Source organism: Streptomyces sp. NPDC001714 (assembly GCF_042892755.1).
Classification (GTDB): domain Bacteria; phylum Actinomycetota; class Actinomycetes; order Streptomycetales; family Streptomycetaceae; genus Streptomyces.
The window spans coordinates 57672-171295 of the sequence record NZ_JBIAUL010000004.1 but is presented as its reverse complement, the minus strand read 5'-3'; the positions used below and the strand labels follow the sequence as shown (position 1 = coordinate 171295).

The following is a 113624-nucleotide window of genomic DNA, read 5'->3' as shown; positions in this document are numbered from 1 at the left end:
CCAAGCTCGCCCCCGCGCTGCTCACCGGCTGCACGGTGGTGCTGAAGCCGTCCCCGGAGTCGCCGCTGGACGCGTACATCCTCGGCGAGATCACCAAGGAGGCCGGGCTGCCGGAGGGCGTGCTGTCGATCCTCCCGGCGGACCGCGAGGTCAGCGAGTACCTGGTCTCCCACCCGGGCGTCGACAAGGTCTCCTTCACCGGCTCGGTGGCGGCCGGCAAGCGCGTGATGGAGGTCGCCTCGAAGAACCTCACCCGGGTGACCCTGGAACTCGGCGGCAAGTCGGCGGCCGTGGTGCTGCCGGACGCGGACGTGGCCACCGCCGTCGCCGGCATCGTTCCGGCCGCCTGGATGAACAACGGCCAGGCGTGCGTCGCCCAGACCCGCATCCTCGTCCCGCGCTCGCGCTACGACGAGTTCGCCGACGCCTTCGCGGCCGCGGCGAGCGCCCTGAAGGTCGGCGACCCGCTGGACCCGGCCACCCAGGTGGGCCCGCTGGTCGCGCGCCGCCAGCAGCAGCGGAACCTGGACTACATCCGCATCGGCCAGGAGGAGGGCGCCAAGATCCTCACCGGCGGCGGCCGGCCGCCGGGCCTGGAGAAGGGCTGGTACGTCGAGCCGACCCTCTTCGGCGACGTCGACAACTCCATGCGGATCGCCCGCGAGGAGATCTTCGGCCCGGTGATCTGCCTGCTCCCCTACGGCGACGAGTCCGAGGCACTGAAGATCGCGAACGACTCGGACTACGGGCTGAGCGGCAGCGTCTGGACGGCGGACGTGGCACACGGCATCGAGGTCGCGCGGCAGGTCCGTACCGGGACCTACTCCGTCAACACCTTCAGCCTGGACATGCTGGGCCCCTTCGGCGGCTACAAGAACTCCGGGCTGGGGCGGGAGTTCGGGCCGGAGGGGTACAGCGAGTTCCTCGAACACAAGATGATCCACCTCCCGGCCGGCTGGGAGGGGTGAGAACGCATGGGGGACCGCTGGCACGTCGAGGTCGACCGTTCGATCTGCATCGGCTCGGCCCAGTGCGTCCACCGCGCCACCGGGGCCTTCCGCCTCGACTCCGCCATGCAGTCCCACCCCGTGGACCCGGAGACGGACGCCAACGGAAGGGTCCTCGACGCGGCGGAGAACTGCCCGGTGGAGGCGATCACGATCACCCTGCTGGACAGCGGGGAGCCGGTGTTCCCGCCGGAGGACTAGGCGTCTGCGGCAATCCGCCGGACAGCCCCTAGCGCCTGCCCAGGGTCGCGAACAGGGCGCGGGCGCGGCTGCCGTCCGGCTGCTCCCAGGCGCCGGTGAGCTGCCCGACCGTGCCGTCGGGCGCCGTCGAACCGGCGGTCAGCACGCGCCGCAGCCGCAGCACCGGGCCGCCGTCCGCTGCGGCGAACTCGGTGCTCTCGTCGGTGTCGACGGGGGCACCGAGGCCGGGCACGGGACCCGCACCGGCGTAGGAGCGCGCGACCTCGCGGTCGGGGGTGTCGGTGATGCTCTGCGCCTGGGCCTCGGCGCGGCCCTCGATCAGGGCGAGCAACTCCGTCGTCAGGACCGGGTCGTGGCAGCCGTCGTAGGCCCAGCGGGTGCCGAGAACCCCGTGCTCCATGGTGCCGACGAGCGCGTGTTCGGCGCCGGGCAGCGGGGCGCCGCGGTAGGTGAGCGGTACGAGATAGGCCCCTGAGCCGTCCGTGACGACCATGAACTCGATCCCGACCTCGCCCGCCGGGTCGTCGAGCCGGAATCCGCCGGCCTTCGCCAGAACCGGTGCGGCGGGGCCGTGGTACCAGGGGCGGGTGGGGAGCCAGCCGGCGAGGAGTTCGACCTTGGTGGGCTTGAGGGTGGTGTGGTGGATGAGTGCCATGGGGGGATTCTGCGTTCGGCCGGGGACGCCCCGCCACGCGGTTTCCGCCTCGGCGGCCGTGGATCAGGAAAAGTCCAAAAAATCCAGCTTTGGGGGTTCACTTCTGCCTCGGGCGTTCTATTCTGGAATCAGCCTACGAGGCGAGTGAGGGAGTCCGAGCGGAGTAGCCGACTCAGGCGTGACGCAGATGCAGAAGCATCCGCTTGTGCCGACGTCGACGGTCGGGCTGAGAGGCCGGAAGGCAGTAGCAAGGCCGGACGGCGACCCCCAACACCTGATCCGGACCATGCCGGCGAAGGGAACCCGTCTCGTAGGTTTTCACATGCCCCGCCTGCCCTGCGGGGCTTCGTGATGCCCTACGGCTCGGTCTCCGGCTCCGTCAGGTCGATCAGACGGCACACCGTCTCGATGTCGATCTTCACCTGGGCGATGGAGGCACGGCCCGAGAGCCAGGTGATCAGCGCCGAGTGCCAGGTGTGCTCGATCACCCGAACGGCGGACAACTGGGCCGGGGTGGGGTCGGTCAGGCCCATCGCGTCCAGGATGATCGCCGTCGTCTGCCGGGAGACCTGGTCCACCTCGGGGGAGACGCTGCGGTCGGCGAAGGTGAGGGCCCGGACCATTGCGTCGGCCAGGTGCGGCTCGCGCTGGAGGGCGCGGAAGGCCCGCATCAGGGTCTCCGCCACCCGCTCGGACGCCGTCTCGCCCGCCGGCGGCTTCTTGCGCAGCGTGCCGTGCATGTGCTCCAGCTGGTCCTGCATGGTCGCGACCAGCAGATGCACCTTGGACGGAAAGTAGCGGTAGAGCGTGCCCAGGGCCACCTGGGAGGACTCGGCCACCTCCCGCATCTGCACCGCGTCGAAACCGCCCCGGCTGGCCAGCTGGGCGCTCGCGTGCAGGATCCGGCGGCGCCGGGCCTCCTGCCGCTCGGTGAGCGGCGGGGTGGCCGATCTGGCGCCGATGTCCACCTTGGCTTCCGCAGGCATGGGTCCCGTCCGTGACAGTCGGTGAGGGCAGTGCTCAGGGCGAGTGATCAGACAGCATGGCAGGGGTTCCCGCCGTGGCGCGAATCACCCGATCCACTGCTCACTCCGCCCCTACCTGCCGGTAGATTCAGAGCCTCTTGAACGATCAAGTCTGAAACTTGTTCTAGATTAGCGTCCCGGCGTAATCTCGCGGGAAAGTGCAGGGAGAAGGGGGCCCAGAGTGACCGCTGAGGCCAGGCGGGCGGGTGCCGACGAGGAACCCGCCGCCGACGGCGAGCGACCGCTCGACATCGCGCTCCTCACCTATAAAGGGAACCCGTTCTGCGGCGGCCAGGGGGTCTATGTACGACACCTGTCGCGCGAGCTGGCCCGGCTCGGGCACCGGGTCGAGGTGATCGGCTCACAGCCGTACCCCGTCCTGGACGAGGGGTACCCGGGCCTGACCCTCACCGAGCTGCCCAGCCTCGACCTGTACCGCTCCCCGGACCCGTTCCGGACGCCCGGGCGGGACGAGTACCGGGACTGGGTCGACGCCCTCGAGGTGGCCACCATGTGGACCGGCGGCTTCCCCGAGCCGCTGACCTTCTCGCTGCGGGCCCGCCGCCATCTGCGCGCCCGCGCCGGGGAGTTCGACGTCGTCCACGACAACCAGACGCTGGGGTACGGCCTGTTGGGGGACATCGGCGCCCCCCTGGTCACCACCATCCACCACCCCATCACCGTCGACCGGCAGTTGGAGCTGGACGCCGCCGAGGGCTGGAAACGGCGGTACTCCGTACGGCGCTGGTACGGCTTCACCCGGATGCAGAAGCGGGTCGCCCGTCGGCTGCCCTCCGTGCTGACCGTCTCCGGCACCTCCCGCCAGGAGATCGTCGACCATCTCGGCGTCCGCGAGGACCGCATCCACGTCGTCCACATCGGCGCCGACACCGACCTCTTCGCGCCGAATCCCGCCGTCCCCCAGGTGCCCGGCCGGATCGTCACCACCTCCAGCGCGGACGTCCCGCTCAAGGGGCTCGTCTTCCTCGTCGAGGCCCTCGCGAAGGTACGGACCGAGCACCCCGCCGCCCACCTCGTCGTGGTCGGCAAACGGCCCACCGAGGGGCCCGTCGCGCAGGCCGTGGAGCGGTACGGCCTCGCCGGCGCCGTCGAGTTCGTGAAGGGTATCTCCGACGCGGAACTCGTCGACCTGGTCCGTTCGGCCGAGGTCGCCTGCGTCCCGTCGCTCTACGAGGGCTTCTCGCTGCCCGCCGCCGAGGCCATGGCGACCGGCACCCCGCTGGTCGCGACGACCGGCGGCGCGATCCCCGAGGTCGCCGGGCGCGACGGGGAGACCTGCCTGGCCGTACCGCCGGGCGACGCGGGCGCGCTGGCGGCCGGGCTGACCCGGCTGCTCGGCGATCCGGAGCTGCGGCTGCGGCTCGGCCGGGCGGGCCGTGAGCGCGTGCTGCGGCACTACACCTGGGCGCGTGCCGCGGAGGGCACGGTGGCCCGCTACCGCGAGGCGATCGCCCGCTCCGCGGCCGGCACGGACGGCGTGACCGGCCCCGGCGCCGCCTCCGGCCCCGCTTCCGGCCGCTCCGCGGCCGGTTCCGTCACCCCCTCCGCGCCCCGCAGTCCCGGCCGCTCCGCGGCCTCAGCTGGTGTTCGTCACGAGAGTGAAAGCAGGGCCACGTGCTGACCGTCGACTTCTCCCGGTTCCCGCTCGCGCCGGGCGACCGCGTCCTGGACCTCGGCTGCGGGGCCGGCCGGCACGCCTTCGAGTGCTACCGGCGCGGCGCCCAGGTCGTGGCCCTGGACCAGAACGGCGAGGAGATCCGCGAGGTCGCCAAGTGGTTCGCGGCGATGAAGGAGGCCGGCGAGGCCCCGGCCGGCGCGACCGCCACCGCGATGGAGGGCGACGCCCTCGCGCTGCCCTTCCCGGACGAGTCCTTCGACGTCGTCATCATCTCCGAGGTGATGGAGCACATCCCCGACGACAAGGGCGTGCTCGCCGAGATGGTGCGGGTGCTGAAGCCCGGCGGCCGGATCGCCGTCACCGTGCCCCGCTACGGCCCCGAGAAGGTCTGCTGGGCGCTCTCCGACGCCTACCACGAGGTCGAGGGCGGGCACATCCGCATCTACAAGGCCGACGAGCTGGTCGGGAAGATCAAGGAAGCCGGTCTGCGGCCGTACGGCAGCCACCACGCGCACGCGCTGCACTCGCCCTACTGGTGGCTGAAGTGCGCGTTCGGCGTCGACAACGACAAGGCGCTGCCGGTGCGGGCGTACCACAAGCTGCTGGTCTGGGACATCATGAAGAAGCCGCTGGCCACGCGCGTCGCCGAGCAGGCGCTGAACCCGGTCATGGGCAAGAGCTTCGTCGTCTACGCCACCAAACCGCATCTGCCCCGCACCGAGGCGGACGCGCAGGCCCCGTCGGACGCCGAGGCGGCCGCCAAGTGACCACTCCCCGGACAGAACACCTCGTCCTGCCCGGGGTCCTCACCGCCGAGCAGGCCGCCGCGACCGTCCGCGGCATCCTCGCCGTGCAGCGGGAGGACGGTGCGATCCCGTGGTTCCGGGGGCACCACCTCGATCCCTGGGACCACACCGAGGCCGCGATGGCGCTGGACGCGGCCGGGGAGCACGCGGCCGCCGAGCGGGCGTACAGCTGGCTCGCCCGGCACCAGAACGAGGACGGCTCCTGGTACGCGGCCTACGCCGACGGCGCGTACGACGACGTCGCCGACCGCGCCCGCGAGTCCAACTTCGTCGCGTACATCGCCGTGGGCGTCTGGCACCACTACCTCTCCACCGGCGACGACACGTTCCTCGACCGGATGTGGCCCGCCGTCTACGCGGCCGTCGAATGGGTGCTGCGGTTGCAGCAGCCTGGCGGCGAGATCGGCTGGCGCCGCGACGACGACGGCACGGCGACCGACGACGCGCTGCTGACCGGGAGTTCGTCGATCCACCACGCGCTGCGCTGCGCGCTCGCCATCGCCGAGCAGCGGGAGGAGCCGCAGCCGGACTGGGAGCTGGCGGTGGGCGCCCTGCGGCACGCGATACGGCGGCACCCGGAGCGGTTCCTGGACAAGGACCGGTACTCGATGGACTGGTACTACCCGGTCCTCGGCGGGGCGTTGACCGGTGCGGAGGCGGGCGCGCGCATCGAGAAGGACTGGGACCGGTTCGTCGTGCCCGGGTTCGGGGTGCGGTGCGTCGTCCCCAACCCGTGGGTGACGGGCGGGGAGTCGGCCGAACTGGCGCTGGCGCTGTGGGCGGTGGGCGAGTCCGACCGGGCGCTGGAGATCCTCCAGTCCATCCGGCATCTGCGGGATGCCGAGTCGGGGCTGTACTGGACCGGGTACGTCTTCGAGGACGACGCGGTGTGGCCGCGGGAGCTGACGACGTGGACGGCGGGGTCGTTGCTGCTCGCCGTCGCCGCGCTCGGGGGGCACGACGCGACGTGTGCCGTTTTCGGGGGCGGGGAGCTTCCTGCTGGGCTCGAGGTGGACTGTTGCGCCTAGGGGGGCGGGGGGTTCTGTGCGGGTGCGTCGTGGTTGCTCGCGCAGTTCCTCCCCCCGCCTTCGGCCGGGGGTACCCCCAGCGCCCCTGACGGGGCGCTTTCACTTGACGTCAGTGACGGTGCATCCGGTTGGCTATCGCGTGGCCCACGAACAGGTAGACCACCGCGGCCAGGCCGTAGCCGGCCACCACCCGGGCCCATGCCTCGTCGAAGGTGAACAGGTCATGTGACCAGCCGGCGAGCCAGCTGGCCGCGTCGTGGACGAACTGGACCAGGCTGTTCGCCCGGTTCGCGTCCAACAGGTACATCAGGATCCACAGGCCCAGGATGAGAGCCACGATGTCGGCGACGATCGCGACGACCCTACCGGCCTGATTGGCACCGCGTTCAGAGGACATACCCTGCGCCTTGCCGCCGAAGGGTCCTTGAAACCTGTACGGCGTTTCCCCCGAGTGGCGAGGTGCCGCCATCTGGGTGAGGCTGCCGGAGGAAGCAACCCGCTCGGGGAGGACACCGAGACATACGGGAGGACCCCGTGCCCGTACCGATACGGCGCCTCGTCGTCACGCTCACCCTCTGCTGCGCCCTGGTCACCGGTGTCACCGCCTGCGCCGGCAGCCCCCGGAGCAAGTCCGTCGACACCGGCATGGCGGCGGCCCCGGTGGCCGACACGCCCAGTCCCAGCACGTCCGCGGAGAAGCAGAAGTTCGCCAAGACCCGGTTCGTCACCAACGCGGGTCTCGCGGCGGGGGCGACCTACCAGTGGATCGTGAAACCGTGGAAGGCCGGCAAGTTCAAGAAGGGCGCCCACGGCCGCACCTTCACCCTGGTCAAGGCCGGCGTCGCCGGTACCTTCGCCTACAACCGGCTCAAGGCCGCCAAGCGGAACGCCGAGGGCGACCCCCTGCTCGCCAAGGCCATCGCACCGCTCTCCGCCGCGATCGACGGACTGAAGGACCTGCCGTCCAAGCTCCGCAAGGGCGACGCGAACGCGGCGAGTTCGTTCAACGACGTCATCAACAGCGTCAAGGACGCGGGCAAGAGCGCGGGCGCCCCGGTCACCAACCAGGTGCCGTCGACGTCGCAACTCGCCCGCTAGCAAGCGCGGTCGCCGTGCTCCGCCGGGCGGCTAGGAGTTGAGCTCCGCCAGCACCCGCAGGGTGTGCGGGTCGGGTGCGAGTGCCAGGAGGTCGGTCACCGGGCCCTTGCGCCACAACTCCAGCCGCTCTGCGATGCGTTCGCGGGGGCCGACCAGCGAGATCTCGTCGGCGAACGCGTCCGGCACCGCCAGCACCGCCTCCTCGCGCCGTCCCGACAGGAACAGCTCCTGGATCCGCCGCGCCTCCGCCTCGTACCCCATGCGGGCCATGAGGTCGGCGTGGAAGTTGCGGGCCGCGTGGCCCATGCCGCCGATGTAGAAGCCGAGCATGGCCTTCACGGGCAGCAGCCCGGCCGCCACGTCGTCGCAGACCTTGACCTGGGCCATGGGGGCGACCAGGAAGCCCGCCGGAAGGTCGGCGACCGCCGGGCCGTACACCTCGGGCCTGCTCGGCGCCCAGTACAGCGGCAGCCAGCCGTCGGCGATCCGGACCGTCTGGGCGACGTTCTTCGGCCCCTCGGCGCCGAGCAGGACCGGCAGGTCGGCGCGGAGGGGATGGGTGATCGGCTTCAGCGGCTTGCCGAGACCGGTCGCGTCCGGCCCCTGGTACGGAAGCGGGTGGAAGCGTCCGCCCAGCGTCACCGGCCCCTCCCGGCGCAGTACCTGGCGTACGACGTCCACGTACTCCCTCGTCGCGGTGAGCGGCGACTTCGGGAACGGGCGGCCGTACCAGCCCTCGACGACCTGCGGCCCGGACAGCCCGAGCCCGAGCAGCATCCGGCCTCCGGACAGGTGGTCCAGGGTCAGCGCGTGCATCGCGGTGGTGACCGGCGACCGGGCCGCCATCTGGGCGACGGCCGTGCCCAGCCTGATCGTCGAGGTCTGCGCGGCGATCCAGGTGAGCGGGGTGAAGGCGTCCGAGCCCCAGGACTCCGCCGTCCACACCGAGTGGTACCCGAGCCGTTCCGCCTCCTGCGCCAGCGGCACATGGTCCGGGGAGGGCCCTCGCCCCCAGTAGCCGAGCGCCAACCCGAGCCGCATGCGAGCCTCCTGGCAGGACGTCAGACAATCGCCGGGCGACTGTACGACAACGGCCCCTCACCCGGAAGGGCAAGGGGCCGTACGCGCGGGGCTGTTCAGCCGCGCTGGATGCCGGAGGTGTCCTGCAGCACGCCGCGGCGGCCGTCCTGGGTCTGGGCCACCAGGGCGGCCCCCCGCTGCTCCACCGCCAAGTACCAGGTGCCGGGCGCCAGTTCGGCGATCGGCGCGGTCGAGCCGTCCTCCGCGAACAGCGGCCGCGCCACCGGAACCGCGAACCAGAACGGCGAGAAGTCGGGGGCCGGCGGCTGCTGCGCGGCGGCCGGGGGCTGCTGCTGGCCGAAGGGCTGGCCGGGCTGCGGCTGGGCGCCGTACGGCTGGCCGGGCTGCGGGGCCGCGGCACCGGGGTAGCCGTAACCTCCGGGCGGCTGGGCGCCGTAGGGCTGCGGGGCCTGCGGCTTGGGGGCCGGGATCAGGGCCGCCTGGAGGGCCGGGACCAGCGGGGTGGCGATCGCGGCCGCGGCCAGGACCAGCGCCGCGATCAGGCCGAGGATCAGACCCGAACCCGCGCCGATGTCGGCGCCGTTGAACTGGTCGGAGAACGCGCCCAGCGGGTCGATGGTCGACCAGAACGCGGTCCACAGCGAGAACACCGTGAGGCCGACGCCGATCTGGCCCAGGTCGAGCCCGACGAACTTGAACGGCTGCGGCAGTGCGCGCGCGAGGACGATCAGGACCGCGCCGGCGATGCCGCCGACGTACATGCTCATCACGAGGCCGAGGTTGTCCCAGGCGTTCGGGCCGGACTTGTCGAACGTGTCGAGGAACGACGCGACGAACAGCAGCACCGCTGCTCCTATCACCGCGCCGTCGCCTCTAGTGAGGGAGCGGATATTCACTTCAGGTCCTTCGTGGGTCGTCTCGTCGGCGGAGGAGGCGTCGCGGGGGTGTGCCCCTCGTCCTAGGAATCGATCGTAGGAATCGTAGGAAGGACACTATCGTCCGAACGATCAGGGTGTCCGCCCGGAGGGGCCCGCCGATGCCTACCCGCGCAGGAAACTCACGATTCCCTCAGACATTCCCTGTGCCGCCTTCTGCCGCCAGGCCCCGCTGGTCAGCAGTGCCGCGTCCTTGCTATCGCGCATGTTGCCGCACTCGATGAACACCTTGGGAACCGTTGACAGATTGAGACCGCCGAGATCCTTGCGTACGTCGAGGCCGGTGCCGTTGCCGACGTAGTTGGACGGCGCGCTGCCCGTGACCTTCGCGAAGTCGCGCTCGATGTGCTCGCCGAGGGTGCGGGAGGAGGCGACGATCGGGCGGGTGTCGGCGGCGCCGGAGTGCACGGAGGCCGGGAGGATGACGTGGAAGCCGCGGTCGCCCTCGGGTGCCCCGTCGGCGTGGATGGAGATGGCCGCGTCGGCGTGCGCGGCGTTGCCGATCTCCGCGCGCTTGGTCACGCACGGCCCCCAGGCCGGCTGGTCCCCGTCGTGGGTCAGCTTCACCGTGGCGCCCTGCTTCTCCAGCAGCGTCCGCAGCCGGTGCGCGACGTCGAGGCTGAAGCGGGCCTCGGTGTACCCGGCGTTGGTGGACGTGCCCGTCGTGTCGCACTCCTTCCAGTTCGTCCCGATGTTCACCTTCTGGTTGATCTCGGACGTGTGCTGGAAGTTCCCCGGGTTGTGCCCCGGGTCGATGACGACGACCTTGCCCTGCAGCGGGCGGGCCGCGCTCGGGCTCGCACTCGGCACCTTGGCGTCGTCGGTCGGTGCCGCGGCCGCCGACTTGGGCGTCGCCGCGTCCGCCTGCCCGGCACCGCTCCCGCCGGGCTTGCCCACCCCCTCGTACACCACCCATCCGAGCAGCGCACCGGGCACCAGCGCGGCAAGACCGACGGCGAGCGGCGCCCGCCGGAACCGGCGCTGCTGCGGGGAATCGAATTCCGGGCCTGTGTACGACACGTCTGCGACTCTAACCGCGTCCTCAGATCCCCGCCCCGGTTCGCCGCAGGACACGCAGCGAGTCGTGGGCCGAGACCTCGGTGAACGCGCCCGACTCCAGGGCGCGGAGGTAGACGCGGTAAGGGGCCTGGCCGGTGAACTCGTCCTTCGGGTCCGGGAAGACGTCGTGGATCAGAAGGAGTCCGCCTTGGGCCAGATGGGGGGCCCAGCCCTCGTAGTCGGCGGTGGCGTGCTCGTCGGTGTGGCCGCCGTCGACGAAGACGAAGCCGAGCGGGGAGTTCCAGAACGCGGCGATCTGCGGGGACCGGCCGACGACGGCGACGACGTGGTCCTCCAGGCCCGCCCGGTGCAGGGTGCGCCGGAAGGTGGGCAGCGTGTCCATCAGCCCGATCTCCGGGTCGACCGTCTCCGGGTCGTGGTAGTCCCAGCCCGGCTGCTGCTCCTCGCTGCCCCGGTGGTGGTCGACGGTGAGCGCGGTGACCCCGGCCGCGCGGGCCGCGTCGGCGAGCAGGATCGTCGAGCGCCCGCAGTACGTCCCGACCTCCAGCAACGGCAGGCCGAGCCGCCCCGCCTCGACGGCGGCCGCGTACAGCGCGAGTCCCTCGCCGACGGGCATGAACCCCTTCGCCGCCTCGAAAGCGGCCAGGATCTCGGGCTTGGGGGCTGCCGCGGTCATGGGCTTCCTCTCACTCGCTCACTCGTACGACTGTCCGGGTGTCCATGCTGCCCCACCCGCTCCGCCGGCCGGGCGACGGGGGTGTGCGGCGGCACCGTCGGCACGCCCCGGGGAGCGGTGCCCGGGGGCGGTCGGAGCGCGCTACGGCCTCCAAACCGGTTGTGAGGCACCGAAGTTGGCCGCGGGAGCTGGCTCTCAAGTGCACTCCAAGACCTACACTGACGCCGCCAACCCACCCCACCTGTGACGGAGCACCGGCATGCGCTATCGCGTCCTCGGCAAGACCGGCATCGAGGTCAGCACCCACTGCCTCGGCACGATGATGTTCGGGGGCATCGGCAATCCGGACCACGAGGACGGCGCCCGCATCATCAACGCGGCGCTCGACGCCGGCATCAACTTCGTGGACACCGCCGACATGTACTCGGCCGGTGAGTGCGAGGAGATCGTCGGCAAGGCGCTCAAGGGCAGGCGCGACGACGTGGTGCTCGCCACGAAGGTGCACTTTCCGCTGGGCGAGGGCCGCAACCGCAGCGGCAACTCGCGCCGCTGGATCCTCAAGGCCGTCGAGGACAGCCTGCGGCGGCTGGACACCGACTGGATCGACCTCTACCAGGTGCACCGCCCCGACCACACCACCGACATCGAGGAGACGCTCTCCGTCCTCAGCGACCTGGTGACGGCGGGGAAGATCCGGGCGTTCGGCTGCTCCACGTTCCCCGCCGAGGACCTCGTCGAGGCGCACCACGTGGCGGAGCGGCGCGGGCTGATGCGGATGCGCACGGAGCAGCCGCCGTACTCGGTGCTGGCCCGCGGCATCGAACGGGCCGTGCTGCCCACCGCGCGGCGCCTGGGCATGGGCGTGCTGACCTGGTCACCGCTCGCCTCCGGCTTCCTCTCCGGCGCCCACCGCGAGGGCGGGCCGGTCGACCTCACCACCGGCCGGGCCAGGCTCTCCCCGCAGCGCTTCGACCCCGCCGCCCCCGGCAACGCCGCGAAGTACGCGGCCGTCGAGCAGCTCGTCGCGCTCACCGAGGAGATGGGCTGCACCCTGCCGGAGCTGGCCGTCGCGTTTCCGCTGGTACACCCGGCCGTGACGTCGGTGATCATCGGCCCGCGCACCATGGACCAGCTCACCGGGCTGCTCAAGGGGGCCGAGCTGCTCCTCGACGACGCGGTGCTCGACCGCATCGACGAGATCGTGGCCCCCGGCACCGACCTCTACCGGGCCGACGGCGTCTGGCAGCCGCCGTCCCTCACCGCCCAGGCAGCCCGCAGGCGCCCGGCGGGGGAGCGGGCAGCCGCGGGCTGACGAGCGCCCCTAAGGGGCGCGGGGAACTGCGCGACCAGCCACGACGGTGTCGCAGTCGGCAGACGGCGTGTCGCGGGGCTTCCCGGAGCGCTCGGGTCCCGTGGCAAGTGGGGGGCGCCGGCTGACCCGGGCGGGGCCCACCGCTAGCCGGACCGTTCCAGCTCGGGGCAGGCCCGGGCGCCCCTAAGGGGCGCGGGGAACTGCGCGACCAGCCACGACGGCGCCGCAGACGGCAGACGGCGCGTCGCGGGGCTTCCCAGAGCGCTCGGGTCCCGTGGCAAGTGGGGGGCGCCGGCTGACCCGGGCGGGGCCCACCGCCAGCCGGACTGTTCCAGCTCGGGGCAGGCCCAGGCGCCCCTAAGGGGCGCGGGGAACTGCGCGACCAGCCACGACGGTGCCGCAGTCGGCAGACGGCGCGTCGCGGGGCTTCCCGGAGCGCTCGGGTCCCGTGGCAAGGGAGGGGCGGCCGCGTCGTACTCGCGGCCGCCCCACGGAGTGTCACGCGCTGACCGTCTCCCCGGGCAGCGCCAGGTCCAGGTCGACCGCCCGGTCGTCGCCGGCGTGGGTCGCCGACGAGGCGAGCGGGCCGTGGCCCGTCGCCTTCGCGGCCAGCACGTACGCCCCCTCGGCCGGCACCGCGAGCGCGTACGTGCCGTCCTCGGCGGACAGCGTCGCCCCCGCCTGCCGCCCTCGGCGGTCGATCAGGGTCACCTTGGCGCGGGCCACCGGCACGCCGCTGGCGTCCAGGACGCGGCCGCGGAAGCCGCGCAGCGCCTCCTCGGCGTCCGCGAGCACCGCGTCCTCCTCGCTGCTCGCGCGCAGCTGCGTGTGCTGGGCGACCTCGGCCGGCCGGCCCCGCTTGGGCAGCAGCAGGGCGAGCACCAGACCCACCGCGACCGCTCCGGTGGCGATCAGGAACGAGACCCGGAAGCCGTGCATGGTCGGGATGGCGACGCCGCCCACGTGGTTCGCCGTGTTGGCCAGCACCATGCCGATGACGGCGCTGGACACGGACGTGCCGATGGACCGCATCAGCGTGTTGAGACCGTTCGCCGCGCCCGTCTCCGACGCCGGGACCGCGCCGACGATCAGCGCCGGGAGGGAGGAGTAGGCGAGGCCGATGCCCGCGCCGAGGACGACCGCGATGACCAGGCTCTGCCAGGCCGCGCTCATCAGGCCGATGCCGCCGCCGTAGCCGATGCCGATGATCACCATGCCGAGGATCAGGGTGGTCTTGGGCCCGTACTTGGCGGAGAGACGGGCGTAGACGGGGGCCGTGAACATCATCGTCAGGCCCAGCGGGGCGACCAGCAGACCGGCGCTGACCATCGACTGGCCGAGGCCGTAGCCGGTGGCCTTCGGGAGCTGGAGCAGCTGGGGCAGGACCAGCGAGACGACGTAGAAGCTGACGCCGACCATGATCGAGGCGAGGTTGGTGAAGAGCACCGCCGGGCGGGCCGTGGTGCGCAGGTCGACCAGCGGGGCCGAGTGGCGCAGCTCGAAGACGCCCCACAGGAGGAGGACGGCCACCGAGGCGGCGAACAGGCCCAGCGTGGTGCCGGACGACCAGCCCCAGTCGCTGCCCTTGGTGATGGGGAGCAGGAGCAGTACCAGACCGGCCGACAGGCCGATCGCGCCCGGCACGTCGAAGGAGCCCTGCGCGCGCATCGGGGATTCCGGTACGACGAGGAGGGTCAGGGCTATGGAGAGCACGCCGAGGCCGGCGGCGCCGTAGAACAGGGCGTGCCAGTCCATGTGCTGCGCGACCAGGGCCGCGGCGGGCAGCGCGAGGCCGCCGCCGACGCCGATCGAGGAGCTCATCAGGGCCATCGCCGAGCCGAGCTTCTCGCGCGGCAGCATGTCGCGCATCAGGCCGATGCCCAGCGGGATCGCGCCCATGGCGAAGCCCTGGAGGGTCCGGCCCGCGATCATCGTGAGCAGGTCGCTGGTGAGCGCGCTGATCAGCGCGCCGACCACCATCACGGCGAGGCTCAGGATCAGCATCCGCCGCTTGCCGTAGAGGTCGCCGAGGCGGCCCATGATCGGGGTGGCCACGGCGCCCGACAGCAGCGTCGAGGTCAGGACCCAGGTGGCGTTGCTGGGTTCGGTGCCCAGCAGCTGCGGGAGGTCCTTGATGACCGGAACGAGCAGGGTCTGCATCACCGCGACCACGATGCCCGCGAAGGCGAGGACCGGGACCACGGCCCCGCTCGCGCCCCGGGTGGGCTGGTCGGTCGTGTGCGTCATGGGGTGGGGCCTCCGGGCCGAGAGAGTGACGGGAAGTACGGCATGCGTGCGGGATAAGTGCTCGGTAAACCTCGTATGCACAGGCAACTATTCCGTTGCTTCGAGCTGCTAACGAATCCTTGACTCCCCCATGGGTTTCTGACTCACCGTCAAGGTCTGGCCAGTTGGTGGAACGTGTTCTACTCTTCCGCGTCATGGCTGCTGCGAAGGCGTACGTCGCCGGGGTCGGGATGACCAAGTTCGAGAAGCCCGAGAGCCGGGACTGGCAGTACTGGGACATGGTCCGGGAGGCCGGTGGCTCCGCGCTCGCCGATGCCGGGATCGCCTACACCGATGTGGAACAGGTTCCCGTCGGCTTCTGCTTCCAGCCCTCGACCGCCGGTCAGCGCGCCGCCTATGAGCTGGGTCTCACCGGTGTCCCCGTCTACAACGTCAACAACAACTGCGCCACCGGCGCGACCGCCCTGATGCTCGCCCGCCAGCTGGTCGAGGGCGGGACGGCCGACTGCGTCCTGGCCCTCGGCTTCGAGAAGATGAAGCGGGGCGCGCTCGGCGGCGGTGCCGACGGCAGCGACTTCGCGACGTCCCCGGTTGCCCGGCACTACGGCGTCATGGCCGCCCGGCACGGCTTCGAGATGACCCCGCCCACCGCGCAGATCTTCGGCGACGCGGCCCGCGAGCACATGGAGCGGTACGGCACGACCGAGGCACAGCTCGCCGCCGTGGCCGCCAAGAACCACCGGCACTCCGCGGACAACCCGTACGCCCAGTTCCAGGACGTGTACGACGTCGCCGGCATCCTCGCCGCCCGTACCGTCCACCGCCCGCTCACCAAACTCCAGTGCTCGCCCACCTCCGACGGCGCGGCGGCGGCCGTGGTCGTCTCCGAACGGTTCGCCGAACGGCGCGGGCTCACCGGTCTCGTCGAGATCGTCGCGCAGGCGATGACGACCGACACCGAGGAGTCCTTCGCGTCGGGTTCGTGCATCGACGTCGTCGGACAGCCCATGTCGAGGGCCGCGGCCCGGCAGGTGTACGACCGCTCCGGCCTCGGCATCGAGGACGTCGACGTGGTGGAACTCCACGACTGCTTCTCGGTCAACGAGCTGCTGACCTACGAGGCGCTCGGCATGTGTGCCGTCGGCGAGTCGGGCAAGCTCGTCGAGTCCGGCGCGACCACGTACGGCGGCCGCTGGGTGGTGAACCCCTCCGGCGGGCTCATCTCCAAGGGGCACCCGCTGGGCGCGACCGGGCTCGCCCAGACCGCCGAACTCGTCTGGCAGTTGCGCGGCACGGCCGGCGACCGGCAGGTGCCCGGGGCCCGGGTCGGGCTCGCGCACAACATCGGGCTGGGCGGAGCGGCGGTGGTGACGCTGTTCCGGCGGGCGGCGTAGGCCGTACGACCGAGGGCCGGGGACCGGGGACCGGGGACCGAGGGCCGGGGACCGAGGGCCGGGTGGACCGGGTGGGCCGAAAAGCCGATGCAAGGACCGTAACCGGCTTGAGAGCATGACACCCATGCTCGAAGCCGCGGACACCTCGCACATATCCCGCCGTATCGCGCCCCCCACCTGGCTGGTGGTGTCGCTGGCGTGTGCCGGGCAGTTCCTGGTCGTGCTCGACGTGTCGGTGGTGAACGTGGCGCTGCCGTCGATGCGGACCGACCTGGGACTGAGCGCATCGGGCCTGCAGTGGGTGGTGAACGCGTACGCCATCGCCTTCGCCGGGTTCATGCTGCTCGGCGGGCGGGCCGGTGACCTGTACGGCCGCAAGCGGATGTTCCTGGTCGGGCTCGGCCTGTTCACGCTGGCCTCGCTCGGCGGCGGGCTCGCCCAGGACGGCTGGCAGCTGCTGCTCGCCCGCGCCGTGCAGGGGCTGGGCGCCGCGGTCCTTGCGCCCTCGACGCTGACCCTGCTCACGGCCGCCGTGCCGGAGGGCCCCGCCCGGGCGCGGGCGATCGCCACCTGGACGGCGGTGGGTGCGGGAGGCGGCGCGGCCGGCGGACTGGTCGGCGGCGTCCTGGTGGACGTGCTGTCCTGGCGCTGGGTGCTGCTCATCAACGTGCCGGTGGGCGCGCTCGTCCTCGCCGGATCCGTGCTGTGGCTGACGGAGAGCCGGGCCGGCGACGGACGACGGCTCGACCTGCCCGGCGCGCTGCTGGTCACAGCGGGCCTCGGGACCCTGGCGTACGGCATCTCGCAGACCGAGGCCGAGGGGTGGACGGCGGCCGCCACCCTGGTCCCGCTCGCCGCCGGGCTCGCGCTGCTCGGGCTGTTCCTGGCCGTCGAGGCACGCACGACGGCCCCGCTGATGCCGCTCGGGCTGCTCGGCCGGCGGCCGGTGGCGTCGGCCAACGCGGCCATGCTGGTGTCCGGTTCGGCGATGTTCTGCATGTGGTACTTCATGACGCTCTACGCCCAGAACGTCCTCGGCTACAGCCCGCTGGAGGCCGGTCTCGCCCTGGTGCCCAGCTCGGTCGCGGTGCTCGTCGGCTCCAAGACGGCGCCGCGGCTGATGCGGCGGGCGGGGGCGCGGACGGTGGCGGTGACCGGCACGCTGGTCGCGGCGACCGGGTTCGCCTGGCAGTCGACGATGGGCCCGCACGGCGCGTACACGACGGCCATCATGTTCCCCGGGATCCTGATGCTGCTCGGCGCGGGCCTGGCCGCGACCCCGCTGGCCGCGCTGGCCACGTCCGGGGCGGCGCCGGCGGAGGCCGGACTGCTCTCCGGGCTGATCAACACCTCGCGCACGATGGGCGGTTCGCTGGGGCTCGCGGTGATGTCGACGGTCGCGGCGGCCAGGACCGGCGGGGCCGACGGGGCGGCCGCGCTGACGGAGGGGTACGCGGCCGTCTTCCGCGCCGGCACCGGGGTGCTGCTGGCCGGGGCGGTGCTGATGCTGCTGTGGCTGCCGCGCCGCAAGGTCTCCGCGAGGTAGGCCGGAGAATTCTGCGACGGCAGGCAACGGTCCGGGCGCCTCGTGGACTCCTTTTTGTATCTAGGAGGTGCCCATGGGGGAGCGGAAGGACGCTCGGAACGAGGAGTTCCAGAGCTTCATGATCGGCCGCTGGCCGCGGCTGATGCGTACGGCATTTCTCCTCACGGGGGAGCAGCACGCCGCCGAGGACCTGGTCCAGTCGACGCTCGAACAGGTCTTCGTGGCGTGGCGGAAGGTCGGCTCGGCCGACGACCCGGAGGCGTACGTACGGCGCGTGATGATCAACGCGCACGCACGCCGGCACAGAAGGAAACTCAAGGAGTTCCTCGCGCCGAAGGACGACTCGGGCCTGGTGCGCGAGGTGCCGGACGCGGGGGACCGGATCGCCCAGGCCGACGACCGCAGTGCCCTGATCGAGGCGCTCGCCCAACTGCCGCCACGGCAGCGGGAGGCGGTGGTGCTGCGCTACTGGGAGGACCTGACGGAGACCCAGGCGGCGGAGGCGATGGGCTGTTCGGTCGGCACGGTGAAGAGCAACGCGGCCAAGGGGATCGCGAAGCTCCGTGCCATACCGGGACTGGCCGACATGGTGACGCAGGGAGGGCGTAACTGATGAGCGCGGACCGGGAGAACCACGACATGACACAGGCGGAGTCGGACATCGCCCTCCTCCTCGCGGACGCCGCGGACGAGGTCGAGATCGGCATAGCCCCCGTACAGGCGGTGATGCGCGGCGGCCGGCGGCGCAGGTCCCGGCGGTGGGCGGTGGCGGCGGCCACGGCGGTGGCGGTGCTGGCGGGGGCGGCGGGCGTGACGGTGGCGGTCGCCGGACTGCCCGGGGAGCAGCGGACGCAGGTGGCGGCACCGCCCGCGTCTCCCGAGGCACGGCATGTGTACGAGCCGCAGGTCACCGAGTTGTCGAGAGGCGTCTACAAGGGCACCGAGTGGCATGTCTCGGTGCAGGTCTGGGGAGCGCCGCGGACCGATGCGGAGGCGGTCCGGCAGTGGCACGCCATGGCCGCGCTCGGCATGAAGCCCGCCGTCGACAAGCCCGCGGAACTGGTCGGCAGGACCTCCCACTTCGCGACCCGGGCCAGCGGCGGTGACCGCCCGCAGCAGCTGATGTACGACTCGGTCGCCGCACCGGACCGGATGAGCGGTACGGACCTCCAGTCCATGGCGACCCGCTTCACGCCCGACGCGGCGAGCTCCGGTCAACTGGTGGTCGGGGAGGTGGCCACGACCGCGCGGGAGGTCACCTGCCAGTGGAAGGACGGCACCTCGACCGTCGCCCGGCTCGCGACCGGTCACACGCCGGGCAGCCCCGCGTCGGCGATCCGGCCTGCCGCCGGCTACCCGTGGGCCAACTGGTTCGTGTGCGTGTCCCCGGAGGGCAAGATCTTCAAGGAGGTGAAGGTGACGAAGTGACCGCGTCGGCCGACCCGCCGGGAGTTCACAGCCACCCCTGCTGCCGGGCCTCCCGTACCGCCTCCGCGCGGTTGCGGGTGCCGGTCTTGCCGATCGCGGCGGAGAGGTAGTTGCGGACCGTCGACTCCGACAGATGCAGCTTCGCCGCGATGTCGGCGACGGTCGCGCCGTCCACCGACGCCTTCAGCACGTCGCACTCGCGGGCGGTGAGCGGGTTCGGCCCGGCGCTGAGCGCGGCGGTGGCGAGCGCCGGATCGACCACGGTCTCCCCGGTGAGCACCCGCCGGATCGCCCGGGCCAGTTCCTCCACCGGCCCGTCCTTGACGAGGAACCCGGCCGCCCCGGCCTCCATCGCCCGGCGCAGATAGCCGGGCCGGCCGAAGGTGGTGAGGATCAGCACCCGGCAGTCCGGCGCCTGCTCGCGCAGCTCCGCCGCCGCGTCCAGGCCGCTCATGCCCGGCAGCTCGATGTCGAGGAGGGCCACGTCGGGCCGGTGGGCGAGCGCGGCGTCCACGATCGCGTCGCCGGTCCCGACCTGGGCGACGACCTCGATGTCCGGCTCCATCCCGAGCAGTAAAGCGAGAGCCCCGCGCATCATCCCCTGGTCCTCGGCGAGGAGCACCCTGATGGACTTGGCGGGCCGGTGGTCCCGGGGCATCTCGTTCGCAGGCTCGTACACAGCCCAAGCGTAGCCTCGCGCCCGGCAATTAAAGAATGGCCATTGTTCCGCGCCGCAGGTCTTGACGTCGGTTGACCGTGCTCAAACAATCGCCTCTGCAATTCCCCGAATGGTCGGCGAATGGTCGGCATTTCGACAGCTGAATAGGTTCGGTATTTCGATCGAACGACGTTCGGTATACCGGACGGCAAGAACCCGCACCGCCCTACGAGGAACCAAGAAGAGGTGCACCGTGTTCTCAGTGCCTGTACGAGCCCTGCGCTCCTGTCCGCCGCGCGTCCGGAGAGCCGTCCTGTCCTTGCTCGCCGCGTTCGCGACCGTCGCCGCGCTCGTCGTCGGAGCCGGGGCCCCCGAGGCGTCCGCCGCGAGTTCGCTGCCCTGTGACGTCTACGCCGCCGCCGGCACCCCGTGCGTCGCCGCGCACAGCATGGTCCGGGCGCTGTACTCGTCGTACAGCGGCTCCCTCTACCAGGTGCGGCGCGCCTCGGACAGCGCCACGGCCGACATCGGCCTGCTGTCCACCGGCGGCTACGCCAACGCGGCCGCGCAGAACTCCTTCTGCGCGGGTACGACCTGCATCATCACCAAGATCTACGACCAGTCCAGCAGGCACAACGACCTCACCGTCGAGGGCGCCGGCGGGGCCGGTGCGGCCGATGTCGGGGCCCCGGCGGACGCGCTGCCGGTGACCGTCGGCGGGCACCAGGTCTACGGCCTGGAGATCTCGGCCGGCATGGGCTACCGGGACAACTCCACCTCGGGAGTCGCCACCAACGGCGCCGCCGAGGGGATGTACATGGTCACCTCCGGCACCCATGTGAACGGCAGTTGCTGCTTCGACTACGGCAACGCCGAGACGAACAACAAGGACACCGGCAACGGCCACATGGACGCCATCAACTTCGGCACCGAGTGCTGGTTCTCGCCCTGCCACGGCTCCGGCCCCTGGGTCCAGGCGGACCTGGAGAACGGGCTGTTCGAGTCCAACCTCGGCTACAGCACCAACTCGTCCAACACGGGCACCGGCGCGATGCCGTTCGTCACCGCGTTGCTGAAGAACAACGGGCAGGACCATTTCGCACTGAAATGGGGAAACGCGCAATCGGGCGGTCTCACCACCACGTATTCCGGCAGTGAGCCCAGTACCAGCAGCGGTTACTCACCGATGCACCAGGAGGGCGCGATCGTCCTCGGCACCGGCGGCGACAACAGCAACGGCTCCATCGGCTCGTTCTTCGAGGGCGTGATGACCTCCGGCATCCCGACCGACGCGGCCGACGACGCCGTCCAGTCCAACATCGTCTCCGTCGGCTACGGCGGCGCCACCGGCGCCACCGGCAGCCTCGGCTCCGCCTCGGAGATCTCCCTCAAGGCCACCACGTCCTGCTGCACCACCGACTACGTCCGCCACCAGAACAACGCCGGCGTGCTGTCCGCCATCACCTCCAGCAGCTCCACCCTCGACAAGAGCGACGCCACCTGGATCGTCCGCCCCGGCCTCGCCGACAGCTCCTGCGTCTCCTTCGAGTCCCGGAACTACCCCGGCGACTACCTGCGCCACTACAACTACAAGATCTACCGGCAGCCCATGGACGGCACCACCACGTATCGACAGGACGCCACCTTCTGCCCGACGACCGGCAAGAGCGGCACGGGCACGTCCTTCGCCTCGTACAACTATCCGACGAAATACCTGCGCCACTACAACTACAACCTCTACATAGCGAGCGACGGCGGCTCCAACGCCTGGGACAGTGCCACGTCCTGGACCGACGACGTGAGCTGGGTCGTCAGCTCGCCCTGGGCGCCGTAGCGGCCGCCGGGGCCAGCAGTTCCAGTGCCTCGGTGGGAAGTTCCGCGGTGACCGTGAAGCCGCCGCGCGGCGCCGGGCCGGCCCTGAGGGAGCCGCCCGCCGCCGCGAGGCGCTCGGTCAGCCCCTTCAGGCCGGTGCCGCCGATGCCCTCCCGGCAGGGCTCGGCGGCCACCGCGCCCGAGCCGTCGTCGGCGACCGTCAGCCGGGCCTGCCCGGCGGCGCTGTCGACGGCGATCTCGCAGCGCGTGGCGTCGCTGTGCCGGACCACGTTGGTGACCGCCTCGCGCACCACCCAGCCGAGCAGCGTCTCGGTCTGCGGGGCGAGCGGCGCCCCCGACTGCCGGACCACCGGCTCGACGCCCGCCGCCGTGAGGGCCGAGCGGGCCCGGACGAGATCGGCGGCCAGGCTGCCCTCCCGGTAGCCGGTGACCGCCTCGCGGATCTCGGTCAGCGCCTGCCGGCCGACCGACTCGATGTCGGAGATCTGCGTCAGGGCCGCGTCCAGGTCCCGGGGCGCGACCCGCCGGGCCGCCTCCGACTTCACGACGATCACCGAGAGGGTGTGCCCGAGCAGGTCGTGCAGATCCCGGGAGAAGCGCAGCCGCTCCTTCTCCACCGCCCGCCGGGCCAGCTCCTCGCGGGCCGCGCGCAACTCCCGCACGGCCTCGGAGAGGGAGAGGATCGCGGCGGTGATCATCGTGGACAGGAAGGTGCCGTAGGCGATGGTGATGGCGTCGGAGCCGTCCCGGTACCAGGAGACCGCGCCCGTGAAGCAGGCCAGCAGGATGCCGGCCCGGCCGAGCCAGGGCCCGCGCAGCACCGCGCCGGTGGCGAGGCCCAGCAACGGGAAGAACATCAGCCAGTTGCCGCCGTAGCCGAGGGCCAGGCCCGTGGTCAGCAGGCCCATCAGCAGCAGGGCGACACGGGTGGAGGTGGCCTCCCGGGCCTCTTTGCGGAAGGAGCGGAAGGTCACGTAGATGTACAGGGAGTTGAAGGCGAGCAGGCCGATCGCGCCGATCCACGGGTTGGCCGTCTTGCCCTGGAGCAGGTTGGAGAGGGAGCCCAGTCCCATCAGCAGCCATGGGAGCAGGGCGAATCCGGAAGGCGGCGGGCCCGCGTGCTCGGGTACCTCCCCGTTCTTCCGTGCCGCCTTCTGCTGCTCCCTGAAGCGGGCCATCTCCTCACGCCACTGGGCACGCGCCGTCCGCCACCCCTCGGCCTGACACTTCACCTGCTGCCACCACGCCATGCCACTCTTCCCCCGATCCGATGTGATCTACAGCGATCTGATCTGATCCGCTCTGTTCCGTCCGGCCGTACTGTCCCGCGGTACGACCCTACGAAAGGCGGCGCCGGTTCGGCAGAGGCGGATGTACGGCCGCGGGCAGGACAAATGTCATGGTCCGGCGGCACCGCATCTGACACGACGTCAGGAGCCTTCACAAGTGCGGAGCGCTGGGCTATACAAGGTGCGCTGGAATGGAACGCGTTCTAGATCTGCACCCGTGGACGACCTCGGTGCGGCCGACGGTGCGGACGGCCGTGCCGAGGTCTTGAGACACCTCAGGAGCCGTATGCCCATCGACGCAGCCAAGGCCCTCGCCGCCGAACCCAGGTCCGGGGAGATCCGCTGGGAGCGCCGGGACGTCCAGCTCTACCACCTCGGCATCGGCGCGGGCCGGCCCGCCACCGACCCCGACGAACTCCGCTACACCCTGGAGACCCGGCTGCACGTGCTGCCCAGCTTCGCCACCGTCGCGGGCGCCGGCTCCCCCGGGGTGATCAGCGGACTGTCCATGCCCGGCATCGACGTCGACCTCGCCAAGGTGCTGCACGGCGGCCAGTCCCTCACCCTGCACCGCCCCATCCCGGCCGCGGGCACCGCCACCGCCACCGGCCGCATCGCCGCGGTGTACGACAAGGGCAAGGCGGCCGTCCTGGTGATGCGCACCGAGGTCGCGGACGCCGACGGCCCGCTGTGGACCAACGACGCGCAGATCTTCGTACGAGGAGAAGGCGGCTGGGGCGGCGACCGTGGCCCCTCGACCCGGCTGGAGCCACCCACCGGCGAGCCGGACCGGACCGTCGAGCGCCCGGTCCGCGAGGACCAGGCCCTGCTCTACCGCCTCTCCGGCGACTACAACCCGCTGCACGCCGACCCCGAGTTCGCCAAGCTCGCCGGCTTCGACCGGCCCATCCTGCACGGGCTGTGCACCTACGGCATGACGCTCAAGGCGGTCGTGGACACGCTGCTCGGCGGGGACGTGAGCCGGGTGCGGTCGTACACGACGCGGTTCGCCGGGGTGGTGTACCCGGGGGAGACCCTGCGCATCCGCATGTGGCGGGGCGACTCGCAGGTCCGGGTCGCCGTCAGCGCCGTAGAGCGGGAGGACGCGCCCGTCCTCGCCGACACGATCGTCGAACACTCTTGATCAGTTGAGCAGCTGAGCAGTTGAGGGGAGCCGCACCATGCGCGCAGCCGTACTGCACGAGATCGGCCAGGAGAAGCTGGACGTCCTCGACGACGTCGAGGCGGTGGGATTCGGGCCCGGCAGGGTGCGGATCCGGGTGCGCGCCACGGGGCTGTGCCACTCGGACCTGTCGGCGATGAGCGGGGTGCTGCCGCAGCCGGGGCCGTTCGTGCCGGGCCACGAGGGCGCGGGCGAGGTCCTGGAGGTGGGGGAGGGCGTCACCCGGGTGAAGCCCGGCGACCGGGTGGTCGTCTGCTGGCTGCCGGCCTGCGGCGCCTGTCCCGCCTGCAGGCGCGGGCAGACCGAGCTGTGCCTGGCCGGGTTCATGAACGCCGGCACCCCCAACTTCCGGCGCCCCGGCGGAGACGTCTTCGGCTTCGCGGGCACCGGCACCTTCACCGAGGAGGTCGTGGTCGACGCCGGGTGCGCGGTGCCGATCCCGGACGACGTGCCCTTCGACATCGCCGCGCTGATCGGCTGCGGGGTCACCACCGGACTCGGCGCCGCCCTCAACACGGCCGACGTGGAGGCCGGTTCGTCGGTCGCCGTCATCGGCTGCGGAGGCGTCGGGATCTCGGCGATCCAGGGGGCGCGGCTCAAGGGCGCGGCCGAGATCGTCGCCGTCGACCCGGTCGAGTCGCGGCGTGAGTCGGCGCTCAGGTTCGGGGCGACGAAGGCGGTCTCGCCGGACGAGCTGCCCGGCGCCAAGCAGGAGGTCACCGCCGGCGAGGGCTTCGACTACGTCTTCGAGGTCGTCGGCAAGTCCGCCACCGCCCGGACCGCGTACGAGAACACCCGCCGCGGCGGCACCCTCGTGGTCGTCGGCGCCGGCGCCATGGACGACTTCCTCCAGCTCAACATGTTCGAGCTGTTCTTCGACGAGAAGCGGATCCTGCCGTCCATGTACGGCGGTGGGGACGTGGTCCGCTCCTACGAGCGGACGATCGCCCTGTGGCGGGCGGGCCGGATCGACCTGGCGGGCCTGATCACCCACCGGGTGCCGCTGGCCGAGATCAACGAGGCCCTGGACCAGATGCGCACGGGCACCGCCCTGCGTACCTGCATAGAGATCTGAGGGGCCGACGCATGCCGGACAGGACGTCGGAGCGGCCACTCGACGGGCTCAGCGCGATCGTCACCGGCGCCGGCCGGGGTCTAGGCCGGGCCGAGGCGCTCGAACTGGCCCGGCTGGGCGCGGCCGTCGTCGTCAACGACTTCGGCCAGCCGGGCCGGGACGGCTCGGGGGCGGCCTCCGCGGCGCCCGCCGAGCAGGTCGCCGAGGAGATCCGCGCGGCGGGCGGCCGGGCGGTCGCCCACACCGGGGACGTCGCGGACTTCTCACAGGCGCGAGACCTTCTCGCGCTGGCGACAGCCCATTACGGAAAGCTGGACATCCTCGTCAACAACGCCGGCATCCTGCGTGACCGCATGGTCTTCTCCATGACCGAGGACGAGTGGGACTCGGTGATCAGGGTCCATCTCAAGGGTCACTTCAACACCACCCACTTCGCGGCGGCGCACTGGCGGGACCGCTCCAAGGCGGCGGGGGGCGAGAAGGTCTACGGCCGGATCGTGAACACCTCCTCCGAGGCCTTCCTCGCCGGCTCCGCGGGCCAGCCCAACTACGCGGCCGCGAAGGGCGGCATCGTCGGCCTGACCACCTCCACGGCCCTCGCCCTCGCCAAGTACGGCGTGACCGCCAACGTGATCTGCCCGCGTGCCCGCACCCGGATGACCGAGGACGTCTTCGCCGGCTTCGAACAGCCCACCGAGGGCCTCGACCCGCTGGCCCCCGAGCATGTCGCCCCGCTCGTCGGCTACCTGGCCTCCCCGGCCGCCGAACGGATCAACGGCCAGCTGCTCGTCGTGCACGGCGGCATGGTCGCGATCGTGGAACGACCGCGCGTGCAGGCCAAGTTCGACAGCAAGCAGGACACCTTCAGCTACGACGAACTCGACGCCGTGCTCACGCCGCACTACGCGGACCGGCCGGCGGGGGAGACGTTCGCGGCGGCGGAGGTACTGGGACTGAAGCGCCAGTAGGACGGCGCAGTAGGACGGCGCAGTAGGACCGCGCAGCAGGACGGCAAACGACAGCGGCCCCGCCCCCGAAAGGGCGGAGCCGCTGTCGTACCTACCGTCAGACCGCCGTCTCGGCCGGCTCCGGCTTACGGTGCCGGCCGCTGGGGGCCGTTTCGCTGTCCTGCCCCGAGACATGACCACGGTGCTTGCCGTGACCGTCCGTTTCCTGAAGGTCGGCGGACAGCGGCTGGGACGTGCTGGCGTCGCTCATCGGAAGAATTCACCCCGTCAACATGATCTTTCTACAGCGCGGCGATTTTATCGGGCCCCCCACGGGGCGAATCCAGGCGGGCACGCCGACCGCAGCTAGTTCGTTACAAGCCGTGCCAGCGGCGCCTGTTGGAGGGGCACCGGCCGGGCCACGACAGGCCCCGGAGGATCCGGTTCCGCCGGCTCCGCGGGCGTACCCGACGCCCCGGCAGCCGTGCCGTCCCGAACCGGATCCCCCGGGCCCGCGTCCCCCGGCCCCCCGTGCTCCCCCGTCTCCCCCCAGGGCACCGCCACCTCCGTCACACCGCACGGGACCTCCCCCGTGGCGTACGGCAGTCGCAGCACCCCGTCCTGCGTCCACACCCCGGCACCCGTCAACCACCCCTCGGGCGCCGGGAGATGGCACATCCTGCGCGCTCTCGGCCGCCAGACCCCCACCCAGCTGCCGAGCGGACCGTCGATCCGCAGCGCCACCCCGCAGCTCTCCGGCACCAGCACCTGCCCCGGCTGGACGGCGAACGGCGTCACGACGCAGTCCGGGCACTCCGGCATCCGCAGGCTCTCCGGGAAGCGCACCGGCAGCGTGCTGCCGAGGACACCCCAGCCCAACCGTTCCTGCCCGGGGCTGGGCGCGTCCGAGCCGACCATGATCAGCCCGCTGTCCGGGTCGGCGATCAGCAGCCGGTCGTCGCTGTCCGCCGCGATCTGCAGCAGCGGTGACACCTCGCCACCGCGCTCCAGATCGACCACGACCGCCTTGGTCCGCCCGCCCAGCTCCCGGTCCAGGGCCAGCATCCGCCCGCTCCGGTCCAGCCAGACCCCTCCCGAACACCGCCCCGGCACCACCGCGAGCCGCTCGGGTCCGAAGGCCCCGCCCGCCACCAGCCAGACGGTGGAGGAGCGCGGCCCCACGGCGAGCGCGTACGCGTGCGCACCGCCCGGCGCGGGCGGCAGCAGTCGCAGCGAGGCGCCCTCGTCCCGGCACTCCACCGCGCCCAGCGGCAGCTCACCGGTGCCAGGACCGGTCGGATAGAGGAGGGCGAAGTGGTGCCGCCCGTCCACCAGGCGCCGGATGAGCACCCGCCCGTCGCCCAGCGGCTGCACCTCCGTCTCCGGCTCCTCCGGCTGGTTGCCGGGGAGCGGTACGGCGTAGGGCTCGGGGCCGTCCAGCGTCCACCGCTCCGGGTACCAGGAACCTTCCTGCTGAGTCAGCCGGGCCGCGTACGCCCCGTCCACCGTGATCGTGCAGCCCGCCTCCGGCGCGCTGTCTTCCGCGTCCGCAGCCGGGGTTTCGATCGCACAGGCCGTCATCGTTCGGTCACCTCCGGCCACGAAGCTAGTTTTCGTACGCACAGGCGGGGCACCGGCCGACGGCGGCTTCACACATACGGGTGCACACTCGGCGATTCGCCTGAGGAAACGGGGACGGGTGTGCTGGGCGTTGCCTCCGGCGGGCGAGCAGGTACAGCCCCGTGGAACAGGCAGGTAGCCTTTTCCCCGTGCCCCGTCTGTCAGAAGTCATCGCCGCGCTGGAGAACCTGTGGCCCGCCGAGCGGGCCGAGTCCTGGGACGCGGTCGGTACGGTCGTGGGCGACCCCGACCAGGAGGTCACACGGGTCCTCTTCGCCGTCGACCCGGTCCAGCAGATCGTCGACGAGGCGGTGAAGCTCGGCGCCGACCTGCTGATCACCCACCACCCGCTCTACCTGCGCGGTACGACGACGGTCGCGGCCTCCCACTTCAAGGGCCGGGCGGTCCACACCCTGATCAAGAACGACATCGCGCTGCACGTCGCGCACACCAACGCCGACACCGCCGACCCGGGCGTCTCCGACGCGCTCGCGGGCGCCCTGGACCTGCGCGTCGTACGCCCCCTGGTCCCGGACCCGACCGACCCGGAGGGCCGCCGGGGCCTCGGCCGCGTCTGCGAGCTGGACCACCCCGTCACCGTCCGGGAGCTGGCGGAACGGGCCGCGGCCCGCCTCCCCGCCACCGCCCAGGGCATCCGCGTCGCCGGCGACCCCGCGGCCCCCGTCCGTACGATCGCCGTCAGCGGCGGCTCCGGCGACAGCCTCTTCGACGTCGTACGCGCCGCCGGAGTCGACGCCTTCCTCACCGCCGACCTGCGCCACCACCCGGCGTCGGAGGCGGTCGCCCACAGCCCCCTCGCGCTGCTCGACGCGGCGCACTGGGCCACCGAATGGCCCTGGTGCGAGCTGGCCGCAACCCAGCTCGACGAGATCTCCGACCGCCACGGCTGGGACCTGCGGGTACACGTCTCCAAGACGGTCACCGACCCCTGGACCAGCCACTCACCGTCCCTTGGAGCCCCCAACTGAACGCCGCGCCCGCCGACCAGATCCGACTCCTCGACGTCCAGGCCCTGGACGTACGCCTCCAGCAGCTGGCGCACAAGCGGAGGTCGCTGCCCGAGCACGCCGAGATCGAGTCGCTGACCAAGGACCTCACCCAGCTGCGCGACCTGCTCGTGGCCGCGCAGACCGAGGAGAGCGACACCGCCCGCGAGCAGACCAAGGCCGAGCAGGACGTGGACCAGGTGCGCCAGCGCGCCGCCCGCGACCAGCAGCGCCTGGACTCCGGCGCGGTCACCTCCCCGAAGGACCTGGAGAACCTCCAGAAGGAGATCGTCTCCCTCGCCAAGCGCCAGGGCGACCTGGAGGACGTCGTCCTGGAGGTGATGGAGCGCCGGGAGTCCGCGCAGGAGCGGGTCGCCGAGCTGACCGAGCGGGTCGGCGCGGTCCAGGGCCGGATCGACGAGGCGACCGGCCGCCGCAACGCCGCGTCCGGCGAGATCGACGCCGAGGCGGCCGCGGTCACCAAGGAGCGCGAGGTCATCGCCGCCTCCGTCCCCGCGGACCTCCTCAAGCTCTACGACAAGCTGCGCGAGCAGCAGGGCGGCATCGGCGCGGCCAAGCTGTACGCCCGCACCTGCCAGGGCTGCCGCCAGGAGCTCGCCATCACCGAGCTGAACGAGATCCGCTCGGCCGCGCCCGACACGGTGGTGCGCTGCGAGAACTGCCGCCGCATCCTGGTGCGTACAGCCGAGTCGGGCCTGTAGGAACACTTAAGGGGCTTACGTGGCAAGGGAGTTCATCGTCGAGGCGGACGGCGGCTCCCGGGGCAACCCGGGGCCGGCCGGCTACGGCGCAGTGGTCGTCGACGCGGCGACCGGCGAGACGCTGACGGAGGCGGCCGAATACCTCGGCGTCGTCACCAACAACGTCGCCGAGTACCGGGGCCTGCTGGCGGGCCTGCGCGCGGCACGGGACCTCGACCCTTCCGCGACCGTCCACGTCCGCATGGACTCCAAGCTGGTCATCGAGCAGATGTCCGGCCGCTGGAAGATCAAGCACCCCGACATGAAGCCGCTGGCGGCGGAGGCGGCCCGGATCTTCCCGCCGGGCCAGGTCACGTACGAGTGGATCCCGCGCGAGCAGAACAAACACGCGGACCGCCTGGCGAACGAGGCGATGGACGCGGGCAAGCGGGGCGAGCAGTGGTCGGCTGCGGCGTCCACGGCGGAGCTCGACGCTCGATCCGCGGCGACTGCAGCGCCCCGTAAGGGGCGCGGGGCCGAGACATTTGCGGCTCCGCCGCGTGGGCGCGACCAGCCCCCACGCACCGGCACTGTGACGACGACCGACAAGACCACCGCCGACACCCACGCCGCGAGCCACGTGGCGACCCCCGGCTGGAGCTCCGCCCCCGATCTCGGCGCCCCGGCCACCTTCGTCCTCCTCCGCCACGGCGAAACCCCCCTCACCCCCCAGAAACGCTTCTCCGGCAGCGGCGGCACCGATCCGGAACTCTCTCCCGTCGGCCTGGAGCAGGCGCAGCGCGTCGCCGAGGCCCTCGCCCGCCGCGGCACGATCGAGACGATCCTCGCCTCCCCCCTCACCCGCACCCGGCAGACCGCGGCGGCCGTCGCCGAGCGTCTCGGCCTCGACGTCACGATCGAGGAAGGGATCAAGGAGACGGACTTCGGCGCCTGGGAGGGCCTCACCTTCGGCGAGGTCCGCGAGCGCTACCCCGACGACCTGACCACCTGGCTCGCCGACCCGTCGGCGCACCCCACCGGCGGCGGCGAGAGCTTCGCCGAGACGGCGGCGCGCATCGCGGCCACCCGCGACAAGCTGATCGCGGCCTACGCGGGCCGCACGGTCCTGCTCGTCACGCACGTCACGCCGATCAAGACGTTCGTGCAACTCGCCCTCGGCGCCCCGCTCCAGTCCCTGTTCCGCATGGAACTGTCGGCGGCCTCGCTGTCGGCCGTGGCGTACTACGCGGACGGCAACGCGAGCGTACGGCTCTTCAACGACACGTCCCACCTGCGTCCCTGAGCCCGGCCGCGGCCCGGGCCAGCTCCCGGACCCGGTCCCAGTCCCCGGCGGCGACCGCGTCCGGCGGGACCATCCAGGTGCCGCCGACGCAGCCGACGTTGGGCAGGGCGAGGTACTCCGGCGCGTTGTCCGGGCCGATCCCGCCGGTGGGGCAGAAGCGGGCCTGCGGCAGCGGACCGGCGAGCGACCTGAGGTACGCCGTGCCGCCCGCGGCCTGCGCCGGGAAGAACTTCATCTCCCGCACCCCGCGTTCGAGCAGCGCCACCACCTCGGAGGCGGTCGACACCCCCGGCAGGTACGGAACCCCGGACGCGGTCATCGCCGCCAGCAGCCCGTCCGTCCACCCGGGACTGACCAGGAACCGCGCCCCGGCCGCGACGCACTCCGTCACCTGCGCGGGCGTGAGGACCGTACCCGCACCGATCACCGCCTCCGGCACCGCGGCGGCGACGGCCCGGATCGCGTCGAGCGCGGCCGGCGTCCGCAGGGTCACCTCGATGACGGGCAGCCCGCCGTCCACCAGCGCCCGCGCCAGCGGCACGGCAGCGGCGGCGTCCTCGATCACGACGACGGGCACGACGGGCGCGAGATCCAGCACGGAGGTGGGCATGGCGAACATCCTGCCGACGCGATGCAGAGCACGCAAAGCGCATTGCGCATGTTGCAACAGGGCTTACGGGCGCCTCAGTGGACCTCTGTCACCAGCACGTCCAGCGCCCACGCCTGCCCCGCCTTCGCGGGCGCCTCCGCCTCCACCTCGTACCCCAGCCCCCGCAACGCCTCCACCAGCTCACCCGGACCGGCCGGCGCGATCCCGGCGGCCAGCAGACTCCGTACCATCCGCCCCTTCGTCGCCTTGTTGAAGTGGCTGACCACCTTCCGCGTCGGCGCGTGCAGCACCCGCACGGTCGCCGTCCGCCCGGCCACCTCGCCCTTCGGTTTCCACGCGGCCGCGTACGCCGCCGACCGCAGGTCCAGCACCAGCCCCGTCCCGGCCGCCTCCGGCAGCACCTCGGCCATCGGCCCCCGCCAGTGCGTGCCCAGCGCGCCGAGCCCCGGCAGCCTCACCCCCATCGAGCAGCGGTACGACGGGATCCGGTCCGTCACCCGGACCGCGCCCCACAGCCCCGAGAAGACCAGCAGCGACCGCGCGGCCCGCCGCTTCGCGGCCGCGTCCAGGGTGGCCAGGCCGAGGGCGTCGTACAGCACCCCGGTGTAGATCTCCCCGGCCGGCCGCGCGCCCGCCGTCCGCAGCGCCGCGTTCTTCGCGACCTCGCCGCGCAGCCCCTCGCTCAGTCCGAGCACCTCGCGCGCCTTCTCCTCGTCGCCGGCGCACAGGTCGACCAGTTCGCCGAGCACCGCCTCGCGCGCGGCCGCGAGCCCCGGCAGGGACAGCGACTCCGGCTTCAGCGGGGCGCCACGGCCCGAGGACGCCTTGCCTTCCGAGGGCGGCAGCAGGACCAGCACGGGGGTACTCCTCTTCACCTACGACGTTCATCATCGACGCTTCGCGCCAGCGTAAAGCGCCGCAGCGGTGCCATGTGACTACGCTCGTCCTATGCCCCGCCGCCACATCCGTGTCAAGGGTGCCCCCGAGGCTCCCCTCCGGGCCGCGCTCGCCGCCCTCCGGGCCGACCTCGGCGTCCCCGAGACCTTCCGGTCCGAGGTCCTCGCAGAGGCCGAGAGCACCGCCAGGTTCCCGGCCGTGCCAGGCCACGACGCGACCGACATCCCCTTCTTCACGGTCGACCCGCCCACCGCGAACGACCTGGACCAGGCGATGCACCTGTCCCGGCACGACGGCGGCTACCGCGTCCGGTACGCCATCGCCGACATCGCCGCCTTCGTCGTACCGGGCGGTGACCTGGACTCCGAGGCGCACCACCGCGTCAACACCCTCTACTTCCCGGACGAGAAGGTCCCCCTGCACCCGGCCGTGCTGAGCGAGGGCGCTGCCAGCCTGCTGCCCGGCCAGACCACCCCGGCCGTGCTCTGGACCATCGACCTGGACGGGGACGGGCGGACCGTGGCCGCCGACGTCCGCCGGGCCCTCGTCCGCAGCCGGGCCAAGCTCGACTACGCGGGCGTGCAGAAGCGGATCGACGAGGGGACCGCCGAGGAACCCGTCGCCCTGCTCAGGGAGATCGGCGAGGCCCGCGAACGCCTGGAGGTGGAGCGCGGCGGCATCTCCCTCAACGTGCCCGAGCAGGAGATCGTCGAGTACGACCACACCTACGAGCTGACCTACCGCGCCCCGCTGCCCGCCGACGCCTGGAACGCCCAGATCTCCCTGCTCACCGGCATGGCCGCCGCCGACCTGATGCTGGCCCACGGCACCGGCGTGCTGCGCACCCTCCCGACCGCCCCCGACGATGGGGGTCCCCCCGGTCGAGCGAAGTCGAGAGTGGGGGAGGTGGCCCGCCTGCGCCGTACCGCGCACGCGCTGCGCATCGAGTGGCCGCACCACGTCTCGTACGCCGCGCTGATCCGCTCCCTGAACCCGCGCCGCCCCCGCCATGCGGCCTTCCTCCAGGAGTGCACCACACTGCTGCGCGGCGCCGGCTACACGGTCTTCCGGGACGGCGTCCTCCCCCCGAACACCACCCACGCCGCCGTCGCCGCCCCCTACTCCCACTGCACCGCGCCCCTGCGCCGCCTCGCCGACCGCTACGCCTCGGAGCTGTGCCTGGCGGCGGCCGCCGGCGAGGAGCCGCCCGACTGGGTGCTGATGGCGCTGGACACGCTCCCCAAGCAGATGGCGGAAGGGGCGCGGCGCGCCGGCACGGTGGAGCGGGAGTGCGTCGACATCGTCGAGGCGGCCCTGCTCAAGGACCGGGTCGGGGAGGTCTTCGACGGGTGCGTGGTGGAGGTCGAGGCGCACCGGCCGACCGTGGGGAAGGTGCTGTTGCAGCAGCCCGCCGTCATAGGCCGGATCGAGGCCGCCGGCCCTCTCCCTCTTGGCGAGCGGCTGCCGGTACGGCTGACCGAGGCCGATCCGGGGACGACGAAGGTACGGTTCGCGCCCGCGTGAGCTGTCGTCCGGCGGCGCGGAGCCGCCGGACGCGAGCGAGGCTCAGGCGGCGACGAACCAGCGGGTCAGGACGGCGTCGAGGCCGGCTCCCTGGTCGTTCGCTCCCCGGTCGTTCGCACTCTGGTCGTTCGCACTCTGGTTGCTCTCGTCCTGGTTGTTCTCGTCCGCGGCCCAGGCCACGAACCCGTCGGGCCGTACGAGGAGACCGGTCAGCTCCGGCCGCCCCGGGCAGGCCACGGTGACGACGTCCACCCGGTCGCCGTACCCCTCCGCGCGGGCGCGCAGCTTCGGGTCGTCGGCGAGGTCCAGGAGCAGGGCGCGGCCGCCGTGCAGGTGGTCGCCGAGCCGGGTGCCGTCGGAGAGCTCCAGGTCCGGGGCGCTCCGCCCGGTCAGCGGGTGGCCGCCGGGCAGGTCGTAGTGCTGCCAGACACCGGAGATCTGCTTGACGAGGTACGTCGTCCCGGTCGCCGTCAGCGCGAGGTCGGTGACCACCCGGCGCAGGGCGCGGGCGTGCCGGTCGGGGCGCATCACGGCGATCTGGGCGCGGGTCCAGTCCAGCACCCAGGCGCCGATCGGGTGCCGTTCGGCGGTGTAGCTGTCGAGGAGGGAGCCGGGGGCGGCCCCGCGCACCACGGCGGCCAGCTTCCAGCCGAGGTTCATGGCGTCGCCCAGCCCGAGGTTGAGCCCCTGTCCGCCGAACGGCGAGTGCACGTGCGCCGCGTCCCCCGCGAGCAGCACCCGGCCCTTGCGGTAGCCGCTCGCCTGCCGGGCGTTGTCGGTGAACCGGGTCGAGGAGTGCACCTGGTGGATGGTCACCTCGTCCACGCCGGACACCCGGCGCAGGGCGGCCTGCAACTCCTCGGCGGTGACGGGCGCGGAGCGGTCGGCGGGCGGCCCGTCGAACTCGACGGTGAGGATCCGGCCGGGGAAGGGTCCGTTGACGTACGTCCCCACGTCGGTGGTGTTCCACCCGACCCCGAGCCGCTCACCGCCGCTCATCTCGACGACCGCCTGGTAACCCGTGATCTCCGGCTCGGTGCCGGGGAAGTCGATCCCGGCGAGCTTGCGGACGGTGCTGCGGCCGCCGTCGCATCCCACCAGCCAGCCGGCGCGAACCGACTCGCCGGTGCCGAGGTGGACGACCACCCCGTCGTCGTCGGCGTCGAAGCCGGTCAGCTCCACGCCCCGGCGGACCTCGACGCCGAGCCGCTCGGCGCGGGCGCCCAGGATCCGCTCCAGCTCCACCTGCGGGACCCCGAGGCCGACGCCGTCGGCGGGGCCGAGGTCGGCGAACGCCGGGTCGGAGTCGTCGAACAGGTCACCGCGCATCATGATCCCGGCGAAGTGCCCCGCGAACTTCGGGGGAGTCCGGGGCGCGTCGGCACCCTGCTGCCGCTTCTGGTCCCCGAGGAAGGCCCGCATCCGCCACCGGTTCCGCTCCCAGGCCGCCGCGAGGTCGGGCAGCAGCCCGCGCCGGTAGAGGCTCACCGCGCCTGCCGTGTTGATCCCGCCCGCCTTGATGGTCTCGTCGACCTCGGCCAGCCGCTCCACGACCAGCACCTTCGCCCCGCCGAGCCGCAGCTCGCCGGCGAGGAAGAGCCCGACGGGCCCGCCACCGGCCACCACCACGTCGTAGCCCGTGCCGTCCGTGCGGTCCCCACCGCCCATACCGTCCATACCGCCCATGCCGTTCTTGTCGCCTGTAGTCGTCATGCTTTCGCTCATGACTTCACTGTAGTCACTAAAACTTTCGAGCCGCTATAGTTTTCCTCGTGATCGATGAAAACAGGCCAGGGGAGTCCCTGCGGGAGCGCAAGAAGCGGGAGACGCGGCAGCGGATCTCGAACGTCGCGACGGTGATGTTCCGGGAGCACGGCTTCGACCGGGTGACGGTCGCGGAGGTCGCGCGGGCGGCCGGGGTGTCGGCGATGACCGTGTTCAACTACTTCCCGCGCAAGGAGGACCTGTTCCTCGACCGCATCCCGGAGGCCGTCGCGGCCTTCGCCGGTGCGGTACGGGACCGCGAGCCCGGCGAGTCCCCGCTCGCGGCGCTGCGCCGCCTGGCCTTCCGGTTCATCGACGCGCGGCACCCGCTGGGCGGTGTGGGCGAGAACTTCGGGGGCTTCTGGCCGGTCGTCGCCGACTCGCCGGCGCTGCGGGCCCGGGCCCGCGAGGCGGTCGAGGAGGTGGAGCGGGCGCTGGCCGGGGCGCTCGCCGAGGCCGGGCTGGCCGACCCGGAACTGGCGGCGGCCGTGATCGTGGCCGCGTACCGCTCGGTGTGCGTCGTCTCCGTGAGCCGTCAGCTCGCGGGCGATCCGTTCGCGGAGATCGTCGAGGATCACCGCGCGCGGATGGGGGCGGCGTTCGACGCGCTGGAGCGGATGCTGTCGCCGTGACCGCCCCGCTTGACGGCTAACGCCGTTAGCCTTACCGTCGTGGCTAACGGCGTTAGCTGAATTGCCCTGGAGGCAGCCATGACCAGCACCACGAACGTCACCCCCCTCGTCCGCACCGCCACCACGGTGGCGCGCCGCACGGCCTGGCTGGCCGGTGCCCTGTTCTGGACGGCGTTCGCGATCCTGGAGGGCGTGAACCACGGCTGGCTCGCCGGCGCGCTGGCCCTGCTCTTCCTCCTCCTCCCGGACCTCACCTTCCTGGTCGCCCTCGACGAGGCGCCCCGGATGGCGAAGGGTCAACTGGCGCCACGCGCGGTGCCGTACTACAACGCGATGCACCGGGCGCTGGTGCCGCTCGGGCTGCTGACGGCGTACGCGGTGCAGCCCCTCTTCTCGTGGCCCCCGGCATTCGCCGCCCTCTGCGGCTGGCTGGCCCACATCTCGTACGATCGCGCCTTCGGGTACGGGCTGCGGACGAAGGAGGGTTTCCAGCGTGGCTGACGCGACCGACGTTCTTAAGGCGACCGGCGCGACCGGCGCGACTGACCGGCTGACGCCGAGGGCGCGGGAGATCGTGGCGGCGGCCCGGGAGCTGCTGGAGGAGTCCGGACCCACCGTCCTCACCATGCGCACCCTCGCCGACCGCCTCGGCATCAAGGCCCCGTCGCTCTACAAGCACTTCCCCGACAAGCACGCCGTCGAGGTCGAACTCACCGCGCAGATGCTGGAGGAGTCGGCGGAGGCGCTGGAGGCGGCCGCGTCCCGGCACCCCGGCTCCCTGGAGGCCCTGGCCGAGGCGTACCGCGCCTACGCCCTGGCCCACCCCCACCTCTACTGCCTGGCCACGGAACGCCCCCTCCCGCGCACCGCGCTGCCCGCAGGCCTGGAGGACCGGGCCGCCCTCCCGCTCCTGCGAGCCTGTGGCGGCGACCGGGACCTGGCCCGCGCCACCTGGGCGTTCGCCCACGGCATGGTCGTCCTGGAGATCCACGGCCGCTTCCCGGCGGACGCCGACCTGGACGCGGCATGGAAACGGGGAGTGCGGGCGTTGCACCCTTAGCGCGAGGGGGTGCGAACGTGGCGGAACAGGCACGGTGGACGAGGGCGAGGCTGGGCCGTTGCGGCCCGGCGCTCGACCTGCTGACGGCGAACTTCGAACGGCACACCTACGCCCCGCACGCGCACGCCGAGTTCACCATCGGGGTGTGCGTCGGCGGCTCCGAGGTCATCGACTACCGGGGCGGCCACATCAGCACCGGCCCCGGTTCGATCGTCGTCCTGGCCCCCGGCGAGATGCACACGGGCGGCCCGGCCACAGCGACCGACGGCTACGCCTACCGCGCCCTGTACGCGGACCCGGCCCTGCTGGCGGACGGGACCCTGGACGCCGTGCCGCACTTCCGGGACCCCGTCCTCGACGACCCCGAGCTGGCCGCGGCCTTCCGCCGCACCCACACCGAACTGGCCGCCTGCCCGGACCCGCTGGAAGCGGAGTCCCGCCTGCCCTGGCTGCTGACGGCCCTGTCCCGCCGCCACTCCACGGCCCGGCCGGCGACCGACCGGGTCCCCGGGGCGCACGGCATCTCCCTGCTGGTCCGGGACCGCCTGGCCGACGAGCTGACCTGTCCGCCGTCGCTCGCCGACCTGGCCGCGGACCTGGGCCTCTCCCGCTACCAGCTGCTCCGGGCGTTCCGTACGACGATGGGCGTGCCGCCGTACGCCTGGCTGGCCCAGTACCGGGTGAACCGTGCCCGCGGCCTGCTGGAGGCGGGTCTGCGCCCGGCGGAGGTGGCGACGCTGGTGGGCTTCGCCGACCAGGCCCACCTGACCCGCTGGTTCCGCCGGGTACTGGGGGTGACCCCGGCGGCGTACCGCAACAGCGTTCAAGACGCGGCACGGTACTGACACCGATGCTTGCCGCATGACTGCACGCGGCTGGTTCCTGTTCTCCCTCATGGGAGTGATCTGGGGCATTCCCTATCTGATGATCAAGGTGGCGGTGGACGAGGTGTCCCCGTCGACGGTGGTGTTCGCGCGTTGCGCGGTGGGCGCCCTGCTCCTTCTCCCCTTGGCGATCCGCCAGGGCGGCCTGTTCCTCACCCTCCGCACCCACTGGCGCCCGATGCTGGCCTTCGCGTGCATAGAGATCATGGCCCCGTGGTTCACCCTGACCGACGCCGAACGCCACCTGTCCAGCTCGACGGCGGGCCTGCTGATCGCGGGCGTACCGATCGTCGGCGTAGTGGCGGCACGCTACTTCGGCGGCGAGCGCGAACACCTGGGCGTACGCCGGATCGCGGGGCTCCTGATCGGCCTCGCCGGCGTGGCGGTCCTCACCATCCCCCACCTCACCGGCGGCGACGCCCGCTCCCTCGGCGAGGTCCTGCTCACCGTCATCGGCTACGCGACGGCGCCCCTGATAGCGGCGCGCCGCCTGAAGGACGTCCCGACGCTGCAGCTGATAGCGCCGTGCCTGACCCTGGCGGCCCTGGTCTACGCCCCGGCGGCGGCAGCGACCTGGCCCACCTCCATGCCCTCCACGAACGCCCTGCTCTCCCTCCTCGCCCTGGGCGTCCTCTGCACGGCGGTGGCCTTCGTGGCGTTCCTGGAGCTCATCAAGGAGATAGGCCCGACCCGCTCCACGGTGATCACGTACGTCAACCCGGCGGTGGCGGTGGCCGCGGGCGCCCTGTTCCTGGGCGAGAGCTTCACCCCGACGATCGCGGTGTCCTTCGCGCTGATCCTCACCGGCTCGGTGCTGGCGACGATGGCCTCGGCACCGAAGGGGTCGGCACGCCCGGTGCTGCGTCGTCCCGGGGGCCGCGCCACTCGACAGCGGCTCCGCCGCGGGCCGGACCCCCGGCCGGAACGAGGCGAGGCCCGCGCCCGGTAACATGGTCGACACGGCAGACGAGCCGGGCGGACGGCCGCGTGGAGTCCCCTTGACGGGGGGCTTCCCGAGGAACGTCCGGGCTCCACAGGGCAGGGTGGTGGCTAACGGCCACCCGAGGCGACTCGCGGGACAGTGCCACAGAAAGCAAACCGCCGGGGGTCTCGACCCTCGGTAAGGGTGAAACGGTGGTGTAAGAGACCACCAGTGCCCAGGGCGACCTGGGCAGCTAGGTAAACCCCACCCGGAGCAAGGTCAAGAGGAGCGCTGTGAAAGGCGCTCTGCGGGGACGTTCGAGGGCTGCCCGCCCGAGCCCCCGGGTAGACCGCACGAGGCCGGTGGCAACACCGGCCCTAGATGGATGGCCGTCACCCCGGCTCCCGCGAGGGACCGGGGCACAGAACCCGGCGTACAGCCCGACTCGTCTGCCGCTACCTGCGGTTTTGCTCTAGGAAGGGCCTCTGATCTGGGACGGAGGCCCTTCCCAAGAGGCATAGGTCTTGCGTTTGGCCGGGTCCATGCCGCGGACTATATCGTTCTCGGCGAGGGCGAAAGGCGTTGCAGATCACCTGGATGCTGCCCACCTCGTGCTCTCGCGGGAACGTCGCCCAAAACGGGGCGACGCATACAACCGCGCGGCGCTGGGGCAAAAGCACGAAGTGCCTGCGCCACAGCAGCGGTTCGAGGCGCCAGAAGCCGAACTGGAACAGTTCGTAGCTGGCGAAGACGAAGGCGGTCCCGGCCCGCAGCGCCGTTCGGGCGGTCACTTACCGCTCGCTTTCAGTGACTGAGGCAGTATGCCTCCAGCTCATTCAACTAAGGTGTGTTCGCAGTGCGTGTAGACCCCTCGAGCAGCGTTGACGGGTTGAGTCGAAGTCGGGACGGAGTAGACGGCAAATATGGCGGACGAGCAACTTGGCCTGGGGTTTTCCGTGCCGGAGGTATCCAGAGGGCAGTCCGAGGGAGCCTCACCGCCGCGTGCGCTCGGCGATGACGAGACGATCGACTACATCACCGGCAAGGACATACTGAAGCTGACCGAGGCCGAGAAGGTCCGTCAGCACATCGCCCGGGTTCTTGTGCACCAGTACGGGATCAACCCGGACGACATGAAGCGGGACTATGTGATCGAGCTCCCGGCGCCCGAGGGAGGCCGCAAGACCCGCAAGAAGGTTAGCGTCGCGATCTTCGCGCCGAATCAGCCGAAGAAGCCCGAGTACCTCCGCCGCATCGTGATCACCAAGCCGCGTCCCCGCACCGGTCGCACGGTCACCAAGATCCGTACGCACGAGCAGGCGACGGCGGACATCGATGAGCTCCAGTCCCTGATGACTGCGGCGGGCCCGGCATGCCATCTCGGGTTGTGGACCGACGACATCGACCTGTACTTCGTCGAGAAGATCCAGCGCGACGACGAGGGCCGCAAGGTCCGGTTCGAGGACCGCTTCCGCCCGCTCCCGAACTGGCCTCGGGGCGACGACTCGGCCTTCGACGCCACCGGTGACGCGTCCTCGCTGAAGGAGATCCGGCGGGCGGACAAGTACATGCTCCGCTTTGCCTTCCGGCGCTGCCACAACTACATCCACGGTAATGAGGGGCTGCCCAAGGACGCGGCGTTCTGGCAGTTCCTCTATGTGCTGTTCGCGAAGATCTATGACGAGCGTCAGGTCCGCGAGCACGGCAAGGACTCGCGCTTCCGGATCGAGGTCGCCGACCTGGAGCGGACCGAGACCACCGCGACCGGCGCCAAGCGCAGGGCGGGCAGCCCCGAGGTGGCGGGCCGGGTCCGGGAGCTCTTCAAGGAGGTCAAGGAGTTCTACAAGGAGCAGAAGCTCTTCGACCACCGGGATGAGCTCACCCTGACCGACCCCGCGCTCACCTTCATCGTCGGCGAGCTGGCCCCTTACGACCTGGGCAGCACCGACATCGACGCCAAGGGCGTCGCCTACCAGGAGCTGGTTGGTGACAACCTGCGCGGTGATCGAGGCCAGTACTTCACGCCCAACGAGGCGGTGAAGCTGATGGTCGACATCCTCGACCCGCAGGAGAACGAGACCGTCTTCGACCCGTGCTGCGGTACGGGAGGCTTCCTGCGCGAGACGCTGAACCACCTGCTGCGCAAATGGCAGGCGGAAGACGACAACGGCACCTTCACCAACGCTCAGGAACTGGCCAAGAAGATGGCCGACCATCGTCGCCGTCTCGCCGCCTACGCGGACAAGCACCTCTTCGGCGCCGACTTCGACCCCTTCCTGCGCCGGGCCACCGTGATGAGCCTCATGACCCTCACCGACACGGCCGGCCACGCCTTCCACATGGACTCCCTCGCCTTCCCGGACAGCCATCTGCAGGGCAACGACGAGGCGATGCGCTTCCCGCAGATAGGTCTGGGGAAGGTGAACGTGCTGATGACGAACCCGCCGTTCGGTTCGGACATCCCGGTTTCGGAGGACATGATCCTCACGAAGTTCCGCGAGAGGGGCGGCGAGCTGAGTGTCGCCTTCAGCTGGACCCGTGACAAGGACACCGGCAAGCTGGTGAAGGCAGGACCGGCGACCGCGGTCTCCCCGGAGCAGCTCTTCGTCCAGCGTGCGATCGAATGGGTCGAGCCCGGCGGGCGCATCGGCATCGTTCTGCCGAACGGCATCCTCTCCAACCCCGGCCCCTCTGACGAGGCGGTCCGGCGCTACATCCTCGACCAGTGCTGGATCCTGGGCAGCGTGGAGCTCCCCGTGGAGACCTTCATCGCCGAGGCGAACGTCAACATCCTCACCACTCTCCTATTCCTGCGCCGCAAGACCGCTCAGGAACGGCAGGAGGAGATCGAGTTCGGTGCCGCGGACTACCCCGTGTTCATGGCCGTCGCCGAAAAGGTCGGCATCGACCGGCGCGGGAACAAGGTCTTCGTCCGCACGCCCGACGGTGAGATCGTGACCGAGGAGAAGACGGAGCACGAGATCCTGCGGATCGGCGGCGCGGAGGTCAAGCGCAAGATCAGCCGCCGCGAACCGAAGGTCGACAACGACCTGCCGAAGATCGCCGAGGCATACCACAAGTTCAAGGAGCGGCACGCCCACGAGTTCCCCTGGAACGCAGGCGCATGATCACCCGCATCGAGGCGTACAACTATCGCTGCTTCGAAGGTCTCGCCGTCGACCTGGCCGGCTTTCATGTGCTGGCCGGGGCCAACGGCTCGGGCAAGAGCACCCTGCTCGACATCCCGGTCCTGCTCGCCGAGCTGCTCGGCGCCGAGCGGATCGAGGACGCCTTTCTGCGGCCGTCCTCCCGCACCGGCCGCCCACCGCGTGCCCAGTCCCTCACCGAGCCCGCCCACCGGGGCCGGGATGGCGGCTTCGGCTTCGCCATCGAGGCACGGCTCCCGGAGGAGATCACGGAACTCCTCGCCGAGGCGACCCGCAACCCGCGCCTCCCGCTGGCGACGCATCTCCGTTACGAGCTTCATCTCGCGCCGGTCGAGGGCGGCCGTGGGCTGGAGATCGGGGGCGAGTACCTGGTGCTGTTCCCCGACGAGTATCCGGTGCGTCCGGTCCCCGGGGAGCGGGCCTTCGAGGACCCGGACGAGGCCGTGGCCACCGGGCGCGGCGGCAGCCGCCGGGTCCGGTGGGCCTGGGAGGAGAACTGGCGCCCGGTGATCGCCCGGAGGGGCGGCCCGGTGGCGCGGTTCACCTCGGAGACCGGGGAACAGCCGCCGCTGACCTGGCAGAGCCCGCACAGCCGGCTCGCGCTGGACACGGTCCCGTTCGACGAGGCGCACTTCCCGGCGGCCCTGTGGTTCCGTTCCCTCCTCCGCGAGGGAACGCTCTTCTACGCCCCCGACTGGGCCGCCCTGCGCCAGGCCGCTCCGCCCGCCGGCCGCACCCCCCGGCTCGACCCCGTCGGCCGCAACACGCCCTGGCTGGCCCTGCGCCTCAAGGCCGAGGACAAGGAGCTGTTCGACGCCTGGGTGGACCTGGTCAAGATCGCCCTGCCACAGGTCCAGGACATCGACGTCGTAGAACGCGAGGACGATCACCACGCGTACTTCCGCGTCACCTACGTCGGCGGCCACCAGGTCACCTCCTCCGGCCTGTCCGACGGCACCCTGCGCGTGTTCGCGCTGGCCCTGATCCCCTACATGCCCGACCCGCCGGCCCTCCTGGTCACCGAGGAGCCGGAGAACGGCATCTATCCGCAGGCCATCGAGATCGTCATGCAGGCGCTCCAGGCGGTACGGGACTGCCAGGTGCTGGTGGCCACCCAGTCGCCGCTGGTCCTGGCCGAGGTGGAGCTGTCGGATGTGCTTGCCACCCGGGTCGACTACGACACCGGGGCGGTGACCGTTGTACGGGGCGACCGGCATCCGCGGCTGGCGGACTGGCGAGGGGATCTGGATCTGGGCACGTTGTTCGCCACGGGGGTGTTCGAGTGACGAAGAGGGCCGGTCGCAAGGACAAGGCGGTCGCCTCGGTTCCCCGGCAGGCGGAGGGGCCCGTCGACGACTCTGGGAAACGCGACGTCATCTTCTATGTTGCCGACCAGGGCATGAAGGCCATGATCAGCGCGTTTCTGGGGCGCAAGGAGATCCATCACAAGCTCGGCTGTGGGCCGTTCGACTTCGACGGCCGCCGCGACATCAAGCTTGCGAGACACAAGGACTCGGAGCTGCCGCTCCGGGCCGGTGAGCTGCTCAGGCCGTGGCGCGGCGAGTACCGGCGCGCGATTGTGGTTCAGGACCACGCCTACGACAACCCGCTTTCGCCGGACGAGATCCGCAAGCGCATCGGGGATCAGCTGGAGGACCTCTGGCCGCAGTACGCGGTCGTGGTTATCGAGCCGGAGCTGGAGAACTGGTTCTGGTCCGACCACACCGAGGTGATCAAGAAGGCGCTGGTGTGGCGTCCGAGGGGCGGTGACGAGCGTACGCCGCGGCAGGTGCTGGAGGAGGCGGGGCTGTGGGCGCCGGGCGAGGCCAAGCCCGATGATCCCAAGGGCGCCGTGGAGTTCCTGCACGGGATGAAGTACATCGGTGACATGAGCAACGGTATCTTCCGGCGCTTCGCGGAACAGGTTCCGTCCGTACGGCGCTGCACGGATGCCTCGTTCCAGCACCTGATGGCGACGCTGGCGGACTGGTTCCCGGCGAGCGGAATGAACACGACGACCTCGATGACGGAGCGCGCGCAGTGAAGATCGCGTCCAAGGACAATCCGGTACGGCTCAGCTGGCTGCGAGAGCAGGGGCTGCGGATGGATGCGGCGCCGTATCTGTCGGGGGCGTTCGAGGCGCGGAAGCTGTTGGAGCGGTTGCCGGTGACGGAGCCGTTGAGGGAGGTCACGCGGGGTGGGAACGGGATCTTTCATGCCGGGCGGCCGTTGCGGCGCTGGGTCACCTCGCCGGAACACGGAGTTCGGTTCTTCTCCAGCACGGACATCATGGAGGCCGACTTCTCGAATCTACCGCTGATCTCCAAGACGTCCGTCGCGCTCAATCCCCGCCTCACGATCCGGGCGGGCTGGACCTTGATCACGCGCTCCGGGAATGTTGGCCGTATCGCATACGCCCGTCCGGACATCGACGGCTACGCGTGCAGTGAGCACGTCATGAGGGTCGTTCCCGCCCCGGGGCGGATTCCCCCGGGGTACCTCAACACGTTCCTGCGCAGCCGCTTCGGCGTCCCCATCGTCACCAGTCAGGCTTACGGCGCGATCATCCAACACATTGAGCCGGATCACATCGCGGGGCTGCCGGTTCCACGGTTCGAATCCGCGGTGGAAGAGGAGATCCACGACTTGGTCGAGGAGGCGGCCACGCTGCGGACGGAGTTCCAGGAGGGCGTGGTCGGGGCGACTGAGGATCTGTTCAAGACGGCGGGGCTTGAGGATCTGATCGACCTGCGGTGGCACGACCAACCTCGGGATGTGGGCTTTGTACAGCGGGGGTTGAGCCATACGACGCTGCGGGCGTTGAACTATCAGCCGAGGGCCCAGCGGATTCTGCAGCGGCTGCGGGACGAGACCGAGTGCTTGACGCTCGGGGAGATCTGCAAAGGGGGCCAGCTCGGATCCGGCGTGCGTTTCAAGCGCGTTGATGCGGAACCCGGCCACGGCGCAGTCTGCCTCATCGGGCAGAGGCAGGGTTTCTGGATTCGGCCTGAAGGGCGTTGGATCAGCCCGACCCAGGCGCCTCCGGGTATCTTCGCCAGAGACGAGACGGTCATGATTCCGTCGCAAGGCACGCTGGGGGAGAACGAGGTCTTCTGCCGCGCGATCTTTGTCACCGGCTCGTGGCTCGACTACGCGTACACGCAGCACTTTCTACGGGTGGTGAGCGGCACCCCGGACATCCCCGGCGCCTACCTCTTCGCCTTCCTTCGCTCCGAGGCCATGTTCCGCGTCCTGCGTTCCATGTCGACCGGTGGAAAGCAGCAGGACATCCATGAGGGTCTGCGTGCCCAAATCCCGGTGCCGGTGCTGACCGCCCCTGACCGGGAACGCATTGCGGAAACGATCCGTGCCGCCTATCGGAAGCGGGATGAGGCTGACAAGAAGGAAGACAGGGCCCTGGAGCTGTTGGAGCAGGCAGTATTGGAGCACAGCGCAGGCTGAGACACGGGCGGTTCTGTTCCGTGTGACGTTACGGAACAGGCGCGGACGCGCCGGCGCCCCGCCCCGCAGGGCCGGGGCGCCAGATGGCAGACCTACCTCTTCACTGAGGAGACGAACGCCTCCCAAGCGTTCGAGGTGAAGAGCAGGCTAGGGGCGTGTGGCGCCTTGCTGTCACGAACGGGAACGAGGCCGACGATGCCGTCGGCGACTTCGACGCACTCGCCACCCGGCTCGCCATCGCTGTAACTGGACTTGCGCCACTGGGCAGTGCTCAGACCTGGGGTGGCTCGCATGGCTCGAACTTCTCCATCGCCGCTTCGATGAACGCTGCGGACTCCTCCGGCGAGAGGGCGCAGGCTTTCATGCGATCGTAGTCGCGCAGGCGGCGTGTGACGGTCTCCCGGTCGTCGAAGACTTCCCCGATGCCACCACCTTCTTGATAGACGGTGGTGGAGTTGTCGGGCAGGGTGAGCAGGATGATGGTCCCGTTCATTCCGGCGTACTCCCCGGCCTTGAAGGGGACGACCTGAATCGTTGTGCGCTCGGTGTCCACCAGAGGCAGGAACGCCGCAAGCTGCTCATACATCACCACCGGTCCGCCTACCGCACGGTGTAGAACCGCCTCATCGAGAATCGCCCAGTAGTCCGGCACGTTGTCACCCCGTAGAACTTCCTGGCGGCTCATGCGGCCCGCCACCAGACTGTCGATCTCTGCCAGTCCAGCGGCCAGGTTGGACCGACTGAACAAGGCACGCGCGTACGCCGGCGTCTGAAGCAGCCCCGGAACCAGAGTCGCGCCGTAGGCCTGAATCCGCCCTGCCTTCGCCTCCAACTCCAAGCAGTGATCGAACCGCTTGGGAGTGTGCTCCCGCTTAACCGCCCCCCACAACCCCTGAAACAACTCCCCGGTCCCGAACGCGGCATCCAGCTTCTGCGAGATCGGCGGCAGCGGAAGCCTCTCCGCCGTCTCCACTCCGTGCAGGTGCGTCTTGCTGTAGTTGACCACCGCCGAAAGGCGGTCCAGGGACATCCCGCTCAGCTGCCGCTGTCGGCGGAGTTCGGCGCCGTACAACTCCCGTGCCGATCGGGCGGGTTCGAGGTCACGTGCGCCAGCCGTCATCCGTGCAGCCTCCTTGTTCCAAGCCTCCGCAGGGGACGGAACACCCCTGTGGAGCGTAGCGACGGACGGCGATGATGTGGGCACGAACGGTGATTCCCGCTGTTCGTGAGCTCTCGTACCCTCACGCCTCGGAGGCCATCGATGAACCATCCCGACAGAACTCCTGTCCCTCCCGCCCCCGTTGTCGGCGACCTCGCCTACGACACCCTCCGTGACCGCTACGGCATCGTCATGGAGCGCGGCCCCGGCCAGGTCCATCTGCGCCCCAGGGGCGGCGGCAGGGAATGGGCCGCCCGGCCCGAGCACGTCGAACTCGCCCGCGCCGGTGAGGCGTTGAGCCCGCTGGTCGCGCGGGCCAACGCACGCAGCCGTGGGGAGGCCCTGTGACCCGGCCGCTGCACGGGGAACGTACGACCGCGAACCCCTGCGACCCGCCCGCCGGTCTTCCCGGCATTCCCGTGGGCGCCCTCGTCCGGGACCGGGCGTGAGGGCACCCTGCGGGACGTCCTCCTCTACCGGCCCGCCGACGAGCTGCCGGAGCCGGAGGGCCGCCCGGCCCGTCGGCTCGCCTTCCTCCGGCCCGTCGGCGGCGGCCGGGAGTGGGCCACCGAGCCGGATCAGGTGGTCGCTGTGGGGCCCGACTGAGAAGTGTCGCCTGCGCACCACCTCGCATCGACTGCGCGCCTCACGGCTGCCGCTCCGCGTCCAGCTCGTCCTCGGCCCTCAGCTCAGCGGCCAGGTCGACCAGGGAACCCTCGCCCGGGATGTGCCAGTACAGGGTCCCCTGGACCTGCTGGTTGTTGCCCATGGCCTCCTTCCGCATCTTGCGGACCAGGGTGCTGGGTGCGTATGCCTCGCCGTCGTGAGCCCAGATCAGTGGCTTGGAGGCGTTGGCGCCCCAGGTCGCGCGGGCGCGGTCGGGGTGTTCGGCGAGCCAGGCCGACAGGCCCTGCCGGTCGGGGCGGGTCACCGGACGGAACTCCAGCGTCGTACCGACCGGGATCCGCTCGGACTTCACGATGAGGCTGACGGCGTTGGTCGAGCGGGCTGGCTTGCCCTGGACCCGCTCCTCCACCCGGTAGTCGGCGTTGTCCGGGGCGGACTCGCCGGAGGCCATGGAATCCAGGATGCGTCGCGAGACCAGGCGGACGCGATCCGGGGTGCGCATGGTCGTGAGGATCTGGCTGTTGCGGCCGTAGGCCCTGTCGATCGTCGTCACCAGCCAGCCCAGCGCCCGCTCGACGAGGTCAGGGACCCGTGCCAGCTCGGCCTCCCAGTCCTTGGCCTCGTCGTCCAGTCCTTCGGTGTCCAGGTTGTGGAAGACGACGTGGCTGATCAGCAGGTCGCCGTTGCTGGCGGTGCTGGCGGCCCGGCCGAACAGGTTCTCGCTCTGTTCTGCGAGCGTCGCCTTTACCGCCCGTACCAGCTGGACGCAGCGCCATACCCGGTGGGCGCTCGGCGCCGTGTTCAGCGCCTTGCCGAAGATCTCCTGGTAGTTGGACCTGTCCCAGAGGAGCGAGGTGTCCCGCTTTGCCTTCGCGGCCAGATCCGGGGATCTGTGGGTCGCGGCCAGCGCGATCGCCGCCTCGGTCATGGTGCAGCCGCTGTCGGGGGCGGGCTCCGACTCGCCCCGCTTGACCACGTACGTGCGGCCGAGGGACAGCGCGAAGTCGTCCCTGAGGCCCGTCTGGATCGGGTCGCGGGACTTCCAGTCCCGTTCCTCGATGGGATTCTGGGTGTTGGTGTTGAGCGTGACCTGGTCGCCGAATCCCTCGGGGCAGTTCTCCAGGGAGATGATCCGCACCAGGACTCGGCCGCGCCGGGCCGAGGCAGGATTTCGCTGCATCGCGCGGTACATGGCGCTGACCGTCTGCGCCCCGTTGACGACGCTCGCCCCCTCCAGGACGAACCCGGCGCCAGCGCCCGGCGAGAACGCGCCCTTGCCTTTCTTGCGGATGCGGTCGCACAGCAGCGTGATGCCGTTGCTGAAGTACCAGAAGTTCTCCGGCTCCTGGAGAAGAGTGGTGCGAATCTTGTCATTGACGTCCGTGTCCAGCGAGTCACGGATATTGCGGGCGAAGAGATGCCGGTCGTGGGTCTCGTACCATTCGGCGACATCGGCCGCCGAGAGCGTGCCGTAGTAGGCGGTGAAGGGGTGTTCCTCCCGGCCCACGCCCTCGACCCAGGCCTCCAGCTCGATCTTCCGGTCGGCGTGCTCGCCGAGGATCTCCTGGTACAGGCCGCGAAGGTCGAGAACTCGCCATTCGACCATTTCCTCGGCCCAGTTGCGCTTCTTGACCTCGGAGTCGAGCAACGTCCGGATGTCGGGGTGGAGCTCGCCGTCGGTCACCAGCGCCAGCAGCAGCGTGATCTTGGGAGAGCCGCTGTCAAGAGCCTTGTCCAGGCCTTCCACATGCTGCTCGATGCGCTTGTTGAACCGGTTGAACTCCAGGTTCAGGAGGTAATCGAGGCCGCGGAAGAGCCGGTCGACCTCGCTCTGCCCGAAGCCGGCAGTGGCGTTGTCGCTCCACTTCGCCTGCACCAGGGTGATGTGCGGGCGGCCGCCCTGTCCCGGCGCCGCCAACTCGACCGCGATCGCGTCGATCCCCCAGTCGTCACGGCCGTCGATGATCGACAGAGCCGCGTCCCGGTCCGCGCATCCGGTCTCACGCTTGATGGCGAGGGCGGCGACTCCCCGGCTGAGGAACTTCTCTTCCTTCTTCTTCTCCGACGCCGACGGCTCGTCCGACATGTCGATCAGAGAATCGAACCGCTCGATGAGCCGCTTGCGCAGATTGCGGATGTGGAACGAATACGACACATGCCCTCCCCGTCACCGGTCTGTCGTCAATCAACCTAACCAAGGCAGAGGAGTCGCAAACCCTGGTATTAAAGTGAACATGGCACATGGCAGTGCGGCACCTCACACCTGTCCGCACTTGACCGGAACGAACGGGGGGCACGGGCACTCATGGCGCGCATCATCAAGGTCGGCGACCCCGTCAACGACGCCGAGCGGATGGTCCTGCGCCACCTCCGTGACAACGCCCCGGACGACTGGACGGTGATCTCCAACTTCGAGATCTACCGCGGCCGTCAGTGCTTCGAGGTCGACCTCGCGATCCTGACCGACCGGGCCTGCTACATCGCCGACACCAAGGGCACGCACGGGCGCATCGAGGTGCGGGGCAAGAAGTGGTACCCGCAGGGGCGGCAGCCGTTCCCGAGCCCGGTCAGGAAGTTCCGCGAGCACGCCAAGACGGTGGGAAGCCTGCTGCGGCAGTCGCATCTGTCCCCGCTGATCGGATCGGTGTGGTGCGAGGAACTAGTGATCCTGCCGTACGACGACGCGCTGTTCGTGGACCACGACGGGAGGGACGAGAAGAACACCGTCCTGCTGCGAGAGCTGGTCTCCTTCCTGTCCGGTCACCAGCCGTCGCGGCTCGGGGCGAACACGCCCCAGATGTCCATCACCGGCCTGCATGAGGACATCGCCCGCGCGCTGAACGCCGTATCGCGAGCGCCGTCGGTGCGCCGGTTCGGGGTCTACGAGGCGATCGAGACGCTCGTAGAAGCGGATCCGCAGCCGGAGGCCGGGGCGGAGGCGGACGCCGAGGATCGGGTGTCCGTCTACCGGGCGGTGCAGCCGGACCAGCCGAACTCGGGGACGTACCTCATCCAGGTGCACACCGTCGACCCGCTGCTCCCCGAGGCGGAGCAGACGCGCGAGCGGGAGCGGATCGGCAATCCCCTCCAGGCGCTGAACAAGCTGCCCCCCAACCCGCACATCGTGCCCTGCGTGCAGGTGCTGCCGCTGGAGGACGAGACCGGGTACTTCGTCGTGCTGAAGGACGTGCAGGCCGAGGCGCTGCGGGTGCGGATGACGGACGGGCCCGCGCAGCTGGGGGCGGACGCCCGTCGCCGCATCCTGTCCGGTGTGCTGTCCGGACTCGCGCTCGCGCACGCCTACCGGGTGGTGCACCGGCACCTCACCCCGGACACGGTCCTGGTCGCCCGCAACGGCACTGCGATGCTCACCGGCTTCGACTATGCCCACACGGGGCAGAAGCGGGCCGGCACCGTCGCCTTGGACGCGTACGAGCATGCAGAGGCCGCGTATCTCGCGCCCGAGTGCGTAGAGGAACCCGGACGGTTCTCGGCCGCTTCCGACATCTTCGCCGCGGGCGTGCTCTTCCATGAGCTGTACACCGGCGAACTGCCCTCGGTGACCGGCGGGGCGCGGCTGGCCGACAGCCTGGAGGCGGCCGAGGTAACCCCGGAGATCGGGGAGTTGATCCGCCGGATGCTCGCCGCCGATCCGGCCCCGCGTCCGACAGCCCGGGAGGCGATCGGCGAGCTGGAGCGGCTGCTGCGGGGCAGCGGTTCCTCAGGTTCGGGTGGCGGCATCGGCTGGACGGCGACCGGGGGCGGATCGCCCGACGACCCTTTCGACTGGTCGAACCCCTACAGCTACCGCAACCTGCCCGACGGATTCCGGCTCACCGAGAAGTTCCACGTACGCAAGAAGCTCGGGCAGGGCAAGTTCGGTGTCGTGTACCAGGTGTTCAACACCCTCGACGACACCGACGAGGTCCTGAAAATTATCACCAGTGATCCGGAGTCAGTCGGCATCCGGCTGAAGGGCGAATACCGGATCCTGCGCCAACTGCCCGCGCACCCGAACCTGGTGCGCGTTATCGACGCCGACTGGCTTCCCAAGGGTCAATTCCCTTACCTGCGCATGGAGTTCGCCGAGGGTCAGGACTTGCAAGCGTCGGCCACACGCGAGCGTCGCCTGGGCGCCGCCGACGTCGTACGGCTTCTGGAGGACTGCCTGGCCGGGCTCGGCCATCTGCACGACAACGGCGTCTACCACTGCGATGTCAAGCCGAGCAACCTGCTGTGGACGGCGGATGGCACAAAGCTGCTGGACTTCAACGCGGCGGTGTCGGCCGACTCGACGCTGACACCCACGCTGGGCTCCCCCCGCTACCAGGCACCGGACACGGGGTTCAAGGGACGCCCCACACAGGCGGAGCTCGCCGACCTCGACCTGTACGCCCTCGGCGTCTCCGCCTACATCGCGCTGACCGGGACGTATCCCTGGCCGGGGCGTGCGCAGCCGCCCAAGGACGAGGAGGCGCTGGACCCGCGCAAGATCAGCGGCCTTGGCGACCTGAGCCGGCCCTTCGCCAACGTACTACTGCGATCGATCGCTCCCCGTCGCGCCGACCGGTACCGGGACGCGGAGGCATTTCTCGCGGCCGTACGGGCCATAGGAGAGGTACGCCGGATCCGGGGCGGTGACGAGGAAGTGCAGCCGGAGCCCGAGCCGGTCTGCACGACGGACGCCGGGCGGGACGGCACGAACGCCTTCGTCGGCCACCTCCAGACCTTGTACAGCCAGAACTCCCGTACCAACGCGGGTACTCGGGGACTGGACCCGGCGCAGTTCCCGCTGTACGTGGCCACCGCTCTGGACACCGTGCTGCGGGACGACGTCCTTACGGGCCGACACCGGCTGGTCGTCATCACCGGAAACGCCGGCGACGGGAAGACGGCCTTTCTGGAACAGTTGGCCGTCGAGGCCCGCAAGCGCGGTGCCGAGCAGGGTGTCAAGCGTGCCAACGGCGACTACTTCGTTTTCTGGGGCCGCGCCTTCCACACCAACCACGACGGCAGCCAGGACGAAGGAGACCAGGACAACGACGCCGTCCTCGACGCCTTCCTCACCCCCTTCCAGGGAGCGGACGCCGACGCCTGGCCGCAGGACCAGACGCGGCTGATCGCCGTCAACGAGGGCCGTCTCATCGACTTCGTCACCGCGCACGCCGAGCGCTACCCGCTGCTCGCGGACACCGTGCGCAAGGGGCTGGCAGGCGGCGGCGCCGAGCACGGGGTCGCCGTCGTCAACCTCAATACGCGGGACGTGGTCGCCGACCCGGCAGGCGCCGGGGACTCTATCCTGCATCGCATGGTCCAGGCGATGACCGACCCCAAATACTGGAGCGGCTGCGCCTCCTGCGAGCTCGCACCCCGCTGCTACGCCCGGCACAACGCCCAGACCTTCGCGCACCCCACTGCCGGGCCCGTGGTCACCGAGCGGCTCGCCGCGCTGTACCGGATGTCTCATCTGCGCGGACGACTCCACATCACACTGCGCGACCTGCGCTCCGCCCTGGCCTACATGCTCACCTCGGGCCGGGACTGCGCCCAGATCCATGAGCTCTACCAGCGCCCGGACAGTGTCCAGGAGCGGCTGGACAGCTTCTACTTCACCAGCTGGGCCGGCCTGCACACCGGTGGCGCACACGAACTGGACCGGCTGCTGGCCCAGTTGCGTGAGCTGGACGTGGCGACCGTGCCCGATCCGCAGCTCGACCGTAAGCTCGACTATGTGGGCCCGGACGGCGGCCACAGCCTGATCTCCGTCGACCAGCGCGGCAGCCACGACGCGGAGCTCCTCGCCGACCGGTTCGCCGCTCTGCCCCGCACCCCCGCGGGCGGCCAGACGGAGGCCACGGCGCATCGTGCCTACCTCGCCGCCGCCCGGCGCCGCTTTTTCTTCGAGAGCCTGGACGGCGAGCGATGGAAGTCTCTGCTCACCTACCGGGCGGGCGGCAGGTTCCTCGACCTGCTCGCCGGGGAGGGGCCAGGGCAGGCGGAACTGGACCGGATCATCGAAGCCGTCAACCGGGGCGAAGGCCTGCCCGGAGCCCTGTACGACGGCGAGCGCGCTCTGGCACTCCAGGTCAGGTCCGTGCCCGGCGGCACCGTCCGCAGCCACCGGTTGTTCCCCGCCGACCGTTTCACCATCGAAACGGGCAGGCCCGCGGCATCCGACTACGTGGAGACCAGCCCCCGCGAGATCATTGTGCGGTACCGGGGACGGACCCCCGACGGATCGGCCGAGCACCGGGCAGAACTCGTGGTCCGCCTCGACCTGTATGAACTCCTCTACCGGCTGCACGCGGGCCATCAGCCAGGAGTGGAGGACCGCCAGGGACAGAACCTGGCTCTGGCGGTGTTCAAGAACGCGCTGTCGGCCACCTCGTACCAGGAGGTGCTGCTCACCGCACCGGGCAGCGTGCCGCACCGCATCACCCGGCTGCTGGACGGAGCGCTGCGGCTCGGGCCCGCCAGCGAGACGAACGGCGCGGCGAAGAAGGGGAAGTGATGGTGCTGCGCAAGCGGGACAGCGAGTTCCGGCATCTGGGCGTGTCCTACCTGGACTTCAAACGGGTTGAGATGGACCGCGTGCTCACCGGATTCCTGATGCGGGTCAGCCACAACGGCCAGACCAGCAAACTCGCGCGGGGCAAGGCGCTGGCCGACGAGTTCGTGGACGAGTTCCTCGATGAGAAACACGCGGAGAAGTTCCAGGGGTTCAGGGAATCCCCAGAGATCGCGCAGCGCTGGATCGAGACCCAGCTCCTGGACATGGTCAACCGCGGCAAGCCCAACCAAGCCGTGGCTGGACTGCGCCCGCTGCACGGACTGACGTACAAGTTCCGTAACTACAACCACTCCCGCGCCTACGGAGCCGACGCCCAGCTCTACGAGATGCTCCGGCACGCGCGTGGCGGCCGCGGCACGCTGGCCCTGGAGCGGATCCGCGCCTTCTTCTTCACCGGCCTCGACCCGGCCCTGGGCACCCAGCTGCCCGGCACCAGCGTCGACGTCGAGACCCAGGCCGTGCTCCACCTCAACAGTCAAGTCAAGCAGGACTCCCCGACGAGCGTCAAGGGCTGGTACTCGGCGCCTCCGCTGTGCGTGGGCCAGTCCGACCTCCTCGCGGACGACGTCCTGCGGCTGCTGTCCATGCAGGACCTGCTGCCCCGGATCGTCATGGTCGAGTACCTGAAGATCCTCTTCGCGTTCCATCTGGCGCTCGGTCAGCTGAAGGCGATGAAACTGCTGCCTGCCAACGTGGCGCGCTCTTCGGCCGAACCCTCGTGCGGACCGGAGAACTGCCCTTCAGGTGCAGGCGGTCCGGGGGACGGCTTGGCGAGCTGCCCGTTCCGAGTGGGACTGCTCGTCGACGCGGCGGGCGTGCCCGGAACGCCTGCCGCCGCTCTCGCCGAGCGCAGCGCCGAGGTCTGGCTACGGCGCATCCCCGGATTCGTGCGTGCGGGATATGTGGTGCGCAAGCTGGGCGAATTCGCCGACCATCTCGCCGACAGCAAAGAGATCACCAAGCCGTCCCGCGGCTTCTTTACCGTGGCCGAGCTGCTGCAGTACGGCTCGGACGCCTACCGGGAGCGGCGCGAACGGTTCTTCGCGTCCCGCATGGACAACCTGCTCGATGAGACGCCGATCGACGAACAACCCGAGGCTGTCCGCCCGTTGCTCGGGGCGGGGATGGGACTCAGCGCCTTCGAGCAGTACATCGAGCTGATCATGGCGTATCGGGGCAAGTACCACTACGACTACATCGTCGAGGCCATCGACTCGCTGCTGCTCAAGAACCGTCCAGGTGCGGTCATCACCCAGCCGCACAGGGGCCGGCGTCGCTTCGTCATGGACAGCGCACTGCTGGAGGTCCTGGTCCAGATCGCGCTGCTGCGGCCCAACCCGCGCGGTACGAGATCGCGTCTCCCGTATCACACCGAGCAATTGAGGCTGGACGAGTTCATGGACATCCTGCGCACCCGCTACGGCCTCCACATCGACCGATTGCCGTCCGACGACGGATTTCCCGCAGCCGGCTTTGAGGAGCAGGCCGCCCTGCGGGCGAACGCCGAGGCGTTCACCACCCGGATGCGGGAGATCGGCTTCTACAGCGATCTGTCCGACGCGTACCTCACTCAGGTGATCACGCCCAGGTTCGCGATCTCCGTGGACGGCACCGTCATGGCGGGTGGGAGGTGAACTCGATGGCACGCGGACTGACCGAGATCACCGAGGCGCAGTGGCGGGACGCCCTGGAGCACGCCCTGCTCCCGCGGCTGGCCGCCATACTGCGTGCCAGGCAGGCCGGGCACTGCATGCGGCTGGGAGATCTGGACACCGACCTCGCCACACGACTGGTGCGCGGGCTGCGCACGCTCGTCCCGGAGGCGCAGGTATTCGTCCTGGGCGCGGGCGACGGACGGATCCCCGCTGACGTCGCGGTCACCAGCACCAAGCTCGTCGAACTACGCAATCCCGACGAGGAGGGCGGGCTGCGGCCGCCGCTGCTCGTCTTCGTACCGCCGGGCGCCCGGGCCAGCGCCGAGGATTCCTTCGGCGTCGCCACGTTCGAGCAGCTCTCCCTCGACGACGTACACGCGAAGCTCAAGGCATCGCTTGTGCGCGAGCTGCCCGACACACTGCGTCCGGCGGTCACCGAGCTGCTGGAACGGCAGGCCGAGGAAGGGGGCGCGGTCGCGGACGACCGGGCGGCGGTGCGGTACCTGCTGACACTCCGGGAGAACGACTACGATCCCGAGGCGGCCGGGGCGGCGGTCCATCTGCTCGGTTTGATCCCCGACTTCGGCCTGTTCCAGGATCCGACGCTGGTCGGCCGCAAGGCGGACCGCAACCGCAGGACCGTGGCCAAACTCACCGAGGCGACGACCACCGACCGCCAACGGGTGCTGAGCCTGGGGCTCCCCCAGAACTCGCCGGCGGCACAGGAGTTCGTCAGCCGACTCGTGCGCTTCGCCGCCCGCACCGGCCTCGACACCCCCTCCCGCTGGTGCCGCGCGATCGCTGTGGACCCGGACAACTGGCCGCTCGCCTTCCACCACTGGCCGCAGGAGAACGCGCCCGGAGACGAACAGGTCGGCATCGAGGTCCACGAACTGACCGTGCTGCCCAAGGCGGGGCAGAACGAGGACGATCTTCGCAACCATCCTGCGCTGGAGCGGCTCTTCGGCGGGCAGTACCTATTGCCTGGCGGACTCACCTCGCTGCCCGTGTCTTTCACCGTCGACCCCGACCCACGCCACATCGCCGGCCTCGCACGCTTCTCGATCCAGATCCTCTCCGAAAGCGAGACCGACGAGGATCGCGGCTCCACCACTGTCAGCCCGACCGGGTTCACCGCCACGCTCTCCGTGGCCAAGTCCGCCAAGACGGTCTACAAGACGTACATCAAACTGAAGAAGAGCCGTAAAGCCGACTGGGAGGAAGGCTGGCACTTCGTCAGGGTCACGCCGCTCGACACCAACGGCGACCCCATGCGGGTTGCCGGTGCCGACGGCACACACCGGCCGCACGAGAGCGACCGCTTCTACGTCGTCCCCGACGCCGAGTTCGACGACCCGCCCGTCCAGCGCTCCCAGCATGCTCCCGGTCTGGCCCAGGCGATCGACCGGTTGCGCTTTGCCGCACGGGCTGAAGGCCGTGATCCATGGCGGGTGTCCTGCCGCACCGTTGGCTGGGGGGCCAAAACGGCCAAGACCTGGCCGCTGCGGGCGGCCTTCGGGCCCGCCGGGCTGGTCACCGTCGACCTGCCCATTCCGCTCGCCGAGGCCGAGGAACAGATGCTGGCCCGGCCGCACGCGCTCGAAGGCCCCCGGCTGAGCGTTGACGCCTCGGGACGGTGGCAGCTCAGTGACGACGAGTCCTTGGCCGTCACTCCTGCCGAGGACAGTGACTTCGACGACTACCTCCGGGCCCGCGCCACACTGTTCGCCGCCGTCCGCGCCGACGCGGACGGCTCCGCGCCGCTCGTTCTGGAAGGCACCGACCCACGCACCATCCGCAAGGAAGCCGAGAGCTGCGCGGAGACGTACCTCAGGGCGGTCACCCGTTGCGTCCGCGCGCTGGAGAACCCCCGGAGCGGCACAGCCGAGCAGGACCGGGCCGAACTTGCGCTGCTGCTGCGCACCGACACCGTGGCGGCGGAACTCGCCGATGTGCAGGGCGGGCGGCGTCAGCTGGTGCTGGTCTCCCCGACCCATCCGCTGCGGGTGCTGTGGTGGTGCGGGCAGGCGGCCCTGGCCGACCACTGGCTTGACCGTACCGAGGGCCAGGACAAGAACCGCGTCCTGGAGACTCTGCACAGCCTGGTCGAGCGGCTCGCCCCGCTGGGATTCCCGCTCGTCGTTCCTCTCACCACTGGCGAACTGACTTTCGCGGCCGGACAGCTCACCGACTACTGGCAGGTCTGCCTGCCCAGCGAGACCGCCGACCCGAGAGGGACAGTCTCGCGGCTCGCATCCGCCCTCGGAGTTAGCGACAGCTCCACCACATCCGGTGTGATCACAGGCGCCGACCTCGCGGACCGGGTCGAGCGCTATGTGCGCCTCCACCCTTATGCGGACAGCCTCGTCATCAACGCCCTCGGTGTCGGCCGGGGCGAGGTGCTGGCCTCGATGCTGATCGAGCTCCAGGGGCGTAAGCACCTGTCCCATCTGCGATACACGGTCCGGCTCTTCACCGACCACCCCCAGGAGCCATGGGTGGGCGAAGCGGTCACCGATCTGTTCTCACCGGGATCGGGACCGAGAGCCGCCGCCGCCGAGCCCTTCGGCACGCCCGGTGACCCGCTGCGGCCGAAGCTCGCCGTCGTGGTGCGTGACGCCGCCGACCTGCGCACCCGTGCGACTGATTTCCCCGCCCATCTCAGCATCCTGTTCGATCCGTTCGGCGGCGAGCAGTTCGACATCGCGCCAGGCGCGCGCACCTCGGGCAGAGCGGCGGCACACGGCCTCGTCCAGGAGCTGACCAGCTACTACGCCGAGGACGAGGAGTCCGTGGCCTGGAGCCGCCAGCCCCGACACGGCGCCACGGACCCAGTGCCCGGAGCCGAGGAAACGGGTGACCTGATGGCGGCGCTGCCGGAAGCCCTGTCGGCCGCCGTGGTCGCCGTGACATCCGGAGAGCTACTCCCCGGGCATCTGCCGCAGATAACGCTGCGACTGTCGGCCCGGGACAAGGCTCTGCTGCATGACGTGCACCAGGCCAGTGACTGGGTCGTGACGGTGGACCGGACCCTCGGCGTGGAGTACTTCGATCACGGCCGAGCCGATCGGCCCGAATACGTCATCGACTACTCGGCGACCGCGCAGACCGGCATGGGCCATCACATCGTGGTCTCGTCGCGATCGGTCGACGAGCTGCGCGCGCTGGTCGGGCCCGTCCTCGACGACAAGCAACTGAGCATCGAACCACGCCATCTGACGACCTTCTTCGACCAGCTCAGGGAGCTCTCCGGCAGCTTCGCCTTCAAGCTTGCCGCGCTCGGCAGCAGCAGCCGAACCGAGGTCCTGGGGCTCGCTCTGACCAGGCTGTACCTGGGGTACCAAGGAGCCCTGCACAACCAGGTCCTCATCCCGCTGGATGCGCACATCGACCTCTACGGCGAGGCGCAGCGCCGCGCCGCCGCCGGCGACAGTGCGGTCAGATTGCACCGGACCGACCTGGCACTGTTCGACCTGGACGCCGAACGCAGAGCCGTGGTGTGCCGGTTGATCGAGGTCAAGTGCTTCACAGGGGCGGGTGGCCTGGGCGCGTACGACACCAAGAAGAAGCAGATCAGCCAGCAGATCGACAACAGCCGGACGGTCCTGGCCGCACAGTTCGACCCCCGAGTCGAGCGGCCCGACCGTCCGCTTCAGAACCTCACCCTCCGCTCGCTCCTCGGCCACTACCTGGCGCGCGCCAACCGTTACGGCCTCTTCGACGAGAAGGGGTACGACGAGGCGCGCTGGCTCCTCGACCACCTCGACCACGGTTACACCCTGGAGTTCGCGGGCACGGGTCTCATCTTCGACCTGGGCGGGGACGGCACGGACGTCGAGACCGACGGCGGCATCACCTTCCACCGTATCGGCCGTCGGCAAGTGACCGAACTGCTGGACGCCGTGGAGACCGAGTATCTCGGCGGGCCGGTCCGCAGTGCACCCCATCTGCTGGTGGAGAAGGAGCTGGCGGGGATCGAACGAGGGGAAGCCACCCAGACCCTGCGCCCGAGGGTCCGCAGCCGTGAACTCCCAGAGGAACCCGGTCCGCTCAGCGCTGCACTGGACGACGAGGTCGTGTCGGAAGTGGTTGATGGTGCGGCGGCGTCCACGGAGGCGGAGACGCCGGAAACCGCTGGGCAGCGCGACTCCGAGCCCGCGGACGGCGGAACCCAGGTTGTGGAATCGTCGAACGTCGAGGACGTGTTGCCAGATCAGGAACCGGACGTGTCCGCATCAACGACGTCCTCCCAGACTCCAACCATGCCGGTCCAGGCAGGTCCGGGAGAGTCCGCGTACTCGGCTGGTCCGGGGAACAACTTGCCCGTCCCGGACGTCTTCCTCGGGGTTTCGAAGCCGAGCAAGCAATACGGCCTGCTCGGTACTAGCGCCGGCCGGAAGGTCGCCCTGGACCTCAACGAGACGCACACCATCAGTCTGTTCGGCGTGCAAGGCGGAGGGAAGAGCTACACCCTCGGGTCGATCCTGGAGATGGCGAGCCTGCTGGCCTCGGGTGTCAACGAACTCCCGCATCCCCTGGCCAGCATCGTCTTCCACTACAGCGACACGCAGGACTACGCCCCCGAGTTCACCAGCATGACCCAGCCCAACAGCGACCCGGATCAGCTGGCAGCACTCCGGGAGCGTTACGGAGCCGAGCCCGCGGCGCTATGCGACGTCTTGCTGCTCGCCCCCGCCGACATGGTGGAGGAGCGCAAAGAGGAGTATCCGGATCTGGATGTACGACCCCTGAAGTTCTCGTCCTCCGAGCTAAAGGCCGCTCACTGGCGGTTCCTGATGGGTGCTGTCGGCAACCAGGCTCTTTACATCCGCCAGCTCGGCAGAATCATGAAGGGCAACCGCAACAACCTGACGCTGGACGCGATCCGGCTCGGAGTGGAGCAGTCCTCCCTCTCGGACACACTCAAGCAACTGGCCTACGACCGCCTGGAATTGGCCGCCGAGTACATCGACGACGACGCCCGGCTGCAGGATCTCGTACGGCCCGGCCGACTGATCATCGTCGATCTGCGCGACGGCTACATCGGAGAGGACGAGGCGCTGGGACTGTTCGTCGTCCTCATGCAGCTGTTCGCCGATGCCCGCCATGAGGGGCAGGTGTTCAACAAGTTGGTTGTATTCGATGAGGCGCACAAGTACATTCGCAGCCCCGATCTCGTGGACGGCCTGGTTTCCAGCGTCCGTGAAATGCGGCATAAGGGGATGTCCATTCTCGTGGCCAGCCAGGATCCGCCGTCCGTGCCGATCTCGCTGATCGAACTTTCCAACCACATGGTGCTGCACAAGTTCACCTCGCCTGCGTGGCTGAAGCATTTGCAGAAGGCTAATGCTGCGCTATCCGCCCTGACTGCGGAGAAGATGGCCGCGCTGAATCCCGGTGAGGCGTTCGTGTGGTCGGGTAAGGCCACAGATGAAGCCTTCACTCGCGGCGCTGTGAAGATCAAGTGCCGTCCACGTGTGACGAGTCATGGAGGGGCAACCAAAACAGCCATTGGATGACAGCGGTCCGGGTGCATCGAAATTTTGGCTGACCTTCACTGCCCGAGAGGAGCACACATGCTTAGCTCGTATGAGTTGTTGGATTTCGGTGACAGTACTTACATGTCGGCAGAGGGTGCGGGTGGGCTGCTGGGCGACCGATCGGCGGTCGGATGCCTTTGGGTGATTGCGTATCATGCAGCATGAATGCTCACGGTTCCTGGAATGTGTAAGCCTTGGGCTTGAACTCGGAAGGTAGGTCTAAGGAAGGTCTAGGTTATGCACGACTGGCCGGGTTTTTATTCTCGAGCATTATCCGGGTTGACAGGAGACTCTGGCCGTCGTCCTGCCGAGGTGAACTGACCGACTTCGGAGAGTCGTGAATGTCCGTTCTCTGTGCAAGTCCACGGCTTCGAACTCGGTAGATTAAACCGCCTGCCTCGAACTATCGCGACAGGGTGGCCGTAACAAATCACCGATTTTCAGGCTTCTGGTCCTGCTTCCAGCAGCGATCCGTGTGGCAGACGGGAAGATGGAACGCCCGCTGCTTCGGCAGCCTCTGGCCCGGAGACACAGCATGCGTAACCAATCCAAGCTGGGGTTAAGGCTGCTTCCTGAATGTTCAGAACGCCGCCAAGTGCGTGGGCATCTCGGTGCGAGGTACCAGTCGGAGCCCTCTCGGCCGTGGCCGACCCACAGGCGGCGCAGCCAGCCACGTGGCTTAAGAACGGTCTCGTAGACGGCCCAGAGCGTCGTCCGGGTCCCGGCCTCCTCGGCGGTCTGCCGCCCACTGGCGTGGTGCAGGGGGCTGCCCGTGATCTCGGCGAAGTTTAGATGCGCCCGGAGCACCCGCAGAGCGGGTAGCCCCTGTTTTCCCCATGCCAGGACGTTATTTCGATCCGGTCGCGCAGTGCGGTGAGGATCTTGTGCGCCTCGTCCCGGCCCCAGTGCCCTAGGGCTGTCGACCGTGGTCGAGGCGCTGGCCCAAGCCTGGCGGATGTACTCCAGGCCGTGAGCCTACCCGGAGCGCGCAGCGCGATGTGCAGTGCCGACCGTTTGCCCTCGTGTTGGGGTGTAGCAGCAGCCGGCTCAGCTCATCGGCCGTTCCGCCGGCACGGGCAACGTGGCAGGCGATGACCGCCGTGATCCGGTGCCTGTGCTCGGCCGACTTCTGACGGTCATCGCGCAGGACCACCGTCCGGCTGTCGGAGCCGAGCCTGCTGATGCGCCCGTCCCGGAACCTGCACGGTGACCGTTCCGTCTCCGGTGCGCCCCTGACCGCCCGGCCGGCCAACGACCCGTTTGCCGACCGCGTGCGGCGAGTCGGGATGGGATCGTGATCCGCCCGCTGTCAACTGCGGGTGCCGCACGAGTCAGCCGTCGATGGGCTCGCGGACTACGCGACCACCGCCGGGTTCGCCTGCGGTATGCGAAGGCAGCAGCGAGCAGACGTCCCGTCCGACCCCTTCCAGACTGCTCTAGGCGGAGAGCCCCACTCGTCTGCTGTCGGTGGTCTCCGGCCAGCGAATGTGCTGGTCGGGGCTGCTTCTCTGTCGGCCGAGGGGCTCGGCCAGCAAGCCCCGTTCCGTGCATTGCTGGAGGAGCTGGCGATCCTCCGGCTCAAGACGTCCTTGGGCTCTCCAGCGGGCGTCTGCCCCGCTCGTCCGCCAACACACTCGCGTTCCGTCTCGACCCGCACGCACATGTTGAGGCATCGGTCACAGCGGGGCCGTGTCCGGCGTGTCAGTGGGAAAACGAGTTCTCACCGGAAAGGAGGCTGATGTGGCACGCGATCGGATCGCCCTGGCTGAGGTGCTGGCAGCGGCGGAGGATGCCGCGCCGGTGCGCTCTCTCGATGTCGTGGCCCACAATCTGCGCGAGCGGTTCGGTGCCCGATACGTGTCGTTCCTGTTCCTCGATGTCGTCGGCCGACGTCTGTTGCGGGTGAACGAGGAGGCCGCGACGCCCCAGGAGCGTCGCGCTGAAGAGGTCCCCTTCGACGACAGCGTCTACGACGAGGTCCTGCGCGTGCAGCAGACGGTGCGGGCGCCGGAGGGCGAGCGTGGGCACAGGGTGCTCACCCCCGTCACCAACCGCGGTGACGCCATCGGCGTCCTGGAGCTGTTCCTCTCCGAGGCCACTCGGGAAGTACTGGAGCAGGTCGAAGAGGCCGCGCACGCGCTGGCGTACATCATCGTCACCGACCGCCGCTTCACCGACCTCTACCACTGGGGCAACCGCACGACCTCGGTCAGTCTGGCCGCGGAGATCCAGCGCCAGCTGCTGCCCTCCGCCCCGTCCTGCGAGGCCCCGGAGTTCGCGCTCGCCGGTGCGCTGGTCCCGGCCGCCGACATCGCTGGTGACACGTACGACTACACCCTCGACCACGACACCCTGCACCTGTCCGTCACCGACGCCATGGGCCACGACGTGAGCGCCGCGCTCATGGCCACTCTCCTGGTCAACGCCTCCCGCGGCGCCCGCCGTGCCGGGTGCGACCTCGCCGAACAGGCCCGCCGGACCCACGAGGCCCTCCTCGCCCACGGCCGACAGACCTTCGCCACCGGCCAGTTGCTGCGCATCGCCCTGGACGGCACCAGCTCCCAACTCGTCAACGCCGGCCATCCCTGGCCCCTGCGGCTGCGCGACGGCACGGTCGACGAACTGCGTCTGGCAGTGAACCTGCCGTTCGGCGTCGCCACGCACAAGGGACCGTACCGGGTGCAGGATTTCGACCTGCGCCCCGGTGACCGCCTCGTGCTGCACACCGACGGCATGCAGGAACGCCAGGCGAAGAAGGTCGACCTCCCCGGCCTCATCCGTGACACCGCCGCCGAGCACCCGCGCGAGGTCGTGCGGACTCTGGCCACCGCGGTCACCGACGCCTGGGACGGCCATCCACAGGACGACGCCACCGTCCTGTGCCTGGACTGGCACGGCCCCCAGGTCCGAAGACCGCCGGGAGAACGCCGCCGCCGACGCCCCGACTGAGGGCCGGCGGGCGGACCGGACTACACCTGCTTGGCGCCGCCGTCGATGAAGATCTCGGCTCCGGTGATGAAACTGGACTGGTCGGTGGCGAGGAAGAGCGCGAGGTTGGCGACTTCCTCCGGCCGGCCCATGCGGCCGAGGGGGACGATGCCGGCGAGGGTCTCCCGCAGCTGCGCGGCCCCTGCCTCGTCCGCGGCGAGACCGTTGAGGCCGGGGGTGGTGATGGGGCCGGGGGAGATGGTGTTGACGCGGATACCGCGTCCGCTGAGTTCGTTGGCCCAGGTGCGGGAGAAGGCGCGGATGGCGGCCTTGGAGGCGCCGTAGACACCGAAGGCCGGATCGCCGGAGACACCCGCGATGGAGCCTGTGAGGATCACGGAGGCGCCGTCGACCAGATGGGGAAGCGCCTTCTGGACGGTGAAGACGGTGCCCTTCACATTGCTGTCGAAGGTGGTGTCGTAGTGCTCCTCGGTCGTCTGGTCGAGGGGGGCGAACTCGCCGCCGCCGGCGTTGGCGAACAGGACGTCGATGCGGTGTCCGGCGTCGGCGACGGTGGCGTAGAGCCGGTCGAGGTCGGCCAGGTTCGCGCTGTCGGCCTGTACCGGGGTGACGTTGCCGCCGATCTGCTCGGCGGCCTTGTCGAGGGTCTCCTTGCGGCGTCCCGTGATGTAGACGTGGGCGCCTTCCTGTGCGAAGCGCTGGGCCGTGGCCAGCCCGATGCCGCTGGTGCCGCCGGTGATGACGACCGTCTTGCCGTCCAGCTGTCCCATGATGTCTCTCCTGTATCCGTGGCGAAAGAAGATGATGCGTCAACCATCTAGATGATACGTCACCTATTTTGTTTTCGCTGGCTCAGTGGTCCATCGCGGCATGCGTGTGTGTGCTTCGCCGAAGTGTCCGGCTGTCGCATCGCGCCGTGCGAAGATGCCGCCCGGTTCATCCGCGTCCGCGCGGGACGCTGCTTCCCCTGGCGGCACCCGCCGTGGCGCTGGTCGTCAGCGCCAGCCGAGTTCCGGCGCGACGTGCGTCAGGATGCTGTCGACGACATGCGCGTTGTAGTCGACACCGAGCTGGTTGGGCACCGTGAGCAGCAGGGTGTCGGCGGCGGCGACGGCCTCGTCCTCGGCGAGCTGCTTGACGAGCACGTCGGGCTCTGCGGCGTAGGACCGGCCGAAGATGCTGCGTGTGCTGGGATCGATGTAGCCGATCTGGTCCGTCGAGTTGCGGTCCCGGCCGAAGTACGCGCGGTCCCGCTCGTCGACGAGCGGGAAGATGCTGCGGCTGACCGACACTCGGGGGGCGCGGGTGTGCCCCGCGGCGCGCCATGCCTCGTGGTACGCCTCGATCTGCTTGCGCTGCTGGACGTGGAGCGGCTCGCCGCTCTCGTCGTCCTTGAGGGTCGAGCTCTGCAGGTTCATCCCGAGCCCGGCGGCCCAGGCCGCGGTGGCGTTCGAGCCGGAACCCCACCAGATGCGGTCCCGCAGCCCCTCGGAGTGCGGTTCGATGCGCAGCAGGCCCGGCGGATTGGCGAACATCGGCCTGGGGTCGGGCTGTGCGAACCCCTCTCCCCTGAGCACCTCGAGCAGTTCCTCGGTGTGTGCGCGAGCGAGGTCGGCGTCGGTTCCGCCCTCCGGCGGCCGGTACCCGAAGTGCCGCCAGCCGTCGACGACCTGCTCCGGTGAGCCCCGGCTGAGGCCGAGCTGGAGCCGGCCGCCCGAGATCAGGTCGGCCGCGCCCGCGTCCTCCGCCATATACAGGGGGTTCTCGTAGCGCATGTCGATCACGCCGGTGCCGATCTCGATCCGGCTGGTGCGCGCGCCGATCGCCGCGAGCAGCGGGAACGGTGAGGCGTGCTGCCGGGCGAAGTGGTGAACCCGGAAATAGGCGCCGTCCGCCCCCAGCTCCTCGGCGGCGACCGCCAGGTCGATCGCCTGCAGCAGGGAGTCCGCCGCGGAGCGCGTCTGCGAGTGCGGCGACGGCGTCCAGTGCCCGAAGGACAGGAACCCGATCTTTTTCATACCGCTTTCAACAATCGGTGACCGTGTTCATTCCGCTGACCTGGTGGCCCGGCCGGGCGCGGGCGCAGAAGTCCCGGCGACTGCTTGCGTGAACCGACTCCGGTCTCCGCGGAGACCCGGGATCTTCCGCGGAAACCCCGGGATCTTCGCGAAGACCCCGGGATTCTCCGCGAGGACCCGGGACGGACGACTCGACACACCGTGCGGTTCGCGAGGCCGGGTTGGCGGCCGGTGCCCTGGTTCGTGAGGCCTTCCGCCCATACCGGTTGTGCACGCCGAATGAGGCCTCTGGGAACGGTGGGCGCCGCCTGTGGGGATCCCCGATTACTTGGATCGACTGGATTACTTGGTGTCGATCTTCTCGATGACCGTGTCGGTGATCTCCGCGAGGAGGGTGATCTGGCCGGGCGAGAGGTGGTCGAGGAAGAGGCGCCGGACGTCCTTGACATGCTGTGGCGCGGCGGCCTCCAGGGCGGCACGGCCGGCCGGGGTGACCATCATGTACGCCCCACGTCCGTCGTCGATGCACTCCTCCCGGGCGACCAGCCCGCGCTTCGCCATGCGTGCGAGTTGGTGCGACACCCGGCTCTTCTCCCACCCGAGCACCTTCGCGAGTTCCAGCACGCGCAGTCGGTCGCCGGGTGCGCGGCTCAGCTCGGCGAGCACGGGATAGTCGGTCGCGGACAGCCCGAACTCGCTCTGCAGCGTCCGTCCGGCCTGATTGACCAGCAGGTCGTGCATGCGCAGCATGCCGCGCCAGGCTCGTTCCTCGACGGGACTCAGCCAGCGGGGTGCTTCCTCCTCCATGGCCCCACCCTATGAGAAGGTTGACCCTTCCACCATCCTGCCCGCGAGGCCTCGGACGACTGTTCGTTCTCGAGCGACCATGCCGTCAAGGCTTTCGTCCCCGTGGCCGCTCCGCTGACCACCAGCCGCCGCCTGGGGGCGCTGGTCCTGCTCGCGGTGCCCCCGCCCGTGCGAAGGCGCGGCCGGTCATCTCGTCGGCTCACGGCGGCGGGCCGGGTCGGCGGCCGACGGCGCGCCGATGTCGGGGAGTGTGCGTCTGTGTCTGTCGGCCCGGGGCGCCCGGTCAGGTCCGCTTGCGCGGGTGCAGCACAGCCAGATATGTGATACATCAACTATATGCATCGCGTGGATGAAGCGCGAACTTGGCAAGGAAGGGGGCGAGTCGTCATGTCGAACGCCGTTGTCATGACTGGGTACGGTCCGCCGGACGTCCTGAAGTGGGCGGAGGTTCCCATGCCGGAGCCCGGTGACGGGGAGATCCGGATCAGGGTCCGTGCTGCGGGGGTGGGCCCGACCGACCTGGACATCCGGGCCGGTCGCCTCAGGTTCCCCCTGCCTCCGGACCCCGTGCTGGGCTACGAGGTGGCCGGCGTCGTAGATGCCGTCGGTCCCGGCGTCGCGGGCACGCGCGTCGGCGACGAGGTGGCCGCCCTCCTCTTCGGCCGCGGCGGCTACGCCGAGTACGCGGTGGCCTCGATCTGGACGCACAAGCCGGAGTCGGTGTCATGGGTGGACGCCGCCGCGCTTCCGAGTTCGGTGGAGGCCGCGGACGGTGTTCTCCGGCAGCTGCGGGTCGAGAGCGGAGAGACGCTTCTGCTTCTCGGCGGGGGCGGTTCGGTGGGCGTGATCGCGACACAGCTGGCGGTCGCCCGGGGCGTGAAGGTCATCAGTGCCGTGGGCGCGCGGGACGAGGACCTGGCCAGGGAGCTGGGAGCATCGCCGGTCCGGTACGGCTCCGGTCTCGTGGCCGCCGTCCGGGCCCTCGGGTCCGTGGACGCCGTCTTCGACGCGGCCGGCAAGGGAGCGCTCGCCGACGCCGTGGAACTCGCCGGAGGGCCGCAGCGTGTCATCACCCTGTCCGACCATGCGGCGCCCGAGTTCGGAGTCGTGCTCTCGGCGCCCACGGCGGACCGCGCTCCCGGCGCTCTGGACGAGGGCATGGCCATGCTGGCCGAGGGGCGGCTGCGCATGAAGGGCCGCAGGCCCATGCCGTTGCAGGAGGCCGCCGAGGCGCATCGCCTGCTGGAGAGCGGGGACGTGCGGGATCGCATCGTTCTCACCGCCGACTCGTGATCCGGCCACCAGCTCTCGGCTCGGGGCTTCCGGTACGGCCGTGAAGGAGGCCCCCCGGGGGGGTTCGTAGGCGGAGCCTCCCGGGTTGGGCCGGAAGCCGGTCCCGGCCGTACCGCCCCGCCCTGGCGACTGCGAAGGCCTGCGGCGGGCCGGTGCCGCCGCAGTCCTTCGCAGTCGGACGGCGTCAGACCGATCCGAGCAGGCCGTCGAGGATGCCCTTCTCGGCAAGGTGGAAGACGAGACCGCCGACGGGAGCGAGAACGGGGCACAGCCAGTAGCGGTACACCCCGGCGCGCGCCAGGTAGGCGGTCAGAAGGGCGGTGAGCAGCGCGCCGACGGTCAGGAAGACGGTCGCGTCTCCCCAGTAATGGAGCACCAGCCCGAACCAGAGCCCCTCGCCCAGCACCACCATCGTGATGACCGCCCCGGCCACCGCCCGCAGGTCCCCCTGCCCTCGCCGTACTGTCCAGCCGGCCCATCCCAGCAGGGGCCCTCCGGCAAGTCCCGCCACCGACCACACGGCGGCGGTCCCGAGCCCTCCGCTCCCGAAGGTGCCGCCGAGCGTGGACGCCGTGTAGTAGCCGCCGCAGGTGGCGAGCATCATCAGCGCCCCGCCCCAGACGGCGAGTTGCCGACTCCGGATCAGGGCGCCGGCCGCGGCGGTCCAGATGATCCAGGTGGACGTCGAGTTGGTCGCCCGGTCCAGCAGGGGCGTCATCCCGTGCAGGCCGTACGTCGCCCAGCCGAGCAGCAGTCCGAAGGCGGTGGTCGCCGTGAGAACGATGACGGGGGCGTCGCGCCGGAGGGCGGTTGTGGAAGCCATGCCCCAGCACTATACATGCGAAGTATACACTCAGTGTTTAGTTCGGTGTTTTAGTAGCCAAGGAGGGCTCGGCTCGTCTGTCACGTACCACCTGTCTCTCCCCCTGGACGGCAGGGCCGTGACCGTGGACCGTTCCGCTGTACCTGAACCGGTGGGGGAGAGCGCCGGCCGGACCGGACGGGCTCGCGAGGCGATGTCGGCCGCCCGGCCGGCGTGGGCGGCCCGGCTCAGCTCCTCACCTCACCGTCGGACTCGCCGACACCGTGCTGTTCGCCGGCGGAGTGAGGACGACCTGCGGCTGGCCCGCGACCGCGGGCGGCGGGGTCAGGGACTGGGCCGGGAGGTTGGGTGAGGTGGTCTCCTGGGCGAGGGCCTGGCTGAAGTCGACCAGGCCGGTCTTCTCCACGACCGTGATGTGGTCCAGGACGGTGTCGTTCGCCTGGTCGGCCAGGGCTCGGACCAGCGAGTTCCTCGTGGTGCTGCGGACGCTCGCGATCGTGGTGAGGAGTTGTCCGTTCGTCGCGCGCAGGGTGGTGGCCAGGTCCGTGTCGAACTGCTTGCCGTTCTCGCCGTTCAGCCGGGACTCGAAGCCCTGCTGTTGTGGTGACGGCTGGTTGGGCAGCGTGATGCCCAGCTGATCCGCGACATTGCGGCAGGCGGCGTCCAGGGAGGCGTCCCCGGCGACCAGTCGCCTCCCGGCGTTCCTGACCGCCTTCGTCGTCCCCTTCTTCGACGCCTTCTGGCCGACGGGGTACTCCCACAGTCCGGCCGAGCGCACCTTGACCACGAAATCCCGGTCGGCTTCCGTCAGCGGTCCGGTCGCCGGGGTGGCGACGACCCGTTCGGGTGCGCTGCTGATCTTCTGGACTCCGAGCATGGCGGGGTAGAGGAGGGAGCCGAGGGTGAAGCTGAGCGCACCACCCACGAAGAGAGTTCCCGCCGCCTTCCGTGAAACGAGCACCGTGTCTCCTGATCCGGTTCTTCGGATCCCGCACGCACAGACATACGGATGAGAGGGTTCCGTAGAACCTTTTGGGCTCGTCATGGGTTCGTAAAGCCGGGCTGGTGGGTTCCCCCGCAGCGTGGGGCCGCAACTCGGGTTGAGGTGTGCATTTGACGCGCATGTCCGCCCGGTGGCGCGAAGAAGGGCCGTTCGGCCCTATCGGAGCCGGGTGCCTCACGGCCGACCATGGGGCGGCGACCGGGAAGGGCCAGGTCCACTCCCGCACTTCTGGTCCTTCCCGGCTCGCCGACGACACCGACTGACGGGGAGGACGCCGTTCGGGCCACGAGACACAGCAGTCGAGGACAGCGCTGCTGCGCTGCCGCGTCCCATTGCCGTGACAGACGGGCAACTGGATGTGCGGCGCGGGCGCGCCCCGGTCTGCCCGGACGGAGTGGGCGGACGGGGCGGGTCGCCCGCAACGACTACGCCGTCGCCCTGTCAGGTCCGTAGGCGCGTTTGCGGGCCGTGCGGTAGACGGCCTGGCTGGATTTGGCGCGGGTGAGTGCGGCCAGGTCCTCGAAGAAGTTGAGGTAGGCGTACGGGTCGCCGCGCACTTGACGCTCCGCCAGGGCGTACGGGCGTACCACCTCCCAGGTGCGCAGGAGTCGGTAGTGGGTGGCCAGGAAGACCAGGTCCTCGTCGACGACGCGGAACGCCACCAGGTAAGCGAGCATCTGGTAGAAGGCGCACACCTGGTAGACGTCGTCGCGGATGGGCTGTTCGAGGCCGCTGATGCCCAGGTCGGCCCCCTCTCCCGACGCGAGGTCCGCCCATAATCGCTCTTCGCGGTGTACGAACTCGGCCGACCGCCACTCCCTGAAGAGGTCTAGTACGAGCGGCAGTTGGTTGGAGTTGTTCATCAGGCGGATCTGGCGCAGGGTGAGCAGGAGGGTCACCCCGATCGCGGTCATCGAGAGGAGCAGTGTCACCACGTTGACGAGCAGCGTCTCGCTGTCCATCCGTCAAGACTGGCATCGGGGTACGCGGGTGACAACGGTGGGGACGACAAAGCCGAACCGGGATGTGGGGGGGCGAACATGGCGACGGCTCTGGTGGTGCAGAACGCCGAGTACGGAGGGCCCGGGCGGTGGGGCCGGTGGCTGGCCGAGGGCAGGGTGGGCGTGGAGGTGGTGCGGGGGTATGCGGGGGAGGTGCTGCCGGGGCGGCTGGAGCATCAGGGGCTGGTGGTGCTGGGCGGGGCGATGCTTCCGGACGACGACGAGCGGGCGCCGTGGCTACCGGGTGCGCGGGCGTTGATGAGGCAGGCGCTGGACGGGGGCGTGCCCGTGTTCGGGATCTGCCTCGGGGGCCAGATGCTCGCGCAGGTGGCGGGCGGAGAGGTGGCGGGCGGGTACGGCGAGCCGGAGTTCGGGAGCACCGTGCTGACCTTGCGGGCGGAGGCTGCCGAAGACCCGCTGTTCCGGGGGCTGCCAGAGCGTCCTACGGCGATCGAGAACCACGTGGACGCCATCGTGCGGCTGCCCCCGGGGGCGCACTGGCTGGCCAGCAGCGAGCTGTGCCCCTATCAGGCGTTCCGGGTCGGTGACGCGGCCTGGGGCGTGCAGTTCCATCCGGAGACCGGACCGGAGCGCATCGCGCAGTGGCCTGAGGGCCGGGCCGAGCGATATGGAGTGGACCGGGAGGAACTGCGCCGGGTGGCGGTGCGGGACGACGCGGCCGCGGCCCCGGTGTGGCGCGAGGTGGCGCTGCGGTTCGCCGCGCGTGTCAGGGGCGATGGTGCCGCGTAGCAGCCTCACATCTGCGGGTCCACCGAGCGCAGCATTCCCAACCAGCCCTGACTCTGGCGGAGTTGTTCGTCCGTGATGGGGTCCGGGCTGAAGTGCATCAGGCTGTTGCGGAAGTTGCGGCATTCCTCCAGTGCCGCGAGGAGGTATTCCTGGTCGATGCCCCGGCCGAGCGCCGCCCAGTTCTCCGGGACCCGGAGCAGACCCTCCTCCGCAGCCTCCGCCTGCCCATGAGGAGTTCACCCGGCGCTTGCGTGAGGCCGACCGACCAGGCACCCGCCAACGGGAGAGCCCTGCCGTCCGTAAGGAACCGGCAGGGCTCTCGCGTTTGTACGAGCGTCAGAAACCCCGCTGGACGAAGCCCACCCATGCCTCACGCGACACCGTGAGGACGGGCCCGGTGACGGCTTTGGAGTCCCGGACGTGCACAACTGCCGTAGCAGCCGCGACCTCTACGCACTGACCGCCCTCGGCTCCGCTGTGGCTGCTCTTGAACCAGGCGAGGCCGGATGCCACGGTCGAGGACTCAGCGTTGTTCATAGCGATCCCAGCAACCCTTCGATCAGCTCCAATGACTCTCGTGAGGCGAGAGCCTGTGATCGGATGATCCCATAGCGTGCGGCAGCGAGAGTCGTCTGCGCGGGGTCGGTCTGAAGGGCGCTGGTTCCCTGCGCTTCCGCGTACACGAACTTCTTCCCGTCCTGCCGCGAGACGACTGTAAACGGCCCGTCCACGCCCGCGTGTTGCTCGCAGTCAAGCGGCATCACCTGGATCTGGACGTTGCGCTTCTGACCGATCAGGAGGAGCTGCTCCAACTGTCCGCGCAGCACATGCCTTCCGCCGAGACGTCGCCGCAGCACCGACTCGTCCAACACGAAACCCAACAGGGGTAGGGGCCGCCGGTCGAAGATGTCCTGTCGGGCCAGGCGAGCCGCCACCCGCTGCTCGATGGTTTCCCCGTCCAGGGGCGGGCGCCGCATTTCAAGAAGCGCCCTCATGTATTCCTCGGTCTGGAGCAGGCCGTTGACGACGAGCGTGTCATACATGAGCAGCTCAACGGCCTCCTTCTCCAGCGCCGCCATCCCCTGGAAGAACACCGGATACTGCGCCCGCTCCAACTGCTCCTTCCACAGACACAGCAACCCGTCCGCACCCAGCACCTCATCGGCCCGGTCCACCGCCCGAGGCGACGGAATCCTGCGCCCCTGCTCGAACGAGGCGACCGTCGCGGCCGAGTACCCGATCCGCCTGCCGAACTCCGCGCGGTCCAGCCCCGCCCGGGTCCGCAGCGTCTTCATCGTCTGCCCGAACGCAACCACCACGCGCGCCGCCTCGTCCTCGGGCCGCCGTCCCGCCCCGTCGTCCGCGTCCCAGCCGTCCCCGAGGCCCACCGCAGTCTCGCCCTCCGCCACCCCGACCGCCGTACCCTCCGACACCGACCACCGCCCTCCCCGGCCCAACGCCCCCGCAGGGATCGCCGTCACGCCGCGCGCCTCGTACCCGTATTGGCACCGCGCGTACAGTCGCCCGCGCCGGTGCGTGACTCATTCGTAACGCTACGCGACCGCTGACACCGTTATCCGTCCAACGGCGAGGTCCGTCAGGTCAGCCTGCCGTACCTCGGTGGTGTGCCGGTCGACAGGACGTGCCGTATCTCCGTCGCGACCCGTCGGCGCAGGCTGAGGTCGGAGTCCTGGGAGAGGAACCCGCGATGACAGGTGGAGACGACCCGCTCGTGCAGTGCCAGCCGCTGGTTCGTCGGGTCGTCGGCCGGGTCTTCCGGGGCGTACACGTCGGTCGCGTAGCCGCCCAGCAGGCCGCTCCCCAGGGCGTCGAGCACCGCCGCCGGATCGACGAGCCGCCCCCGGGCCGTGTTCACCAGCAGGGCTCCGGGGCGTGCGTGGCGGAGCAGATGACGGTCGATCAGTCCCTCGGTGGTGTCGTCGAGGGAGGCGTGGACCGTCACCGTGTCCGACTGGCCGAGGAGTTCCTGGAGGGTGTCGGTCGGACGCACGCCGTGTGCCGTGATCGCGTCGGGGTGAACCGCGGGGTCGTAGGCGAGCACGGTGCCGTAGAACAGGCTCGCCTTCCTGGCGACAGCACTGCCTATGCGGCCGAACCCGATGATCCCCAGCGTCGACCCGCCGAGTCTCCTGGGGGCGCGGTCGGCGCGGGTGTCCCACTGTCCGCGGCGGATGATCCTGTCCTGGGTGCAGATCCCGCGTTCCAGGGCGAGCATCAGCGCCAACGCGTGGTCGGCGGTCTCCTGGATGCAGTAGTCCGGCACGTGGAACGAGGGGATGCGCAGTTCGCGCAGTGCCGCGAGGTCGATGTTGTCGGTGCCGACGCCCTGCCGGGCGACGACCTTGCAGCGTCCGGCGTCCGCGAGGGCGGCGATCAGGTCCCCGGTGAGCCGGGCGCGGTGGACGACCACGGCATCCGCCGTACGGAGCCAGTCGCGGAACCGGGGTCCGGAGGTCTCGAAGCCCTCCTCGCCGTCCTCGCGCGGCAGCCCCAACCGGATCTCCGCGGCGGCTCCGAACACGTCCCGTTCCACGGCGTCCCGCGCATCGTCGCCGCGGTCGGCTCCTGCTCCGGAGTCCGCCGCCGTTTCGCCGAGCGCCCAGGACGGGTCGGTGTAGGCGACAATCACCTTGGTCACGTCTCTCCTCGGTGGTCAGGCCGGCCAGATGACGACGCCGGCGTCGGTGACGGTGCACAGGCCGCCGTCCGCACGCCGCCACCAGCGGTTCCCGGCGGCGTCCCGGAAGGCGATGTCCACGTACGGCCGGGCGCCGATGGGCGTCGTGGAGGCGAGGTTCGTGTCCGTCTCCTCGCCGGGGCGCATGAGGAAGACCGATCTGACGCAGGTGCTGCCGTCGACGGACGGGCTCTGCCCGAGCTGTTCCCCGCTGACCCGTACGACCACGTCGAATATCGGCTCGTCTCCGGCGTTCCGGCAGATGACGTGGATGTCCCGGCCCGACCAGTCCTCCGGCCAGGCGCACACGCCGGAGACCCGGTCGCGGGCGGTGTGCTGCGACTGCTCGCGTCGCTCGGCCTCCAGTGCGCGCACTCTGGCCCGGTCGCGCCGCAGTGTCTCGAAAGCCGCGGTGAGCACGGCCACGTTGCCTATCGCGCCGACCCAGTCGGGCACAGATCCCCAGTCCGTCACCCAGTGCACCCCCGTGCCCTCTCGTCGGTGGCTACTCGAATCTTCGCCGGGCCCGCTGGCCCGCGCCCGGCTGGTCGTCCAGTGGGTCCGCCTTCGCCCAGATCTCGTTGTAGAGGATCATGAAGGGGATGATGAGGGACCACTCCGTGCCGTTCTCCACGATGAGCTGGGGGCTCTGCCAGCCCTGGGCGTTCTGGCCGTTGCCCAGAATGACCTCGTGGCCGTAGTGGGACAGGATGAGCTGCCGTCTGTCGATGATGACCACCCGGAACAGCGAACGGTCGTTCATGAGGCGGACGCTGAGGGTCCGGGCGAAGGCACGCTGCAGCTCTGCCAGGGAGTCCAGAGCACGCTCGTCGGTGTTCCGGGAGATCAGGAACCTGACCTCGCCCTCCCGCCGTGACAGCCGTTCCAGCTCCGTGGCGAACCAGGTCTCCGAACGCCACTTCCCTGCACCGTAGCCCATGAAGTGCAGGGACGTCTGTGCCTGGCGCATGCACGTCTCCGGCCGGACCAGCTCCTCGGTCAGGGTCTCCGTTCCGCCGACGACCCCGAACATGCTGAGCACCCGTGCGAGTCGTGCGAGCTCCTGTACGCCGTCGAGGGGGCTCCGTTCCTGGGTCATGTCTCGGCGCTGGACCGTGAGCCGCCGCCGAGGACGGTCTTCTCCAGATGGTCGAGGTCGGCCGCCCCGAACCCGTCGGTGTTGTCGAGCACAAGGTCCGCGCAGTCCCGTACCCGCTGGGGCGAGGACGCCAGACGGGCCGCCAACTCGACCGGGTCGCACAGGAGTTCCGGCGATCGTGCCAGCAGCCTCGCCCGCCTGACCTCCGGATCGCACACCACGAGGACCTTGCAGAGCCGGTCCAGCGGTTCGGTGCCGGGCCGGATGCTCGACGCGTTCTCGATCAACGCGTCGTTGCCGCCGAACACCCCGATCCCGTGTGGGGGCACGCGAGGGAAGGCGTAGTGCTCGGCTCTCTCCGGGCCGAGCACCTTCTGCCAGCGCAGCAGCAGCTTTCCCTCGGAATCCAGGCGGTCGAGTTCGGCCGCGGTCACCGACCTGTTCTCCCAGGGGGCGTCGTCCTTTCGAGCGGGACGAGTGGTCAGCCGGCCGGGAAAGACGACATCAGGCCTGTTTCCCAGACGACTTCGCAGGATCCCGAGAAGTGTCGATTTCCCGGCTCCTGAGGCACCCAGTACGACGGCGCCCGCGCGCCCCGGGAATTCCACCGTGGATCACTCTTCCGGGAGGCTCAGGTAGCGGAGCAACTGAAGGGCGCTGCGGTCCTCGGAGATGCGTCCGTCGAGAGCGGCCCGGGTCACTTCCTCCTTGGAGTACCAGGACGTCGAGATGTCCTCGCCCGCTTCCAGGCTCTGCCCCGCACTGAGCACGTCCCACCGCGTGGCCACGAAGTAGTGCAGGTCCCACTTGACGGTGGCCCCGCACACGGACGTGGCCAGGTGGCGGAGATCGAGCGGTTTCAGGCCGACCTCCTCCTCGGACTCGCGGACGGCCGCCTTCTCCGCCGCCAGCCGCTCGTCGGCCGCCGTCCGCAGGAACCGCTCGTACTCCGGGAGCGTGTCGAACACCTTGCCGCCCGGCAGGCGCAGGTCGTAGGCGTCCAGTTCGTGCCGGTACTCGGTGGTCAGCAGGATCCTGTCCCCGGCGTCGAAGACGATCCGCGTGCCAGGGCCCCTGCGGGCCAGTTCGAAGACCTTCCGCCGCCCCTCGACGGAGACGTCCTGCTCCACGATCTCGATCAGCCTGCCGCGGTAGGTGATGCGCTCGTCATCCACCTGGATCGCGTTCACGTGCCCGTTCTCTCCTGTCTCTGGTCAGTATCCCTGCCCGGCCCAGATGCGATCGGTCGTCGCGGCTTCCCTGGGCCGGGAGTGTCTCTTCATCGCGGCCGCCAGTCTGCCGTCGTGCTCGGCGAGCAGTGCGACGGCCTCGCGGTGGGCGGGGGTGTCGTACGACGACGACGCGTCGACGCTCTCCAGGGCCGCGAGTACGGCCTTGTCGTCGATCTCCCCGGCGGCCGCCTCGGCGAGCCGTCCGATCATCGCGGCGGTGAGAGCCTCAGCGGAAATGCGGGCGTCCCACTCGCCGCCGGCGAACACCTCGTCACGAAGCGCCTCGATGGCCCGTCGGTCGTACAGATACCAGCGGAACTCCGTGCTCCCGAGTTCCTCCCAGAGCCGCCACGCGCCCGACGGGTAGACGTTGAAAGGGGCGAAGGCCTGCACGGGATTGTTGAACTGGTCGTTGTAGATGTGGGACACGAAGGCAAGGTATTGCGCCGGCAGCGGCGGAGTGGCTTCGCCGGTGCCGGCGAAGGGTGAGGCGTCGACGTACGACCTGATGCGCTCCCGCTCTTCGAGCAGTCGTGTCTCCACATATCCGGCCGGTTCTTTCTCCTCGCTTCCGGCGGACCAGTAGACCCGGCTGGCCGCCGCCGCGACCGGCGCGGCCTTCGCGATGCTGTGCGCGTAAAGCCGGTGGTAATAGGCGGGGCGCCGGTCCATCTGAGGGAAAAGGGAGCAGTCCACGGCCCGGTAGTCATGGCCCGAGACACGTAACAGATTTGCCGCGAAATGAATGTGCGTCATGCTGTCCATGCGGCCTCCAGCTTTTTTCCGCGGGGATTCTTCCTGGACAACGCGCGACGGCGGGGAGCCGAGCGTAGCGCAGCCGCAGTGAAGGGGCACAGAGGTCGTACCCGTACCGGCGTCGTGCGTACAACGGCGTTCGTCGGTGCGTCACCACTGGTCACGCTACGCCACCGTCGGGACCCTTATCGGCATGACGAGCAACCCCCACAGCTCCACTACCCCCGCCCAACTCGACGCCCTCACCGTGCACTTGTCCACCGCACCCGACGGCTCCGCCGACCATGCGTTCGAGATGCGGTTCACCTCCCCCCCGCGCGGAGCGCGCCTCGCCCGCCGCCTCACCGCCGTCCGGCTCGACGCCTGGGGCATCCCGTACGACACCACACCCCACGACGACATCGTGCTGATCATCGCGGAGCTGACCGCCAACGCCGTACGGCACGGGCATGTCCCCGGCCGTGACTTCCACCTTCGGGTGCACGCGCCGGCCGACGCCGGCCTCGTACGGGTCGAGGTCAGCGACACCCGCGCGGAACGCGTCCCGCGCAGCCTGGGCACGGCCGGTGCCGAGGAGGCCGGCCGCGGCCTGCTTCTTGTGGCGCACCTCGCCGCCCACTGGGCCTGGCACCCGCGCCTCGACGGCCCGGGCAAAACAATCTGGGCGGAGTACACACTTCCGGCGCCCGAGGTGGCTGGACGGTGAGGGGCGCGGACGGATACGTACCCGCGCCACAACGCGTGCGGGGGCTGGAGGAGGAGACGGCCATGTCCCACGCCAACATCCGCATCTCCGCCGAAGCCCGTGACCGGCTCGCCCGGACAGCGTCCTCCGAAGGCATGTCCCTGCGGGGCTGTCTGCCCCAACTCGCCGAGACGCTGATCACTCCGGAGGAGCGCGCGGAGCGGGCCGAGCAGGCTCGGGCTGCGCGCTTGTTTCGTCCGACCGTATGCGGCCCGGCACGGCGGAGCACCTGTCGAAATGCACACCGCCGCTCGGATTGAACTCCGCGACGGTTCTTGATCGTTGCGGTACGCACTCGGAAGGGGGCTGAACAGATCCTCCTCGGTGGCGTCGTAGAACTGGCTCTGTGGCATACGTCAAAACGTGCTTGATCGCCCTGCTGGACACAGCCGAGGTCAGCCGCGGGAACAGGGCGTTGTGACGCTCTCTGCGGGCCAGTCCAGCACGGTGAGCTCGGGCCATTGTTCCTGCCACCGCGCTGTCTTGGTCTCATAGACCGAGCGAGGGGCGAGTACGGGGTTCGGCCGGACGACGAGGTTGAACACGTCCGAAAGGCCGTGCGGCGCGTACACGCGCCACCGGCCGTCGGTCTCCAGCCGGACTCCCAGACAGCACGTCGTGGCGGCGAAGCTGTCGATCGCCGCCTCGGTGGAGTCGTACGGCGGACACGCCACTCCGAACTTGTCCTCGTACCAGAGGTGAACCCGTGCCTCGTTCCGGATCTCGACCTCTGCCGGAAGGTCGGCGAACACCTCCCGGCCGGTCCTGATCACGGCGTCCTCCGCTTCCCAGGACAGCCGGCCGGCGTCGAAGTAGAAGACGTCGTAGTCCTTGATGCCGTGGGTCGGCGGTCTGTCCGTGACCACGTTCCACACGGTCTGGAACAGGCATCCCGCCGTCACGTACCACCCAGGCAGATCCAACCTCGCGGTCCGCGCCAGCACCTCCGTCAACACGTCGTTCCGCGACAGCACCGCACGCAGGGAATCCAGTTGCTCGTCGAGAGGGAGTCGGCTGATCACCGTCCCTGCGTACCACACGGTTCACCCGGGAAGGTACGCGCGTGTCAAGTGGGAGCGGCGATTCTCGCCGGCCGAAGCACCGGAACCGGCGGATGTCCCGGTAGCGGTCGCGGAGCACGCCACGCCCGGGACAACTGATGCTGGACGGGTCCCTGTGACGCAATGGACTGCTCGACCACGCACAACCTTCCGGAACGCCGCCGGTCTAAACAGGCACACACCTACGCGAACTACCGGGGGGTAGTCATGCGACGACTGGGTACTGCACTGGCCGCGATGTTGCTGGCGGGCGGCGGCCTGCTGGCCGGCACTGTTCCGGCGGTGGCCGCGACGACGGCCGTGGACTGTGCCGTGACGTGGGGAAGCCTGGACAAGACCGGTGACTCTGCTGCCGGCAGGCGGCTGACCGACGTACGGACCGGACAGCACGAGTGCTTCGACCGGCTGGTCTTCGATGCCGCGGGCACGTCGGCCGCCCCGATCGGCTACTCCGTCCGCTACGTCGACGTACTGCACCAGGACCCGAGCGACGTCGTGGTTCCGATCAAGGGCGGAGCCATTCTGGAGATCTCGCTGTTCTCCCCGCGCTACGACCCGGCGACCGGCCAGCCCTACCCGTCGCTGCCGTCCGTCGACGTCACCGGGTACCGGACCTTCCGCGAGTTCAAGGTCACGGGCGGCTCCGAGGGCTACACCCAGGCGGGCCTGGGCGTCCGCGCCCGGCTGCCGTTCCGGGTCTTCCAGACGGCCAACCATCTCGTGGTGGACGTGGCCCACACCTGGTGACCCCGTACGGCGGCCGGGGTGTGTTTCCACCGAGGCCGACAGGGATTCGCTGGAGAGCCGGTAGTGCATCCCGCCGGCTCCGCGCGGTTCGTGGTTGACGCCAACACGGCTGCAGAGAAGCGGCGACGGGTACGACGACGGGATTCCCCGGCCGGCGGCTCGGGGCAGTTCTTGGCGGTCAGCAGCGGGCGGCTGGGGACGGCGGGAGGCCGGGCCGAACACAACGGCGGCTTGGCCGGCGTAAGGAGTTCGGCCCAGGTCCTCACCCCGCTGACAGACTCGGGCGGAAGGCTGAAGGGCCAGGTCCGTTCACGCACTGGTCCATTCACGCACTTCTGTTCCTTCCGCCACGGTCGACGGGTTCCAGTGACGCCTGCCTGCGCTGGGTGGTCCGCCAGGTCGTGTGCGGTTGCTGGTCGCCGACGGCGCGCAGGAGTCGGAAGCCTTCCTTGAAGCGCGTCGGACCCGGCGGAAGGGCATCCGCTCGCTCGCTTCGGTGTCGAGAGCCGCGGCCAGAAGCTGCCGAGGACCGGACGCCGCTGTCGCAACCGCTTGGAAGGAAGACCTGAACTGGTAAGCGAGAGAAGGGAGTTCGATCGTAGGATGTGCCGCGAATGACGCCCGCCCAGGCCGAAGGACGTACACGACTCATGACCGACCCCGTGCCGACGCCCGAGCCGGCGGAGCGGCAGCAGAAGATCGACACGTCGGTGCCGCACTCCGCCCGTATCTGGAACTACTGGCTCGGCGGCAAGGACAACTACCCCGTCGACGAGGCGGCCGGTGACGCGTACACCGAGGTGTTTCCCGGGATCGTCACCATCGCCCGCTCCAGCCGCGCCTTTCTGCGCCGGAACATCGCGTATCTCGTCTCCGAGGCGGGTATCCGGCAGTTCCTGGACGTCGGTACCGGGCTTCCTACCGCGCAGAACACCCACGAGGTCGCCCAGGGGCTCGCCCCCGACGCGCGGATCGTCTACGTCGACAACGATCCGATGGTGCTCGCCCACGCCCGTGCGCTGCTCACCTCCACCGAGGAGGGCGCGACCGCGTACATCGACGCCGACGTGACGGATCCGGAGCGCATTCTCGAGGTCGCCGCGAAGACGCTGGACCTCGGTCGTCCCACCGCGCTCATCCTCAGCAACATCCTGGGGCACGTCGCCGACTACGAGCAGGCCCGTTCCATCGTCACGCGGCTGATGGACGCCCTGCCCTCGGGCAGTTACCTCTCCGTCAACGACGGGTCGCGCGGCATCGACCCCGTCTTCGAACAGGCCCAGGACGCCTACAACAACAGCGGCGCCGTTCCGTACAACCTGCGCAGCATCGATGAGATCACCGCGTTCTTCGACGGTCTGGAGCTTGTCGAACCCGGTGTCGTCTCGGTGACCGAGTGGCGGCCGGAGTCCGGGTCGGGTGTTCCGCAGGTCGTTGCCGAGCACGGTGGGCTTGCGCGGAAGCCGTGACGGCGGGAAGGGCGGGCGGAGCCCCTCCTGGTCCATCCCGTCGGCCACGGAACTCGGGGCAGCTGCCCAACCTGATCGGCTCCGGGCCCCTCATCGACAACCGCCCTGTCGTGCGCCTCTCCTGGATCGCCTCTCCTAGATCGCCTCGCCTCCCCGGATCGCCCTGCCTAGCATGAAAAGGACGCCGCTGACCCCGGCGGTGTGTGTTCCGCGCCGGCGAAGGGTGAGAGCCGTGAGTACCTCCCACGACGAGCAGAAGCGGTCGGGGTCGGCAGAGCCGGGGGGCGGGGAGCGGGTGGGGCCCAGGCCTGACGGGGAGCCGTTCTTCCATCCGTACCACCATCCCGCCGCGGGCTGGGGCGCCGCCAAGAGCGTGAGCAAGTTCCTGGTGCGGGAGCGGGCGCTCCTGGACGGGCCGCGGGCGATCATGAAGATGAACCATGAGGGGGAGGGGTTCGACTGTCCCGGATGTGCGTGGCCCGACGACACGAAGGGGCTGCGGCTCGATCTCTGTGAGAACGGGGTCAAGCACGTCACCTGGGAGATGACCCGGAAGCGGGTCGGGCGGGAGTTCTTCGCCGCGCACTCCGTCGGGGAGCTGTCCGAGTGGAGTGACTTCGCCCTGGAGGATCAGGGGCGGCTGACCGAGCCCATGGTGTACGACGGCGACTCGGACCATTACGTGCCGATCAGCTGGCGGGACGCGTTCGACCTGGTCGGGGGCGTGCTGCGGGGGCTCGACCATCCGAATCAGGCGTCCTTCTACACCTCCGGGCGGCTCGGCAACGAGGCCACCTTCCTGTATCAGCTCATGGCCCGCGAGCTCGGGACGAACAACCTTCCGGACTGTTCCAACATGTGCCACGAGGCCAGCGGGCGGGCCCTCACCGCCTCGCTCGGGACCGGGAAGGGGACCGTCGACCTGCAGGACTGGGATGCCACCGACGCCCTCTTCATCATCGGCGTGAACGCCGCGTCCAACGCACCCCGGATGCTCACCGCCCTCGCCGCCGCCTACCGACGCGGTGCCCAGATCGTGCACGTCAACCCGCTGATCGAGGCGGCCTCGCGGCGGACGATCATCCCGCACGACTTCCTGGACATGGCGGCCTGCCACTCCACCCGCACCGGAACCCTCGACCTCCAGGTGCGCGTCGGGGGTGACATGGCGCTGCTGCGCGGCATCTCCAAGGCCGTCCTCGACCAGGCCACGGCCGATCCCAAGGCGCTCGACCAGGAGTTCATCGACCGGTACACGAGCGGGTTCGAGGACTACCGGAAGGTGTGCGAGGCCACGTCCTGGGAGGAGATCGAGCGGCAGTCCGGCGTCAGCCGTGCCGACATCCTCCGCGCGGCCCGGGTCTACCGGGACGCCGACCGCAGCATCATCAGCTGGTGCCTCGGTGTCAGTCAGCACGAGCACGGGGTCGACACCGTACGGGAGATCGTCAACGTGCTGCTGCTGCGCGGCAACCTCGGGCGGGAGGGCGCCGGCCCCTCGCCCGTGCGGGGGCACAGCAACGTGCAGGGCAACCGCACGTGCGGGATCGATCACCGGCCGACCGGCCAGTTCCTGGACCGGCTCGCCGCGGTGTGCGAGATCGATCCGCCCCGGGAGCACGGGCTCGACACCGTCGGCACCATCCAGGCGATGCTCCGCGGCGACGTCAAGGTGTTCGTCGGCATGGGCGGCAACTTCGCCCTCGCGGCGCCCGACACCCGGGCCACCTACGAGGCCCTGCGCACCTGCGAACTCACCGTCCAGGTGAGCACCAAGCTCAACCGCAGCCATCTCGTCCACGGCCGGCAGGCGCTGATCCTGCCCTGCCTCGGCCGTACCGAGAAGGACCATCAGCGGTGCGGCGTCCAGGGCACCTCGGTCGAGGACTCGATGAGCATGGTGCATCTGTCGGTCGGGATGAAGAAGCCCGCCTCTCGGCAGTTGTTGTCCGAGCCCGCCGTCATCGCCGGGATCGCCCGCGCGGCGCTTCCCGACAGCACCACGCCCTGGGCCTGGTACGTCGAGGACTACGACCGTATCCGCGACACCATGGCCCAAGTCCTGGACGGATTCGAGGACTTCAACCGGCGGGTGCGGCTGCCGCTGGGCTTCCGGATCCGGCAGCCCGCGCGGGAACTGGTCTTCCGCACGGCCTCCGGGCTCGCCGAGTTCTCCTCGGCGCCGCTGCCCGACGTCGTCCCCGCGCCCGGGACCCTGGCGCTCGGCACCATGCGCTCGCACGACCAGTGGAACACCACCATCTACTCCGACAACGACCGCTACCGGGGGATCAAGAACCTCCGCACCCTCGTCTTCATGAACCCCGCCGACATGCGCGAACGCGGCCTCGGGGAGTTCGATCCGGTCGACATCACCAGCACCGCCAAGGACGGCAGCACCCGCACCCTGAACGGCTACCTGGCCATCCCCTACGACCTGCCCCGCGGCTGTGCGGCCGGGTACATGCCCGAGATGAACGCGCTGATCGCCCTGTGCGACTACAGCGAGCAGAGCGACCAGCCGCTGATGAAGCACATCCGGGCGACGATCGGACCGGCCGCCGCCCTCACTTGAAGGGCCTGAGGGATGTGCCGCCCGCGCCGTCCCGTTCCCGGCCGGGGGCCGGTGCCGCCGGCCGACCGGCCGACGCGGTGCGTCGCCCCTCGCGCAGCCGCCCAGCGGGCCCACTCCTGGTCCAGGGCGCGCCGGCGGACGCCGTACTCCAGGACGAGCCGGCCGCACTCGGCCATCGCGTCGCGGTCCCAGGCCTCCGTATCGCGCAGCGCCACCAGGTTGTCGTACTCCTCGGCCGCGGTGTCCGCGTACCGCAGGAGCCGCTCCGCCGCGTCCTCGGGGGGCAGGGGGACCCGCCGGGAGGCGGCCGACACCACGCCGGCCTCCTGAGGGTTCAGGCGCTCCGCTCCGGCGCCGGACCGGTGAGCGCGTCCCGCAGGCCCGCACCGGCGGCGACTGCCGAACGCCCGGGCGCCACGGTTCTCGAGGCGCCCGGCCGTCATGCCGTCCACGTGTCACGGCCCGAGGTGGTCGTCGATGTCATCGAACGGGCCACCGCCACCGGTTGAGACACCCGGCGGCCCGAGTCATGCATGTGGGACGCCTTGTGTGCGTACGCTGTTCACCGCGCGGAACACATCGGCATCCCCGCGCGCAGCACATCGACGAGAGGTCCGACCGTATGTCCGAGTCACCCGGCACCGAGCTGGCGTCCGCGTACAGCGCGCGGATCGCGCAGGACCTCGAAGCCAACACCCAGGAACAGGACCGCCTCGCCACCGAGATCGCCGCCCTGGAAGAGCAGTTGCGCGCGGTGCGGGAGAACAGGGTGGTGCTGGAACGGCTGCAGCAGGCGCTCACCCCGCAGGCCGCCGCCACGGCCTCCGTACCCGTCTCCGCATCCGGAACAGCGGACGCCGACACGGACGCCGTCGTGCCGCACCAGCGGACCGAGGCCGCGCCGAACCGCCGTGCCGTCGCGAAGCCGAGCCCCGCGGAGACGAAGCCGAGCCTTGTCGAGGCCGTCCACGCCTATCTCGCCCAGCAGGGGGAGCCGCGGTCCGCGACCGACGTCGCCGAGGCGATCAGGGCCGCCCAGCCCGGCCGCACCATCAAGACGACGGTGATCCGTACGACGCTGGAGAACCTGGTCGCCAGGAACCGGGCCCGGCGCACCAAGCAGGGCAGGGCGGTCTTCTACACCCTGTCGACGCCTGAGGGGCCCGAGGCACCGGAGGACGGAGCCGAGTCCTAGGGCATCCGGTCCCGGCCCGCCCCCGGTCGGCCCGGGACATATGTCTCGGACGGGCGGGCCGGGACATGTTCGTCCGCTCGGGAGTCCGGCCTCGGCGCCCTGCGGCGCACACGGCACGGGATCTCCGCCGCCCGCGGAGGTGCCGGGCCGCCGCGTCCTACGCACCATCAAGGGCATCATCCACGAGGCCGTGAAGAGACTGGGGATCAGGAACAGGACCCAGGCCGTGGCGTACGCGATCCGGACCGGCATCTTCTGAACGGGCCCGCGCCCGCACGGCCTTGACGCCGTGTGTCCTACGGCGCGGCCGGCCCCAGCGACCGTTCCGTCACCCCGGCCAGATGCCGCCCGAACACCCCCTCGGCGTCCGGCGTCAGTGTCCGCAGCGCCACCAGTGCCGTGATCACCACGTCGCACAGCTCGCCCTGCACGTCCTCCCAGGTGTGGGTGACGCCCTTGCGGGGGTTCTGGCCGGTCGCTCCGATCACCGCCTGGGCGACCTCGCCGACCTCCTCCGTGAGCTTGAGCATGCGCAGCACGAGTCCGGTCTCGCCGTCGTGCTTCCGGCCGGCGTCCAGCCAGGTCCACAGGTCCTCGATGGAGGTCCACAGGCCGGTGGGACCGCAGGGCGGTGTCCGCTGTTCCGTCATGGCCCGTAGCCTGCCCCGCCGCACCCCGCCGCTACCCCTCACTCCTCTTCACTCCTCTTCACTCCTCCTCACTCCTCTTCGCGCCTCTTCGCTCCTCCTCACGCCTCTTCACTCGTCCTCACCCTTCCTCACTCCTCGAACAGGGCCTCCTGCTCGCCTTCCTTCGTCCGCCGCACCCGCCGGTTCCGGGCGCCGATCACCACCGCCGTCACCGCCGCCGTCACGCCCAGCGCCGCCGGGACCATCCAGCCCCGGTCGAAGACGTGCCCGCACGCGTGGTCCAGGGAGAGCCGGCCGGGGCCCGCGACGGCCAGGCCCGCGGCGGCCAGGCCCAGGGTCGCCGCGTACTCGTAGCCGCCCTCCGCGGCGAAGAAGCCGTTCGGCTGGTGCAGGGCGGTCGCGCCCGCCATCGCCCCGGCCGCCGCGGCCCCCGCCGCCGGGGTCGCGAGCCCCAGCGCCAGCAGCGTTCCGCCGCCCGCCTCCGCGAGCCCCGCCGCCAGCGCGCTCTGCCGCCCCGGCGCGTATCCGGCCGACTCCATGAACTGGCCCGTGCCCTCGATGCCGCCTCCGCCGAACCAGCCGAACAGCTTCTGCGTGCCGTGCGCGGCCAGCACCCCGCCGGTGCCCAGCCGGAGCAGCAGCAGGCCCACGTCACGTCGGTCGTAGCAGGTCACGGGAGCTCCCATCGGCGGCATTCGGATCGCGGGTTTCCACCGTCCCACCCGTCGCACCCCGTCGGCCCGTCCTCGCGGCCGTTCGGGTGGCGGGCGGGTGGCGGGCCGCCGGGACCGGTGTGACGCTGACTGGCATGACGATCAAGACAGCCAAGCTCAGCGACCCGGCCGTGCGGGCCTTCGTCACCGCCGTGAACGCCAGCGACCGCGAGAGCCTCGTGGAACTCCTCACCCCGGACGCGACCATGGCGGACGACGGCTCCGACCGGAACCTCGACGACTGGATCGACCGGGAGATCTTCTCCTCCAACGGCCACATCGACGTCGACAACGAGTCCAACGGCGGCCGCTCCCTGCTCGCCCACTACCGCAACGACAGCTGGGGCGAGATGGTCACCCGCTGGGACTTCACGATCGAGGACGACGGCCGCATCTCCCGCTTCGAGACCGGGCAGGCGTGAAAACCGGCCTGGGAATTCCCTTGTTTTCGCGTGCGCTCCAACTCCTACCGTCTCGGGCATGGAAACCGACAGCACCACCAGGACCCTGGGACGTTCCGGCATCCGCGTCAGCGCGCTCGGCTTCGGCTGCTGGGCCATCGGCGGTGAGTGGCAGGACACCACCGGGCAGCCGCTCGGCTGGGGCAAGGTCGACGACGAGGAGTCCGTACGGGCGATCCACCGCGCGCTCGACCTCGGCGTCACCTTCTTCGACACCGCCGACACCTACGGCACCGGCCACAGCGAGCGGATCCTCGGCCGGGCTCTCGGCAAACGACGCGACGAGGCGGTCGTCGCCACCAAGTGGGGCAACGTCTTCGACGAGGAGACCCGCACCCTCACCGGCCACGACGACTCCCCGGCCCACGTCCGCCGGGCCCTGACCGGCTCGCTGCGCCGCCTCGGCACCGACCACGTCGACCTCTACCAGCTCCACCTGTCCGACGCCGACCCGGCCCGTGCCGCCGAACTCCGGGACGTCTGCGAGGAGTTGGTGGGCGAGGGGTTGATCCGGGCCTACGGCTGGAGCACCGACGACCCCGACCGCGCGGCCGTCTTCGCCCAGGGGCCGCACTGCACGGCCGTCCAGCACACCCTGAACGTGCTCCAGGACGCTCCGCAACTCCTCGACACAGCAGAGAAGTTCGACCTCGCGGCCATCAACCGCGGTCCGCTCGCGATGGGGTTGCTCGCGGGCCGGCGAGCCGGGGCCGAGGCCGGCGACATCCGCAGCAGGCCGCCGGCCTGGCTGCCCGGGTTCGGGGACGGGACCGGGGCCGACCCGGAGTGGGTCGAGCGGATCGAGGCCCTGCGGGAGATCCTCACCAGCGACGGACGGACCCTCGCGCAGGGCGCCCTCGCCTGGATCTGGGCTCGCAGCCCGCGCACGGTCCCGATCCCCGGCTTCCGCTCCGTCACCCAGGCCGAGCAGAACGCGGGGGCGATCGCGAAGGGGCCGCTCACCGCCGGGCAGATGGCCGAGATCGACCGTCTCCTCGGGCGGTGAGCGGCCCCGCGCCGCTCACTGGCCGCGGTCAGTAACCCTGGCCGCCGCCGTACTGCTGCTGGACGTACGGCTGCTGGCCGTAGCCCTGGGCTCCGGGGCGCCGTACGCCGCCGCCTGCTGTCCGTCGTGTCCGGCCGCCGCCTGCTGCGCGTACCGCTGCCCGCCGCCCTGCTCGGTGAGGGTGATCTGGCCGGCCTTGATGGTGGCCAGGCGTGGGGCGCGGCGGGCGATGGAGGAGTCGTGGGTGACCATGATGAAGGTCAGCCCGTACTCGTGCCACAGGCCCTCGAGCAGGGCCATGATGTCGTCCCGGGTGCCCTCGTCGAGGTTGCCGGTCGGCTCGTCGGCGAGGAGCACCTTCGGCTTCTTCACCAGCGCGCGGGCGATCGCGACGCGCTGCTGCTGGCCGCCGGAGAGTTCGGAGGGGGCGTGCCCGAGGCGCTCGCCGAGGCCCACCGAGCGCAGGGCCTCCGCCGCGCGCTCCCGGCGCTCGGCCGGCTTGATGCCGAGCGGGACGAGGGCCGTCTCGACGTTCTCCTGCGCGGTGAGCGTCGGGATCAGGTTGAACGCCTGGAAGATGATGCCGATCTTCTCGGCGCGCAGCCGGGTCAGCTTGGTCTCGCTGACCCGGGCGAGGTCGACGTCGTCCAGCAGGACGCTGCCCTCGGTCGGGCGGTCCAGGCCGCCGATCATCTGGAGCAGGGTCGACTTGCCGCCGCCGGTCGGGCCCTGGATGACGAGCTGGTCGCCGTCCTCGATGGTCAGGTCGATGCCGCGCAGCGCCTCGACCGTCTCCTTGCCCCGCGTGTAGCGCTTGGTGACTCCGCTGAGTCTGTACATGGGTTCTCCACTGGGTGCTTGCCGTAAGGGGGTGGGGCGCCGCGTCCCGGGGGGAGTGGAAGCGGCGCCCCGGCTCAGGGGGGCGGGGGGTTACGAGACGCTGCGCAGGGCGTCGGCCGGGCGCATCCGGGAGGCGCGCCAGCCGCCCATCGCGCCGGCGATCAGACCGCCGGTGACCGCGAGACCGACCGCGAGGGCGATGGTGGTGAGGGAGACCGGTGCCGACAGTGCGATCTCCAGGGTGTTCTGGGAGGCCTGCTGGCCGGGACCGCCGCCGCCCGGGCCGGCGCCCGCGCCGCCGGTGCTGCCCAGCTGGGCGGTGAGCTTCGGGCTGATCGCGGTGACCGCGTAGGCCGCGCCGACGCCGAGGGCGATGCCGAGGGCGCCACCGATCAGGCCGTTCACGATGGACTCGCCGACGACCTGGCGGGTGACGTTGCGGGACGGCCAGCCGAGCGCCTTCAGCGTGCCGAACTCACGGACGCGGCGGGAGACGGCGGAGGAGGTCAGCAGGGCCGCCACCAGGAAGGCCGCCGCGAGGACGGCGATGGACAGCCACTTGCCGACGCTGGTCGCCAGGCTGGAGGCGGTGGAGAGGGAACCGGAGACGGTGGACGCCAGGTCGGCGGAGGTGGTGACCGTCGTACCGGAGATGTTGGCAGTGATCTCCTTCTTCACGGTGGAGATCTGCTTGGAGTCGGTCGCCTTGACGTAGATCGTGGTGACCTGGTTCTTGGCGTCGCCGAGGGTCTGCGCGGCCTTCAGCGGGACGAACACGTCGGTGTCGGACTCGCTGCTGTCCGGGGTCGCGATCCCGATGACGGTGAACTTGGTGCCGGAGATCTTGAAGGTCGAGCCGACCTTGTACTTCTTCTCCTTGGCGTAGGACTTGCTGACCACCGCGACCTTGGCGCTGGTCTGCGCCGAGGTGAACGTCTTGCCCGAAGTGACCTTCATGGTGGACAGCGGGCCGAGACCCTGGTGGGCCACGTCGACGCCGACCACGGAGTAGCTGTTGACGTTGAAGTTGGCGCCGCCGCCCTGGACCTGCGGCGCACCGCCCGAGCTGCTGCTGCCGCTGCCGCCCGGCTGGCCCTGGCCGCTGCTGCTGCCGCTGCTGCTGGTGGAGGACTTCGCCTTGCCCTGGGTGAAGGAGCCGTCGACCTTGGTGACGTTGAGGGAGAGCGCTCCGACCGCGCTCTCCACGCCCTTCTGGCCGGCGACCTCGGTGACCAGGGACGACTTCAGGGCCTGACCGCCCTGAGTCTGCACCCGGTCGGAACTCTGCGTGGAGCTGCTGCTGGACTTGGCGTCGAACTTGAAGTTCGGGCCGCCGGAGCTGCCCGAGGTCGGTGCCGTACGGGCCTTGGTGACCGTCATGTCGGTCCCGAGGCCGTACAGCGACTTGAGGACCTTGTCCTGCGCCTGGGTCATGCCGGCCGACACCGAGTTGACCGTGATGACCAGCGCGATACCGAGCGCCAGACCCAGAGCGATGACCAGGGCCGCCTTCTTTCTGCGGCCCAGCTCGCGCTTGAGATAGATGCCAAACATCCCGTTCCTCGAAGGTTCTTGGCGCCCGCTGTGGACGCGAGCTCAAGCTAGGGAGAAACCTTTGAGCAGCCCTGGGTAAAAGATGTGTCAGAGCTGAGAAACCGGGATGTCTTAGCAAACTTTCATAAGACAGTACATTCATACGCCGGGGAAGGGGTCCTCCCAGTAAGCCCCTGTTGGATGCGGTGTACGGTCCCGGGATGCGCGATTCCTCTCGGCTGACCCGGCGTGCCGTCCTAGGACTGACGGCGGCGGCCCTTCCCGTGGCGGCGGCGACCCCTGCCTCCGCCGCCACCGTCATAGGCGGCGAGCGGCTGGCCCGTGGCGGCATACAGGTGCAGGGTGCCACCGGCCTGCCGAAGAAGATCACCGCCCGCGCCTGGCTGCTCGCCGACTGCGACAGCGGTGAGGTGCTCGCCTCGTACAACGCGCACCGGCGGCTGGCGCCCGCCTCCACCCTGAAGATGCTGTTCGCGGACACCGTGCTGAAGAAGTTCGGGCGGACCGAGCGGTACAAGGTCAAGGACTCCGACATCTCCGACGTCCCGGCCGGCTCCAGCCTGGTCGGCATCAAGCCCGGCCTCACCTACACCGTCGAGCAGCTGTGGCAGGGCGTCTTCCTGCGCTCCGGCAACGACGCCGTGCACGTCCTCTCCCACATGAACGGCGGGATCGCGAGGACCGTCGCCGAGATGCAGGCCAAGGCGGCCGACCTGCAGGCCCTCGACACCCACGTGGTCAGCCCCGACGGCTTCGACCACCCGGGCCAGCTGTCGTCGGCGTACGACCTGACCCTCTTCGCCCGGCACGGGCTGAAGGACGACGACTTCCGCGGCTACTGCGGCACGCGGACCGCGAACTTCCCGGCGGGCGGCAAGAAGACCTTCCAGATCCAGAACACCGACCGCCTGCTCACCGGCGCCTGGGGCCTCGACGTCTACAAGGGCCTGTTCGGCGTCAAGAACGGCTACACCAGTCACGCCGGCAACACCTTCACCGGCGGTGCCACCCGGGGCGGCCGCACCCTGCTGGTCACCGTGATGCACCCGGACCCCGCCACCAACGCCGTGTACGAGCAGACCGCCGCGCTGCTCGACTGGGGCTTCGGGAAGGGGAGCTCGGCGCAGCCGGTGGGCGCGCTGGTCGATCCGCTGAGCGAGGGCGGGGCGAGCGCGAGTCCGTCGCCGTCGAAGGGCAAGGGGGCCGCGGGGGCGGCCGGGACGGGGGCGGCCGGTTCGGGGGCGTCGGGGCCGTCGCCCTGGCGGGTCGCGGAGGGCGGCGCGGTGACGCTCGGGCTGCTGGGCGCGGGGGCGTGGGCGCTGCGCCGGCGCCGGCGGGCGGCCGGTGCCGCGGCCGGCCCCGACTCGGGTGACACGCCGGCCGACACGACGGCGGGCTGACGTCACGCGGCAGCCGCTCCACCCACCGGTGCGTACCCGCGGTCCCTCGCGGGTCCACCCCCACCCCGGTTCGGTGGAACGGCTGCCGCCTCCCCCCTCGGTGTGGCCGACGGTCTGCGGAATGCCAGAGCCTCAACTGTGAAGTTCTGGTGGAGGAGAGTCGAGCATAGGCCCGTCACCGGGCGCAATACTGCGGACGTCGGGATTCCGCTTGTGCAGGTTGTGGATTGTCCGACTGAACGGCGGTTCAGCCCCGGCCCACGTACGGCATCGCCGTCGCCAGCACCGTCGCGAACTGCACGTTCGCCGCCGGCGGCAGCTCGGCCATGTGCCGCACCGTCCGCGCCACGTCGGCCACGTCCATCACGGGTTCCGGGGCGACCTCCCCGTTCGCCTGCAGGGCGCCGGTCTGCATCCGGGCCGTCATGTCCGTCGCCGCGTTGCCGATGTCGATCTGCCCGACCGCGATGCCGTACGGCCGTCCGTCGAGGGACAGGGACTTGGTCAGTCCCGTCAGCGCGTGCTTGGTCGCGGTGTAGGCGACGGAGTGCGGGCGCGGCGCGTGCGCCGAGATCGACCCGTTGTTGATGATCCGGCCGCCCTGCGGCTCCTGCTCCTTCATCTGCCGGAACGCCGCCTGCGCGCACAGGAACGACCCGTTGAGGTTGGTGTCCACCACGTGCCGCCACGCCTCGTAGGGCAGGTCCTCCACGGCCACCCCGCCGGGGCCGAACGTCCCCGCGTTGTTGAACAGCAGGTCCACCCGCCCGAACCGGTCCACGGCCGCCGCGAACAGCGCCGTCACGTCGTCGGGCTGTGAGACGTCGGCCCGTACGGCGACGGAGGCGCCCTCGGGCACCAGCGCCGCCGTCTCCTCCAGCCGCGCGAGGCGCCGGCCGGCCAGCGCCACCGACCAGCCGGCCCGCAGCAGTTCCGTGGCCACGGCGCGGCCGATGCCGGAACCGGCTCCGGTGACCACCGCGATCTTCGATTGCCTGTCATCCATGGGGTCGCAGCGTAGGCGCTCCGCTGGGGTGGGCCGGGTTGGCTGGGGCGTCGGTTGTCTGCGGCGCCGTCGTGGCTGGTCGCGCAGTTCCTCCCCCAGCCTCCGGCCGGGGGTACCCCCAGCGCCCCTACAGGGGCGCTTGGCTTCGGGGCGTATCTACTTCGGGGTGCCTTTAGAGTTCGTCCGGGTAGCGGACCCCGATCAGCTCTCGCAGGCCGTCCAGGGTGCGCATTACCGCGAGGGTGCCGTCGTGGGGGACGAGCGGGGACTCCCGGTCGCCGGCGCGGAGCGCGCGCATGGCCTCCCCGGCCTCGTGGCGGAAGGTGTTGCGCGGTCCGTCCTGCGGGGTCAGGGCGAACTCCTGCGGGGCGCGGCCGTCGCGGTGCAGCACGAAGCGGTCGGGGTTGAAGAAGCCGTCCGGGATGTCGATCCGGCCCTGCGAGCCGGTGACCGAAGCCGTGGTGCCGGTGCCGCCGACGATGGAGCAGTGCACCGAGGCGAGAGCGCCGCTCTCCCAGGAGAGCAGTGCACCCGTCTGGAGATCGACGCCCTCGTCCGAGAGCACCGCTCGCGCCGACATCCCGTCCGGCTCACCCAGCAGCAGGTGCGCGAACGACACCGGGTACACCCCCAGGTCGAGCAGCGCGCCCCCGCCGAGCAGCGGGTTCCGCAGCCGGTGCGCAGGCGGGAACGGCCCCTCCAGGCCGAAGTCCGCCTGCACGGTCCGCACCTCCCCGATCGCCCCGTCCGCGACCAGCGCCGTCAGCCGCCGGATCAGCGGATGGCAGTACATCCACATCGCCTCCATCAGGAAGCGGTCGTGCTCCCTGGCCAGCGCGACCAGTTCCCCGGCCTCGCGGGCGGTGAGCGTGAAAGGCTTCTCGCACAGCACGTTCCGCCCCGCCGCCAGGCACAGCCCGGCGGCCGCCCGGTGCGCCGAGTGCGGAGTGGCGACGTACACGATGTCGACGTCCTCGTCCCGGGCCAGCGACTCCCAGTCCCCGTACGCCCGCCCGATCCCGAACCGCTCCGCGAACCCCTCCGCCGCCTCCGGGGACCGCGAGGCCACCGCCACGATCTCCGCGTCGGGCAGATCGACCAGGTCCGCCGCGAACGCGGCCGCGATCCCGCCCGTCGCCAGGATCCCCCACCGCACGCTCTGCTCACCCATCCCGGCCGCCCCACCCTCGCTCATGTGTTTCCCAGCAGTCTGTACGAGCTGAGAGCATATGTGGGGGCCATCGGTGTCCATCAACAGCCGACCGGACCGCGAGACCTACGAAGACGGGGGACACATGCCCGAGCAGCCGGCGGCGCCGACACCGGACGCCCAGGATGCCGCCGTACCCGCGCCGCACGGCCCCGCCGGCCGCTCCGGCCCCGCCACCCCCGCCGCCCGCCGCACCGGTTTCCTCCTCGTCCTGGTCCTCGGCGGCCTCACCGCGACGCCCCCGCTGGCGATGGACATGTACCTCCCGTCCCTGCCGGAGGTCACCCGCTCCCTCGGCGCCCCCGCCGCGACCGTCCAGCTCACCCTCACCGCCTGCCTCGCCGGCATGGCCCTCGGCCAGCTGGTCGTCGGCCCGATGAGCGACCGCTGGGGGCGCCGCCGCCCGCTGCTCACCGGCCTCGCCGTCTACATCGTCGCCACCGCCCTGTGCGCCGTCGCGCCGGACGTCGAGACCCTGGTCGCCTTCCGTCTCGCCCAGGGCCTCGCGGGCGCGGCCGGCATCGTCATCGCGCGGGCCGTCGTACGCGATCTCTACGACGGGGTCGCCATGGCCCGCTTCTTCTCCACCCTGATGCTGGTCTCCGGGGTCGCCCCGGTCGTCGCCCCGCTGATCGGCGGGCAGATCCTGCGGGTGACGGACTGGCGGGGCGTCTTCGTGGTCCTCACGGTCGTCGGGGCGCTGCTCGCCGCGCTGGTGTGGGTGCGGCTCCCGGAGACCCTGCCGCCGGCCGCCCGGCACGCCGGGGGAGCGGTGGCCGCCGTCCGCGCCATGCGCACCCTCCTCGCCGACCTGCCCTTCACCGGCTACATGCTCGCGGGCGGCTTCGCCTTCGCGGCCCTCTTCGCCTACATATCCGCGTCCCCGTTCGTGATCCAGGAGATCTACGGCGCGTCCCCGCAGACCTTCTCCCTCCTCTTCGGCCTCAACTCGGTCGGGCTGGTGATCGCCGGGCAGGTCAACGGCAAGGTGCTGGTCGGCCGGGTCAGCCTGGACAAGGTGCTGGGCGCGGGCCTGGCCGTGACCGTGCTCGCCGCGACCGCCCTGCTCCTCATGTCGGCCGGGGCCCTCGGCCCGGTCGGCCTCGCCCCGGTCGCCGCCGCCCTCTTCGTCCTGATGTCCGCGATGGGCTTCACCCTCCCCAACGCCCAGTCGCTGGCCCTGCTGCGCACCCGGCACGCCGCCGGATCCGCGTCGGCGCTGCTCGGGACCTCCTCGTTCCTCGTCGGCGCGGTCGCCTCGCCGCTGGTCGGGATCGCCGGGGACAGAACCGCCGTGCCCATGGCGATCGTCCAACTGGCGGGGGCACTGGTGGCACTGGCCTGCTTCGTGGGAATGTGCCGTCCCTGGGCAGCACGTGGGAACACCCGTGCGAGGACGGAGGGAGCAGGGAGCTGAGCGTACCGAGACTGCGCGTCGAGACACCGGAACGGGCCGGTCTCGACCCCGCGGAACTCAGGCACCTCGTCCGCGAAGTGCACGACCTCACCACCGGTGAACGGCCCTGGGCGGCCGGGGCCGTCGTGGTCGCCGGACGCGGACCCGTGGTCGCCGTACAGGAGGCGTCCGGCTGGGCCGTGCGCTGGTCCGCGTACGACCCCGCGACCGACGCCGGTGTCGAACTCCCGCTCGCCGCCCGCGTCCCGACCGCGGTCGACACCCCCTTCGACCTGGCGTCCCTCACCAAGCTGTTCACCGCGGTCGCCGCCGCGCAGCAGCTGGAGCGCGGCACCCTCGGCATCGACGCCCGCGTCGGCGCCTACCTCCCCGACTTCCACGGGGCCGCCGCGCACGGCATCACCGTCCGCCAGCTCCTCACCCACACCTCCGGCCTGCGCCCCGAGCTCCCGCTGTACGACTGTCCCGACGACGCGGCCCGCCTGGACCTGCTCCGCGCGGAGGCCCCGAGCAGCGCACCCGGCGCCTACCGCTACTCGGACCTCAACCTGCTCCTCCTCCAGCACGTCCTGGAGCGGATCACCGGCCGCCCCCTCGACGTCCTGGTCCGCGACGGCATCACCCGCCCGCTCGGCATGACCGCCACCGACTTCGGCCCCTGCCCGGGGGCGGCGGCCACCGAGGACCAGCGCCGGCCGTGGGCCAAGGTGGACCGGGGGATGCTGCGGGGCGTCGTGCACGACGAGAACGCCTGGGCGCTGGGCGGCGTGGCCGGGCACGCCGGCCTCTTCTCCACCGGCCGGGACCTGGCGATCTTCTGCCGGGCCCTGCTCGCGGGCGGCGCCTACGGTCCGGCGCGGATCCTCGGCCCCGACTTCGTGGACCTGCTGCTGGCCCCGCCCGGCCTGGGCTTCCTGCTGGACCAGCCCTGGTTCATGGGCGAGCTGGCCGGACAGGGCGCCGCGGGCCACACCGGGTTCACGGGGACGAGCCTGGTGCTGGACCGGGCGACGGACACGTTCCTCGTCCTGCTGGCCAACACCGTGCATCCCCGCCGCCGCCCCGGCGACAGCGCACCCCGGGCCGCCGCGGCGACACGGCTCGCCAGGGCTGTCCATACAATCGCCGGGTGAGTCACCCCACCCCACCCCCACCGGCCGACCGGCTCCGCGCCACGCTCTCCGACCTGCTCGACGGCCTGCCCCCGAAGCAGGCCGCCACAGCCGTCGAACGGCTGATCGCCAGCTACCGCGGGGCCACCCCGACCGACGCACCGATCCTGCGGGACCGGGCGGACGTGGTGGCCTACGCGGCGTACCGGATGCCGGCGACCTTCGAGGCGGTGCGGTCCGCGCTGGCGGCGTTCGCCGGCGCGCTGCCGGAGGGGTGGACGCCGGGCAGCCATGTGGACGTCGGCGGCGGGACGGGCGCGGCGACCTGGGCGGTGACCGACACCTGGGAGGGCACGCGGCCGGTCACGGTCCTCGACTGGGCCGAGCCGGCGCTGGCCCTCGGCCGGGAGATCGCCGCGGCGAACCCGGCGCTGCGGGACGCGAAGTGGCAGCGCTCCCGGATCGGATCGGCGCTCACCATCGAGAGCACTGATCTCGTCACGGTGTCCTACGTCCTCAACGAACTCGACGAGGCCGACCGCGCGACCCTCGTCGACGCCGCCGCGGCCGCCGCGCAGGCGGTCGTCGTCGTCGAGGCCGGCACCCCCGCCGGCTACGCCCGGGTCATCGAGGCCCGTGACCGCCTGATCGCCGCCGGCTTCCACGTCGCCGCCCCCTGCCCGCACAGCGCCGCCTGCCCGATCGTCCCCGGCACGGACTGGTGCCACTTCTCCGCCCGGGTCAGCCGCTCCTCCCTGCACCGCCAGGTCAAGGGCGGGTCACTGCCCTACGAGGACGAGAAGTTCAGCTACGTGGCCGCCACCCGCTTCCCGCCCGCCCCGGCACCGGCCCGGGTGGTCCGCCGTCCCCAGCTCCGCAAGGGCCAGGTCCTGCTCGACCTGTGCGAGACCGACGAGCAGCTGCGCCGGACGACGGTCACCAAACGCCACGGCGACCTGTACAAGGCGGCCCGGGACGCGGACTGGGGCGACGCGTGGCCGCCGCGGTGACACCGCCCGTACCCCCCGCTTCGCACCCAGACGGGTCCATAAGGCATCCTGGCCGGACCACAGCGAGGCGAGGCGATAGATGAGCGCGACGTTCGGCGGCCCGAGCGGTCGGCAGGGCAGACTCTCCCAGTGGCTCCGCGGACGCCGCCCGAAGCAGGCGGCCACCGCCGGCGACCCGGGCCGTACCGCCCTGCTGCTCGCCGCCGCCGAAGCGGGCCTCCCGCTGGCCCCCGCCGCGCATCCCGCCCCCGGCTACGGCTGCTCCTGCGACCGCGTCGGCTGTCCCACCCCCGCCCGGCACCCGGTGTCGTTCGCGTGGCAGACGCAGTCCACCACCGACCGCGCCCAGATCGAGCGCTGGGCCAGGCACCAGCCGCAGGCCAACTTCATCACCGCGACCGGCATGACCCACGACGTCCTGGACGTGCCCCTGGAGGCCGGCCGGCAGGCGCTGGAGAGGCTGCTCGCGAACGGCGTCGAGGTCGGCCCGGTCGCCGAGAGCGACGACGGCCGCATGCTCTTCTTCACCCTCACCCGCGGCACCCCCGAGGACGAGGACGAGTGGTGGCCCTGCGAGCTGGACTGCCACCCCGAGACCATGGACGAGCACCCGGGCCTGCGCTGGCACTGCCGGGGCTCCTACGTCCTCGTCCCGCCCGCCCGGCTGCCCGGCGACGACGACCGGCGGGTGCACTGGGTCCGCGGCCCCGAGCACGCGCTCCCCGACCCGCTGAGCCTGCTGGAGATCCTCACCGACGCGGGCGCCCGCCATGCCGGCGAGCAGCCCGGCCAGGCCGGCGCCGCCTGGCCGCTGCGGCGGTAGAAAACGTCAGGACCCTTCCGCGGAGGTCAGGCCCTGGACGCGTCCCAGGATCGAGACCTTCCCGGTGCCCGCCGGGTCCAGGGCGACCTGGTTGGAGACGAACTGCATCGTCAGCGACTGCTTGATCTCGCCCTTGGTGAGGGCCTTGACGCTCAGGTTCGGGGTCGGCACGGAGGTGCCCGCGGCGGCCGTCTCCTTGGCGTAGTAGCGGGTGGTGAAGAACACCGCCGCCCCGCCGTCGGTGGTGCGCAGGGCGAGCGGCGCGTAGTCGCCGTCGGTGAGCGGCTCGTCGATGTACTGGGTGGCCAGACCCGGCTTGGTGGACTTCTTGCGGTCCGTGCGCCAGCCGCTGGTGTGCACGCCGTCCGCGAAGACGGTGCCGCCGCTCTTCAGGTAGGTGGCGTAGTCCTGGCTCAGGTCGCCCGGGGAGACGGCGAGTCGGGCGCTGTTCGCCGGTACGGCCTCGGCCCAGCCGTCCTTGTCGGTGGTGAACTTCGGTACGTCGTCCGGCGCGACCAGCGTCAGGTACGCCACCTGGAACGGCTGGGAGAGGCTGTTGCGGGTGAAGACCAGCAGCCAGCGGTCGTCGCCGCCCTTGTTGCCGTGCGCGTCGGCGACGAACCAGCGCGGCCAGCCGGCCTTCTTCGGGATGGTGTAGGTGACGTCGTCGAACTTCAGCGCCGAGTGGGCGGAGTTGCCGCCCGGGCTGTTGACGTGCCCGGCCTTCAGGCGCGCGGAGTCGATGTCGGCGAGGGCGCCGGTCGTGTAGTCCGCGTCCAGGGAGCCGTCGTAGGCCTCGTCGGCCTTGTTGTAGGCGTCCGTGAACTGCCGGAGCGCCTTGGCGGCCTCGGCGCGGGTGGTGGTGGGGAGCACCTCGCGCTCCCCGTGCACCACCACGCAACCGCTGGCCGTCAGCGACAGGGCGGTCAGCGAGACCGCCATGAGCGCGTTGCGATCACGCCTGCGGAGCCTGCGGAGCCGTCGAGGGCCGCGATCCCTGGTCGTCAGGTGCGTCATCAGGTGCCTTCACCTTCCCCTTCCCGGAGCCGAACCCTACCGGGGCGAAGAAGAGTGCGAGTGCCGGGACCAGGTACAGCAGCCACACCGTGATCTGGAGCACGGTCGGGTCCGGCTGGAAGTTGAACACGCCCTTCAGCAGCGTCCCGTACCAGCTGTCCGGCGGGACGGTGTCGCTGATGTCGAAGGCCTTGCTGGTCAGGCCCGGGACCCAGTCGGCCTCCTGGAGGTCGTGGAAGCCGTACGCCAGCACGCCCGCCGCGACCACGACCAGCATGCCGCCGGTCCAGGTGAAGAACCTGGCGAGGTTGATCCGCAGCGCGCCCCGGTAGAACAGCCAGCCGAGGAAGACGGCGGTGGCGAGGCCGAGCGCCACGCCGACCAGCGGGCGCGGGGTGCCGTCGCTCGCCGCGTGCACGGACGCCCACACGAACAGCGCGGTCTCCAGGCCCTCCCGGCCGACGGCGAGGAAGGCGGTGGCGACCAGCGCACCCGTACCCATCGCGAGGGCCGCGTCCAGCTTGCCGTGCAGTTCCGCCTTGAGGTGCCGGGCGGTGCGCCGCATCCAGAACACCATCCAGGTCACCAGACCCACCGCGACGATGGACAGGGACCCGCCGAGCGCCTCCTGCGCCTGGAACGTCAGCTCCTGGGAACCGAATTCGAGCGCGCACCCGAAGCCCATGGCGATCAGCACCGCCACCGCGATGCCGATCCAGATCGGCTTCAGGGCGTCCGTGCGCCCGGTCTTGACCAGGTAGGCGATGAGGATGCAGACGACGAGCGAGGCCTCGAGGCCTTCCCGCAGACCGATCAGGTAGTTGGAGAACACGGATCACGCCCCCTCGGCGGATTCGGAGAACAGCGTCCGGCCCCACCAGTCGTCCTTGTCCCGGACGCCGGGCGGGACCGCGAAGACCGCCGAACCCACGTGCTGGATGTACTCGTTGAGCGCGTCGGACGCCGACAGCTTGCGCTGGAGCGGGATGAAGCCCTTGCTGACGTCACGCATGTAGGCCAGGAAGAACAGCCCGGCGTCGAGCCGCCCGAGCCCGTCCGTCCCGTCGGTGAAGGAGTAGCCCCGGCGCAGGATGGTGATCCCGCCGTTGGAGTCCGGGTGCGCGAGCCGCACATGGGCGTCGGGCTTCATGGCCTTCAGGAACGGCTCGTCGTGCTCCTTCGCCTTGCCGACCGGGGCGCCCTCGCCCTTGTCCCGCCCGAAGACGTCCTCCTGCTCCTGGAGCGAGGTCCGGTCCCAGGTCTCGATGTTCATGCGGATCCGCCGGGCGACGAGATACGACCCCCCGCTCATCCAGGCGGTTCCGTCCCCCTCTCCCGCCCACACGAACTTCTTCAGCCGGTCGGTCTCGGTCCCCGCGATGTTGCGGGTGCCGTCCTTGAACCCCATGAGGTTGCGGGGCGTCTGCGCGTCGGGGGTCGTCGACGAGGTCTTTCCGAAGCCCAGTTGGGACCACCGGACGGCGACCTTGCCGAAGCCGATCCTGGCGAGGTTGCGGATGGCGTGCACGGCGACCTGCGGATCGTCGGCGCACGCCTGGATGCACAGATCACCGCCGGTACGGGACGGGTCCAGGTTGTCCCCGGGGAACTTGGGAAGGTCGACGAGCGCGGCCGGCCGCTGCCCCCGCAGACCGAACTTCTCGAAGAAGGACGGCCCGAAGCCGATCGTCAGCGTCAGCCGGGACGGACTGAGCCCGAGGGCCTCACCGGTGTCGTCCGGCGGCGCCTCGGCGAGCCCGCCGTACGCGCCCTCGCCGACGGCCCTGCCCGCGGTCATCCGCCGGGCCGCGGCCGTCCAGTCCTTCAGCAGCTGCACGAACTCGGCCCGGTCGTCGGTCTTCACGTCGAACGCGGCGAAGTGCAGCCGGTCCTGGACGGGCGTGGCGATCCCGGCCTGGTGGGCGCCGTGGAACGCCACCGCGCCCCCGGCCGCGGCGGCCGTCGGGTCGACGTCGTCGCCGGCCTCGGCCATCGCCACCGCGCCCCCGGCCACGGCGGCCCCGAGCGCGAGCCCGGCCCCGCCCCACCCGATCAGCGCCCGACGCGACGGATTGACTTTCTCACCCATGTCCCGCCCCTTACTTGACCACGGTCGCGGCGAGCTTGGACAGCGGCTCCGCGAGGGCGTTGACCGCGTCGGACAGCTGCTTGCGCTGGTCCTTGGTGACCTTGTCGTACGACACGAAGTCGTACGACGTCCTGTCCGACGCGTCCGTCCGGAACTTGTCCAGCAGCGTGTTCAGCGCGGCGAACTGCTTGTCCAGCTCGCCGGCGAGCGCCGGGTCGTTCTTCGCGGCGACCGGCTTCAGCAGCTCGTACGCCTTCTGCGCCCCCTCGACGTTGGCCTTGAAGTCGACCAGGTCGGTGTGGGAGTAACGGTCCTCCTCGCCGGTGACCTTGCCGGTGGCGACCTCGTCGAGGAGTTCCTTGGCGCCGTTGGCCATGGAGGTCGGGGTGATCTCGGCCTTGCCGACCCGCTTCTGCCAGTCGGTCAGGTCGGCGACGAGCTGGTCGGCGAGGGCCGCCTCGGTGGCACCGATCTTCCGGTCCGCCCAGAGGGCCTTCTCCAGCCGGTGCCAGCCGGTCCACTTCTGCCCCTCCTCCAGACCGTCGGCACGGGTGTCGGTCTTCGGGTCGATGTCACCGAAGGACTCGGCGATCGGCTCGGTGCGCTCCCAGCCGAGCCGCGAGGGCGCGTAGGCCTTCTTGGCGGCCTCCAGGTCACCGGCCTTGACGGCGTCGGCGAAGGTCCGCGCGAGCGGGACGGTGGCGTCGGCCTGCTCCTGGGCGTACTCGCGGTAGTCGGCGACGGCCTTGTCGAGCGTCGGGTTGCGCTTGGCGACGGCACCGGAGCCGGTGACGGTCAGCTTCTGCCGGACGCCGTGCCCCTTCATCCCGGGCCGGCAGGCTATCTCGTACGACCCCGCCTTCACCTCGGCGGTGAGCGTGTACCTGGTCCCCGGACCGATGTTCTCCTTCTCGGAGACGATCCGGTCGTCGGGGAAGAGGATCTCGACCTCGGTGGCCTTGGACCCCGTGTTCTCGATGGCGAGCGTGACGTGCCCCGCAGGAACCGACTTCGTCGACGTCTCGCACTTGGAGTCGGCGGCGGTGACCTGGATCGCGTCGTCGCCCTTGGCGTCGCTCTTCGCCGTGCAGGCCGAGAGGGCGGTCAAGGCGGCCACGGTGGCGGCGGCGGTGACGGTGAGTCGGACGGCACGCATGCAGGCTCCAAGCGAGGATGGTGTGGTGAGGCTGCCCTAACTTACCTGAGGCTTACCTCACTCATACCTACCCGGGTCGCGATTCGCCAGACACAGAAAGATCACAGGCACGGCTTGATCTCGATGTCCTAAAATCGACACCAAGAGAGAGTAAAGGATTGGTCAAATAGTGCGGTTCGGGTGGCGCCTCCGCCGGGCGCGACCCGTCCGCCGCCGCGAATGCTTCAATGCCGGAGTGACTGATTACGACGTGCTGCGTGTCTTCTGCGCGGCGAACGGCGGATACGGCAACGAACTCGGGGTCGTCCGGGACGGCTCCGTGCTCCCCGACCGGGAGGACCGGCAGGCGCTGGCGGCGAAGCTCGGGTTCAGCGAGACCGTGTTCGTGGACGACCCCGAGCGCGGGGTCGTCGACATCTACACCCCCACCCTGCGCCTGCCGTTCGCCGGCCACCCCTGCGTCGGCACCGCCTGGCTGCTGGACGTGCCCGAACTGGTCACCCCGGCCGGCGTGGTCGGCGCCCGGCTGGACGGGGAGTTCAGCTGGATCGAGGCGCTCCCGGAGTGGGCCCCGCCGCGCACCCTGCGCCAGTACGCCACGGCCGCCGAGGTCGACGCGCTCCCGGTGCCGCCGCCGGGGGAGTGGCTGTACGCCTGGGCCTGGGAGGACGAGTCGGCGGGACGGGTCCGCGCCCGCGCCTTCCCCGGCCGGAACGACGGCATCGACGAGGACGAGGCGACCGGGGCGGCCGCGCTGCTGCTCACCGCGCAGCTGGGCCGGGCCCTGAACATCACCCAGGGCAAGGGATCGCAGATCCTCACCGCACCCCAGCCCTACGGCTGGGTGGAGATCGGCGGGCGGGTCTTCCTGGAGGGCCCGGAGAAACAGCCGGGGATCAGCCGGTGACCGACTTGTCCTCGCGCCCGCGCCGCACGTAGTACCAGGTCATGTTGGACGACAGACCCGTCAGCAGCACCCAGACCACGCCGATCAGCCAGCTGCCCTGGACGAAGGAGACGACGGCGGCGACGACGGCGAGGACGCAGACGATCAGGGCGTAGAGGGCGAGGCGGGGCATGAGGTCGCTTTCCTGACGAGTGCGGAACGAGTACGGGGGACACTGCTGGCGCCCACCAGTGTCCCCCATCCGCTCAGACGTCCGTGACGCGGAGCCCGGCGTGTGCCTTGTAGCGGCGGTTGACCGAGATCAGGTTCGCGACCAGGGACTCCACCTGGTGGGCGTTGCGCAGCCGCCCCGCGAAGACGCCGCGCATCCCGGGGATCCGGCCGGCCAGCGCCTGCACGACCTCGACATCGGCCCGTACCTCGCCGAGCACCATCACGTCGGTGTCGATCTCCTCGATCTCCGGGTCCTGGAGCAGCACCGCGGAGAGGTGGTGGAAGGCGGCCGTGACCCGCGACTCCGGCAGCAGCGCCGCGGCCTGCTCCGCCGCGCTGCCCTCCTCCGGCTTGAGCGCGTAGGCGCCCTTCTTGTCGAAGCCGAGCGGGTTGACACAGTCCACGACCAGCTTGCCGGCCAGTTCCTCGCGCAGTGACTCCAGCGTCTTGCCGTGCCCGTCCCACGGTACGGCGACGATCACGAGGTCGCTGCGGCGCGCGCACTCGGCGTTGTCGGCGCCCTCGACACCGTGCCCGAGCTCGTCGGCGGCGGCCTGCGCGCGCTCGGCGGCCCGCGAGCCGATGATCACCTTCTGGCCGGCCCGCGCCAGCCGGTAGGCGAGGCCCTTGCCCTGCGGGCCGGTGCCGCCGAGCACACCCACGACCAGACCGGAGACGTCGGGCAGGTCCCAGGGATCCTTGGCGGGGGCCTTCTCGGCCGCCGCCTGCTGTGCACTGTCGGTAGAGGTCATGGGCCGACTCTACGTCCGGGCCGGCGGCCGTACCCGGTCAGGCTCGGTCAGGTGAGCCGGTTCACGGGCACCCGGCGGAAGGTGATCGTCGAGTACGCGCTGAAGTCTCCCGTCTCGTACAGCAGACCGACCGTGGCCGCGTCGATCCGGGTCAGGTCGGAGTAGGCGGCGGGCAGCCCGTCGACCGTGTACGCGGCCCGCCAGGTGGTGCCGCCGTCCGCGGAGGCACGGATCGTCATCAGGGCGCGCGTCGCCGGATCGCCCGGACCGGAGTACAACAGCAGGTCCGGATCGCGGAGTTGGAGCACGCTCGCCTGACAGACGGGCGCGATGAGCCCGGCCTGCGGCCGGAAGGGTTTCACCAGGGTGCGCCCGCCGTCCGCCGAGTGGGCGTCGGCCCTGTTCCCCGGCGCCGGGGAATCGTTGCGCGTGTTGAAGTAGACCCGCCCGTCGGGCAGTTCGGCGGCGGTGGTCTCGTTGACGTTGATGTACCCGTTGGTGTTCTCGTCGAGATAGCCGAGGTACCAGGTCTCCCCGTGGTCGTCGCTGAGCAGGCAGTGCCCGCTGTTGTACTTGCCCTCGGTGCCGTTGTCCGTCCCGGTGGGCGGCAGGGTGTGGTTGGCGGCCACGACGACCCGTCCCGAACGCAACTGGACGGCGTGCCCGGGCGTGGTGGCGTACCACCGCCACCCGGCCTTCTTCACGGACTTGGTGATCTCCTTCGGCGCGGACCAGGTCACCCCGTCGTCGTCGCTGTGCTGCACCCACACCCGCCGCCCGTCGGCGTCCGGCACCTGCCCGCGCAGGATGGCGTCCTCGGTGGCGGAGGCGGCACTGCGGACGTGCACGAGCAGGACCCGCCCGCTGTCGAGGACGACCGGGGCGGGGTTCCCGGCGAGATCGGTGCCGTTGTCGGCGGCGACCTGGAGGGCTCCCCAGGTACGCCCGCCGTCCGTGGACCTCTTCACCACGATGTCGATGTGCCCGTGGTCGGCCGCGGAGCCGACTCTCCCCTCGCAGAACGCGAGCACGGTGCCCGCCCGGGAGACCACCACCGCCGGGATCCGGAAACTCGCGTAGCCCTCTTTGCCCGCGCGAAAGGGAATGCTTGCTTCAGCGTCGCTCATGGGCCGCCTCCTCCCCGGTTCGGGCGAATGGGGGGTGAACTCCGCGTCACGAGTGTCCGATTGCGGCACCATGCGGAGGCATGGACGCCGTACGGGTCGCGTTGTTGCGTGAAGTGCTCGCCGGGACCGAGTGGTTGACCGCGACGCGGAGATTCGCGGGCGCCCTGCGGGGTTCGGTGGTGACCCACGGCGGCGGACTGCTCCTCCTCGGCACGCCGGAGTACGAGCCGTGGCATCTCGCCGCCCATCTGGTGGACGAGGCGGCGTGGTCCGGTACGCCGGAACTGGCGCCGACGCTCGTACGGCACGACGCCCGCCCCACCGACCCGGCGCACCTCGCGGTCGGCCCCGGCCGCATCGAGGCCGCCCGCCGGGGCGAGACACTGCTCGTGGTGGCGCCGGGTGCCGCCGAACCCCTGCTGGAGCGGGTCCACACGGCCCGCCGCGCCGGCGTGACGGTCCTGACCCTCTCCACCGCCACCGACGACGCGCTCACCGCCATGGCCCACGAGACCCTCACCGTCCCCGAGGCCGCGGAACTGGACCTGGACACGGTCCAGCACCTGGTCAGCGCGGCAGCCGGCGAGAACGGCCCCTCCCCGCGAAGGCGCCGCCGCTTCAGGGACCGTCTGACCCGCCTGGCGGAGACGGTGACGGCTCCGCCCCCGACCCCGTGGTGAGACCTCGGCTGCGGGCGCTTGGTGGTTGCTCGCGCAGTTCCCGCCCCTTCCGGGCGCGTTGGTGCAGCGCCCCTTCAGGGGCGCGCGGAACTGCGCGACCAGCCCCCACCGGGCCGCACCCGGGCGAAAAGCATTTGCTGCCGCCGAGCGCGGCGTTCAGCATGGGCCACCGTGAGCCTCCTCCCCGACCTGGCCCCCTGGAAGGCCTCCGTGGACTTCCGGCGGCTGTGGGTCTCCGGTCTGATCAGCAACTTCGGGAGTTTCCTGACGTTCGTCGCGCTCCCGGTGCAGATCAAGGACCTCACCGGTTCCGCAGCCGCCGTAGGCGCCGTCGGGGCTGTCGAACTGCTCCCGCTCATCGTCTTCGGCCTCTACGGCGGCGCCCTCGCCGACGCCCTCGACAAGCGCGCGCTGATCGTCCGGACCGAGGCCGGTCAGGGCCTGCTCAGCGCGGGCCTGCTGGTCAACGCCCTGCTGCCGCACCCGGCCGTGTGGCCGCTGTACGCCGTCGCCGCGCTCTCCTCCGCGCTGGTCTCGGTGCAGCGCCCCGCCCTCGACTCCCTGTGGCCGAGGATCGTCGCCCACGACGACCTCCCGGCCGCGGCAGCCCTCAGCTCCTTCCGCTGGACGGTCGGCGGCGTCGCGGGCCCCGCCGTCGCCGGCCTGGTCGTGGCGTACGCGGGCCTCGGCTGGGCGTACGGCGCCGACCTGGCCACCTTCGCCGTCTCGGTCGTGCTCATTCTCCCCATCGCCCCGTCGCCCGCCTCCCACGAGGCCGCCGGGCCCTCCCTCCGCTCCATCGCCGAGGGCGCCCGCTACGCCTGGAGCCGCAAGGAGCTCCTCGGCACCTACGCCGTCGACCTCGCGGCGATGTTCCTGGCGATGCCGCTCGCCGTACTGCCGTTCCTCGCCGACGAGTTGGACGCGGACTGGTCGCTCGGACTGATGTACGCGAGCATTCCGGCGGGTTCGCTCCTCGTGAGCCTGATCAGCGGCTGGACCAAACGCGTGCATCGGCACGGGCGGATGGTCGTGCTGTCCGCCGCGCTGTGGGGCCTCGCGATCGCCGCCGCCGGCGCCGTGGCCAACGTCTGGCTGGTCCTGCTGCTCCTCGCCGTCGCCGGCGGCTGCGACATGGTCAGCGGGATCTTCCGGGCCGCGATGTGGAACCAGACGATCCCCGACGAGCTGCGCGGCCGCCTCGCCGGGATCGAACTGCTGTCGTACTCCGTGGGCCCCACCCTCGGCCAGGTCCGCTCCGGCGGCATGGCCGGATGGCTCGGGGTGCGGGCGTCCGTAGGCGCGGGCGGCCTGCTCTGCACCGGCGCGGTCGGCCTGCTGGCCCTGTGCCTGCCCGCCCTCATGTCGTACGACGAACGGACCGACGAACACGCCGCACGACTGCGCGCCCAGCGCACCGCCGAAGCCGCGACCGAGGCCGCGGCCGGCCCCACCCGCCCCTCCTGATCAGCCCTCTTCCGAGGAGTCCCCGGCCGGCGCGTCGTGCCACCGCGGATCGTTCTCCCACTGGAGGTTGCGCTCCCGCGCGATCTCCATCGCGTGCTCGGCCTCCGCACGGCTGGCGTAAGGCCCGAACCGGTCCTTGGCGGGGCACTCGGGGCCTTCCTCGACCTTCTGATGCTGCAGGCAGTAGTACCACTCGCCCGCCTTCGCAACGGTCCGCTTCTTGAACAGGGCCATGACCGGCTCCTTTCGCCATCCACATGTTCCCCCATGCCCGCTGGTTAGACTCGCTGGCATGTCTGGCCAGTCGCTGCTCGTACCAGGGGAGCTCTCTCCCACCCGTTCGGTACCCGGAAACATCCGCCGCCCCGAGTACGTCGGCAAACCCGCGCCGACCCCGTACACCGGGCCCGAGGTGCAGACTCCGGAGACCATCGAGGCGATGCGGATCGCCGGCCGTATCGCCGCGCAGGCGATGGAGGAGGCCGCGAAGATCATCGCGCCGGGTGTGACGACGGACGAACTCGACAAGGTGGCGCACACGTACATGTGCGACCACGGGGCCTACCCGTCCACGCTCGGCTACCGCGGCTTCCCCAAGTCCCTGTGCACCAGCGTCAACGAGGTCATCTGCCACGGCATCCCGGACTCGACGGTGCTCCAGGACGGTGACATCGTCAACCTGGACGTGACCGCGTACATCGGCGGGGTGCACGGCGACAACAACGCCACCTACCTGGTCGGGGACGTCGACGAGGAGAGCCGGCTCCTTGTGGAGCGGACCCGGGAGTCCCTGAACCGGGCGATCAAGGCGGTCCGGCCGGGCCGGCAGATCAACATCATCGGCCGCGTCATCGAGTCGTACGCCAAGCGCTTCGGCTACGGCGTGGTCCGTGACTTCACCGGTCACGGCATCAGCTCGTCGTTCCACTCCGGGCTGATCATCCCGCACTACGACAGCCCGCACGCGACGACCGTGATGCACCCCGGGATGACCTTCACGATCGAGCCGATGCTGACGCTCGGGACCTACGAGTACGACATGTGGGACGACGGCTGGACCGTCGTCACCAAGGACCGCAGGCGGACCGCCCAGTTCGAGCACACGCTGGTGGTCACGGACACCGGCGCGGAGATCCTCACCCTGCCGTAGCCCCGCCCGCCGCCCGGCCCGCCCTCCTCTCGGAGGGCGGGCCTTTTTCCGGTACGCTTTTACCGACAGGGTGTCGGTAACTTTGCCGACGAAGCGTCGGCAAGGGCATTGACTTAGGTAAGGCTTACCTTAGAGGATGTTGCTCATGGAGTCCTTCTCGACACTCATCCGCACCGCGTCCCACGAGCAGCACGTGGAGGCGGAGACCTCGACGTTCATGAGCGACCTGCTGGGCGGGCGGCTCGGTGTGGAGGCGTACGCCCGCTACACCGAGCAGCTGTGGTTCGTGTACGACGCGCTGGAGAGCGCGGCCGGGCGGCTGGCGTCGGACCCGGTGGCCGGGCCGTTCGTGCGGCCCGAGCTGTTCCGGCTGGCCGCGCTGGAGCGGGACCTGGCGCACCTGCGCGGCGCCGGGTGGCGGACGGGGTGCGCGGCCCTGCCGGCGACCGAGGAGTACGCGGCACGGGTGCGGGAGTGCGCGGAGCGCTGGCCCGCCGGCTACGTCGCCCATCACTACACCCGCTACCTCGGCGACCTCTCCGGCGGCCAGATCATCCGCGACAAGGCGGAGCGGACCTGGGGTTTCGAGCGCAAGGGCGACGGCGTCCGGTTCTACGTCTTCGAGGGCATCGCCAACCCGGCCGCCTTCAAGCGGGGTTACCGCGAGCTGCTGGACGGGGTGGACGCCGACGACCTGGAGAAGCAGCGCGTCGTCGCCGAGTGCAAGCGGGCGTTCGCCCTCAACACGGCGGTGTTCCGGGAACTGGGCGAGGAGTTCCCGCTGTCCGCCTGATCCCCGTCGCTACTGGCTGATCGAGCAGAACTCGTCCGACCCCTGCCAGAAGCGGTAGAGCTGCTGCCCGCAGTACTGGTCGAGGTCCCCGACGCCCAGGTGGCGCAGCAGCGCGTCGATCACGTCGAAGAACGCGCTGTTGATCGACGGCACCCACAGCAGCGCGAACACGAAGAGCAGGCCGAACGGGGCGAACGGCTCCACCTGGCGCTTGATGCTGTACGACAGCCAGGGCTCGATCACGCCGTAGCCGTCCAGGCCCGGCACCGGCAGGAAGTTCAGGATCGCGGCCGTCACCTGGAGCAGGGCGAGGAAGGCGAGCGCGAAACGGAAGTCGCGCGGGACGCCGTCCAGGGCGTCCAGCCAGAAGGGGGCGGTGCAGACCGCGGCGAACAGGACGTTCGTCAGCGGACCGGCGGCGGAGATGAGGCTGTGCCGCCAGCGGCCCCGGATCCGGCTGCGCTCGATGAAGACCGCGCCGCCGGGCAGACCGATCCCGCCCATGATCACGAACAGCACCGGGAGCACGATGCTCAGCAGCGCGTGCGTGTACTTCAGGGGGTTCAGCGTCAGGTAGCCCTTGGCGCCCACCGTGATGTCGCCGCCGTGCAGGGCGGTGCGCGCGTGCGCGTACTCGTGCAGGCAGAGCGAGACGATCCAGGCCGCCGTCACGAACAGGAACACCGCGACCCCGGGCTGCTCGGCGAACCCGGACCAGGTGGCCCACCCGGTGACCGCGGTGACGGCGAGAATCCCGACGAACACGGGACTGATCCGCCGGTCACTGGGGCGGGTGGTGGTGGCGGTCATGGCGCGGGACTCCCGGGGCGCGTCGGTGGAGGTGGCGTGCGGGGTAGACCGTACAGGTGACAGGTGAAGAACGTCCTGCGGGCGGCCGTAGGTTCCTGTTAGTCGTTACGCTGATAGCGAGTCGAACGAGGAGGTGCTCATGACGATCGCAGAGGGATGGGTCGAACTGGTCCAGGACCGGATCGACGTTCCGCGCAGCGCGCGCCTCCGGCTGACGGAGAACGGGCTCACTGTGGTACCAGTCACCTTTGCGCACAGGGCGACGCAGCGGCGCATCGAGAACCAGATCGACCAGCGGTTGCCGGGCTGGGTCGCGACGAGTGAATTCTCTGTCGTTCCACCCCGGGAGGGCTACAAGCCCGAACCGGATGCCACGGCGATCCCGCTCGAGCTGGTCCAGAGGGACAAGAGCGACATCAACGAGGAACTGTTGCCCTTCGTGGTCGAGGTCGTCTCACCGGAGAGCAAGAACCGCGACTACAACACGAAGCCGAGCCACTATGCCCTGCGCGGTATCCCGGTCTATCTGATCGTCGATGTGCTCTCCGCCAGGTGGACGCTGCTGACCCGTCCCGAAGACGGCGAGTACCAGCACGAGGAGTCCGGCGTGTTCGGCGACCAGATCTCCATTCCCGTCGCCGACCAGACCCTCACTCTGGACTCCTCCGAGTTCGTCCGCATCTGAAACCCGCAGGCGGCGTCCCGGCGTCCCCAGGGACAATGGACCCCGTGCGCTACGCGATCCTCGGCACCACCCAGGTACTCCGCCCCGACGGCACAGCCGTCCCCGTGGGCGGTTCTCGGCTGCGTGCCCTGCTGACCGTGCTCGCGCTGCGGGCCGGGCGCGGGGTGCCCGCCGGGCTGCTCGTCGACGAGGTGTGGGGCGACGAACCGCCCGCCGACGCCACCGGCGCCCTCCAGGCCCTGGTCGGCCGGCTGCGCAGGGCGCTCGGCGCGGACGCGATCGACTCCACCGACGGCGGCTACCGGCTCGCCGCCGCCCCCGACGACGTCGACCTGCACCGCTTCGAGCGGCTCACCGGCGAGGGCCTGCGCGCCCTCGCCGACGGCGACCCCGCCAAGGCGGCCACCGTCCTCGACGACGCCCTCGCCCTGTGGCACGGCCCGCCCCTGGCCGACCTGCCCGACCGCACCGCCGAGGCGGCCCGCGTCGACGTCCGCCGCCTGGACGCCCTGCGCGCCCGGCACACCGCCGCCCTCGCCCTCGGCCAGGCCGAGCAGTCCCTGCCCGAGCTGACCGCCCTGTGCGACGCCCACCCCCTCGACGAGCCCCTCCAGGCCCTGCGCCTGCGCGCCCTGCACAGCACCGGCCGCACCGCGGAGGCGCTGGCCGCCTACGACGACGTACGGCACCTCCTCGCCGACCGCCTCGGCTCCGACCCCGGGCCCGAACTGCGCGCGCTGCACGCCGAGCTCCTCGACCCGGCGGCCACGGCGGACGAACCGTCCCGGCCCGGCAACCTGCGCGCCCGGCTCACCTCCTTCGTCGGGCGCGAGGCCGACATCGAGGCCATCCGGGGCGACCTGGCCGCCGCCCGGCTGGTCACCCTGCTCGGGCCCGGCGGGGCCGGCAAGACCCGGCTGTCGCAGGAGGCCGCCGAGACCGTCGGGTACGCCGCCCGGGACGGCGTCTGGCTGGCCGAGCTGGCCCCCGTCGACGACCCGGCCGACGTCCCCGAGGCCGTGCTCAGCGCGCTCGGCGCCCGCCAGGCCGTGCTGTACGGCGGCGGCGCCGAGACCATGCGGGCCGCCGCCGACCGGCACCACGACCCGGTCGAGCGGCTCGTCGAGCACTGCGCCCGGCGCCGGATGGTGCTCGTCCTCGACAACTGCGAGCACGTCGTCGACGCGGCGGCCGACCTGGCGGCCCGGCTCCTGGAGCGCTGCCCGGACCTGACGATCCTGGCCACCAGCCGCGAACCCCTCGGCGTACCGGGGGAGTTGCTGCGCCCGGTGGAGCCGCTGCCCGAGCCGGTGGCCCTGCGGCTGCTCGCCGACCGGGGCGCCGCCGCAAGACCGGGCTTCACGATCGGCGCCGACGACGAGACCGCGGCCGCGTGCGCAGAGATCTGCCGCCGCCTGGACGGACTGCCCCTCGCCATCGAACTGGCCGCCGCCCGGCTGCGGATGCTCACCCCGCGCCAGATAGCCGACCGGCTCGACGACCGCTTCCGCCTCCTCACCTCCGGCAGCCGCACGGTGCTGCCCCGCCAGCAGACCCTGCGCGCGGTCGTCGACTGGTCCTGGGACCTGCTCGACGCCGGCGAACGCGACGTCCTCGGCCGCCTCTCCCTCTTCGCGGGCGGCTGCGACCTGGCCGCCGCCGAGGCCGTCTGCGGCCCCGCCGCCTTCGACGCGCTCGGCTCCCTGGTCGACAAGTCCCTGGTGGTGGCGGCCCCTTCGGGCGATGCCGAGGACGGCGGGATGCGCTACCGGCTCCTGGAGACCGTCGCCGAGTACGCCGGCGAGCGCCTCGACGAGAGCGGCGGGCGCGCCGCCGCCGAGCGCGCCCATCTGACGTACTACCGCGAACTCGCCCGCACCACCGAACCGTTGCTGCGCGGCCCCGGCCAGCGGGCCGCCATCGCCCGGCTCCAGCTGGAGTACGAGAACCTGCGCACCGCGCTGCGGCACGCCATCGCCGAACGGGACGAGCACGAGGCCCTGTGCCTGCTGCACTCCCTGTTCTGGTACTGGCAGATGCACGACCAGCGCATCGAGACCCGCACCTGGTGCGCCGACGTCATCGCCCTCGGCCCCGACCCGTTCGCCCAGCCGCTGCGCCGGGCCGAGGCGGTCTGGGAGCGCTGCACCGAGACCCCGCCGCCGTACACCGGAGAACTCCTCACCGAGGCCCGGCGCGGTGTGCAC

General features: G+C 70.8%; 102 protein-coding genes, 1 other RNA gene, 1 pseudogene and 1 riboswitch (2 of these 105 cut by a window edge). Of the genes and pseudogenes, 55 read left to right on the top strand and 49 right to left on the bottom strand.

Translation table 11 applies throughout. The features are described from left to right. Positions 1-968: the 3' portion of an aldehyde dehydrogenase gene (locus ACFY0P_RS12410; protein WP_388910502.1), read on the top strand. It extends 490 nt beyond the left edge of the window; 968 of the gene's 1458 nt are visible here — the last part of the coding sequence; the start codon falls outside the window, past its left edge; it ends in the stop codon at positions 966-968. Positions 969-974: 6 nt separating this feature from the next. Beyond that, on the top strand, positions 975-1208 hold the full coding sequence (locus ACFY0P_RS12405) for a ferredoxin (RefSeq protein WP_046728337.1): 234 nt from the start codon (positions 975-977) through the stop codon (positions 1206-1208). A gap of 28 nt (positions 1209-1236) precedes the next feature. Here the strand turns inward: ACFY0P_RS12405 and ACFY0P_RS12400 are convergent, their stop codons facing one another. Both ACFY0P_RS12400 and ACFY0P_RS12395 read right to left on the bottom strand, forming a co-directional pair. After that, the gene (locus tag ACFY0P_RS12400; RefSeq protein WP_388910499.1) at positions 1237-1863 is read right to left on the bottom strand and encodes a 1,4-alpha-glucan branching protein; all 627 of its coding nucleotides are present in this window, start codon (positions 1861-1863) and stop codon (positions 1237-1239) included. A 136-nt stretch (positions 1864-1999) separates the two neighbouring features. Beyond that, a riboswitch (TPP riboswitch) is annotated at positions 2000-2181 on the top strand. Between the two features lie 38 nt (positions 2182-2219). Continuing rightward, entirely contained in the window at positions 2220-2849 is a 630-nt protein-coding gene (locus ACFY0P_RS12395) for a TetR family transcriptional regulator (RefSeq protein ID WP_388910496.1), read from the bottom strand. A gap of 220 nt (positions 2850-3069) precedes the next feature. On the opposite strand from ACFY0P_RS12395, the gene ACFY0P_RS12390 reads away from it, so the two are divergent. The 3 genes from ACFY0P_RS12390 to ACFY0P_RS12380 are packed head-to-tail and all read left to right on the top strand — an operon-like array spanning position 3070 to position 6361. Continuing rightward, positions 3070-4530 carry a glycosyltransferase family 4 protein gene (locus tag ACFY0P_RS12390; protein ID WP_388910493.1) on the top strand — a complete coding sequence of 487 codons (1461 nt, stop codon included), beginning with the start codon at positions 3070-3072 and terminating at the stop codon, positions 4528-4530. Beyond that, positions 4524-5294 carry a class I SAM-dependent methyltransferase gene (locus tag ACFY0P_RS12385; protein WP_388910490.1) on the top strand — a complete coding sequence of 257 codons (771 nt, stop codon included), beginning with the start codon at positions 4524-4526 and terminating at the stop codon, positions 5292-5294. The genes ACFY0P_RS12390 and ACFY0P_RS12385 overlap by 7 nt, the downstream gene beginning before the upstream one ends. Further along, positions 5291-6361: a prenyltransferase gene (locus ACFY0P_RS12380; protein WP_388910487.1), complete on the top strand. Its 1071-nt coding sequence runs from the start codon at positions 5291-5293 to the stop codon at positions 6359-6361. Before ACFY0P_RS12385 ends, ACFY0P_RS12380 begins: the two co-directional genes overlap by 4 nt. A 109-nt stretch (positions 6362-6470) precedes the next feature. Here the strand turns inward: ACFY0P_RS12380 and ACFY0P_RS12375 are convergent, their stop codons facing one another. After that, complete coding sequence (locus ACFY0P_RS12375) at positions 6471-6758, bottom strand: hypothetical protein (protein WP_388910485.1); 288 nt, start codon at positions 6756-6758, stop codon at positions 6471-6473. 137 nt (positions 6759-6895) lie between these two features. On the opposite strand from ACFY0P_RS12375, the gene ACFY0P_RS12370 reads away from it, so the two are divergent. After that, positions 6896-7459 carry a hypothetical protein gene (locus tag ACFY0P_RS12370; RefSeq protein ID WP_388910482.1) on the top strand — a complete coding sequence of 188 codons (564 nt, stop codon included), beginning with the start codon at positions 6896-6898 and terminating at the stop codon, positions 7457-7459. Positions 7460-7489: 30 nt separating this feature from the next. On the opposite strand, the gene ACFY0P_RS12365 is transcribed toward ACFY0P_RS12370, so the two are convergent. From ACFY0P_RS12365 to ACFY0P_RS12350, 4 genes are all read right to left on the bottom strand, one after another. Next, positions 7490-8500, bottom strand: a complete 1011-nt coding sequence (locus ACFY0P_RS12365) for an LLM class F420-dependent oxidoreductase (RefSeq protein ID WP_388910479.1) — start codon at positions 8498-8500, stop codon at positions 7490-7492. Positions 8501-8595: 95 nt separating this feature from the next. Continuing rightward, positions 8596-9396 carry a hypothetical protein gene (locus ACFY0P_RS12360; RefSeq protein ID WP_388910476.1) on the bottom strand — a complete coding sequence of 267 codons (801 nt, stop codon included), beginning with the start codon at positions 9394-9396 and terminating at the stop codon, positions 8596-8598. 144 nt (positions 9397-9540) lie between these two features. Next, on the bottom strand, positions 9541-10455 hold the full coding sequence (locus ACFY0P_RS12355) for an N-acetylmuramoyl-L-alanine amidase (protein WP_388910473.1): 915 nt from the start codon (positions 10453-10455) through the stop codon (positions 9541-9543). Between the two features lie 22 nt (positions 10456-10477). Next, positions 10478-11131: a class I SAM-dependent methyltransferase gene (locus tag ACFY0P_RS12350; RefSeq protein ID WP_388910470.1), complete on the bottom strand. Its 654-nt coding sequence runs from the start codon at positions 11129-11131 to the stop codon at positions 10478-10480. A gap of 259 nt (positions 11132-11390) precedes the next feature. Between ACFY0P_RS12350 and ACFY0P_RS12345 the strand changes: the two genes are divergently transcribed. Further along, the gene (locus tag ACFY0P_RS12345; RefSeq protein ID WP_388910467.1) at positions 11391-12443 is read left to right on the top strand and encodes an aldo/keto reductase; all 1053 of its coding nucleotides are present in this window, start codon (positions 11391-11393) and stop codon (positions 12441-12443) included. A gap of 498 nt (positions 12444-12941) precedes the next feature. Here ACFY0P_RS12345 and ACFY0P_RS12340 read toward each other — a convergent pair whose 3' ends face one another. After that, positions 12942-14690, bottom strand: a complete 1749-nt coding sequence (locus ACFY0P_RS12340; RefSeq protein ID WP_388910464.1) for an MFS transporter — start codon at positions 14688-14690, stop codon at positions 12942-12944. A 194-nt stretch (positions 14691-14884) separates the two neighbouring features. On the opposite strand from ACFY0P_RS12340, the gene ACFY0P_RS12335 reads away from it, so the two are divergent. From ACFY0P_RS12335 to ACFY0P_RS12320, 4 genes are all read left to right on the top strand, one after another. Further along, entirely contained in the window at positions 14885-16084 is a 1200-nt protein-coding gene (locus ACFY0P_RS12335) for a lipid-transfer protein (RefSeq protein WP_388910461.1), read from the top strand. 115 nt (positions 16085-16199) lie between these two features. Further along, positions 16200-17630: an MFS transporter gene (locus tag ACFY0P_RS12330; protein WP_388910458.1), complete on the top strand. Its 1431-nt coding sequence runs from the start codon at positions 16200-16202 to the stop codon at positions 17628-17630. A gap of 73 nt (positions 17631-17703) precedes the next feature. After that, positions 17704-18243 carry a SigE family RNA polymerase sigma factor gene (locus ACFY0P_RS12325; protein WP_388910455.1) on the top strand — a complete coding sequence of 180 codons (540 nt, stop codon included), beginning with the start codon at positions 17704-17706 and terminating at the stop codon, positions 18241-18243. Next, the gene (locus ACFY0P_RS12320) at positions 18243-19058 is read left to right on the top strand and encodes a hypothetical protein (RefSeq protein WP_388910452.1); all 816 of its coding nucleotides are present in this window, start codon (positions 18243-18245) and stop codon (positions 19056-19058) included. Before ACFY0P_RS12325 ends, ACFY0P_RS12320 begins: the two co-directional genes overlap by 1 nt. A gap of 25 nt (positions 19059-19083) precedes the next feature. Here the strand turns inward: ACFY0P_RS12320 and ACFY0P_RS12315 are convergent, their stop codons facing one another. Next, the gene (locus tag ACFY0P_RS12315) at positions 19084-19716 is read right to left on the bottom strand and encodes a response regulator (RefSeq protein WP_388911451.1); all 633 of its coding nucleotides are present in this window, start codon (positions 19714-19716) and stop codon (positions 19084-19086) included. 262 nt (positions 19717-19978) lie between these two features. Between ACFY0P_RS12315 and ACFY0P_RS12310 the strand changes: the two genes are divergently transcribed. Then, complete coding sequence (locus tag ACFY0P_RS12310) at positions 19979-21550, top strand: alpha-L-arabinofuranosidase B (RefSeq protein WP_388910449.1); 1572 nt, start codon at positions 19979-19981, stop codon at positions 21548-21550. On the opposite strand, the gene ACFY0P_RS12305 is transcribed toward ACFY0P_RS12310, so the two are convergent. Further along, a complete protein-coding gene (locus ACFY0P_RS12305; protein WP_388910446.1) occupies positions 21528-22799 on the bottom strand; it encodes a sensor histidine kinase in 1272 nt (423 codons plus the stop codon). The genes ACFY0P_RS12310 and ACFY0P_RS12305 overlap by 23 nt on opposite strands. 325 nt (positions 22800-23124) lie before the next feature. Here ACFY0P_RS12305 and ACFY0P_RS12300 point away from each other — a divergent pair, with 325 nt between their 5' ends. From ACFY0P_RS12300 to ACFY0P_RS12290, 3 genes are read left to right on the top strand one after another with little or no spacing between them, the layout of a single operon-like run. Next, a complete protein-coding gene (locus tag ACFY0P_RS12300) occupies positions 23125-23982 on the top strand; it encodes a MaoC/PaaZ C-terminal domain-containing protein (RefSeq protein WP_388910443.1) in 858 nt (285 codons plus the stop codon). 37 nt (positions 23983-24019) lie between these two features. Further along, on the top strand, positions 24020-25096 hold the full coding sequence (locus tag ACFY0P_RS12295; protein ID WP_388910440.1) for a Zn-dependent alcohol dehydrogenase: 1077 nt from the start codon (positions 24020-24022) through the stop codon (positions 25094-25096). 11 nt (positions 25097-25107) lie between these two features. Continuing rightward, positions 25108-26064 (top strand): 3-oxoacyl-ACP reductase, encoded by a 957-nt coding sequence (locus ACFY0P_RS12290; RefSeq protein WP_388910437.1) that lies wholly within the window; start codon positions 25108-25110, stop codon positions 26062-26064. 97 nt (positions 26065-26161) lie between these two features. On the opposite strand, the gene ACFY0P_RS12285 is transcribed toward ACFY0P_RS12290, so the two are convergent. Next, on the bottom strand, positions 26162-26314 hold the full coding sequence (locus tag ACFY0P_RS12285; protein WP_388910434.1) for a hypothetical protein: 153 nt from the start codon (positions 26312-26314) through the stop codon (positions 26162-26164). 95 nt (positions 26315-26409) lie between these two features. Then, positions 26410-27624 (bottom strand): hypothetical protein, encoded by a 1215-nt coding sequence (locus ACFY0P_RS12280; protein WP_388910431.1) that lies wholly within the window; start codon positions 27622-27624, stop codon positions 26410-26412. 188 nt (positions 27625-27812) lie between these two features. Between ACFY0P_RS12280 and ACFY0P_RS12275 the strand changes: the two genes are divergently transcribed. Genes ACFY0P_RS12275 through ACFY0P_RS12265 form a run of 3 tightly spaced genes read left to right on the top strand, consistent with a single transcriptional unit; the run spans position 27813 to position 30674 of the window. Beyond that, the gene (locus tag ACFY0P_RS12275; protein WP_388910428.1) at positions 27813-28652 is read left to right on the top strand and encodes a Nif3-like dinuclear metal center hexameric protein; all 840 of its coding nucleotides are present in this window, start codon (positions 27813-27815) and stop codon (positions 28650-28652) included. After that, on the top strand, positions 28649-29392 hold the full coding sequence (locus tag ACFY0P_RS12270; RefSeq protein WP_388911448.1) for a zinc ribbon domain-containing protein: 744 nt from the start codon (positions 28649-28651) through the stop codon (positions 29390-29392). Before ACFY0P_RS12275 ends, ACFY0P_RS12270 begins: the two co-directional genes overlap by 4 nt. 19 nt (positions 29393-29411) lie before the next feature. Further along, complete coding sequence (locus tag ACFY0P_RS12265) at positions 29412-30674, top strand: bifunctional RNase H/acid phosphatase (protein WP_388910425.1); 1263 nt, start codon at positions 29412-29414, stop codon at positions 30672-30674. Here the strand turns inward: ACFY0P_RS12265 and eda are convergent. Then, positions 30646-31293 (bottom strand): bifunctional 4-hydroxy-2-oxoglutarate aldolase/2-dehydro-3-deoxy-phosphogluconate aldolase, encoded by a 648-nt coding sequence (eda, locus tag ACFY0P_RS12260; RefSeq protein ID WP_388910422.1) that lies wholly within the window; start codon positions 31291-31293, stop codon positions 30646-30648. The genes ACFY0P_RS12265 and eda overlap by 29 nt on opposite strands. Before the next feature lie 65 nt (positions 31294-31358). Then, positions 31359-32141 (bottom strand): peroxide stress protein YaaA, encoded by a 783-nt coding sequence (gene yaaA / locus ACFY0P_RS12255; RefSeq protein WP_388910419.1) that lies wholly within the window; start codon positions 32139-32141, stop codon positions 31359-31361. 91 nt (positions 32142-32232) lie between these two features. Between yaaA and ACFY0P_RS12250 the strand changes: the two genes are divergently transcribed. Next, positions 32233-33705 (top strand): RNB domain-containing ribonuclease, encoded by a 1473-nt coding sequence (locus ACFY0P_RS12250; protein ID WP_388910416.1) that lies wholly within the window; start codon positions 32233-32235, stop codon positions 33703-33705. Between the two features lie 42 nt (positions 33706-33747). Here the strand turns inward: ACFY0P_RS12250 and ACFY0P_RS12245 are convergent, their stop codons facing one another. Beyond that, the gene (locus tag ACFY0P_RS12245) at positions 33748-35373 is read right to left on the bottom strand and encodes an FAD-dependent monooxygenase (protein WP_388911445.1); all 1626 of its coding nucleotides are present in this window, start codon (positions 35371-35373) and stop codon (positions 33748-33750) included. 104 nt (positions 35374-35477) lie between these two features. Here ACFY0P_RS12245 and ACFY0P_RS12240 point away from each other — a divergent pair, with 104 nt between their 5' ends. From ACFY0P_RS12240 to ACFY0P_RS12195, 10 genes are all read left to right on the top strand, one after another. Then, positions 35478-36101, top strand: a complete 624-nt coding sequence (locus ACFY0P_RS12240; protein ID WP_388910413.1) for a TetR/AcrR family transcriptional regulator — start codon at positions 35478-35480, stop codon at positions 36099-36101. 78 nt (positions 36102-36179) lie between these two features. Then, positions 36180-36602 (top strand): DUF4260 family protein, encoded by a 423-nt coding sequence (locus ACFY0P_RS12235; RefSeq protein WP_388910410.1) that lies wholly within the window; start codon positions 36180-36182, stop codon positions 36600-36602. 49 nt (positions 36603-36651) lie between these two features. Next, positions 36652-37161 carry a TetR/AcrR family transcriptional regulator gene (locus ACFY0P_RS12230; protein WP_388911442.1) on the top strand — a complete coding sequence of 170 codons (510 nt, stop codon included), beginning with the start codon at positions 36652-36654 and terminating at the stop codon, positions 37159-37161. Beyond that, positions 37128-38006 (top strand): AraC family transcriptional regulator, encoded by an 879-nt coding sequence (locus tag ACFY0P_RS12225; protein ID WP_388910408.1) that lies wholly within the window; start codon positions 37128-37130, stop codon positions 38004-38006. The genes ACFY0P_RS12230 and ACFY0P_RS12225 overlap by 34 nt, the downstream gene beginning before the upstream one ends. Positions 38007-38022: 16 nt before the next feature. Further along, positions 38023-38994: a DMT family transporter gene (locus ACFY0P_RS12220; protein ID WP_388910406.1), complete on the top strand. Its 972-nt coding sequence runs from the start codon at positions 38023-38025 to the stop codon at positions 38992-38994. Between the two features lie 18 nt (positions 38995-39012). After that, positions 39013-39419: RNase P RNA component class A (gene rnpB / locus ACFY0P_RS12215), an RNA gene on the top strand. Positions 39420-39923: 504 nt separating this feature from the next. Continuing rightward, positions 39924-42095, top strand: coding sequence for a class I SAM-dependent DNA methyltransferase (locus ACFY0P_RS12210; protein WP_388910403.1), 2172 nt, complete (start codon positions 39924-39926; stop codon positions 42093-42095). Further along, positions 42092-43420 carry an AAA family ATPase gene (locus ACFY0P_RS12205; protein ID WP_388910400.1) on the top strand — a complete coding sequence of 443 codons (1329 nt, stop codon included), beginning with the start codon at positions 42092-42094 and terminating at the stop codon, positions 43418-43420. Before ACFY0P_RS12210 ends, ACFY0P_RS12205 begins: the two co-directional genes overlap by 4 nt. After that, entirely contained in the window at positions 43417-44178 is a 762-nt protein-coding gene (locus ACFY0P_RS12200; protein WP_388910397.1) for a hypothetical protein, read from the top strand. Before ACFY0P_RS12205 ends, ACFY0P_RS12200 begins: the two co-directional genes overlap by 4 nt. Beyond that, positions 44175-45596, top strand: coding sequence for a restriction endonuclease subunit S (locus ACFY0P_RS12195; RefSeq protein ID WP_388910394.1), 1422 nt, complete (start codon positions 44175-44177; stop codon positions 45594-45596). The genes ACFY0P_RS12200 and ACFY0P_RS12195 overlap by 4 nt, the downstream gene beginning before the upstream one ends. Positions 45597-45688: 92 nt before the next feature. On the opposite strand, the gene ACFY0P_RS12190 is transcribed toward ACFY0P_RS12195, so the two are convergent. After that, positions 45689-45889, bottom strand: a complete 201-nt coding sequence (locus ACFY0P_RS12190; protein WP_388910391.1) for a DUF397 domain-containing protein — start codon at positions 45887-45889, stop codon at positions 45689-45691. Then, on the bottom strand, positions 45868-46716 hold the full coding sequence (locus ACFY0P_RS12185; RefSeq protein ID WP_388910388.1) for a helix-turn-helix transcriptional regulator: 849 nt from the start codon (positions 46714-46716) through the stop codon (positions 45868-45870). The genes ACFY0P_RS12190 and ACFY0P_RS12185 overlap by 22 nt, the downstream gene beginning before the upstream one ends. A 141-nt stretch (positions 46717-46857) precedes the next feature. Between ACFY0P_RS12185 and ACFY0P_RS12180 the strand changes: the two genes are divergently transcribed. After that, the gene (locus ACFY0P_RS12180; RefSeq protein ID WP_388910385.1) at positions 46858-47103 is read left to right on the top strand and encodes a hypothetical protein; all 246 of its coding nucleotides are present in this window, start codon (positions 46858-46860) and stop codon (positions 47101-47103) included. A gap of 298 nt (positions 47104-47401) precedes the next feature. Here the strand turns inward: ACFY0P_RS12180 and ACFY0P_RS12175 are convergent, their stop codons facing one another. Continuing rightward, a complete protein-coding gene (locus tag ACFY0P_RS12175; RefSeq protein ID WP_388910382.1) occupies positions 47402-49537 on the bottom strand; it encodes an AIPR family protein in 2136 nt (711 codons plus the stop codon). 150 nt (positions 49538-49687) lie between these two features. Between ACFY0P_RS12175 and ACFY0P_RS12170 the strand changes: the two genes are divergently transcribed. The 4 genes from ACFY0P_RS12170 to ACFY0P_RS12155 all read left to right on the top strand — a co-directional run bounded on the left by ACFY0P_RS12170 (position 49688) and on the right by ACFY0P_RS12155 (position 64097). After that, positions 49688-53893, top strand: coding sequence for a protein kinase (locus ACFY0P_RS12170; RefSeq protein ID WP_388910379.1), 4206 nt, complete (start codon positions 49688-49690; stop codon positions 53891-53893). Beyond that, positions 53893-55587, top strand: coding sequence for a hypothetical protein (locus ACFY0P_RS12165; RefSeq protein ID WP_388910375.1), 1695 nt, complete (start codon positions 53893-53895; stop codon positions 55585-55587). The genes ACFY0P_RS12170 and ACFY0P_RS12165 overlap by 1 nt, the downstream gene beginning before the upstream one ends. Before the next feature lie 158 nt (positions 55588-55745). Continuing rightward, entirely contained in the window at positions 55746-61127 is a 5382-nt protein-coding gene (locus tag ACFY0P_RS12160) for a hypothetical protein (RefSeq protein ID WP_388910372.1), read from the top strand. Positions 61128-62888: 1761 nt separating this feature from the next. Further along, positions 62889-64097, top strand: a complete 1209-nt coding sequence (locus tag ACFY0P_RS12155) for a PP2C family protein-serine/threonine phosphatase (RefSeq protein ID WP_388910369.1) — start codon at positions 62889-62891, stop codon at positions 64095-64097. A 20-nt stretch (positions 64098-64117) separates the two neighbouring features. Here the strand turns inward: ACFY0P_RS12155 and ACFY0P_RS12150 are convergent, their stop codons facing one another. The 3 genes from ACFY0P_RS12150 to ACFY0P_RS12140 all read right to left on the bottom strand — a co-directional run bounded on the left by ACFY0P_RS12150 (position 64118) and on the right by ACFY0P_RS12140 (position 66856). After that, positions 64118-64867 carry a glucose 1-dehydrogenase gene (locus ACFY0P_RS12150; protein WP_388910366.1) on the bottom strand — a complete coding sequence of 250 codons (750 nt, stop codon included), beginning with the start codon at positions 64865-64867 and terminating at the stop codon, positions 64118-64120. Positions 64868-65092: 225 nt separating this feature from the next. After that, positions 65093-66115, bottom strand: coding sequence for an LLM class flavin-dependent oxidoreductase (locus tag ACFY0P_RS12145; RefSeq protein ID WP_388910363.1), 1023 nt, complete (start codon positions 66113-66115; stop codon positions 65093-65095). A 342-nt stretch (positions 66116-66457) separates the two neighbouring features. Beyond that, positions 66458-66856, bottom strand: a complete 399-nt coding sequence (locus ACFY0P_RS12140; protein WP_388911439.1) for a MarR family winged helix-turn-helix transcriptional regulator — start codon at positions 66854-66856, stop codon at positions 66458-66460. A 519-nt stretch (positions 66857-67375) separates the two neighbouring features. Between ACFY0P_RS12140 and ACFY0P_RS12135 the strand changes: the two genes are divergently transcribed. Next, positions 67376-68215 carry an NADP-dependent oxidoreductase gene (locus ACFY0P_RS12135; RefSeq protein ID WP_388910360.1) on the top strand — a complete coding sequence of 280 codons (840 nt, stop codon included), beginning with the start codon at positions 67376-67378 and terminating at the stop codon, positions 68213-68215. Between the two features lie 184 nt (positions 68216-68399). Here ACFY0P_RS12135 and ACFY0P_RS12130 read toward each other — a convergent pair whose 3' ends face one another. The 3 genes from ACFY0P_RS12130 to ACFY0P_RS12120 all read right to left on the bottom strand — a co-directional run bounded on the left by ACFY0P_RS12130 (position 68400) and on the right by ACFY0P_RS12120 (position 71003). Further along, positions 68400-69038 carry a DUF6518 family protein gene (locus ACFY0P_RS12130; protein WP_388910357.1) on the bottom strand — a complete coding sequence of 213 codons (639 nt, stop codon included), beginning with the start codon at positions 69036-69038 and terminating at the stop codon, positions 68400-68402. A 235-nt stretch (positions 69039-69273) separates the two neighbouring features. Further along, positions 69274-69963 carry a DUF4142 domain-containing protein gene (locus ACFY0P_RS12125; protein ID WP_388911436.1) on the bottom strand — a complete coding sequence of 230 codons (690 nt, stop codon included), beginning with the start codon at positions 69961-69963 and terminating at the stop codon, positions 69274-69276. A 503-nt stretch (positions 69964-70466) separates the two neighbouring features. After that, positions 70467-71003, bottom strand: coding sequence for a hypothetical protein (locus ACFY0P_RS12120; RefSeq protein ID WP_388910354.1), 537 nt, complete (start codon positions 71001-71003; stop codon positions 70467-70469). A gap of 78 nt (positions 71004-71081) precedes the next feature. On the opposite strand from ACFY0P_RS12120, the gene ACFY0P_RS12115 reads away from it, so the two are divergent. Next, positions 71082-71792, top strand: a complete 711-nt coding sequence (locus ACFY0P_RS12115; RefSeq protein ID WP_388910351.1) for a type 1 glutamine amidotransferase — start codon at positions 71082-71084, stop codon at positions 71790-71792. Between the two features lie 336 nt (positions 71793-72128). On the opposite strand, the gene ACFY0P_RS12110 is transcribed toward ACFY0P_RS12115, so the two are convergent. From ACFY0P_RS12110 to ACFY0P_RS12075, 8 genes are all read right to left on the bottom strand, one after another. Next, positions 72129-72329 (bottom strand): DUF397 domain-containing protein, encoded by a 201-nt coding sequence (locus ACFY0P_RS12110; RefSeq protein WP_388910349.1) that lies wholly within the window; start codon positions 72327-72329, stop codon positions 72129-72131. Beyond that, entirely contained in the window at positions 72326-73225 is a 900-nt protein-coding gene (locus ACFY0P_RS12105; protein WP_388910346.1) for a helix-turn-helix domain-containing protein, read from the bottom strand. Before ACFY0P_RS12105 ends, ACFY0P_RS12110 begins: the two co-directional genes overlap by 4 nt. A gap of 164 nt (positions 73226-73389) precedes the next feature. After that, complete coding sequence (locus tag ACFY0P_RS12100; protein ID WP_388910343.1) at positions 73390-74451, bottom strand: C-terminal binding protein; 1062 nt, start codon at positions 74449-74451, stop codon at positions 73390-73392. A gap of 15 nt (positions 74452-74466) precedes the next feature. Next, a complete protein-coding gene (locus tag ACFY0P_RS12095) occupies positions 74467-74964 on the bottom strand; it encodes a hypothetical protein (protein WP_388910341.1) in 498 nt (165 codons plus the stop codon). A gap of 31 nt (positions 74965-74995) precedes the next feature. Beyond that, positions 74996-75589 (bottom strand): hypothetical protein, encoded by a 594-nt coding sequence (locus tag ACFY0P_RS12090; RefSeq protein WP_388910338.1) that lies wholly within the window; start codon positions 75587-75589, stop codon positions 74996-74998. After that, the gene (locus ACFY0P_RS12085; protein ID WP_388910336.1) at positions 75586-76023 is read right to left on the bottom strand and encodes a hypothetical protein; all 438 of its coding nucleotides are present in this window, start codon (positions 76021-76023) and stop codon (positions 75586-75588) included. The genes ACFY0P_RS12090 and ACFY0P_RS12085 overlap by 4 nt, the downstream gene beginning before the upstream one ends. Before the next feature lie 180 nt (positions 76024-76203). Beyond that, positions 76204-76779 (bottom strand): NUDIX hydrolase, encoded by a 576-nt coding sequence (locus tag ACFY0P_RS12080; RefSeq protein ID WP_388910333.1) that lies wholly within the window; start codon positions 76777-76779, stop codon positions 76204-76206. A gap of 24 nt (positions 76780-76803) precedes the next feature. Further along, complete coding sequence (locus ACFY0P_RS12075) at positions 76804-77493, bottom strand: hypothetical protein (RefSeq protein ID WP_388910330.1); 690 nt, start codon at positions 77491-77493, stop codon at positions 76804-76806. Positions 77494-77770: 277 nt separating this feature from the next. Here ACFY0P_RS12075 and ACFY0P_RS12070 point away from each other — a divergent pair, with 277 nt between their 5' ends. After that, complete coding sequence (locus ACFY0P_RS12070; RefSeq protein ID WP_388910328.1) at positions 77771-78283, top strand: ATP-binding protein; 513 nt, start codon at positions 77771-77773, stop codon at positions 78281-78283. A gap of 434 nt (positions 78284-78717) precedes the next feature. Here ACFY0P_RS12070 and ACFY0P_RS12065 read toward each other — a convergent pair whose 3' ends face one another. After that, entirely contained in the window at positions 78718-79344 is a 627-nt protein-coding gene (locus ACFY0P_RS12065; RefSeq protein ID WP_388910326.1) for a nucleotidyltransferase family protein, read from the bottom strand. A gap of 246 nt (positions 79345-79590) precedes the next feature. Here ACFY0P_RS12065 and ACFY0P_RS12060 point away from each other — a divergent pair, with 246 nt between their 5' ends. The 3 genes from ACFY0P_RS12060 to ACFY0P_RS12050 all read left to right on the top strand — a co-directional run bounded on the left by ACFY0P_RS12060 (position 79591) and on the right by ACFY0P_RS12050 (position 84174). Then, complete coding sequence (locus tag ACFY0P_RS12060) at positions 79591-80130, top strand: hypothetical protein (RefSeq protein WP_388910324.1); 540 nt, start codon at positions 79591-79593, stop codon at positions 80128-80130. A 650-nt stretch (positions 80131-80780) separates the two neighbouring features. Continuing rightward, positions 80781-81599, top strand: coding sequence for an SAM-dependent methyltransferase (locus ACFY0P_RS12055; protein WP_388910322.1), 819 nt, complete (start codon positions 80781-80783; stop codon positions 81597-81599). 232 nt (positions 81600-81831) lie between these two features. After that, positions 81832-84174 (top strand): FdhF/YdeP family oxidoreductase, encoded by a 2343-nt coding sequence (locus ACFY0P_RS12050; protein ID WP_388910320.1) that lies wholly within the window; start codon positions 81832-81834, stop codon positions 84172-84174. On the opposite strand, the gene ACFY0P_RS12045 is transcribed toward ACFY0P_RS12050, so the two are convergent. Then, positions 84099-84491, bottom strand: a complete 393-nt coding sequence (locus ACFY0P_RS12045) for a hypothetical protein (protein ID WP_388910318.1) — start codon at positions 84489-84491, stop codon at positions 84099-84101. The genes ACFY0P_RS12050 and ACFY0P_RS12045 overlap by 76 nt on opposite strands. Positions 84492-84796: 305 nt before the next feature. On the opposite strand from ACFY0P_RS12045, the gene ACFY0P_RS12040 reads away from it, so the two are divergent. Continuing rightward, entirely contained in the window at positions 84797-85369 is a 573-nt protein-coding gene (locus tag ACFY0P_RS12040) for a hypothetical protein (RefSeq protein WP_388910316.1), read from the top strand. Positions 85370-85665: 296 nt separating this feature from the next. Here ACFY0P_RS12040 and ACFY0P_RS12035 read toward each other — a convergent pair whose 3' ends face one another. Both ACFY0P_RS12035 and ACFY0P_RS12030 read right to left on the bottom strand, forming a co-directional pair. Then, complete coding sequence (locus ACFY0P_RS12035; RefSeq protein ID WP_388910313.1) at positions 85666-86019, bottom strand: MazG-like family protein; 354 nt, start codon at positions 86017-86019, stop codon at positions 85666-85668. A 128-nt stretch (positions 86020-86147) separates the two neighbouring features. After that, positions 86148-86693 (bottom strand): DoxX family membrane protein, encoded by a 546-nt coding sequence (locus ACFY0P_RS12030; protein WP_388911433.1) that lies wholly within the window; start codon positions 86691-86693, stop codon positions 86148-86150. Between the two features lie 134 nt (positions 86694-86827). Between ACFY0P_RS12030 and ACFY0P_RS12025 the strand changes: the two genes are divergently transcribed. Together ACFY0P_RS12025 and ACFY0P_RS12020 are read left to right on the top strand one after the other, a co-directional pair. After that, a complete protein-coding gene (locus ACFY0P_RS12025; RefSeq protein ID WP_388910310.1) occupies positions 86828-87154 on the top strand; it encodes a nuclear transport factor 2 family protein in 327 nt (108 codons plus the stop codon). Between the two features lie 58 nt (positions 87155-87212). Beyond that, positions 87213-88199 (top strand): aldo/keto reductase, encoded by a 987-nt coding sequence (locus tag ACFY0P_RS12020; protein WP_388910307.1) that lies wholly within the window; start codon positions 87213-87215, stop codon positions 88197-88199. A 153-nt stretch (positions 88200-88352) separates the two neighbouring features. Here ACFY0P_RS12020 and ACFY0P_RS12015 read toward each other — a convergent pair. Then, a pseudogene (locus ACFY0P_RS12015) lies at positions 88353-89039 on the bottom strand (ABC transporter ATP-binding protein); the annotation flags it as partial. 90 nt (positions 89040-89129) lie between these two features. After that, complete coding sequence (locus ACFY0P_RS12010; protein WP_388910304.1) at positions 89130-90593, bottom strand: ABC transporter permease; 1464 nt, start codon at positions 90591-90593, stop codon at positions 89130-89132. A gap of 200 nt (positions 90594-90793) precedes the next feature. Between ACFY0P_RS12010 and ACFY0P_RS12005 the strand changes: the two genes are divergently transcribed. Then, entirely contained in the window at positions 90794-91993 is a 1200-nt protein-coding gene (locus ACFY0P_RS12005) for a D-alanyl-D-alanine carboxypeptidase family protein (protein WP_388910301.1), read from the top strand. Between the two features lie 247 nt (positions 91994-92240). Here ACFY0P_RS12005 and ACFY0P_RS12000 read toward each other — a convergent pair whose 3' ends face one another. Further along, positions 92241-92999 carry an SDR family oxidoreductase gene (locus tag ACFY0P_RS12000; RefSeq protein WP_388910298.1) on the bottom strand — a complete coding sequence of 253 codons (759 nt, stop codon included), beginning with the start codon at positions 92997-92999 and terminating at the stop codon, positions 92241-92243. A 172-nt stretch (positions 93000-93171) separates the two neighbouring features. Next, positions 93172-94170 (bottom strand): Gfo/Idh/MocA family protein, encoded by a 999-nt coding sequence (locus ACFY0P_RS11995; RefSeq protein ID WP_388910295.1) that lies wholly within the window; start codon positions 94168-94170, stop codon positions 93172-93174. 124 nt (positions 94171-94294) lie between these two features. Between ACFY0P_RS11995 and ACFY0P_RS11990 the strand changes: the two genes are divergently transcribed. From ACFY0P_RS11990 to ACFY0P_RS11975, 4 genes are all read left to right on the top strand, one after another. Next, positions 94295-95626 carry a multidrug effflux MFS transporter gene (locus ACFY0P_RS11990; RefSeq protein WP_388910292.1) on the top strand — a complete coding sequence of 444 codons (1332 nt, stop codon included), beginning with the start codon at positions 94295-94297 and terminating at the stop codon, positions 95624-95626. Continuing rightward, on the top strand, positions 95566-96759 hold the full coding sequence (locus ACFY0P_RS11985; RefSeq protein WP_388910289.1) for a serine hydrolase domain-containing protein: 1194 nt from the start codon (positions 95566-95568) through the stop codon (positions 96757-96759). The genes ACFY0P_RS11990 and ACFY0P_RS11985 overlap by 61 nt, the downstream gene beginning before the upstream one ends. Then, a complete protein-coding gene (locus tag ACFY0P_RS11980; RefSeq protein WP_388910286.1) occupies positions 96756-97748 on the top strand; it encodes a small ribosomal subunit Rsm22 family protein in 993 nt (330 codons plus the stop codon). Before ACFY0P_RS11985 ends, ACFY0P_RS11980 begins: the two co-directional genes overlap by 4 nt. Positions 97749-97827: 79 nt before the next feature. Then, positions 97828-98571 (top strand): bifunctional DNA primase/polymerase, encoded by a 744-nt coding sequence (locus ACFY0P_RS11975; RefSeq protein ID WP_388910283.1) that lies wholly within the window; start codon positions 97828-97830, stop codon positions 98569-98571. Between the two features lie 6 nt (positions 98572-98577). On the opposite strand, the gene ACFY0P_RS11970 is transcribed toward ACFY0P_RS11975, so the two are convergent. The 4 genes from ACFY0P_RS11970 to efeO are packed head-to-tail and all read right to left on the bottom strand — an operon-like array spanning position 98578 to position 102833. Beyond that, on the bottom strand, positions 98578-99513 hold the full coding sequence (locus ACFY0P_RS11970; protein WP_388910280.1) for a hypothetical protein: 936 nt from the start codon (positions 99511-99513) through the stop codon (positions 98578-98580). A gap of 13 nt (positions 99514-99526) precedes the next feature. Then, on the bottom strand, positions 99527-100420 hold the full coding sequence (gene efeU, locus ACFY0P_RS11965; protein ID WP_388910277.1) for an iron uptake transporter permease EfeU: 894 nt from the start codon (positions 100418-100420) through the stop codon (positions 99527-99529). 3 nt (positions 100421-100423) lie between these two features. Further along, positions 100424-101677, bottom strand: coding sequence for an iron uptake transporter deferrochelatase/peroxidase subunit (efeB, locus tag ACFY0P_RS11960; RefSeq protein ID WP_388910274.1), 1254 nt, complete (start codon positions 101675-101677; stop codon positions 100424-100426). Between the two features lie 10 nt (positions 101678-101687). Continuing rightward, complete coding sequence (gene efeO, locus ACFY0P_RS11955) at positions 101688-102833, bottom strand: iron uptake system protein EfeO (protein WP_388910272.1); 1146 nt, start codon at positions 102831-102833, stop codon at positions 101688-101690. Positions 102834-103068: 235 nt separating this feature from the next. Here efeO and ACFY0P_RS11950 point away from each other — a divergent pair, with 235 nt between their 5' ends. Further along, on the top strand, positions 103069-103740 hold the full coding sequence (locus ACFY0P_RS11950) for a PhzF family phenazine biosynthesis protein (RefSeq protein WP_388910269.1): 672 nt from the start codon (positions 103069-103071) through the stop codon (positions 103738-103740). Here ACFY0P_RS11950 and ACFY0P_RS11945 read toward each other — a convergent pair. Genes ACFY0P_RS11945 through ACFY0P_RS11935 form a run of 3 tightly spaced genes read right to left on the bottom strand, consistent with a single transcriptional unit; the run spans position 103730 to position 105832 of the window. Then, entirely contained in the window at positions 103730-103981 is a 252-nt protein-coding gene (locus ACFY0P_RS11945) for a hypothetical protein (protein ID WP_388910266.1), read from the bottom strand. The two genes, ACFY0P_RS11950 and ACFY0P_RS11945, sit on opposite strands and share 11 nt — an antisense overlap. A 4-nt stretch (positions 103982-103985) precedes the next feature. Beyond that, positions 103986-104705, bottom strand: a complete 720-nt coding sequence (npdG, locus tag ACFY0P_RS11940; protein WP_388910263.1) for an NADPH-dependent F420 reductase — start codon at positions 104703-104705, stop codon at positions 103986-103988. A gap of 47 nt (positions 104706-104752) precedes the next feature. Continuing rightward, the gene (locus ACFY0P_RS11935) at positions 104753-105832 is read right to left on the bottom strand and encodes an exo-alpha-sialidase (protein ID WP_388910260.1); all 1080 of its coding nucleotides are present in this window, start codon (positions 105830-105832) and stop codon (positions 104753-104755) included. 80 nt (positions 105833-105912) lie between these two features. Here ACFY0P_RS11935 and ACFY0P_RS11930 point away from each other — a divergent pair, with 80 nt between their 5' ends. Both ACFY0P_RS11930 and ACFY0P_RS11925 read left to right on the top strand, forming a co-directional pair. Next, on the top strand, positions 105913-106512 hold the full coding sequence (locus tag ACFY0P_RS11930; protein ID WP_388910257.1) for a hypothetical protein: 600 nt from the start codon (positions 105913-105915) through the stop codon (positions 106510-106512). Between the two features lie 132 nt (positions 106513-106644). Next, positions 106645-107979, top strand: a complete 1335-nt coding sequence (locus tag ACFY0P_RS11925; RefSeq protein WP_388911430.1) for an MFS transporter — start codon at positions 106645-106647, stop codon at positions 107977-107979. Here the strand turns inward: ACFY0P_RS11925 and ACFY0P_RS11920 are convergent, their stop codons facing one another. Next, positions 107980-108213, bottom strand: coding sequence for a hypothetical protein (locus ACFY0P_RS11920; protein WP_388910254.1), 234 nt, complete (start codon positions 108211-108213; stop codon positions 107980-107982). A gap of 58 nt (positions 108214-108271) precedes the next feature. On the opposite strand from ACFY0P_RS11920, the gene map reads away from it, so the two are divergent. Further along, positions 108272-109129: a type I methionyl aminopeptidase gene (map, locus tag ACFY0P_RS11915; protein WP_388910251.1), complete on the top strand. Its 858-nt coding sequence runs from the start codon at positions 108272-108274 to the stop codon at positions 109127-109129. A gap of 145 nt (positions 109130-109274) precedes the next feature. Then, positions 109275-109922 (top strand): heme oxygenase (biliverdin-producing), encoded by a 648-nt coding sequence (locus ACFY0P_RS11910; RefSeq protein WP_388910248.1) that lies wholly within the window; start codon positions 109275-109277, stop codon positions 109920-109922. Positions 109923-109931: 9 nt separating this feature from the next. Here ACFY0P_RS11910 and ACFY0P_RS11905 read toward each other — a convergent pair whose 3' ends face one another. Continuing rightward, positions 109932-110732 carry a site-2 protease family protein gene (locus ACFY0P_RS11905; protein WP_388910245.1) on the bottom strand — a complete coding sequence of 267 codons (801 nt, stop codon included), beginning with the start codon at positions 110730-110732 and terminating at the stop codon, positions 109932-109934. A 139-nt stretch (positions 110733-110871) separates the two neighbouring features. Here ACFY0P_RS11905 and ACFY0P_RS11900 point away from each other — a divergent pair, with 139 nt between their 5' ends. Both ACFY0P_RS11900 and ACFY0P_RS11895 read left to right on the top strand, forming a co-directional pair. Further along, positions 110872-111417, top strand: coding sequence for a Uma2 family endonuclease (locus ACFY0P_RS11900; protein ID WP_388910242.1), 546 nt, complete (start codon positions 110872-110874; stop codon positions 111415-111417). A gap of 35 nt (positions 111418-111452) precedes the next feature. After that, on the top strand, positions 111453-113624 hold the 5' portion of the coding sequence (locus tag ACFY0P_RS11895) for a BTAD domain-containing putative transcriptional regulator (protein ID WP_388910239.1). Its footprint extends 1104 nt past the window's final position; only the first 2172 of its 3276 coding nucleotides appear in the window; its start codon is at positions 111453-111455; its stop codon lies off the right edge, out of view.

Bases quoted from the DNA above. Each gene is read 5' to 3' on its own strand.
- ACFY0P_RS12405 (WP_046728337.1), top strand. From the start codon at position 975: ATGGGGGACCGCTGGCACGTCGAGGTCGACCGTTCGATCTGCATCGGC.
- ACFY0P_RS12400 (WP_388910499.1), bottom strand. From the start codon at position 1,863: ATGGCACTCATCCACCACACCACCCTCAAGCCCACCAAGGTCGAACTC.
- ACFY0P_RS12395 (WP_388910496.1), bottom strand. From the start codon at position 2,849: ATGCCTGCGGAAGCCAAGGTGGACATCGGCGCCAGATCGGCCACCCCG.
- ACFY0P_RS12375 (WP_388910485.1), bottom strand. From the start codon at position 6,758: ATGTCCTCTGAACGCGGTGCCAATCAGGCCGGTAGGGTCGTCGCGATC.
- ACFY0P_RS12365 (WP_388910479.1), bottom strand. From the start codon at position 8,500: ATGCGGCTCGGGTTGGCGCTCGGCTACTGGGGGCGAGGGCCCTCCCCG.
- ACFY0P_RS12350 (WP_388910470.1), bottom strand. From the start codon at position 11,131: ATGACCGCGGCAGCCCCCAAGCCCGAGATCCTGGCCGCTTTCGAGGCG.
- ACFY0P_RS12345 (WP_388910467.1), top strand. From the start codon at position 11,391: ATGCGCTATCGCGTCCTCGGCAAGACCGGCATCGAGGTCAGCACCCAC.
- ACFY0P_RS12340 (WP_388910464.1), bottom strand. From the start codon at position 14,690: ATGACGCACACGACCGACCAGCCCACCCGGGGCGCGAGCGGGGCCGTG.
- ACFY0P_RS12335 (WP_388910461.1), top strand. From the start codon at position 14,885: ATGGCTGCTGCGAAGGCGTACGTCGCCGGGGTCGGGATGACCAAGTTC.
- ACFY0P_RS12330 (WP_388910458.1), top strand. From the start codon at position 16,200: ATGACACCCATGCTCGAAGCCGCGGACACCTCGCACATATCCCGCCGT.
- ACFY0P_RS12325 (WP_388910455.1), top strand. From the start codon at position 17,704: ATGGGGGAGCGGAAGGACGCTCGGAACGAGGAGTTCCAGAGCTTCATG.
- ACFY0P_RS12320 (WP_388910452.1), top strand. From the start codon at position 18,243: ATGAGCGCGGACCGGGAGAACCACGACATGACACAGGCGGAGTCGGAC.
- ACFY0P_RS12315 (WP_388911451.1), bottom strand. From the start codon at position 19,716: ATGCCCCGGGACCACCGGCCCGCCAAGTCCATCAGGGTGCTCCTCGCC.
- ACFY0P_RS12305 (WP_388910446.1), bottom strand. From the start codon at position 22,799: ATGGCGTGGTGGCAGCAGGTGAAGTGTCAGGCCGAGGGGTGGCGGACG.
- ACFY0P_RS12300 (WP_388910443.1), top strand. From the start codon at position 23,125: ATGCCCATCGACGCAGCCAAGGCCCTCGCCGCCGAACCCAGGTCCGGG.
- ACFY0P_RS12295 (WP_388910440.1), top strand. From the start codon at position 24,020: ATGCGCGCAGCCGTACTGCACGAGATCGGCCAGGAGAAGCTGGACGTC.
- ACFY0P_RS12290 (WP_388910437.1), top strand. From the start codon at position 25,108: ATGCCGGACAGGACGTCGGAGCGGCCACTCGACGGGCTCAGCGCGATC.
- ACFY0P_RS12285 (WP_388910434.1), bottom strand. From the start codon at position 26,314: ATGAGCGACGCCAGCACGTCCCAGCCGCTGTCCGCCGACCTTCAGGAA.
- ACFY0P_RS12280 (WP_388910431.1), bottom strand. From the start codon at position 27,624: ATGACGGCCTGTGCGATCGAAACCCCGGCTGCGGACGCGGAAGACAGC.
- eda (WP_388910422.1), bottom strand. From the start codon at position 31,293: ATGTTCGCCATGCCCACCTCCGTGCTGGATCTCGCGCCCGTCGTGCCC.
- ACFY0P_RS12250 (WP_388910416.1), top strand. From the start codon at position 32,233: ATGCCCCGCCGCCACATCCGTGTCAAGGGTGCCCCCGAGGCTCCCCTC.
- ACFY0P_RS12245 (WP_388911445.1), bottom strand. From the start codon at position 35,373: ATGGGCGGTGGGGACCGCACGGACGGCACGGGCTACGACGTGGTGGTG.
- ACFY0P_RS12235 (WP_388910410.1), top strand. From the start codon at position 36,180: ATGACCAGCACCACGAACGTCACCCCCCTCGTCCGCACCGCCACCACG.
- ACFY0P_RS12225 (WP_388910408.1), top strand. From the start codon at position 37,128: ATGGAAACGGGGAGTGCGGGCGTTGCACCCTTAGCGCGAGGGGGTGCG.
- ACFY0P_RS12220 (WP_388910406.1), top strand. From the start codon at position 38,023: ATGACTGCACGCGGCTGGTTCCTGTTCTCCCTCATGGGAGTGATCTGG.
- ACFY0P_RS12205 (WP_388910400.1), top strand. From the start codon at position 42,092: ATGATCACCCGCATCGAGGCGTACAACTATCGCTGCTTCGAAGGTCTC.
- ACFY0P_RS12190 (WP_388910391.1), bottom strand. From the start codon at position 45,889: ATGCGAGCCACCCCAGGTCTGAGCACTGCCCAGTGGCGCAAGTCCAGT.
- ACFY0P_RS12185 (WP_388910388.1), bottom strand. From the start codon at position 46,716: ATGACGGCTGGCGCACGTGACCTCGAACCCGCCCGATCGGCACGGGAG.
- ACFY0P_RS12180 (WP_388910385.1), top strand. From the start codon at position 46,858: ATGAACCATCCCGACAGAACTCCTGTCCCTCCCGCCCCCGTTGTCGGC.
- ACFY0P_RS12170 (WP_388910379.1), top strand. From the start codon at position 49,688: ATGGCGCGCATCATCAAGGTCGGCGACCCCGTCAACGACGCCGAGCGG.
- ACFY0P_RS12165 (WP_388910375.1), top strand. From the start codon at position 53,893: ATGGTGCTGCGCAAGCGGGACAGCGAGTTCCGGCATCTGGGCGTGTCC.
- ACFY0P_RS12150 (WP_388910366.1), bottom strand. From the start codon at position 64,867: ATGGGACAGCTGGACGGCAAGACGGTCGTCATCACCGGCGGCACCAGC.
- ACFY0P_RS12145 (WP_388910363.1), bottom strand. From the start codon at position 66,115: ATGAAAAAGATCGGGTTCCTGTCCTTCGGGCACTGGACGCCGTCGCCG.
- ACFY0P_RS12140 (WP_388911439.1), bottom strand. From the start codon at position 66,856: ATGCACGACCTGCTGGTCAATCAGGCCGGACGGACGCTGCAGAGCGAG.
- ACFY0P_RS12135 (WP_388910360.1), top strand. From the start codon at position 67,376: ATGCCGGAGCCCGGTGACGGGGAGATCCGGATCAGGGTCCGTGCTGCG.
- ACFY0P_RS12130 (WP_388910357.1), bottom strand. From the start codon at position 69,038: ATGGCTTCCACAACCGCCCTCCGGCGCGACGCCCCCGTCATCGTTCTC.
- ACFY0P_RS12120 (WP_388910354.1), bottom strand. From the start codon at position 71,003: ATGGACAGCGAGACGCTGCTCGTCAACGTGGTGACACTGCTCCTCTCG.
- ACFY0P_RS12115 (WP_388910351.1), top strand. From the start codon at position 71,082: ATGGCGACGGCTCTGGTGGTGCAGAACGCCGAGTACGGAGGGCCCGGG.
- ACFY0P_RS12110 (WP_388910349.1), bottom strand. From the start codon at position 72,329: ATGAACAACGCTGAGTCCTCGACCGTGGCATCCGGCCTCGCCTGGTTC.
- ACFY0P_RS12090 (WP_388910338.1), bottom strand. From the start codon at position 75,589: ATGACCCAGGAACGGAGCCCCCTCGACGGCGTACAGGAGCTCGCACGA.
- ACFY0P_RS12075 (WP_388910330.1), bottom strand. From the start codon at position 77,493: ATGGACCGGCGCCCCGCCTATTACCACCGGCTTTACGCGCACAGCATC.
- ACFY0P_RS12070 (WP_388910328.1), top strand. From the start codon at position 77,771: ATGACGAGCAACCCCCACAGCTCCACTACCCCCGCCCAACTCGACGCC.
- ACFY0P_RS12060 (WP_388910324.1), top strand. From the start codon at position 79,591: ATGCGACGACTGGGTACTGCACTGGCCGCGATGTTGCTGGCGGGCGGC.
- ACFY0P_RS12055 (WP_388910322.1), top strand. From the start codon at position 80,781: ATGACCGACCCCGTGCCGACGCCCGAGCCGGCGGAGCGGCAGCAGAAG.
- ACFY0P_RS12040 (WP_388910316.1), top strand. From the start codon at position 84,797: ATGTCCGAGTCACCCGGCACCGAGCTGGCGTCCGCGTACAGCGCGCGG.
- ACFY0P_RS12035 (WP_388910313.1), bottom strand. From the start codon at position 86,019: ATGACGGAACAGCGGACACCGCCCTGCGGTCCCACCGGCCTGTGGACC.
- ACFY0P_RS12025 (WP_388910310.1), top strand. From the start codon at position 86,828: ATGACGATCAAGACAGCCAAGCTCAGCGACCCGGCCGTGCGGGCCTTC.
- ACFY0P_RS12020 (WP_388910307.1), top strand. From the start codon at position 87,213: ATGGAAACCGACAGCACCACCAGGACCCTGGGACGTTCCGGCATCCGC.
- ACFY0P_RS12010 (WP_388910304.1), bottom strand. From the start codon at position 90,593: ATGTTTGGCATCTATCTCAAGCGCGAGCTGGGCCGCAGAAAGAAGGCG.
- ACFY0P_RS12005 (WP_388910301.1), top strand. From the start codon at position 90,794: ATGCGCGATTCCTCTCGGCTGACCCGGCGTGCCGTCCTAGGACTGACG.
- ACFY0P_RS12000 (WP_388910298.1), bottom strand. From the start codon at position 92,999: ATGGATGACAGGCAATCGAAGATCGCGGTGGTCACCGGAGCCGGTTCC.
- ACFY0P_RS11995 (WP_388910295.1), bottom strand. From the start codon at position 94,170: ATGGGTGAGCAGAGCGTGCGGTGGGGGATCCTGGCGACGGGCGGGATC.
- ACFY0P_RS11990 (WP_388910292.1), top strand. From the start codon at position 94,295: ATGCCCGAGCAGCCGGCGGCGCCGACACCGGACGCCCAGGATGCCGCC.
- ACFY0P_RS11975 (WP_388910283.1), top strand. From the start codon at position 97,828: ATGAGCGCGACGTTCGGCGGCCCGAGCGGTCGGCAGGGCAGACTCTCC.
- ACFY0P_RS11970 (WP_388910280.1), bottom strand. From the start codon at position 99,513: ATGGCGGTCTCGCTGACCGCCCTGTCGCTGACGGCCAGCGGTTGCGTG.
- efeB (WP_388910274.1), bottom strand. From the start codon at position 101,677: ATGGGTGAGAAAGTCAATCCGTCGCGTCGGGCGCTGATCGGGTGGGGC.
- efeO (WP_388910272.1), bottom strand. From the start codon at position 102,833: ATGCGTGCCGTCCGACTCACCGTCACCGCCGCCGCCACCGTGGCCGCC.
- ACFY0P_RS11945 (WP_388910266.1), bottom strand. From the start codon at position 103,981: ATGGGGGACACTGGTGGGCGCCAGCAGTGTCCCCCGTACTCGTTCCGC.
- npdG (WP_388910263.1), bottom strand. From the start codon at position 104,705: ATGACCTCTACCGACAGTGCACAGCAGGCGGCGGCCGAGAAGGCCCCC.
- ACFY0P_RS11935 (WP_388910260.1), bottom strand. From the start codon at position 105,832: ATGAGCGACGCTGAAGCAAGCATTCCCTTTCGCGCGGGCAAAGAGGGC.
- ACFY0P_RS11930 (WP_388910257.1), top strand. From the start codon at position 105,913: ATGGACGCCGTACGGGTCGCGTTGTTGCGTGAAGTGCTCGCCGGGACC.
- ACFY0P_RS11920 (WP_388910254.1), bottom strand. From the start codon at position 108,213: ATGGCCCTGTTCAAGAAGCGGACCGTTGCGAAGGCGGGCGAGTGGTAC.
- map (WP_388910251.1), top strand. From the start codon at position 108,272: ATGTCTGGCCAGTCGCTGCTCGTACCAGGGGAGCTCTCTCCCACCCGT.
- ACFY0P_RS11910 (WP_388910248.1), top strand. From the start codon at position 109,275: ATGGAGTCCTTCTCGACACTCATCCGCACCGCGTCCCACGAGCAGCAC.
- ACFY0P_RS11905 (WP_388910245.1), bottom strand. From the start codon at position 110,732: ATGACCGCCACCACCACCCGCCCCAGTGACCGGCGGATCAGTCCCGTG.
- ACFY0P_RS11900 (WP_388910242.1), top strand. From the start codon at position 110,872: ATGACGATCGCAGAGGGATGGGTCGAACTGGTCCAGGACCGGATCGAC.